Here is a 94772-nt window from a genome sequence, read left to right as displayed (position 1 = left end):
TTAGAGGAATAGCTACTCGATATGACAAGCTCAAAAGAAATTATCAAAGTTCTGTTGCTTTAGCCTGTATATTTTTATGGCTACCTTTATAGGGTTAATTATGAACAGTAAATGTCAACAGACCCTAGTTTTTAAAAATTAAAAGAGGTCAATATGACCTCTTTTTTTGAGCATTGATTTCAACAAATATGGTCGGAAAAATTGCACTCTGAAAATAAAAGTTTAAAATGCTCCACATCGCAACCAAGGTGAACATGCTATGCAACAAATGTGGACAGAGATTGATAACTATATCGATGCACATTTAATTCCTGAAGACCCAATTCTACTGCAAACTTTAGAAAATACAGAGAAGCATGGTTTTCCAGATCACTTAGCTGTTGCACCCAACCAAGGTATGCTTTTACAAATGCTGATTCAAATGAATCAATGTAAGCGGGTATTGGAGCTCGGCACTTTTGCCGCCTATAGCACCATGTGGTTAGCGCGTGCTTTACCTGAAGACAGCTATATTTTAACGATTGAAGGGCGTGATACGCATGCCGCGATGGGTCAAGAAAATATCGACAAAGCTCAGCTTAAACAAAACGTTGAACTCAAATGTGGGCGTGCAGCAGATATCCTTAAATCACTGCCTGCAGATATTGAACCTTTCGACTTTATTTTCATTGATGCCGATAAACAAAGCTATCCAGAGTATTTAGAATTAAGCCTGAACCTATCTCATTCAGGTACTTTGATTTTCCTCGATAACGTGATTCGTGCAGGCGATATTATCAATCCTGAAAATCACAAACCAAGTATTGAAGGGATTCGAGATATGTTCAAAGCGATGCAAAACCATCCGAAAATTTTGTCGTGCACCGCACTTCAAACTGTTGGTAGCAAAGGACATGATGGATTTGCCTTAGCCATTGTAAAATAAGCTAAAACTTAGATTAAAAAACAATCGATTAATTTAAGCTTATATAAATTATAAACTTACATTTACTGTCCATATAGTTATCCACAATTAATGCGGATAACTATGGATAAAACAGTTCCAATTTAGAGAAATCACTCTAAATTAACGGGCGACCAGTAAGGGAACTTTGGCATTCCTAAAAATGGTGGTTGCAATGCTGCCCAAGAAGAACTGATGAATTTTACTGTGGCTGAATGCACCGAGCACAATCAGTTGTATACCATGCTCATTTTGGTATTCCAGAATATTCTCAGCCACGTCACCATAACGATATTCTGTAATCACATCTAAATTTGCATCTTTCAGATATTGTTCAGGCTCTCTTAAAATTTCAGGGTGGTCACCGACATAGACTAAATGGCATTGTAAGAGACGCAGTAGATCACTTTGCGCAATCCGTTTCATCATCTTCACACAGGTCGGTGAATACTCATAGGCAAAGATAAAGCGCGTAGGTGGCTTAAAGCTATCGCCTACCGTCATGACGGTACAGTTTGCGCCACGGATAAAGTTCTCAACATTACTGCCCAATGGTTTATTGCGTTCAGCCGATTTCTCACCCACACGGCCAATCACCACAATGTCATCTTCATGCAATAAGTTAAAACTTTGCTCTAGAAAGTCACCCTTTTCTTGAATATGCGTTGTATGTAGGTCATGCGTTTCGAGAATGAGTTTCGAAATATGATCGAGCAAATTATTGCTATAACTGAGCGCAAGTTCACTTTGTTTTTGCTCTAATTCAGCCAGCTCTTTGAGCAACATTGCATTGCTTTCAAATCCAATTACCCCACTAATTTCACCTAAGTGATAACTTGCAGGATAATAATCCAAAACTTGTAAAAGGACCAATTCCCGCCCCGTCTGTTTTGCAATCCACGCCGCAGCTTCTGCTAGAGCATTGATACAAGGGGAAGAATCAATACATGCAATGACTCGTTTCATTATCGCCTCTCATTACACCGCATTTGGTATAAGGTCTCATTGTTGTTCTAAACTTAGCATATCTTTTTTTTTGATGGCAGGTTTTTATGTAATTAAGTATTGATAAATGTTCAATATTCTTTGATATCTTAATCACGTAAACGAATAAACTGTGCAGGATTGCCAGCAACAATCGATTGCTCGGCGATATCTTTGGTTACCATGCTATTCATCCCCACCACAGCATGTGCACCAATTTTCACCCCATCTTTCACACCCACATGTGCACCTAACCAAACATCCCGACCAATTTCTATCCCTTGTGAACGCACAGGTTGTTGATAAATCGGATCACTGAGTGCCATACCATGATCAAAGGCATATAAGTGACAATATGCCGCAATACGCACTTGATCATGTAACTTAATCCCCACACGACCACCATCTAAAATACAATGGTGGTTGATCGCGACTTCGCTGCCAATATCTAAAGGCCCATGCAAAGTACAATCGGCAGCAATAAACGTGTTGTCCCCAATGACAATTTTTCGACCAGGCTCTGCAAATATGTGTGCCAATGGAGAAATAAAACAGTTTTGACCAATTTCAACCGTTTCCATTTCCATTAGATAAGCTTGGTATTCTTGCTGCCATACATCAGCCCACACACGGTTTTTAGGCTTGAGCGACCAATACAACCAGGGCATATAGTTTAAGCGATGCTTATGCTGCTCACGATATTTTAATAAGGGATCAGTCATGATGGTCATCCACAATTTTTAAGGCTTCACGTCCACGGGTCACATCTTGTATTTTAAGTGCGAGCACTTCAATCTGATGCACTTGTAATAATGCCTCTACAAGCACGCCATCCGCAGTATATTGCTCATTAAATTCAATCTGCTGGCTATTCAGCTCGTACTGGAAAATCGCCCATTCATTAAATTGGCAGGCAAAATGCACTTTTTTCTTTTCAATGAGTTCTATTTTTTCAGCCAACAGTAAACACTGACCTGCTGTTCCACCATAAGCACGTACCAACCCGCCTGTGCCTAGCTTGACGCCACCATACCAACGATTGACCAAAACCAAAACATTGGTCAGTTCATTGCCTTCAATGGTCGCTAAAATAGGACGACCTGCGGTACCTGAAGGTTCACCGTCATCATTGAAACGAACATTGTGGCCAATTTTCCATGCCCAGCACTGATGCGTGGTGCTGATATCTTTATATTGCTCTAGAAAATCTTTAACGGCTTGTTCATTTTCAACAGGCACAGCAAAAGCTTGAAAACGACTTTTCTTAATGTCTTCTTCATAGCTCACTAAACTAGAGATGGTAAATGGCATAGCGTAATTTTTAAAAATTTCACAAAAAATTATAACGTATTTTCAATCAGCTATCGTATGAAAATGGCTTTTCGCTTTAAGCCCACACAAAATAAAGAGATATGCATACTGTGTAACATGCTGAAAAAGCGATTTAAAAGGATGGCAGAGCGCGCAGTTTGAATATAAAGGGATGCCCTATTCTTAATTCAATACAAAGCGATAGATTAAAAATATGAGAGGGAAATCTGCGCCAATTATTTTCATTGACGCAGAAAAAGCTTATACAGTGAAGTCATCACCAAGGTAAACTTGACGCACGGTTTCATTGGCTAAGATTTCATCTGGAGAGCCTTCAGCAATCACCGCACCCTCACTCACGATATAAGCACGTTCACAAATCGCCAAAGTCTCACGAACGTTATGATCCGTAATAAGAACGCCAATACCACGGTCTTTTAGAGTACGAATAATATCTTTAATGTCACCCACTGAAATTGGGTCAACCCCAGCAAAAGGCTCATCGAGTAACATAAATTTTGGATCGGCTGCCAGTGCACGTGCAATTTCAGCACGACGACGTTCACCACCAGACACACTCATACCCAATGAATCTTTAATATGGCTAATTTTGAAATCGGCCAGCAATTCATGCAGACGCTGTTTACGTTGTTCTTTATTTAGATCTTTGCGCGTTTCCAAAATCGACATAATATTTTCAGAAATAGTGAGTTTTCTAAAAATTGATGCTTCTTGAGGTAAGTAACCAATACCTTTACGCGCACGTTCATGCATGGCCAAATCAGACATGTCTAGGTCATCAAGATGAATTTCACCTTTGTCCATACGCACCAGTCCAACCACCATATAGAAACTGGTGGTTTTCCCTGCACCATTAGGGCCAAGTAAACCTACGATTTGTCCGCTTTGCATGCTAAAAGATACATCTTTCACTACCCAACGCTTACTGTAGTTTTTCGCGAGATGCTTAATACATAGGGTTTGTGGCTGATTGAGAGTTTGCTCCATTAGTCACGCGCTCCTGGGAAGGATTGAGAACCTGAAGGTGGGATCACAATTTGAACACGACCACTCGACGAACCACTGCTGTTTGGTGTACCAATCGCTTCGATATCACCTTTGTTCATACTATAACGTAATGTATTACCGCGAATACTGGCACCATCTTGTTCTAGAAGTGCGCTGCCGGATAAGGTAATAATGCCTGTTTCTGCATTATAAATAATTTTTTGCGCCTGACCTTTGGCAATACCTTTATTGGTACTGACTTGCTGCTGGAAACGTGCAGGCTTACCATTGGCCGTAATGGTGCTAATTTGACGGGTTTGATTTAAATTGGCAACAATTGAATCTGCTTGTAGTTTCATCGTACCCTGTTCAATGATGACATTGCCTGTGTACGTCGTAACACCCGTTTTTTCATTAAACGTTGCTCGATCTGCCACCAACGAAATCGCTTTACTACGGTCACTTGGTAGTGCTAAAGCAAAAGTTGAAACAGCCACACCTAAACTCAGTGCAAGTGTTTGCTTGAGGAAAGTTTTAGAAATAGAAAATTTTGGATTATGGTTCATACTTCCCTCGAATATGGAAAAAGTCATATTGACCCGTATTTAAATTCGCTTTTAAGCCCTGACTAACAAATTCGGCTTGTGGTGTCGTAACAACCACTTGATGCTGAGATTCAAGTTCACGCGTCTGTGGAAACGCAGTCAATTCTGCGGTCTCAAACTGCATCTGACCTTGATCCAACATTTTCTTTGCAACCACTTGGTTTGTCAGAACGACTTTTTCGTTGTCGTTGATGCCATTGGCTTGCTTGGCATAGAAAGTCGCATCCACTTTTCCATCTTTATACATCTCAGCATTTAAGTTCTCTAACTTAGAGGTCTTCTTTTGCATGTCCTGCTCAAGACGATCTACTTTTGCGCGGACGTATAAATTACCCTCCTCATCTGTTTGAGTCAGTTGGATCTGCTCAGCAGAATAGGTCATGCTTTGCGCACCATCGACCTCGAGCTTTTGCCCTTTTCCGCTGTAATAGTAATAACCACTACTGATAGCCGCAATGGCTACAGCAGTGATATATAAAACTTTAGTATCCATAAATGTTAACTAAACTCTCATGCATGCATACAGATTAATGCGGGACTGCGGTGTACTTTTCAAGTAAAGTTTCGTATACACCTTTGGCTTGTAAAATCATATCGCAGATTTCACGTACCGCGCCACGTCCACCCATCGCTTGAGTTACCAAATCGGCACGGCGACGTACTTCTAAATGACCATTTGGCACGGTCACTTTCATGCCTGCAATGGCAAATGCAGATAGGTCTGGCCAATCATCACCCATGTATAAACAATCTTCGGGTGAAATACCAAATTTTGCACAAGCCTCGCGCAATGCAACACCTTTGTCTTCACGGCCTTGATAAACAAGGTCCACGCCCAAATCAGACATCCGTTTTTCTACGATCTGACTTTTACGTCCTGTGATAATAATCACTTTCACACCAGCTTGCTGAACCAGTTTCATACCTAAGCCATCACGGATATCGAAAGATTTGATTTCGTCTCCCGAGTTAGTCAAAGTCACAAAACCATCACTTAAAATACCATCAACATCCAAAACTAGAGCTTCTACATAACGCGCTTGTTCTAACAAAATATAAGAAGCCATTTTTTAATTTACCCCAGCTTGAATCAGGTCATGCATACTCAAAACACCAATGACTTTATTGCTCTCATCAACAACGACAAATTGGTTAATTTTCTTTTCATTCATTCGCTCTAAGGCTTCAACAGCACGTGCTTCCGGTGAAATCGTCAGCGGGCTCTTAATCATCACATCAGACACCGCCAAGTTCACATCAAAACCTTGCTGTTTATCAATCAAACGGCGTAAGTCACCATCGGTAAAAATCCCCAATAGATGATCATTGTCATCCACAATTGTGGTTAAACCTAGGCGTTTGTTAGATATTTCGTACAGAACTTTGTTCATTGCTGTATCTGGAGACACTTTCGGTAGTTCGTCTCCAGTGTGCATTAAATGCTTCACATGTAATAACAAGCGTTTACCCAAAGCACCCGCAGGATGCGAGCGTGCAAAGTCATCTGAAGTAAACCCGCGTGCATCTAACAGTGCAACAGCCAATGCATCACCCAAAGCTAAAGTCGCCGTTGTACTCGATGTTGGTGCTAGACCTAATGGACACGCTTCTTGGATATTGCCTAACGTTAGCGCCACATCAGCATTCTGTGGCATCGGCGCACGGTCATCCCCACTGATGGTAATTAAAGGCACACCCAAATATTTGATCAAAGGCATCAGCATCATGATTTCATCACTCTTGCCTGAGTTTGAAATCGCAATCAGCACATCACCTGCAACCAACATCCCCAAATCACCATGCCCCGCTTCACCTGGGTGCATAAAGAATGATGGCGTACCTGTAGAGGCAAATGTGGCTGCCATTTTTCGGCCAATATGCCCTGATTTACCCATGCCAGTAATGACTAAGCGACCTTTACACTTTAAGATAATTTCACAAGCACGGCTAAAACGATCATCGATTTGTTTAGCAAGTACCGAGAGTGCCTGACGCTCTATCTCTAGTGTTTCTAAAGCAACTTTTTGGAAATCAATGGGATTTGACATATTTTCAGAATTCAACGTTGTTTTACCTGAATCGTGTGACGAAATGAAGCGTCAGCACATAAAAAATAATTTTCGCAATTTTATCATATCTCTGTAGATAACTAGCGCGGAAATCTTTGGATTTTCACAACATATCTACAAATGTGTTTTGCTGATGACGGAAGACCTTTGTTTCAAGTGCATATAGCTCGCTATCTTTTTATTATTTTTTCTTTCGGCAATGTATGACTGCACACCTTTCACGCTGAGAAGCTCTTATTTATTCCCTAACTTAAGTGAAATAAAAGGTAGCCATCACAAAACTAAAGAGTGTCGCTAATTCAATTATTTCAATACTGGCACCAATGGTATCTCCAGTCACACCACCAATACGCCGTATAAATTTATATCGCAAATACCACAGTACCAGATAAAATGTGGCAATCACTACAACACCAATCCATGCCCAATACAAAGCCACCAAAGGCGTAAGCAGTAAAATTGCCACTGCCATCGGTCGTGCTAAATGTTGGCTCAACTGGCTGCCGAGTCCTTTCGCACGCACATAGTCTGTGCTTAAAAAGAAAAATAGCGGTACGAGACGCCCTAACATAGGAAAGAGGATCAGCGCTGTATACAGCTGTTTTTGTAATAACACATACAGTGCAGACCACTTTAAGATGCATACAATGACAAGGCTGAGTACACCTATCGGCCCACAACTCGGATCTTTCATGATCTCAAGTGTGCGTGCTTTATCGCCAAAACCACCGATCCAAGCATCGGCAGTGTCGGCTAAACCATCCAGATGCAAACCACCTGTCAGCCAAATCCATAACACCAGAATCACACTGCTTAACAGCACAAGTGGCAAAGCATGCAATAACAGGACAATCCCATACAGAATGCCGCCTATGAGCAAACCCACTACAGGATAAAACAACAATGCCTGCGCATTTTGCTGGGGCGTTGGCATTGCGCTTAAGCGAACTGGAAACGTCGTTAAAAACTGTAATGCAATCCAAAACGGTGTCATTACACGTCCTCACTTTGAATAAACTGAAGCTGCCCTTGATCGAATACAAAGCGGTTCAACTGTCCCAACTCTGCGGACATTTTTAAAAGATCATTATCATGCTGTTTCAGCGCTTGGCATTTTAAGAGTTTAATCACTCCGCCATGGGAAATAATCAACGCCCGTTGCCAGCCCTGCTTATGCATTTGCTGGGTTAACGTCTCTACAGACTCTAGAACACGGCTTTTAAATGCCAATAAGCTTTCTGCCTGAGGCGGTGTAAAACTTAACGGCGTTTGCCAAAATTGAGCCAATTCATTAGGAAATTGTTGGTAGAGTCGCTCGGTCGGCTGAGCTTCCCATTCTCCAAAATCTATTTCTTGCAAATTCTGTTCTATATACAAAGGGAGCTGTTTTTGCTCCGCCCACTGCTCTGCAAACAGACGGCAGCGCTGTAATGGTGAGCTATAAATGACATCCCACGCCTGACCAGTCTGCTCAGACTGTGTGATGGTAGACTGCATTTGCGCCCAACCCTTCGCAGTCAAAGCATCATCCGTTCTACCCCGTAAGGTATGACTTAAGCTGGTTTCTCCATGGCGCAGAAAATCTAAATACAACATCTCTAAACTTTCTTACCAATCACGGCTGCTTCAGCAAATGTTGCCATTTCATTATGTAAGCGACACGCTAGCTTGATCACCCCCAGTGCAGCTCCTGCTCCACTGCCTTCACCTAAACGCAAATTCAGCTTCAATAAAGGCATCGCTTTAAGTTCTTCTAACAAACGTACATGACCATATTCAGCCGACTGATGCCCAAAAAGCATCCAAGCGCGAACCTGTGGATTTAAACGTACTGCGAGCAATGCCGAAACAGTACTGATAAACCCATCCACTACCATCGGCAGCCCCAATTGCGCACAGCGAATATACGCGGCTGTCATGGCTGCAATTTCAAGTCCACCCACTGCACATAAGGCTTTAAACGGATCGTTATCGACATATTGGGTATGCAATGCAAGTGTTTGATTAATCACTTGTTTTTTATGTATTAATTGTTCAGTACGGATACCTGTTCCAACACCCGTGAGCTTTTCAGCGGGTTCATCCAATAAAAAACAAGCCACGGCTGAGGCTGAACAGGTATTTCCAATGCCCATCTCACCCGCGACATAGATATCTGCCCCATAAGCGATAGCATCTTCTACACTTTTTTGCCCCAAAGCAAAAGCTGCTTCACATTCAGCTTCAGTCATGGCTTGGGTTTGAGCAAAGTTAGCCGTCCCCGCGCGGATGCAGTGGCGTTCAACCCCGACATATTCATATGCTTCACCGACTGAACCACAGTCGATGACTTGTAACTTGGCTTGATACTCTTTGGCAATCACACTAATACACGCCCCGCCAGTTGCGAAGTTCTGCAACATTTGACGCGTCACCGCTTGTGGATAGGCAGAAATATTTTCTTCCATCACCCCATGATCACCTGAAAAAATCGTAATCCATGGACGGTCAATCTTGGGTTTTATAGTGTTTTGCAAACTGGCTAAAGTCACTGCAACCGATTCAAGCTCCGACAACGAGCCTGTCGGTTTGGTCAACTGTGACTGGCGTGCTAGGGCTTGAGCCAATACAGACTCACTCGGACTTTGACATGCTTCTAACCACCAACTCACACTTGTTCTCCTTTTAAAATCATTGGAAATCCTGCTACGCAGAACACCACTTTTGTTGCAATTTGACCTAACTGCTGATGCAATCGTCCTGTTTCATCAACAAAACGTCGGCTGATTTGTCCCATTGGAACCACACCTAAGCCTGTTTCATTGCTCACTAAAATTAGCTCGGACTGTAAACTTCCGATAACATCTAACAACTTTTGGCATTCTTGAACTTGCAAATCTGGGGCAGTATGCATCAGTAAATTACTCATCCATAAGGTCAGGCAATCGACCAAAATGGTTTGGTTTGGACGGTCTAATTTGACCAACTGCGCTGCAAGATAAATGGGTTCTTCACACAGCCCCCAATCTTCGGGTCGTTGTTGCTGATGGTGTTGAATGCGCGCTTGCATCTCCCCATCCAAGGCTTGTGCAGTTGCCACATAAACCACAGGCTGCGCCAACTGTTGGGCAATCTGCTCCGCCAAGCGGCTTTTCCCCGAACGTGCACCACCTAAAATCAGTTGCATTGCGCATTCTCCAATTCAATCTGTGTATGTGAAAACAATGGCCCTTGTAGGACATGCGCCTGATAAAAGCCAAACGTGAGCTTTGAGATGTTGAAGCTATAGTGGATAGCTTCAATTTCAGCCATCCGTGCCAATACATGATCACTACTCACCGCTTCACGGTACAGACCCAATGTAATATGTGGACAATAACTCAATGCCGCGACTTCCTGCGAGGTTTGCAGCAATGTTTTTCTAATTTGATCCAACACGCCTGCGGTATCATCTACTTTTAAAAATAAGGCACTTTCAAAACTGTTTAATGCCGCCACCTGTAACTGAAAAGATTCTAGCTTTAAATTTTTAAGGCGTTCAAGCTGCTGATTCAGTTGCACTCGACTAAAGTCATCCAACTGTGTTGCCTGTTCTACCCAAAAACCTGCAACAAATAAAGTGATATGAAACTGCCGTTGGTTTGGTTGATAAAGCAAATCTGAGAACTGCTCACGAAGCTTTGTTAGATAGCTGATCAAAACAGGATCCTCCACTTCAATATACCAAAGTGCATAGCGTTCTCGTCCCAAATGCCATTCAGGATAGTCTCGGGCTTCGGTCGGCACGACAGTGCTATGGGGTTGAAGAAACACAATTTTATTCACAAATGAAGATGAATAATTTAAGCATATTTTTGTCAAAATTATGGGCTGAAACGCCGAGATAATTTCACATTTAAATGAATTATTTTCAATACACTCAAATTACAGACATAAAAAAACCCCAAGTTGAACTTGAGGCTTTTTAAATTTTGGAGCGGGAAACGAGACTCGAACTCGCGACCCCAACCTTGGCAAGGTTGTGCTCTACCAACTGAGCTATTCCCGCAATATGGATGTGCATTATAGAGAGTTTCATCAAACTGTCAACACTCTATAATGCAATTGCTGAATTAATCAGCGCGGCGCCAGATTGTCCCTTGACGAGTGTCTTCCAAAACCACACCTTGATCCAACAAGGACTGACGAATTTCATCCGCTTTGGCAAATTCTTTGGCTTTTTTCGCATCTTGACGTTGTTGAATCAAATCTTCAATTTGCTCTTCAGACAAAGCCAAAGCCTCTTGCCCAATATCAGACTTCAGGAACTCTTCAACATTGTGCTGAACCAAACCTAGAATATTGGTTAAATGACGCAAAGTTGCATAGTAAATCGCTGCTTGTTCCGCTTGTTGCTCTTTCACGGCACGGTTCAATTCTTTGTTCACTTCAAACAATACCGCAATGGCTTCAGCGGTATTGAAGTCATCACGCATGGCACTATTGAAACGCTCAAGCAATGTTTCATCTAAGGTATCGACTTGTGTATCGCCATAGGCTTGTTGATAAGCTTTGAATGAATGATAGAAACGTGACAGCGCTGTTTTTGCTTCTTTTAAAGCAACATCAGAGAAATTCACAGGGCTACGATAGTGTGATGACACAATGAAGTAACGAATCACTTCAGGGTGGAACTTATCCATCACATCACGAATGGTAAAGAAATTGCCCAATGACTTCGACATTTTCTCGCCATCAACGTTGATAAAACCGACATGCATCCAATAGTTGACATACTGCTCGCCAGTTGAAGCCTCAGACTGTGCAATTTCATTTTCATGGTGCGGGAACATCAAGTCCGAACCACCACCATGAATGTCAAAATGGTTCCCTAGGCAGCAAGTCGACATGGCAGAACATTCAATGTGCCAACCCGGACGACCTTTGCCCCATGGCGAAGCCCATGCAGGTTCATTATCTTTGGCATGTTTCCAAAGTACAAAGTCAAAGGGATGTTTTTTCTCAACTTCAACATCAACACGTTCAGATGCACCCGCTTGCATATCTTCCAATTTACGTCCTGAAAGACGACCATATTTAGCGAATTTTTCCACTTGGAAATACACATCACCATTGGCAGATGGATAAGCTGTACCCTTTTCAACCAGATTACCAATCATGCTTTGCATTTGATCAATATAATCCGTCGCACGCGGTGCTTCATCTGGATGTAAACAACCTAGATTTTCAGCATCTTCATTCATCGCTTGAATAAAGCGGTCTGTCAGCTGCGTAATCGACTCGCCATTTTCATTGGCACGTTTAATGATTTTGTCGTCAATGTCGGTAATGTTACGTACATATTTAACGCTCCAACCTTGGCTACGCAGGAAGCGAATAATATAGTCAAATGCAACCATCACGCGCGCATGTCCAATATGACAGTAGTCATACACCGTCATACCGCAAACATACATATCAATATGCCCCTCAACACGAGGTACGAATTCTACTTTTTTGCGTTGCTCTGAGTTATATAGAACAAATGGTTGCATAGCGATTCAAAAGACTTCAAATATAAGAATGGATCATCTTAACCTAAGCATTATTTTTCATAAAGTTTTCAGAAGATTTTTCTTTCAATTATCTCGCCACTTTCCATTCATACGCAACTGTTACTAAATTTCCATTATCCAAATCTTAAACGGGTTACTGGTAAATATTGGCATTGCATGATGCATTTGCTAGGGATGAACATGTGCATGCTCACAATGCTCATGGCTATGAAGTTTTGGCGCTTCATGATCTGTTCGAATACAGCAACCCTCGACATACTGACTGGTACCGTCCATATAAAATTCCTCTTTCCATACAGGAACTTCATGTTTCACCCGCTCTACCGCTTCCTCACAGGCTTGAAAGGCTTCACGGCGGTGCGCGGCGTACGCCATCGCAATAATGGCAGTATCACCAATATCTAAAGCACCTATGCGATGCACCACCCGAACATAAGACACGCCATATTTTAATTGGATCTCTTGTTCAATTTGACGAATCATTTTTTCAGCGACAGGTGCATAAGCGGTATATTTTAACGCTTTTACAGCTTTACCTTGATGGTGATTCCGCACCGTACCAATGAATATGCCTATGCCACCACACTCAGGAAAATGTTGGATGCCATCAAAGTCATTTTGACTAAAAACCACGGTTTGAATCCGCGGAAATTGTTTTAATTCCATATCAACCTCCTGCCACAGGGGACAACAACACCAAAGTACAATCTCGACTTAAAATGGTCTGCCTTGAAATAATGTCTTCACCGATTGCACAGGCACAGCGCTCCAATAATGTGTGGACATCTGGGTACTGAGCAACGATATCCTTTAATATCGCTGCAACCGATGAATCAGGCTCACATTGCAGCATTAAATTGCGGGGCAACTGGCGTTCAATCGCACCAAAAGCTTCAATCTTTACTCTAATCAAGTTATTTAACTCCTGAGTCATCCTAACCTCCAATCATATGCATACTGATTTTTCGCACTGGCTGATGCAACTGCTGTTTTTGAATGGCATGAAAACCTTGCTCTTTATGCCAAACATAAGTTGAAAGTTTACTTTCTAAAACAAAGGCTTCGTGCTGATTAAGTTGGGTAAGTTGTTGAATGTCTAACTTTAAATTTAAGCCTTGCTTGGCAAAAAGACAATTATAAAACTCACCTTGCGCATTCAACCGTAGTCGATCACACTCCCCACAAAATGAGTTGCTAATGGTAGAAATAATCCCAACCTTCTCACCATCTACCCGATAACTACGTGCAGGATTGGCACCTTGTCCTTCAAGCACTTGCACCGTAAATTGCGAGCTGAGTTGGGACAAAATCTCTTGTTCAGTGACGACATCGGCTTGCGACCAATTTTGATCGCCATCCAAAGGCATAAACTCAATAAAACGCAGTTCTACCTTTTGCAGCTTTGCCCACTGAACCAAAGGAACAATTTGATCGTCATTGATGCCTTTCATCAGCACGGTATTGATTTTGATGTTAAAACCAACCTGCTGTGCGACCTGAATTCCTTCCAGCACTGTATGTAATTGTTTTTTAGTGAGGTGTTGAAATTGTTCGGCATCTAGACTGTCTAGACTAATATTTAAATCATCCAGCCCTGCTTGCTTTAAAGCAGCGGCATATTGTTTTAAATAGTGACCATTGGTGGTCATGGAAATACGCTTCAGCCCCTGTTTTTTTAGGCTTTGTAGCTGTTCGATAAAATGCACCACACCTTGGCGCATTAACGGTTCACCACCCGTGATACGAATTTGCTCAATGCCATGCTGCACCATAAATTTGCAAAAATGGTAGAGTTCTTCAAAGCTGAGCAAGTCGTGCTTTTTCATCCATTCGGGATGTTCGGGCATGCAATAGACGCATTTAAAATTACAACGATCCGTCACAGAGATTCGTAGTTTGCGCTTTTCACGTCCAAACTGATCTTGGAATACTCTAACTGCGGATACATGGGTCATGCTGTTCATCTGTCTTACCTATGCGTCCTTTGAGCGGTGTCGGTGCAGTTCATATTTCACGCCCTATTTTCTAAAGTATAAATTGCAATAACTGTTCCAACTTTGTGCACTTTTTACATTTTGAGTATTTTCAGTTCACTGCCGTAATGAGTGATCACTGCTACATACGTTTATAATCTAAATAAAATAACGACTCCCATAAATATATTCTAAATTTTTGTTTTATAATAAATTTAATATAAACACGAATACTTATTTAGTTCTTTTATAGATTTTTATTTAAACAGTCAAATCGGTTTATGGCAACATCTTTTGCTCTCAACACACACCTCCTCTCTTCAATATCTGAGGTATTTATAAAAAATTAAGTTGCCGATGCTGCTGTAACTCATCCAACGAGTTAATGCTGTGAAAAAACAGTGCATGATTTTTAAATCGTGCCACTTGTGGGTGCAAATCTGCAAAACACTGCCTTAAACTGCGCTGATTTTGCTCAAGGTGCTGAATCAATGTCGGTAAACTGCTCCGTTTTAACAAACAAAACGGATACAGTGCACGGTCATTGATTTCTACAATAACGACACCACAGTTCGGATCTTGTTGCATCGCCTGATGTAACCGTGAAAACACTTTTTTAGGAATAAAAGTCACATCACAGGGTACGAACAGCACATAGTCTGATTGCACATGTGTCCATGCACTTTTCATCCCCATCAAAGGCCCTTGAAAGCCTGTTGTCTCATCTTCAAAAAAACCAATCGACGGAATCAACCGCTCATAAATGGAATGATCCCTATGGCTGTTGACCCATACCTTGGTTGCACGTGACTTTAACTGCTGATGAATTTTGATAAGTTGAATTTCATCATCAAATTTTTGCAAGAGTTTATTAATGCCATTCATACGACGCGCCTGACCGCCCGCCAAAATGACAACTTCAGTTTCTGGGTAGCTCACGGGTTTGAATATTTTTCTTTTCATTCGACATCCTCCGTTTGACAAGCTTTGATCAGACCTCGAATTTCAGGTAAGCAGGAACCGCAATTGCCTCCTGCCTTTAAGCATGCAGTGACTTGTTTTTCATGGGTGATATTTTTTTCTTTAATGACATCGATAATACGATTTTTCCCAACTTTAAAACAGCTACAGACCAGTGGGCCATCGCTATTAGTCATTGACATGGCTTGCCCTGCCAATAAAGCCTTCCGATGCATCGCGCTTAAGCGTTCGCGCTTAAACAGACTTGCCACCCAGTCTCGATCTGGCAATAAGGCTTTGGGCGCAATATACAGACTCGCAATGAGGTGGCCATCTTGTAACACCACACTATGACTAATATGAGCGGTTTGATCTTCTACATTGAGCCATTCAAAACTTTCATCATCAAAAGGCAATAAAGCTTTGAGTTGTTCGGTCGTTTCCGTAAAACGTCGACGGTCTGCCAACTCATAACGAATAGCTTTGGACGTTTTGATTTTGGTCCACCAAATGCTTTGTTCAATGCTTTGTTGCACCAAATGTTCAAAGCCCGTTCTGACATAAAACACGCCCTGCCATTGCGTATAAAACGGATGAATCATCACAGGGGTATGTTTGAACTCAGGTTCTCCTGAAATCGCATCCACCACAGGATTCACCACTTTGCCAATCCGTGCATCAGATGCGAATTGATCACTCCAGTGAATCGGTGCAAAAATCTGTCCACGGCGGATATTGTCACTGACCGTGGCACGCAGTACGCAATTTCCCCAAGCCGATTTGATCTCCACCAGTTCCCCATCTTTCAAACCATATTTCAGTGCATCATTTGGGTGAATTTCACAATAAGGTTCTGCTTTATGTGTACTTAAATTGGCTGATAAACCTGTACGTGTCATGGTATGCCATTGATCGCGGATGCGTCCTGTATTCAGCACCAATGGATACTCACTGCTGGTTGGATTCACTGCACCAACTGCCGTTGTTGCAATAAACTTGGCTTTACCATCTGGGTGACTAAACTGACCATCTTTAAATAATTGGGCAAAAGTGTTTGGTGTGGTTTGGCCATTTTTCAAAGGTACGAGCACAGGCCATTGCGTCGGTTCAAGCTCTTGGTAGTCATCAAATGAAAGATTCTTCAGACCTGCCAAATTGAAATAGCGGAATGTTTCAGTCGATGAACGTAAAGCAATTTCTGCATTTTGATAGGCTGAGAGCTGGGCATGTTCTTTGAAAATGTCATGACTACTTTCAAAGTCAAAACCCTGAAATCCTAATTTTTTCGCCACTTGTGAAACTGACCACCAATCCGCTTTAGCTTGTTCTGGAATGTCTAAAAAAGCACGCTGTCTGGAAATACGGCGTTCAGAATTGGTCACCGTGCCGTCTTTTTCACCCCAACCTAATGCAGGCAGCAACACGTCGGCATATTGCGTGGTATCGGTATCTAAACAAATGTCTGACACCACCACAAACTCACAATTCTCTAGTGCGCGTTTGACCTGATCAGCATTGGGTAAACTCACCACAGGATTGGTCGCCATAATCCAAATGGCTTTAATTTTTCCAGCCTCGACCGCTTCAAAAAGGTCGACGGCTTTTAAACCCACTTGCTTTGCAATGGTTGGACTGTGCCAAAACTGCTGTACCAATTGTTGATGCTTTGGATTATCCAAATCCATATGGGCAGCCAACATATTGGCAAGTCCACCCACTTCACGTCCGCCCATTGCATTCGGTTGGCCCGTCATGGAAAAAGGCGCAGCGCCCAATTTCCCAATTTTTCCAGTCAGCAAATGACAGTTGGTAATGCTATTGGCTTTGTCTACCCCACGTGAAGACTGATTCACACCCATTGAAAATAAGCTCATCACTTTTTCTGTTTGAGCAAATTTTTCAAAAAAGAGTGCTAATTTTTCAACAGAAATCCCCGTTCGTTCGCTCACATTCGCTATTGATGCTTCAGAAGCACTGCTTGCTAGCGCCTGCTCTAAGCCTTGAGTATGCTTTGCAATAAAATCAGTATCGGTATAATGATTGGTTGCTAAATACTGTAATAAACCATTGAACAGCGCGACATCTTGACCCGGTAAAATCGGTAAGTGTAAGTCAGCCGCCTCACAGGTGGCTGTAAAACGTGGGTCAATCACGACGACAAAAAGATCTCGCTCCTCTTTGGCTTTCATGATGCGTTGGTACAATACTGGATGACACCATGCGGTATTTGAACCCACCAAAACCACCATATCGGTATGTTCAAAATCACTATAACTGGCTGGAACTAAGTCTTCCCCAAAAGCGCGTTTATGCGCAGCAACGGCTGAAGACATACACAACCGTGAATTGGTGTCGATATTGGCCGTACCTAAGTAGCCTTTAACAAATTTATTGACCACATAATAGTCTTCAGTCAGCAGTTGACCAGAGACATAAAAGGCAATACTTTCAGGCCCATATTGATCGATATAATGTTGAAATTTGTTGGCGATTAAATCTGTTGCGGTATCCCATGAACTTACTTCACGTTGCAGTTTACGCCCCAACATGGGATGTAAGACGCGCGTTTCTAAACCTACCGTGTCGGCTAAATTACTGCCTTTAATGCACAACTTTCCATAATTAGATGGATGTTGAGCATCACCCACTACAGAGACTTTTTGCCCTAAAGCCGTTTCGTCAACAGTTGCTGTTACCCCACACCCCACCCCACAATATGGGCAGGTGGTTTGTGTGGTTGTCATCATTTTTTCTGTGGAGCTATGCAGTTCCATTACAGGGATACTATTCATTTCTGCTTCGCTCCTATTTGCCTTTCATTTATTTTGAATCACTCACAACGGCGTCTTTTCTTTTGTGTTTAGATTTAGGATTAACCTTCGGTTCGACCTACTTTTCTTTTGGGAAAAGTAGGCAAAACCATTGTCATTCACAAAACTCGTCCCATACCACCTTCACCCCAACTTATTCGCAGAAACATTAATTTTCATAAGTAACTCTGCCTCAAACAAGTTGTGAATGACGTTTCCGCGTATCAAATTAACTATCAGAAAATCTATCCCCCTCCTTTCACGAGGAAGTTTTTACCCTGCTTTTTTTAATGCAAAATCTTTACCAAATAACAGTTTATTTCGAATTGAGGAAATTGGGGTTTGATCTGAAATAAGTTCTGCATACCAGACACCATCTTCAGTATCACCAAACAATACCGCACCGACAACCTTATCCTTTTGAATAATAATGCGTTTATAAATCTGACGTTTTTCATCATTTAAAATGATGTCTTCAAAGTCATCCTTCGGTTCAAAATTACCCGCTGAGAACACATCACAGCCACTTACCTTTAACTGTGTTGGAACAGTTGGTGCTTTGAACGTTAAGCTGCCATGCTCCGCCAAATGTGAGGCACAAATGAACGCCTGCCCCCAAAGTGGCTCAACCAAGCCAAAAGTCTGGCTACGATGTTCAATACACTCGCCTACGGCGTAAATACTTGGGTCAAAAGTCTGCATGGTGTCATTCACCAACACACCACGGTTACAGCGTAGTCCTGCACTTTGTGCAAGTGCCATGTTCGGACGAATACCAACTGCAAATACCACAAGATCCGCCTCTAAGACTGTACCGTCTTTCAAGCGAATTTGAGTGACATGACCATCCACACCCACCAATGCTTCAGTATTGGCCTCAGTTATAATGGAGATACCCTTTTGTTCAATACTATGGCGTAGCATTTGGCTGGCTTTACTGTCTAATTGGCGCTCCATAATGCGATCCATCAGATGTAAAACCGTGACATTCATCCCGCGTTGTTTGAGACCATATGCAGCTTCAAGTCCCAACAGCCCACCACCGATTACCACGGCATTTTTCTTGGTCTTGCAGTAATCCAGCATGGTGTTGATATCATAGATATCTCGGAAACTAATGACACCTTTCAAATCTGCTCCAGCAATTGGAGGAATGAACGGTTTCGAACCTGTCGCTAAAATTAAACGATCATAATCAACCACTTCTCCTTTTTCGGTATAGACCTGCTTACGAGGACGGTCTATACGTACCGCAGGATCCCCCGCAATGAAACGAATCCCTTTGTCGCTATACCATGCATGTGGATGTAACATGATGTCGTCAATGGTTTTATCCCCTGACAACACTGGCGATAACATAATACGGTTGTAGTTTCCCCAAGGCTCTTCACCAATCACCGTCACTTCATAACGGTCTGGTGCCATGTCGAGTAAATCTTCCAAACAACGCATCCCCGCTAGGCCATTGCCAACCAGCACCAACTTCATTTTTTCCTGAGATGCACCTGTGTTGGTGATATAGGTTTTTTGTGGTGTCGGACTAATCCACACTCGGCCATTTTCAATTTTGCTTGGAAAAACCAATAGTTTTTGATCTTTATCTTCCAAGCAACGTCCCGTCGCCAAACTAAAATGCTGTTTATAAATCGGGGACGCCACCACACGTTCACCTTGCAAGTCCCCAATAATGCCGCGCGACATCACAAAAGCTTGGCTGAATGGGTCTTGGTTGCTCAACGCATAAACACGCTTTTCAGCACCGACACGAAAAATAGCAATTTGCTGATGTTCAATAAGTGCACCTACGCCAGTGTTTGGCGTTACATCATCTAGTGCACAGACATCAACCCAATCTAGCTCATTCATTTCTTTTAAAATTGTCATCATCTTGATCCTTTTTAAACTTATTCATTCATTTAGTCCCTCTATCTTTGCTTTTGAGAGAGTGTTGAAGAAAGAAGTTTGAATACCCTAATTTGTTAAGCTTCAACCACTGGAATACGGCTACGATCTCGTTCAGCCTCAGTTTTAGGACGAATCTGGCCACGAACTTCTGCAAACTGAATATGCGGATCTTGTTGTTGCTCAGCTTTGGCATTGATGAAAGTCACAAAGCGTTTACGTACTTCTGGGTCTTCAACAGCCGTACGCCATTCATCTTGATAAGTCCCCACCACATGGCTCATACGACGTTCCAGTTCAGCAGCTAGACCTAAAGAATCATGCACAACCACATCTTTGAGATAATCTAAACCACCTTCCATGTTGTCGCGCCATACCGAAGTTCGTTGTAAACGGTCTGCGGTTTGCACATAGAACATAAAGAATCGGTCGATGTATTTAATTAAAGTTTGGGTGTCAAGATCCGAAGCCAATAACTCGGCATGGCGAGGCTTCATCCCGCCATTACCGCAGACATACAGGTTCCAGCCTTTTTCAGTGGCAATCACACCAACATCTTTACTTTGTGCTTCAGCACATTCACGGGTACAGCCTGAAACAGCCATTTTTAATTTGTGCGGTGAGCGCAGTCCTTTGTAGCGGTTCTCTAGGAAAATAGCTAAACCCACCGAGTCATCCACACCGTAACGACACCATGTACTGCCGACACAAGACTTCACTGTACGCAGCGATTTCCCATACGCATGGCCTGACTCAAAGCCCGCCGCGATGAGCTTTTCCCAAATTTCAGGAAGTTGGTGAATTTGCGCGCCAAACATATCGACACGTTGCCCACCTGTAAGTTTGGTATATAAGCCATATTCTTTAGCAATTTGCCCCACAGCAATTAAGCCGTCAGGCGTCACTTCACCGCCTGCCATACGTGGGACGACAGAATAAGAACCATCTTTTTGAATATTGCCTAGGTAGTAATCATTGCTGTCTTGTAGACCTGCATGGCTTGGTTTTAAAACAAAGTCATTCCAACACGATGCTAAAATATTGGCTGCAGTTGGCTTACAAATATCGCAGCCCAAACCATGACCATGTTGTTGGATCAGGTCATCAAAAGTTTTGATTTCATTGACCCGTACCAAGTGATACAGCTCTTGACGTGAGTAAGCAAAGTGCTCACAAATATGGTTATTCACGGTCACGCCTTGGCGTTGTAATTCAGATTTTAAAACTTGGGTCACTAATGGTGCACATCCGCCACAGGCAGTAGCTGCTTTGGTACATTTTTTTAGGGCCCCTAGAGACGTTGAGCCCTCGGCGATTGCACTGCAAATATCGGCTTTAGAGACGTTATTACATGAGCAAATGGTTGCACTGTCTGGCAGTAAATCGACGCCACTACCGCCAGATTTAGCGGAAGATTGTGCATAACCTGGCATGATTAAACTTTCAGGATTTTCTGGAAGTGCTAAACCATTCAGCATCATTTGTAGTAAGTCGTTGTACTCTTTTGCACAGCCCACTAAAACTGCACCAAGTAGCTTGGTCTTTTCGGCATTTACCACGATTTTTTTATAGACTTGTGTGTCTTCGTCGGCATAGAAATAACTGAGTGCATTTGGTGTCATCGCATGTGCATCACCGACAGAAGCAACATCAACGCCCATCAGTTTCAACTTGGTGCTCATGTCTGCACCTGCAAATTCAGCACAAGCTTGTTCAGTGACATGTTTTGCTGCAATACGTGCCATGTCATAGCCTGGTGCCACCAGACCATAAATTTTGTTTTGCCACAGTGCACATTCACCAATAGCGTAAATATCTGGATTTGACGTTTGGCAATAATCATTAATCATGATCCCGCCACGCTCTCCAAGCGTTAAACCACTTTGACGTGCCAACTCATCACGTGGGCGAATACCCGCTGAGAACAAAATAATGTCTGTTTCAAGCTCAGAACCATCACCAAATTTCATCACATGCTTCGTCGTTGCACCTTCCTCAATTGATGAAGTCGCTTTTTGGGTATGGACTTTTACGCCTAAGTTTTCAATTTTTGCACGTAGAACCTTTCCGCCCAAGTCATCAATTTGAACCGCCATGAGACGTGGTGCAAACTCAACCACATGGGTTTCCAAGTTCAAATCACGTAGCGCCTTAGCGGCTTCTAGGCCCAATAAACCGCCACCAATTACCACACCTGATTTCGCATTGAGACTTGCAGCACGAATCGCATCTAAGTCTTCAATGGTTCGGTAAACAAAGCAATTTTCACGATCATTACCCGAAATAGGCGGAACAAAAGCATATGAACCTGTTGCCAAGATTAATTTGTCAAAACTAAGAACATCACCATGATTCGTCGTCACTGTTTTATGGCTTTGATCAATTGCAACCGCTTTGGTGTTTAAACGTAAATCTATGCCATAAGCATCAGCAAAATCTGCACGACAAAGGGTTAAATCCTTTGCTGATTTACCACTGAAATATTCAGTCAAATGTACGCGGTCATAAGCCAAGCGGGGTTCTTCGGCCAAGATGGTAATTTCAACATCATCACCCACATGTTCGAGTACTGATTCGATAAATTTGTGGCCAACCATGCCATGACCAATCATGATGATTTTCATATTCTTTCTCCGCAATATTTCATTTGTTCTGCCTGAGCCTTGAGGCTTGGGTTTAATCTCTTTATTTAGTTTTGCGCTTCAGCAATGCTACGATCATGTACCGCTTGTTCGAATAAGCGCTGTTCCTTTTCTTTATGCTCAACAGAGAAGCGAATCATGAGAACAAAACTTGCAGCGATGACCACCAAGCCACCTAAAATCATCAGTGTGGTTTGAATATCCAACATACCTTTGAGTAGGAAACCTGCTGCCACTGCACCCACGTTCCCCCCTGCGCCAATAATGCCTGCCACACCACCCAAGGCATCACGATCAATGAAAGGCACCAAAGCGTAAGTTGCACCACATGCCATGTGCGTGAACAATGCAAAGACTGTCATTGCGAGAATCGCTAAGATGGGGGTATTCATTTGAGAGAATAGGACGAGGAAGAGACCTTCTAGCATAATCATGCCAAACAGCACTTTGGTTCGACCATCAAGCCCTTTTTTAGTTGCGACTTTGTCTGACACAATGCCGCCCAGAGCACGAGCGAACAATGCCAGTAAACCGAAAATACCTGCCGCCATCCCTGCTTCTTTTAAACCAAAGCTAAAATGGTCGACGTAGTACATCGCGACAATGTTATGAATAAAGATTTCGATCCCGAAACACGCGGCATAGGCACCAAATAGAATCCAAACACGGTAGTTTTTCGCAGCATGCATAAGAATTGCTACACCACCTTTTTTATCTGAACCAACACTGACACCCTCTGCACGAAGTTCTTTGAAGTTGCCTTGTGGGCAGTCTTGGGTAAATTTCCAATACATCAAACCCACGATTAGCATCAAGACACCTGGAACAATCAGTGCAATTCTCCAGCCCATCGCTTGCTCTACACCAAACATCACCAAGGCACCGAGCATCAATGGCATAAGTACTTGTGTTGCACCACCGCCTGCATTCCCCCAACCTGCTGTCGCTGCATTTGCAGTCCCGACTACGTTTGGCGCAAACATTATGCTGGTGTGATACTGAGTAATGACAAAGCTTGCCCCAATCGCACCAATCAATAGACGGAAGAACAAGAAGGATTCATAGCTATTTGCAGACGCTACTCCAAAGACTGGAATGCTGCCGAGTACAAGAAGTGCGGTATAGGTTTTACGCGGGCCGTATTTATCACACAATGGCCCCACAATAAGACGAACTAAAATGGTGATCGCGACAGCTGCAATATTAATATTGGCAATTTGATCTTTGGTTAAATGAAATTCACCTGCAATCACTGGCATCAGCGGAGCACAAGCGAACCAAGCAAAGAAGCAAACAAAAAAGGCGAGCCAACTCATGTGGAAGGCTCTCATTGCTGCGCCGTTAAAACTGAAAAGACTTATTTTTGTTGCTTTTTTAGCATGTAAATTTGAAGACATAACCTTCTCCAGACTGAACTGAGCGTATAGTTTTTCTACAGCACAAACTCTTGGGATGTAGAAGCGATCAGAACGGACGTCGTTGGCCGTCTTACAAATTTGATTTAGAGTCGTCTTTGACTCATCAGGGATAATGCAACGAGTGTGCCAATATTTATAATAAAATAACAACATATTGTTTTTTAATACTTTATTTAAAACATAATCTTATAATTCGATATAGTCAGCTCTTTTTATTTTTAAAGCACAACAGCTAAATTTTCCGACTTTTTAAAACCCTGCCACCTCTTGGTGCATTTTGCATTATCGATGAGCATCTGCTTTCTCTAATAAACGACATTGCTTTGTTCTAAGCACGACATCTAGAAATTCGCCCTTAGACGTACAAATCGACTGAGAACATCAACACTTCAATTTACTGAATCCATATCCGTAAACTCTTTCATGAAAACTCCGATCACAACATATGCAACATGCATACTTTGTCTGTAATCGCGACCATAAAGATTGACTGCCTGATTCGAGATAAAGCTGGCATTTGTTAAGTTTGGCATTTAAATTGCTTGTATACTTTTAGATCTCATTTTCAGGTTTTCCTGAGCACTGTACAGTATGCCTAAACTGAAAATTGCATTGATTGATGACAATCAAGAACGCGCACAATATATTCGAAGTTCCCTCATCGAACATGATTTCGATGTGGTTGCCTGCCTGATTATCGATCACATCAATATTAGCCGTCTTGAACAATTAAGTGCTGACGTCATTTTGTTAGATATGGATCATCCGCAACGTGACATTATTGAAAGCTGTGTAAGTCAATTTAACCTACCCACTGTTTTATTTACTAAAAATAGCCATAAAGACACCATTAAAAGTGCCATAGATGCTGGAGTGACGGCTTATATAGTGGATGGAATCGATCCTTCAAAGTTAGAAAATATTTTAGAAATCTCGATCGAACAGTTTCGTAAACACAAAAAGTTGCTCACAGACTTACAAGACACCAAAAATAAACTCGCCGATCGTAAAGATGTGGAGCGTGCGAAAGTCTTGCTGATGCAATTACATGGACTATCTGAAGATGATGCCTTTCAATTGCTGCGTAAAAATGCCATGAGCCACCGTATGACCATCGGTGAAATGGCAAGACGTCTGTTGGATGCTCAACAGCTTTTACAATCTCAACTCAAGGACTAAGTCATGGCTCAACTCGAAAAGTCGGAACTTCATCTGGGCTATATTCCACTTTTAGACTGTGTTGCTTTACTGTGGGCTAAACAACGCGGTTTTTTTGAAGAAGTGGGCTTAGACGTGAGCTTAGTCAAAGAAGCGTCTTGGGCAAGTTTAAGAGATCGTTTGGCTTTTGGTTTCCTAGACGCAGCACATTGCTTATCTGCCATGTTGCCTGCTGCCGCACTCGCTCAAGATCAACTCGGTATTCCGCTACAAACCCCTCTCGTCTTAAGCTACAACAGTGCTTTTATCAGCTTAAGCCAAAAACTATGCTATGCGCTCGATATCAAAAAAACTGATGATGCAGCCACCACTGCACAGAAATTCTTTAGTGCCATGCGGCATGAACAGTATCTTCCGATTGCCCATGTGTTTAAGCAGTCTATTCATCATTATTGTTTACGTGAGTGGTTGGCGTTGGCCAATCCTGAATTTTCCAAACGCATACATTTACGTACTTTACCGCCACCCTATATGGTGGAAGCCATTTCAAATCAATTGATCGATGGTTTTTGTGTTGGGGAACCTTGGAACACACAAGCGGAAATTCAAGGCTATAGCCAAATCATTGCGACTGGCTCAGACATTATTCCTCGCGTCGCAGACAAAGTACTGGCTGTGACTCAAGAATGGGCTATCTCCAATCCCAATACACTTGCAGCCCTCGTCCAAGCCATCCAAAAAGCACAAGTTGAACTTAAACAGATGCAGGATCTTGAACCTGTTTGGCAAGTCTTGGTCGATTACAACATCATTCGCTTTGCGTGTTCAGCAAGTGTTCACGTCGAAAAATATCACCTGATTCAGAACATCATTCGTAGTTTTATTCCCGAACAAGTCCAGCCGCAAGTTTCGGATTTTGTTTGGCTCACACAGCAAATGCAAAAATGGGATGATGTAAATTTAGAGAGTGATGAAATTCACGGTATTAGTGAAAATTGCGTCATTCAAACAAAGACTTGATTTTTAAATTATTACTACATGTTACTTAAGACGTAATTACGCCCTATTTTGAAACATTTATTCTGAATAATATTTTGAAGTAAATCTGCGATCTAACTTTACTGCCACTTTACTAGATATTTTTCTTTAGCTTCCACTTATCTGAGCACGCTATTTACTCATGCGAAAAGCACGCTAAGATCTTTTAAAACATGAAAACAATAGATAAATAATATTCATCACAACTTCTTTTTTAAACGTCAAACTAACTCAAGGACAGCGGGGTGTATTATGTTTACCGAGGAAAATCGACATGTTTCTTTATTACATGCGATTAACAAAATACTGATTAAAGACTGGGATCCCCTGCGGATCTATCGTAATCCTGCACTACAAGATGAATATGAAGAATACTTACCCAGTTTATTTCGGTTCATTTGTGAACAAGCCAGTGAAACTGAAATTTTTGAATATTTATGGTGGGTGGAAAATAAGGTTATGGAAGTCAAAGGGAATAAGACCCATACTTTAAAAATTGCACATTTGTTGAAAGATTTACAGGAAGACTAAGCAGATTTTACGCCTGTAAATGCTCAATCAAATCGGTCACCATGTTGCTGTTGACGCAATACTCTTAAGTCTGCAAGCCCAGTATAAATTTCTGCTGCAATCTGGTCTCGGAACTGCTGTAACTGTTCTAGGTTTTCAATATGCATCAAACTTTGTCTGGGCATAAACTTAAAATAAAAAGGCAAGCGTTTCGGAATCAAATGTTTCGGTAATGATGGGATCACCTCCCCTTTACGCAGTAAGCGATTTAACTGCGGCACTTGTAGCAACTTTTGAAAATATTGGTGCTGAACAACTTTATTAGCATCAAAACCAATATCAAAGACTTCATCTCCGCCTAACGCGGCAAACGGCACGATGTCATAGCCAAATTCTTGAGCGAGCTTTAAAAAGCCGTAGCGCTGTTTCCAAATCAGGTGATACTGTTCGCCCTCACGTTTTAGAACTTCGCGTCCACCACCAGGAAAAACCAAAATAGAATAGCCTTGTTGCATGGCTTCACGCACATAGGCTGGGACACCATCGACTGCACCAAATTTTTTCACCACACTACGCCACAGTGGCAAATAAAAATGGCTATGATCAGCAATACTGACCACAGCCACCTGATGCTCATTGTAGAGATAATCAATCAACATAGGTGAATCGAGCACACCATACATAGAATGATTTCCTACATACATTGCAGGTTGTGATGCATCTAACTGTTCAGCACCAATAAATGTCGGTGTGAAATAAACTTTGGATAAAGCACTCAGGCGTTTAATCCATTTTTCATCATGCTCAACCTGCAACATACGGGCTTATGCGACGTGTTTTTTCACAAGCACAGCACCAACAGAGTAACCTGCCCCGAATGAACACAAGACACCGTATTCACCGTCATTGACTTGGTCTGCTGTGCGATGCAACGCAATGATGACACCTGCTGAAGAGGTATTTGCAAATTCATCTAAAATGATCGGCACTAAATCAGGCTGAGCATTTTCTTTGCCTACGACCAATTTCAGAATCAGTTCATTCATGCTGGCATTGGCTTGGTGTAACCAAAAACGCTTCACATCAGTCGGTGCAATGTTGTTTTTCTCAAGTTGCGCTGTAATCATTTTGGCAACCAGTGGACAAACCTCTTTGAACACTTTACGACCGTCTTGAGCGAAACGATTATTTTCAATGTCTGCATCGACTTCACTTAAGTTTAGGAAACCAAAGTTATTGCGGATGTTGTTTGAGAACTGGGTGAATAAGTTAATGTCTTCAATTTCAAAACCAGTTTTGCTGTCGGTTTCTTCAATGATTGAAGCCGTTGCAACATCACCAAAGATAAAGTGGCAATCACGTGAACGGTAGTCGGTATGACCAGAGGTGATTTCTACATTCACCAATAATACACGGCGTCCGCCCGCTTTAATCGCATCATACGCTTGTTTAATACCAAAGGTTGCGGCCGAACATGCCACGTTCATGTCGTAGGCATAGCCTTGAATACCCAATGCTGTTTGGATTTCAATTGCAACAGCAGGATAAGCACGCTGTAAATTAGAGCATGATAAAATTACCACATCGATATCTTCTGCAGTTACGCCTGCATTTTCCATCGCTTGTTTTGCAGCGATCACGCCCCATTCGGCTTGAATCGAGAGTTCATCATTTGAACGTTCATGTAACAATGGACGTAAACGCTTTGGATCTAAGATCCCTGTTTTCTCAACCACATAACGACGTTTTACACCAGATGCTTTTTCAATAAACTCTGCGCTTGACCCACGACGGGCTTCCAACTCGCCCGAAGCAATTTTGTCAGCATTGTCTAGGTTATACTGTTCCACATAAGCATTTAAACTTTCAACTAACTCTTCATTGGTAATGATGTCTTCAGGATGATAAAGACCCGTACCTGTAATGCGGATGCCCATGTAAAACTCCTTCTTTAAATTACCTATATCTTAACTGATTCCAAGTTTTTCCCATACTTTTTGCAAGCGAGTCGGAGAAATGGGCATCTTTGTCTTCATCGGTTGAGAGAATAAAGAAATCCGAAACTCCTCAACCATGAAATACAATTCTTTAAGGCGAGTGTCATTTTTAAACTTAAATAATTTTTCCATCCACGGGTCAACTTGATCAATGGCAGAATTATCCCTCTGTAGGTTATTGGGCAGGCGCTCCAAACGCAAGACCAATGCTTTCAAATATCGAGGAAATTCAAGCCAAATGTCGGAAGATTTTACATAGACAAAGTTTGATAAGCACATCAAATCTAGCTGATCTTCAACATCATCAATATTTTTCCCAAACACAGCATCATCTAAGACCAACAGTTTTCGACGTATATCCTGCCATTGAATATAGATCTCTGTCACATCTGCCAGTGCTTTTTGCCCATGGGTCAGAAAAGTTTTTTTGACATTTGCAACCAAGTTTTCAAACTCTTGTGCATTAACAGGCAGTTCATGAATTGACATTTGCAATGTGGCATAAACCAACATTTGTTCCAACTGCGCCTTATCGCCCAAAGGCGAATACGCCAATGCCAACGGTTTGGAAATTTGCTTTTTCAACTGACGGACCAAATCTCCCAGTTGTATATGCACCAAACGGAGTACACCCTCACGGTGCTGTTTAGTTGCCTCAGCTTGATCATTAAAGGTCTGAATCACCACACCAGACTCATCCTTTTGTTCCAGTGCCGCAAAGGCCTTGGTCTGGACTAAAGCTTGATACTGCTTCACCACCACACCCGTCACTTTTTGTGATGCTTCAAACACAAAATTTTCAGGAAAAGTTTGGAACTCACCTTTGAGCTGTTTGACTGGACTATGAGTTTCTGTTCGACAGCGCGCTTTTAACTCAGATAAATCACGACCTTGTTCAATCACACGGCCTTTGTCGTCAATGACTTTAATCAGCGGCAATAAATATTGTTCAACTCGTTCAAAACTAAAGTCTTTTTCAGTGATTTTTTCGCCACGTAACTGGAAGGCTAAAAAACTAAAAATATGCTGCTGCAAATGCATTGCATCTACTTTCGCCATTAGCTTTACAGCCGTATCAGGGATAGGCACCAAGTGACGACGTTTATCTTTAGGCAGTGCTTTGAGTAAGGCTTCCATTAAATCCTGACGCCAGCCGGGAATGCCCCACGACCACAAGTTTTCATCCACCTGAGGCAAGGCTTGCAACGGGATTTTCACCGTTGCTCCATCTTCGTCATGGCTTGGATCAAAACGGTAACTGGCCGCAAGACGCAGTTCACCATTACGTAAAAAATCGGGAAATTGCTGTGTGGTTGGACGGTCGTTCATCCACAGCGAATCATCATCAATAAATAAATAACGTGGGTTTTGCGGTTCAACCGTTGCGCGCCAGTCTTCAAAACTACGACGACTTGCCACCTCTTCAGGAACTTTGGCCGCATAAAATTGGTAAATAGTCTCTTCATCCACCACCAAATCACGGCGGCGTAGCTTATCTTCGACCCGCTCTACTTCTTCAAGTTTAAGCAGGTTGTGTTTTAAAAATGGTGGCGTAATGCCCAAATGTCCTGTCGTCAGTGCATCTCGAAGGAAAATTTCATGTGCTGCAACATGGTCGACTTTTTCATAATTGATCTGACGTTTTGGTTCAATAATTAAGCCAAATAGTGAAATTTGGTCATAGGCATTGACCACACCTGCTTTTTTCGACCAGTGCGGCTCAAAATAGTGGTGCTTCAGCAAATCACCTGCTGCAAGCAAAATCCACTCAGGTTCAATTTTTGCTAGTGTACGAATGTAGACCTGTGAGGTTTCTACCATCTCAAAAGCCATGACCCAAGGCGTATTGGTCTTATGTAAAGTAGATGCTGGAAAAATGCGGGCCTTTTGCTGACGTACCGCCATAAACACATTGCGTTCATCGGTTTTATTGGCAATAAAAGACAACAAACCTGTTAAAAGCGCGCGGTGTAAATTTTCATAACTGGCTTTTTTCTCATTAAAAGACAGCTTTAAGCCTTTTGCTAAATCGACCAATTGCTCATGAGTTTTCTTCCACTCACGTAGACGCAACCAACTTAAAAAGTGATTACGCGCAAAAGTACGACGTTTGTTTTCACTCATGTCTCGGTTGGCAACCAGTGCTTCCCAAAGTTTGATATAAAATAAAAAGTCAGAATCGGCTTCACGGAACAACGCATGTTTTTGATCTGCCTGCATTTGTTTATCCGCAGGGCGTTCACGTGGGTCTTGTACTGCCAAAGCAGCAACAATCACCAAGACTTCATTCAACACTCCAAAATGTGCCCCACCCAAAATCATACGGGCCAAACGTGGATCAATTGGCATTTTGGCCATTTGTTGCCCAATTTTGGTTAAATCTCCTTTAACTCCCCCTTTGGAAAAGGGGGATTGAGGGAGATTGACTTCAGATGAATCTCCCCCAACCCCTCTTTGCAAAAGAGGGGCTTTACCTTTCTCCGTCATTGCCCCAAGTTCAACCAACAACTTACGACCATCGTTGACTAAACGATGATCTGGCGGCTCAATAAAATCAAAATCTTCTAAAGCACCCAGCCCTAAACTTTGCATCTGTAAAATAACTGATGCCAAGTTCGTTCGCTTAATTTCGGGTTCGGTAAACTCAGGACGGCTTTGAAAGTCTTCCTCAGAATACAAACGAATACATACACCAGGGGCAATACGACCACAACGACCTTTACGCTGGTTTGCCGCTGCTTGTGAAACCGCTTCAATCGGTAAACGCTGTACACGTGAACGATAGTTATAGCGAGAAATACGCGCAAAACCACTGTCAATCACATAACGAATATTGGGTACAGTCAGCGCTGTTTCTGCAACGTTGGTGGCGATAATAATGCGTCGCCCGCCACCCGATGGATTAAAGATTTTTTGTTGTTCAGCCAAGGCCAAGCGCGCATACAAAGGTAAAATTTCTGTATGTCGCGGCCCATGCTTTTGCAAAGTTTCTTGTAATTCACGAATCTCTTGTTCAGTGCTGGCAAAAATTAAAGTATCAGCATATTCAGGATGGCCTTTTTCTTGTGCATCCCGAAAACACTCCTCCACAGCTTGCACGACTGCACGAGGTAGGTTTTCTTCAAAGTCATCAAACTCATCATCATCACTACCGACAATACTCATCTCAGAGACTGGGCGATAACGTAGTTCGACTGGAAAGCTACGACCTTCTACTTCAAAAATAGGTGCATTGTTAAAGTACTGACTAAAACGGTTTACATCTAAAGTTGCGGAGGTGATGATGACTTTTAAATCTTTACGGCGAGGCAAAAGTTGTTTGAGATACCCCATGATAAAGTCAATATTGAGCGAACGCTCATGCGCTTCATCAATAATAATGGTGTCGTATTTATTAAGATAACGGTCATTGGCCAGCTCTGCCAGCAAAATACCATCGGTCATTAAACGGACGATCGAATCCTGCGAGCCTTGTTCATTAAAACGAACTTTAAAAGAAATGGACTCGCCAAGTTTCTCACCAACTTCTTCTGCAATACGCTGGGACACGCTACGCGCAGCCAAACGACGTGGCTGTGTGTGACCAATCAGACCGGTTAAACCACGACCCGCCAACATCGCAATTTGCGGTAGCTGCGTGGTTTTACCCGAACCCGTCTCCCCTGCAACGATAATCACTTGATGCTCTTGAATGGCATCAATTAACTTATCTGCATACTGCGTAACAGGCAGGTCTTGATTCAGTTTAATATTCGGAATGCGTTCAATACGCTCTAGAACTTTTAAATGCGACTGTTCAAATAATGCTTGATATTGCTTTTCGTTGGCATCTTTTCCTTTTTTGAGTCGGTTTAAACGATGACGGTCTTTGACCATCACCAATTGCTCTATATTTAAAGGACGCTGCACAGAAAAAATACCTACATCAAAAACATCAATCGCTTAGTTTACGTGGTAATACAGCGAAGCGAAAGTACAGCATAATTTTTTAATTTTAACTTTTTTTCAAATATCCCCTTGAATTTTAAGCCTAGGGACATCATGTCTGTAGACGAGTTGCGGAATAGATGATTTTGTCATTTGGTCATCATATTTATCATGCTAAATGAACAGAATGATCACATTCGCTGAAATAGTCTGGAGTCAGATTCGGTTTTTCCGATTCTTGTAATGTAAAAATACTGTTTCAGCAATAACAAAAATTTCGATACCCTATTCAACATTAAATACAAACCCCAATCATGGAGACAATGATGAGCTTGATTAATACTGAAGTAAAACCATTCGCAGCTACTGCATATCACAACGGTCAATTTGTTGACGTAACTGAAGCAGATCTTAAAGGCAAATGGTCTGTAGTATTCTTCTACCCAGCTGACTTCACTTTCGTTTGCCCAACTGAACTTGGTGACCTTGCTGACAACTACGCTGAATTCCAAAAATTAGGCGTGGAAATCTACGGTGTTTCTACTGACACTCACTTCACTCACAAAGCTTGGCACGACACTTCTGAAGTTATTGGTAAAATCCAATACCCATTAATCGGCGACCCAACGTGGACTCTTTCTAAAAACTTCGACGTTCTAATCGAAGCTGCTGGTCTTGCTGACCGTGGTACTTTCGTAATCGATCCAGAAGGTAAAATCCAGATCGTTGAAATCAACGCTGGTGGTATTGGTCGTGATGCTCAAGAATTACTTCGTAAAGTTAAAGCAGCTCAATACGTTCACGCTCACCCAGGTGAAGTTTGCCCAGCTAAATGGAAAGAAGGCGAAGCAACTCTTGCTCCTTCAATCGACCTAGTAGGTAAAATCTAATCTAAATTAGATTAAACACATAAAAAACCACGCTTTTTAGCGTGGTTTTTTATGGCCAAGATAACAGCACAATATGACAAGAAAGAGAAAGATACAGAATAAGAAAGAGCTAACCTTTATGCGCTGTACATGATTCATGACTAGAATTCAGTGCGTGTACCCGCTACAGTAGAATGAATATATGCAGCTCTTTGAAGAAGAAAAATGACTTATCAAGTTCATATGATTGATGTGAAAAACCAACTCCAAAACTATATTTGGCTGCTGGAACACAGCTCATCAAAGCAAGTCGTGGTGGTGGATCCAACTGAGGCTGGATTAGTTGAAAATTATTGCACTGAACATGGCTTAAGCATTGCTCAAATTTGGCTGACTCATTGGCATAAAGACCATATTGGCGGTGTCGCTGACCTGCTTGCGAGTCGCAATATTCCTGTGTATGGACCACGTGAGGAATTATCTAAAATTCCATTCATCACCCATGCATTGATGGATGATGACTATTTCTCATTTCATGATTTACATGTCGACGTTTTAGCAGTTCCTGGCCACACACTGGGCCATATTGTGTACTTTATTGAATCCATCCAGACTTTATTTTGCGGTGACACCCTGTTTGCTATGGGCTGTGGGCGAGTGTTTGAGGGTACACATGAGCAGATGTACCATTCACTCAATCGTTTAGCAGCTTTGCCTGCCGAAACCAAAGTCTATTGTACGCACGAATACACGCTCTCTAACGCGAAGTTTGCCAACCATGTCGAACCAGACAATATCGCTATTCAAGAGCGTTTAGACCGTGTCGAAACCATGCGCTATTTGGGCCAATGTACCCTTCCTAGCAGTATTGAAATCGAACTCGAAACCAATCCTTTTTTACGCACAGAAAATTTTGAAGAGTTTAAACGACTGCGTGATCTGAAGGATCAATTTTAATTGGTCTCCCCCTTCTAGAGACTGCTGACTAACGCAGTCTCCTATTATGTATGTGTGCTTCTATTGAGTTAAAACGATCAGTTGGGGCTTCTACCCTTAACCTTTGAGCTCTCAAAATTTCAACCAATGCAGTTTCAAGCCACACGATGCCAGAATCGAATGATCACGAGCAAGGCTGTTTGAGAATACTGTCCCAAAGTACCCAGCCTTTGAAAAAAATCATTACATTTCTATTTACGACAAAATATTTCTCTATCACGAACGCACATAATTCCATTGTATTGAGACTCATCTCAAAATATTATTATTTTTCATCATGATAAAATTATTTTAAACAATGAAAGACTCTCGTTTATGCTTTCTATACGTTTTCGCCTTAGTTTAGATTGCTTTAAAAAGAGACAAAAACAAAAATATATAAAAAAATCCCCTTTAAAAAAGCGTGAAATATCCCTATTAATAATTTATCAGTGAAAAAGGAATATCCTCGTGAAAAAAGTAGTGAAAGCAAAAAACCTCATCGCCTTTCGTATTTGGCTAGAGAAATTAGGTTATTCAGTTAAAACCTTAGCAGACAACCGTGGCTTTACTTTTAGCTTTAAAAAAGAATATGGACTGGTGACTTGCGACCTAGCGGGCAATAACTTGGCCATGCAGCTCGGTGAAGAATTCGAAGACCATTTGAAAGCCTAAAATTGCTCCATACTTACTTCGCGTGATGAATCAAAATTTAGCCCCTTAAAGGGGCTTTTTTTATATATGAATCATCTATTAAATTTTAGGCAATAAAAAAGCAAGGTTTTATACCTTGCTTCATTACTGATGGTGGGGACGGAGAGACTCGAACTCTCACACCTTGCGGCGCTGGAACCTAAATCCAGTGCGTCTACCAATTTCGCCACGTCCCCATCAGGGTGCTAACTTTGCGTTAGACTTTAAGTTGGCAGAGGATCAAGGATTCGAACCTTGACGAACGGTTTTGGAGACCGTCATGCTACCATTACACCAATCCTCTATTGCCTTATAAACCATCTTAATTCAAATGATTTATGGTGGGGACGGAGAGACTCGAACTCTCACACCTTGCGGCGCTGGAACCTAAATCCAGTGCGTCTACCAATTTCGCCACGTCCCCAATGGCTGTGTATATTATAGCGATAGACACTATATGACAAGCGCTTTTATAAGCAATCACCCGCTTTTCTGTCATAAAATCGGCAGTTGAATCTATTTTTATGCTCGATCTATATAAAAAGGCTATTCAGCTCTTCACTAAATTTTAGGCAATAAAAAAGCAAGGTTTTATACCTTGCTTCATTACTGATGGTGGGGACGGAGAGACTCGAACTCTCACACCTTGCGGCGCTGGAACCTAAATCCAGTGCGTCTACCAATTTCGCCACGTCCCCATCAGGGTGCTAACTTTGCGTTAGACTTTAAGTTGGCAGAGGATCAAGGATTCGAACCTTGACGAACGGTTTTGGAGACCGTCATGCTACCATTACACCAATCCTCTATTGCCTTATAAACCATCTTAATTCAAATGATTTATGGTGGGGACGGAGAGACTCGAACTCTCACACCTTGCGGCGCTGGAACCTAAATCCAGTGCGTCTACCAATTTCGCCACGTCCCCAATGGCTGTGTATACTATAGGGATCATTTTCGCATGACAAGCAATTTTTAAGAAAAACACACTCATTTGATTAAATAAGAAACAAAAACTTTATACTTGGCTTTTTCTCATTCAATTTCAGTCATTAAGCATCGTTTTGCAGCCATGGTATTTTGCCATCTTTGGCTTTTTTGCTTAGCTAAAAGTCCATGTAATAATGGACTAAAACCCTGAAAAGGTTCTGGAAGTGCTATCTTCAAAAACTGACAGTGTAAATACGCCCAATCTTGGTAGCTTGATGCCTGCAAACGTTGATCAGTCAACCACTCAAGTAGAATGATCCCGAGTGCATACAGGTCGGTTTGTACGGTCTTTGCTTTACCATGAAATAATTCAGGTGCCATATAGCGCGGTGTCGCCGTTAGAGCCTTTTGACAGCTTATTTCACCAATTCTTTGGCTCTGCTCAAAATCAATTAATTTACATGTAGAACCGTCTAACAAAAAATGCGAAGCTTTTAAATCAGCATGAATCCACCCCATCTGATGTAATTCTTCAACTGCATTCAGCATTTTAAAAATGATATGAATGACATGATCACGACTTAACTGATGGGGATTCGCCATAAGTAATGATGGAACATCTTTTAAGATGAGTGCGACTTTCACCTGCTCTGAGTGAAGCTCAAAATTTTCAAGGATTTGCACTTCAGGCAAGAACTTCGGCAGTTGCAGCATCGCAAGTGCATGTTGATAAAAACTAAGTTCAGTGTCAAAGCCGTTAATTAGCGCCACATGCTCTGATAGCGACTGATACTTTAACCAATACCCCTGCCCTGCAACTTCAAAGCGATAAAGCCTTCGCCCCCAGCCCAAACGCTGAGTCGGAGTATGAAGCGACATCGCGAGAGCATTTAATTCTTGACGATTAAACTGCCAAGAATTCGGATTCATTCATCTCTGCCGTATCCAATGCAGTTAAGACCTCTAAACAATGTTGTATAGTTTTCCCAACACGAGCATGTGTTTCAATCATTGAGATTTTTGGCCAAGTTGCACGTTCACCTTCACGTTGTAAGAGTTTAAACAAGTGTGGTCTTGGATTTTGCAGCATATAACTATAATGGCGCAGGCCATATTTCCCTACAATGTTTACATCGCCATAATAACGCTGATCGACCACGCCATAGCCATGATCCAGTAAACGACGAATCGGTGGAATCATCCCCACACGCTCACGGGCAAAGTCCATCACCCCTTTACTAATCACTTTGCCTTGTCGGCGTATAATCCGTTCAGGCCAGCTCAACATGTCTTTCCGAAACCGCGCTTCATCCGACTGCATAAACGGCACCACATGCGGGTTCACTTGACTGGCAATGGTGTAGTTTAAGTTGTATAAACGCGCCATTTTTTCCTGCGGAAAATCGCTACGCACGCTGCCATCAACCCAGCGCGTAGAAGACATATAGGGAGTATATAAGCCATCATGTCGTTTACTGGTGAGCTTGACTGGCGGAAATAGAATCGGCACTGCACAAGACGCGAGTACCGCACTCCATACCAATAAGTCAGGTGAAGTAAAGGTATTCATAATGCGCGGATTTTGTGAGGCGTCATAAGGTGCAACCGCGACATTATTATACAAGCCTGACTGCTTAAAGGCCTCTTCAAAGGTAACGTCACCCAAATTTGCAATTAAAAAGTTTTTTAAATGCTTTACATCCGCTAAACCACCATTGCCCTTTAAGACCTCACGAAAGCCTCGAAATTGAAAAGCATCGGTGAAAAAGTTTTCACCATTTAAGATGCTTAGCATTTCTGCAGGCGTTGCTCGCCCCAGCATCGCTGTCATAATCGCACCTGCACTTGAACCAGACAGCACTTTCGGCATCAGGTCTTGCTCAAGCAAAGCCTTGCACACACCTGTATGAAACAGTCCTAATGTTGCACCGCCTGAAAACATCATGGCTGGTTGCCCAAAAGCTTTTTGACAGTGCTGAAAAAATTCAATTTTTTGCTGTTTATCTAAACACTGGCAATCCGTAGATGCTACAAATGCTAAACCTCGACTAACTTCTTCAATATAGTCTTCAATAATTTTCTTGGTGCCGACATAGGTTGCAGTAAACAGCATGGGGTGAGCAATATTGGCAATATCATAACTCAGACCTTCACGTAGCAGGTACATCAAATCGGTCGTACGCTTTTGTTGGCGATAACGTTTCAACAACCCTAAACGATGGGTAATCACTTCTGCATCGAAATAAGGTGAACAGTTGTCATACTTCCACTCTTGCGCCCCTGACTCTTCATCAATTCTAAGCGCAATGCTTTTCCACTCAGTATAGTTCTCTGCCTGAGCCAATTGATTTTTCAGTTTTTTGATTCGATAGGCTTGGTGCGGGTTGATTTCCCGTGTGAAATCTTTAAACAACATATTCATCCTCACCCACTTTTTTTTGTTTTCCTAAAATTTCACTGACACGTTCAACCGTCAGTCTAACTGACTATGTGCAAATTATGTGAGCATTACAATTGCCATTTCAACCCTAAAATTGGCAAATCTACACCACGTTAAGGGTTTGATGCGACTAAATCGGATGTTAAGATCAACAACAAGTGTAATTATAAACTGATTAATCATGGCGACCATTGACCTACCGAACAATATCTTAGAAGCACTATCGACTGTACTCCAACAACTACAGCAAAGCCTACCAGAAATTAAACAAGCACCTGATTTTTCAGCGATTGCCTTTAAATGGGAAAATGGTGAGTTAAAACCCATTCATCAGCTCAAACGAATCGAATTAAATGATTTAAAAGGCATTGAGCGCCAAAAAGAAAAAGTACTGCAAAATACAGAACAGTTCCTCAATGGTTTACCTGCCAATGACGTCCTGCTTACAGGCTCACGCGGTACAGGTAAATCCTCTATTGTGCGTGCTTTATTAACGGAATATGCAGATCAAGGCTTAAGGCTGATTGAAATTGAACGTGATGATTTATCCGAACTGCCTGAAATTCAAAAGCTAATTGCAGAGCGTCCTGAAAAGTTTATTGTGTATTGTGATGACTTAGCTTTTAACGCCGAAGATGAAAACTATCGCAGTTTAAAAAGTGTGCTGGATGGGTCTTTGCAGTCAGGTTCAAGTAATTTTATTATCTATGCCACCAGTAACCGTCGTCATTTGCTGCCTGAGTTTATGCATGAAAACACACCTGTAACTCGGGTCGATGTACCGCAGTACACTGAACTGCATCCACAAGAAGCGATTGAAGAAAAAATTTCACTTTCCGATCGTTTTGGATTATGGCTATCTTTTTATCCAATGGATCAAAACTTATATTTGGACATTGTGCAGCACTACTTAGCAAAAGCTCAAATCGTCATGGACGATATGGTAAGAGCCGAAGCGCTTCGTTGGTGTCAGGCGCGTGGACAACGCTCTGGACGTGCAGCCTATCAATTTTCTAAACACTGGGTCGGTTCACAACAATTAAAGCAGCTTTAGGAAAAAAATACTGATCGGCACTTAAGCATCTATTTTATTTAATTTTTTTCATGTATAAAAGTTCACCATGATCAAAGAAATCACCCAAATTCCGCATTAGAATTTGGGTGATTTCTTTGAAAAAATGAGGGATAAATATCAGTTCAAGTAGATTGATCTGGTTATTGATATTTATCTAAGTGAGTTTCTGGCCCATCTTTGACCACAGCTTGCGCTTTTGCGTAACTCTCCATTAAGCATTTATATTCTGGACAGACATGATCTGAAAGAATTTCAGCAAAACGGGAGCCTTCTGGACGGTTCCAAGTACGCATTAACTCGGCCACAATCGCAAAAGTATCGGTTGGAATTGCGCCCGCTTGGGTCACACGAGCAATTGATGTATCTGTAGCTAATTTGCTCCAGTTGCCTGATGCATCCACAACACAATAGACGTTATAACCTTCTTTACGAGCGCTTACAGCAGGGAAAGTCATACATACACTGGTCAGTGTTCCCGCAATAATCAGTGTCTTCCTACCCGTTTTTTTAACTTCATCTACAAATAAGGGATTGTCCCAAGTATTAATTTGTCCAGTACGCGGTACATAAACTGCATGCGGGGCAAAATGGTGAATTTCAGGAATTAAAGGACCATTGGGGCCGTCAGGTACAGAAGCCGTGGTAATTACAGGTATATTTAATAAAGTTGCTGCTTTTGCAATTGCAATCACATAATTGCGTAAGTCGGGTACAGGTACATCGCGTACGGTATTAAAAAGTCCACTTTGATGATCAATCAATAAAATTATCGAATCATCAGGGTCTAGCATTCCATTAGTAGCCGCCATGGGTAACACCTCTAAAATTTTCTTCTAATTATGTACTTCCATTGTTGTAATGAAAGTTCCTAAGACAGACCGTCATAGCTTTGTGATTTATACGACCAAGATATTTTTAATGAAATCTACATCTGCCTTTCATAAAAACTAAAGAATATCCTTAAGCTCAGGAAGCTAAATCATATTACGTGTTGTAATTGGCCTTCGTGGCTTTACACTTATTGATGAACACTCATAAAATCTTACAGAAATTATTAAATTAAACATATTAATCAAATACTTAAAATCAAATAAAAAATAGACTTCCAATTTAATTTATAAGTTTTTATAGTTTCAACATTTCATGAGTCATCTAAGATTACACATTCCATACTTATCCACATTTTCTATGGATAACCCTATGGGTAAATACTTTTAACTTGATGCTAAGCTACATTTAAATGAGTCAAAAAATATTTTTAAAGTCTAAGCAGAGCGTTTTTAACAGCCCTTTGGTAAAGACCTAAATGTAAAAAAACCCAACATTTATTCGGGCTTTAAGCTTATCAAATGAAAGTCTTAGACTTCACTGGGATTGGTCAACTCAGTCATTGGCCAGCGAGGTGTTGTCGTTACAGCCAAACCGTCATGCTGCCCTGCTTTTAAGCGCTGATAACCAGCAAAAGCAATCATAGCGCCATTGTCCGTACAAAGTGCAGGTTCGGCATAGTAAACCTGAGCACGAATCTTGGTTAAATCTGCTTCCAAACGTTCACGTAAACGTTTATTGGCACTGACACCACCTGCGATCACTAAGCGTTTTAAACCTGTTTGCTTCAACGCTTTCACAGATTTTTTAACCAAGGTATCCACAATGGCTTCTTGGAAACTCGCTGCAATATCCGCATCACGGTTTTCGTCACCGAGTTTTTTCATTTGCACAGATACGGCTGTTTTTAAACCACTGAATGAAAACTCCAAACCTTGATGCAGCATTGGGCGTGGGAAAGCAAAGGCATTCGGATCACCTTGCTCAGCCAGTTTTGAAATATTTGGGCCACCTGGGTACGGTAACCCCATCATTTTCGCAACCTTATCAAAGGCTTCACCTGCAGCATCATCAATCGACTCCCCCAATAATTCATACTGTCCAATCCCATAGGCAGCCATCAATTGAGAATGTCCGCCTGAGACCAAAAGTGCTACAAAAGGAAATTCTGGCGGTGTTTCCGATAAAAGTGGTGCCAACATATGCCCTTCCATATGATGCACACCAATTGCAGGTTTATTTAAAGCAAAGGCCAAAGTTCGACCAAACAGCGCGCCTGTCATCAGCGCGCCCATCAAACCTGGGCCACGCGTATATGCCACGGCATCAATTTCAGATTTTTTTACACCACTTTCTTCAAGCAGTTGATTCATTAAAGGAATCAGCTTACGCACATGGTCACGCGATGCCAACTCCGGCACCACACCACCATACTCTGCATGCAGTTTAATTTGGCTGTACAGCACTTGCCCACGTAAACCCGACTCGCTGTCATAAAGGGCAAGTCCTGTTTCATCACAAGATGTTTCTAAGCCTAAAACGATCATTAAACTGCCTATAACCTGTATCAAATCTATTGCGTGAACCATTATAGACTTGTGGTATGAGATGTAAATGAGTAAAATACTGACCTTCACTTGTGATCAGGGCAATGTCGCCCAGATCTTATCCATAACTTAATGAGGATTCTTCATGCCACAAGTTAAATTGAAAGAAGGCGAACCAGTAGACGTAGCTATCCGTCGTTTCAAACGTTCATGCGAAAAAGCGGGCGTTTTAGCTGACGTTCGTAAGCGCGAATTCTACGAGAAACCAACTCAAGAACGTAAGCGCAAAAAAGCTGCTGCTGTTAAACGCTACCAAAAGAAATTGGCGCGTGAATCAGTACGTACTACTCGCCTTTACTAAGATTAATTTGTGATTGACTGCCTGGACTAAATAATGACTACTTTAAAAAGCCAAATAACTGAAGTTTTGAAAGCCACTATGCGTGCTAAAGAAATGGATAAGTTAACGGTAATTCGTGGTCTACAGGCGGCAATTAAGCAAATCGAAGTCGATGAGCGCAAAGAACTTGACGACGCTCAAGTTCTTGCGGTCATTGAAAAACAAATTAAACAACGTAAAGAATCGATCAAAGCCTTTGAAGGTGCTGGTCGAGAAGATTTAGCTAGTAAGGAACAAGCCGAACTTGAGGTTTTATCTCAATTTCTACCAGAAGCTATGACTGAGGAAGAACTTGATTCCATGATTGCGCAAACGATTGCAGCGCAAGAAGCTACTAGCATGAAAGATATGGGTAAGGTGATGAATTCTCTGCGTCCGCTCATAGCCGGGCGCGCCGATCCTTCTCAAGTTTCAGCAAAAATTAAAGCAAAACTGGCTTAATTTAAAAATCTTTAAATCGATTACGTTGAACTGACCTTAAAAAAGGCAGTTCAAAGTTTTACTTTCTATAAAAATTATTATTCTTCTTTCTATTTTATCTATTCATTCTCAGCTTTAAAACAAATCCTGACTCATCTCTGTTTTATCCCTCTATTTGCAATACCGCTTTCCTAAGCTCTAAATTGTCGATCCTTTTGCATTTGGGTTAAACGCGTTTTAATGGTCGCTGACATTGATTCATTATCTTTCGCTAAACGCTGAGCATGCAATAAAGATTTAATCGCTTCTTCTTCAAAGCCCGACCAGAACTGCACTTCAGCCCGATAGCGCAAAACATTAATGGTATGCATTGACGACTTTTTATCTAAACTCGCAGCTTGCTGCATCAGTCTCCACGCATTCATATCACGCGGATTATTTTTCAAAAAACGATTGAGTACAGGCTGCGCAAGCTCAGGTCGATTCTGACGAATATAAACTTCAGCCAATTTATAATTTAAAGCCCGATTTTCAGGCATGATGCTCGCAGGTGATTGGATAACAGCAAGGGCTTCATTCACACGATTTTGTCCAAGCAAAATATCAGTTTGAATCAAGGTCTGCAGGTTATGTAATTTCTGATGTGACTTGGCCTGATCTAAGACTTGTTGAGCAAGCTTATAGTCACCTTGTTTAAGGTAAAAACTGGCCAAAGCCAGTTGTGCTGCATAGCTGTTACGACTCACCAACATCTGTAGTTGCTGTTCTGTCGCCTGATTCGAGATCACCATGGTATACAGCTTCAAGATCTCAAAGTCTTCATCACGCCAAGTAGATTTCACTTTAGGCAACTGATTCGCTCTAAGCCTTGCCTCACTCATTCGCTCAGTCGTGAGTGGGTGTGTAAACCAAAAGTCAGGTAAAAAACTCACTCGGCTGGTTGCACGGTGCATCACTTCAAAAAAATCAGCCATACTCTGCGGGTTATAACCAGCGCTATACATATAATGCATCCCTATACGGTCAGCTTCACGCTCTTGGTTACGACTATAAGACAACTGCTTGTCCATGAGTGCGGCTTGGGTACCAACCATGACCGCTGAACCGACATCACCATCGGCTTGAGATGCAACCAAAGCACCAAACAAAATCCCTGCCAGCGCGAGTAATCCCTGCCCCTTAAACGCCTCTTGCGAACGACTGTAGTGGCGCTGTGTGACGTGCGCAATTTCGTGCGCCATTACACCAGCAACTTCATCCATATTACTGGCATTGGTAATCAAACCAGCGTTTAATGCAAACAAACCACCCGGAACTGCAAAGGCATTAATTTGCGGGTCATTAATGACCACCAGACCTATGGGTTGACCAAGTTGGGTTTGACTCAAAATGCTTGAAAAAGCATTCATCAGTTGATCTTCTAGCCACGGATTTTGCGTAACAGGTAGCTGACGCTGTACTTCACGATAAACTTTTTCACCAATATAGCGCTCGTTATATTGATCAATAAAACCTATACCCGAACCAATCTCAGGCACATTAAACTGTGGGGCATTCGTAAGAAATTGACCTTCTGCAAAACCAACAGTCGAAATAAGACTTAAACTGCACGCACACAGAAAACGCTTCAACCCTCACCCCGACTTTATTTAAAGGAATCGAATGAATATAACATTGATAATTGAATGAAAATGCAATGAAGTGTTATCAAATTTTTATCTAAATTCAGGATTCACCACATATTGAGGTTGACCACCTTCCAATGCTTTCACCAAGTTTTGGTAAGCCAACTCAGCCATTTTTTTACGTGTTACAGACGTTGCAGAACCAATATGCGGCAACGTCACCACATTATGCAGCTGAAACAGCACTGAATCTTGCAAGGGTTCTTTCTCATAAACATCCAGCCCAGCTGCAAAAATTTGCTTTTGCTCCAGGGCCTGAATAAGTGCCTGCTCATCCACCACGGCACCACGCGAAATATTTACAAAAACAGCATGAGATTGCATTTTCTTAAAGGCTTCTGCATCAATCAAATGCTGCGTATGCGCGTTTAGATCAACCGCCACAACAATGAAGTCTGATTGCTGTAACAGCTCATCTAATTCGCAAAAACGTGCATTTAGGGGTTGTGCCAATTCTAATTTTTCTCGGCGCCCGTGATACAAAATATTCATATTGAAACCATGAAAACCCCGTCGCGCAATTGCCGCACCAATATTTCCTAAGCCTATAATACCTAATGTTTGACCAAATATTTCCTGACCAAATTGTGCCTGCCCGACAGTACGCGACCACTGACCTGTTTTGGTCCATTGATCTAAATAAGGCACTTGACGTGCCGCACTCATCAACAAAGTAAAGGCCAAATCGGCAGTCGTTTCAGTTAGCACATGAGGGGTGTGACTGAGCCAAATTTTTGCTTGGTTTAAGTAGTTCAAATCATAGTTGTCATAGCCAACACTGACACTAGATATAATTTTGAGCTGTTTCGCCGTTTCTAGGTTGTTTTGATTCAGTAAACGCCCTGCACCAATCATGGCATCCGCATCCGCAACTTGCTCGCGGATTTGCGTATTTACATCACCTGCTTTCGGGTTGATGACCACCACGTGATAACGCTGCTCTAGGCGCTGTAATACTTCTGCATCTATTTGACTAAAAACAACGACTTTCTGCTTCATACCTATTCCATATTTTGTTGTTTTGCTCGCATCATGTGCCACAGGGCTTTTTTAAGTAATGGCTGATCAAGCATTTCTTGTAAGCTTGCTGCTTGTGTGACTTTTATACCATTAGCATTTGGTATAGAGCCCAATGCAGTAACAGTTTTACCCTGACTTAAACCATCAAAGAAACCTTGAATATAACTCTGGACACCGCGCCCATCTTGTAAGTTCAACAAAGGAAAAGGCCAAGTCAGCGCATACTTTTGCGCTGGTAAGGCTTGCACAATATTTTGCCACAGCTGCTGCTGCTCCAAGCTCAATTGTGTCGCTTCAATGACCAAGGCGCAGTGCTCCAAGGCAACAGCTTGCAACTGAAAAGCCTCAACATGGATGGCCTCTCGGACAATCTCTTCTTTTAATGCTGTAACAGTTTCTTGTTCAATCGGTTGTGTTGCAATTTCAGCAAGAGGCGCTGGATGTGGAAGCTTATTCTTTACAGGTGGATGTTCAGGAATGCTTTTGGCTTCGGGCTGAGACTGAGGTCGCACAATTTCAGAAATAATCTCAGTCGCGTTTTGATCTCGCCAGATCGATGTGGCTACATTTTGTTGAGACGGCAAAAAATCAGGAACCCACAAATCAATTCCTAAACTCGCCAAAACCTCACGCTGATGCCCGATCATCTTATACCTTCACACTTAATTCAGTGCATATTCTATCGAGAAATGCCTAGAGATGCTGTTCTTTTCACATTATATTCGCATAGACAGTATGCAAATACTAAGAACGCATTAAACCCTCAATTAAACAATCATCAAGCGATTCTTCTTTTGCATTTGTTCAACAATCTCTTCACTGTCAAAACCGAGACGCCAATAGAGCAACTCCAGAACATCCTGCTCATCTTGAGTAATAATGCGGTCATTCCATAAACAAATTTCAGCCACTCCCAAAATACTCAAACGATCTCGCAGCAGCAACCCTGCCATATCATTTAAAATTTCAGCCAAATCAATCGGCTCATCTGAAATTTCCGCATACTGCTCCAACTCTTGCACAGTTAAAACTCGACGCAAGATTTTCTCTCGTACTTCCAGCTGTGTTTCACTATTGATTTGTTGCACATGCAACAAAGCATCAATTAAACGCACAATCTGCGGTTTAACTTCATCTAGGGCCGCAGGTGTATGTACAGGCAACAAATTCAACTCAAACTTGACCCGTTCAAGTAGCAGTGCATCCAACAGTCCAATTTCACCGTCTTCTTGAATAATCCTCGCCAACTTTAATAAAAACTGGCGTGCAATTGTCGCTGGCATGCCACCAATATTTCGGCATGCCTCATGGAAAATTGAAATATGAACACGACCATCTAAGTTTAACAATGAATCAACAATGGCACGGCTGACTTCAGCCTCAGCAGGAATAAACTCACGGAATTGCCGAATCATCAAAATCGCGACCATCAGCTCGCGTGAACCTGTTGCGGTCTGTAAAGCACGCTGAATTAGCTCTGGACGTTCAATATGCGCACGTACTTCAGGGTTAAGCGGTTTAATTGCATCTTTAATGGCAAAACTAATCGGAGACAGTCGTAATAAGGGCAAAGGCTGCGGTGAAGTCCAAGGGGCTTGAAAATCCGCGTACTGCTCTTCTAAGGAACGAAACAAACCAAATAACGGACGGTTGCGCAGTTTTTGTAGATTTTCCAACTGTATCTCTTGAACCAAATTCGGATTCATTTCATAAATACGTTCTTCAATACTTGGATGAATATTCATCCAACTTTGTGCACTTAATGAGTTGGCAAAACACATGTGTGCAATCGACTCAGAATATTCACTGTGAATTTGCGAACCTGCGTGATGCACATAGATACGCATCAAGGTTTGAATATTGGCATCATTTTGCATCAGGCGACGTGTTTTCATATCATTTTTTAAAGTACGCCCCCCCAACGTCAGAAACTTAATGCAGCGGGTAACCAGCACCCCCAAACTACCAATCAGCCAGATCACACCACCTGTTGCGACAAAAGTGGTTTCAAAACTTTGCGACTTTTTATGATGGGTTGAAAATCCCAATTTAGCAATTTTACTGCCCCACTGACTAAAGGTGGTGAGAGCACTATATAAAATTTTTAACCGTGTATTTTCAGCGGTCTCACCCGATAAAATTTGATTAAACTCATGATTCAATAACCCCGTCAGCTCAAGTTCATCGAGGTTTTGCAGGGCGCCCCACGTTAAAATAATCGCAATATCTTTGGGATCAAAACCAGCGGTTAAAGCATTTACCCCCACTTCATCGGGCAAAACATACACAGCAGGTGTTTCAATTAAAAAAGTATCAGCTAGTTTTTCTGTAATTTTCAGCGCAATACTTTCTTCTGGTGTACTTTCAATCAAACTTAAACGTCGTGCACGCAGTTGCTTGGCCAGACTGTGTCCGCCTGAACGGAACACATACAGCTCATATACCACGGAATAACTCATCACCAAGAGCAATAAACCAATGATATAAATACTCAAGCTATGCCAAAAAATGCTTTGACTCGAATCAAAATAAAAAACCAGCAGTCCAGCCACAGTATTTAAAATAAATAGCGACAAAAGTACCGCAAGCAAGCAGATACTGGCAGACCACAACATATTTTTATTCTTTATGATTGAATAACTTACACCCTTCAATGTAAATCCCTTTTCTTACATTGTTTGAATCAATCCATCATAAATGAAAAAAGCGGGAAACTCCCGCTTTTCTCAAATCTAAATCAATTAGACTTCTTTTACACCCGTCAAATCAACGGAAGCAGCATCAATGTTGACATCAATATAGCTGTCTTTCTTTTTCGATGTTTCACGACGTTTCGCCTGTAATTCATCTAAATAAGCTTCATCGATACCACCAGCAACATATTTACCATCAAATACCGAGCAATCAAACTCTTGTAAATCTGGCACTTTGCTGGTGCGCACAGCTGCTTTTAAGTCTTCCAAATCTTGGAAAATTAGACGATCTGCACCAATAATTTCACGAATTTCTTCAACTGTACGCTCAGATGCAATCAACTCTTCTTTTGCTGGCATATCAATGCCATACACGTTTGGATATTTCACCATCGGCGCAGCAGAAGCAAAGAATACTTTTTTCGCACCCGCATCACGTGCCATTTGGATAATTTCATTACACGTAGTACCACGCACAATCGAGTCATCCACCAAAAGTACATTTTTACCTTGGAACTCAAGTTCAACAGGGTTCAACTTTTGACGTACTGATTTTTTACGTAATTGCTGACCCGGCATAATGAAGGTACGGCCGATGTAGCGGTTCTTCATAAAGCCTTCACGGAACTTTACGCCCAACATATTTGCCAGTTCAAGTGCAGAGGTACGCGAGGTATCTGGAATTGGGATCACGACATCGATATCATGCTCCTCACTCCACTCCGTCAAGATTTTTTGAGCAAGCTTTTCGCCCATTTTTAAACGTGCTTTGTAGACTGAAATGCCATCAATAATCGCATCTGGACGCGCAAAGTAAACATATTCAAAAATACATGGGCGGTATTCAGGCGCTTCAGCACACTGCTTGGTAAACATCTGCCCTTGTGAGTCAATAAAGATCGCTTCACCCGGCGCAATATCACGCTCAACTTTAAAGCCGAGTGCCGTAATAGCGACAGACTCAGATGCAATGATATATTCCATACCTGCATCAGTTTCACGCGAACCGTAAATCAGTGGACGAATACCATTTGGATCACGGAAACCCACTAAGCCATGCCCAGTAAGCATTGCAACCACGGCATAACCACCTTTACAGCGCTCATGTACTTTACTAACCACATGGAAGATATCGTCTGCTGTAGGCATCAATTTGCCACGTTTTTGCAACTCATGCGCAAATACGTTTAACAGTACTTCTGAGTCTGAATCCGTATTCATATGACGTAAGTCTGTTTTGAACAGATCGTCATGAATTTCTTCAGCATTGGTTAAGTTACCATTATGCGCTAACGTGATCCCGTAAGGTGAGTTCACATAGAAGGGCTGCGCTTCAGCGCTGCTCGATGAACCCGCTGTAGGATAACGCACATGGCCAATACCGTAATTACCTTGTAATGCACGCATATGGCGAGTGTGGAACACATCACGAACCATGCCATTGTCTTTACGTAAGAATAAACGACCTTCGTGGCATGTTACTATCCCAGCTGCATCTTGCCCACGATGTTGTAACATCGTTAATGCATCAAACAACATTTGGTTAACAGCTGATTTACCAGCTATACCAACTACTCCACACATAGCAACCTCGCAGACAAGCTAGGATTAATAAAAAGGATTATTTGTTGACTCACCCTGTCCCTCAGCATTTTTCGAGGAAATTTTCGGTGAAGAATCTGAAGATACATGTGTATCTTTAGACTTGATATGTGACATCGCCTCGCTTGCAGCCTCTTTAGAAAGCTCCATCGCCCAAGGCGCGTAAGGCAAAAGTGTTTGGACAAACTTGGATTGTCTCCAATATGGAGAGCTTTCAACCCAAGAACCCACACCTTGCATCGTAATCAGAACAATTAACAACCCTTTTAATGAACCAAAAGCACCGCCGGCTAATCGATTCAAAGGCCCGAGTTTTAAACTCTTCAATATGTTATTCAGTAATGCCGTGACAATCCACGTCAAAACCACAATAACCAATACAATAAATGCAAAAGCTGCAATTTTTTGAACCACTGGATCTTCACTGAGTGAGACCATCGAAGGTGCTAGGACGCTTGCAAATTTAGCACCAACAATCAGCGCTAAAATCCATCCTATCAAGTTCGCAAAGGCTTTAACAAATCCTTGACGCAAACCGTTGAGCCCTCCAATGAGCAATACAATCAATATGAAGATATCAATGGCATTCATGTTGTTTTCATTGCAGAGACGCAGTGTTGAATTAAGGTTGGTCCTGTATAGATGAGGCCACTATAAACTTGTACAAGGTTTGCCCCTGCATTTTGTTTTGCAAGCGCCTGCTCACCCGACAAAATCCCACCCACACCAATCAAAGGAATCTGACCGTTTAAAACCTCAGCAAAGGCTTTTAAACACGCTGTACTTTTCTCAAACACAGGTGCACCAGATAAACCACCCGCTTCGTCACCAAAAGGTAAGTTTTCCACCCCTTCACGAGACAAAGTCGTATTGGTCACAATTAACCCATCAATCTTAAACTGAAGCAGTTGTTTCGCAATAAATTGAATATCTTCCGCTTCCAAATCTGGCGCAACTTTCAGCACCAAGGGTACATAGTGCTGCTGCTCTTCAGCCAACTCTAACTGACGTTTTTTCAGCGTCTCTAGCAGCTCGGTTAAAGCATCACCACTTTGCAAACTACGCAGGTTTTTAGTATTTGGAGAAGAAATGTTAACGGTAATATAAGACGCATAGTTATAGACTTTTTCTAAACAAATGAGATAGTCATCTACTGCCTTTTCGACTGGGGTATCCGCATTTTTGCCGATATTAATCCCTAAAACCCCTTTGAACTTGGCCGCTTTGACATTTTCAATCAGTTGATCCACACCAGCGTTGTTAAAACCCATACGGTTAATAATGGCTTTAGCTTGTGGAATACGGAATAAACGCGGTAGAGGATTACCTTGCTGTGGACGCGGAGTAATGGTTCCAATTTCAATAAAACCAAACCCTAGACCTGCCAGTGCGTCAATATAAGCACCATTTTTATCTAGACCAGCAGCCAAACCTACAGGATTGGGGAACTCGATGCCCATACATGTCACCGGTTTAGCCGCTATATTTTGACGCATTAAGCCTAGCTTATACGTTGATTTCAATAGCGATAGTGTTAGCTCATGTGCACGCTCTGGTGCTAAAGTAAACAACAAAGGGCGGGCAAGAGAATACAACATATCTGTAAAAGTCTACTGCTTTTTAAGTCGCCATATTATAGGCATAGCCTCGCTAAAACACCATGCTTCGTCTGGCTTTATTTTTAGCGATTATTTCACGCTAGCCGATAATTTAATCTGCCCTGCATCTGAGACCAACTCCATTTTTTCAATACTCAAACCATTTTGCGTCAGTTGGGTCAAAAAGTTGGCCAACACCACATAGTTTGCGTGGCTTACCACCAACTGAATTTGTTCAGCATTCTGCTGCGAAGCAACCGACAAACCTTGCTGCTGTGCAATACGTTGGATCTGCTCCATTGGGGTTAGTTGACCATCTGAGCTCGATTTCATGGTGACTGCATTGCTCTGCATCCATGTCATGGTTTCTTTGAGCTGATTCACGCGTTTTTGCTGTTTTTCTGCCGCAGCATGGGTATACCAAAGTGCAGCCCCTATCGAGCTCACCAAGACGAAAATAACCAAGAAAATAGCCAATATACGGTCACGCGGTGTAAGACGGTCAAAATAAGCACCGATCAGCTCTAAACGCTGATCCAAAACAGTTTGTAAATTTTGTATGGCTTTCATTATTGTATTTTCACCATTCCTATTGCCCCACCCGTGGTCGGCTGAATATTGCCTAATTCAACCTGAAAACCTTGTTGATTAAGTTGCTGAGTGAGTGTCTGTAAAGCCTCTGCCGAATTGGCTTTAAGTTGCATATTTAGGCTATTTGCTTCATACACCACCTGATTCGCCACAATTTGCTGTTGCATGAGCACAGGGCCAACGCGACTCAATAAAGATAAAGCTTGAGCATCAGCTTGTTTATTCATATTCAGTTGATATTCAAACTGGCTTCGCAGGGTTTGCTCGCTCACAGGATAATTCGCACCAAACCAATATTTAAATTGGTCGACCGCCTGAACAGCCACTTGCTCTGCAAGCTTTTTATTTTGATACCAACGCGTCGCATCATAGGTCAATTGCGTCACAATCAATGCAGCCAATACCGCTGCACAGGCTTTCCAATAGCCCGTTGAAACATGTTGCTCTTTCACCTTAGGCAAAAGATTCCATGGATGTTGTTTTGCTCTTGGCAATGCCGTCCATTCATAATGGAAAGACTCAAGCTGCTCCTGCGTCACACTGGCGTTTAAGCTATGCATGTGCGAAGCACTAAAGTTACAAATTTTATATTTTTGATTGGCTGCTTGATAATCTAAAAATACAGCAAGATCATCAATTGATCCGCCCAACCAAGCATTAGAGCGAAACAGGAGCCGTTCTTCAACATAGCCCAAGATTACCTGTTCTGCGTCAGGTACAGGCAAAATCAGAAAATCAGGCAATAGACTGACCAGCTTCACAGGAATCAAACTCAAAGCATGCTGTAAAGTCTCTAAACGATGCTTTGAAATACCCAGAACAGTGAGTTGCTCAGGCGCTTGAAAGTGATGTAATACTTTCATCTGTTCAATTGAGCTCAATGTATATTCTTCCAGCAAATACTTCACACCTTCAGCCCCCAACTGCTTGTATTGGGCCTTAGGCATATTTTGCTGAATAATTTGCACATCACGGCTTGGAAAAAAAACAGTTGCTTCCTCACCATGATGCGCTTGTATATCTTGGATCAATTGCTCAAGTGTATGAGCAGATTGCCATCTTTCTCCTATAGACCAGTGCCATGTTCCATCGGCTTCGGGCATCCAAATTTGCAACATGTATTATATTCTGCCGTTTTAATTGGTTTTTATATGCTAGGTATAAATGCTTTTGTTTGTGTCGACAAGCCTTCCGCGATAACTGCTTGCTCATAAATCCGTGCTTCAGCCAAAGCATAAGGATTGAAAGATTCTGTCACCAAAATCGAGGCCATATGTGCCACCACATTCATATGACACACCACTACAATAGACTCATACGGCAAATGTGATAACCATTCCACAGCCGCTTTTGCATCATCATCTGGCTTAATGGTATTGCAGATTACAACAGGTACATCCGCAAAGTGCTGTTTAATGTGTGCCAATGTTTCTTGTGCACGCAGCAATGGGCTAACCACAAAGACATCAGGTTGGATACGTGACTTTAAAAAGTCAGCAGTTTGCTCTGCCTGTGCATGCCCATGTTCGGTGAGTGGGCGTTTAGTGTCATTCCCCATGATCGGTGGCGCAGCTTCACCATGACGTACCAAAGTCAGTTGCATAAAAAATCCTTATTCAAATCCTGATTATTTTAATTAATTTTTATGACAATTCAGTCATTCTACCCACTTAAACGCTCATTTTATTTCGTTTTTTAAGTGACTTTAAACCTCATGATGCGGCAAAACAAACTCCACATCACTGCGGTGTCCATTTTTCATTAGGGATAATGCTATTGTCATTGGCGGCGCATTTTCAAAAATAACACTGTATAACGCACTGGTAATCGGCATATACACATCCAGCTCTTCAGAACGTGCTTTGACTTGCACAATCGTGTTAATGCCTTCTGCTGTTTGCCCCAATTCAGTGGTTGCCTGTTCCAAGCTCTTACCTTGACCCAATGCAAAACCAACTTGATAGTTGCGACTGAGTGGACTGCTACACGTTGCGAATAAATCTCCGACACCAGACAATCCTAAGAAGGTAAGTGGATTTGCCCCCAACTTCACAGCAAAACGACTCATTTCCGCCAAAGCACGGGTCAAAATCATACTCTTGGTATTTTCACCGACTTTGTATGCAGCAGCCATTCCCATCGCAACCGCATAAATGTTTTTAAGTGCACCGCCGAGTTCTACACCATGCACGTCATCACTGGCGAAAACACGGAACAAGGCACTATGCAAAGCTTGTTGTACCGCATAACGCACTAAGTCAGACTGGCTTGCAATGACCGTCCCAGCTGGTTGTCCTGCCACAATTTCCTTGGCTAAGTTTGGCCCAGATAACACACCATAAGGCACTTCTGGTAGCTCTGAGCGAATAATATCACTCATAAAACTAAAAGTATTCGCTTCAATACCCTTGGTCAAAGACACCACTGCTTGCGAAGTAATAAACGGTTTAATTTGTTTGAGTACATCACGGAAAGAATGACTCGGAATCGCCACCAAAATAATGTCGCGATCACGAACAGCCTCTTCTATATTTGAAACTGCACGTAAACCATCTTCAAGTTTAAAATCGGGCAAATAGCGTTTATTTACGTGCGTCGCATTGATATCAGCTGCAACGGCTTCATCACGAATCCAAATCATGGTATCGCAGCCATTACGAACCGCGGTATTCGCCATGGCCGTCCCAAAACTACCACCACCCAAAACTGTAATACGAAGTGCCGTTTTTTGATCTACTGCTACAGGTTCAACCAAATCTGAAAACTTTAACTCTGACATTATTTTTATATCCTAAAATGGAACTATTGATTCCAATAACTTACATAATCTTGGGTTTGAATTTCAGCACGTGGCGGAATCGCTTTAACTGCCGTACCAATATATAAAATACCTGAGATCAAATCATCTGCGCTGAGGCCTAGAACCTGTTTGAAATGCACCGATTCCACCACTGCCCCACTACGCCACATGCTCGAAAAACCTTGAGCTTGTAAGGACAAAATAAAATTCTGAATAGCCGCCCCACTACTTAAAGTCTGCTCAAAATTAGGGACTTTCGGATGCGATTGAAATTTAGTCAGTGCCAAAACCAGTAATGGGGCACGAAAAGGATGATTTTTAACACGCTCTAACTGTGCTGACTCAGTCTCACCCAAATCAGCCAAGGCTTGTGACAATAACTCACCAAATGCCTCACGTTGATCTTCAGCAATTACGATAAAACGTGTCGGCTTTAAACGATGATGATCTGGTGCAGTCAATGCGGCTTGAAATGCCCGCTCTAATTGTTCTGCATTGGGAGCAGGCTCGACCAAATGGCCAATCGATTGACGTTGATGCATATTCTGGTGAACGATATCTACCGCGAGTTCCGTCATTAGGCTCTTAATCTTTCAAATTAAACAATACGTTTTAGAGTAGCACACTCTGAAAAGTTTGCTCTAGGGCTTCAGTATGAAATACCGAGTTTCGGCAAAACTAATTTTAAAATTTTGAGCACTTTTCAAACTGTTCGATAAGACTGCATTTTTCATACATTTCTTACATGATTCATCCTACAAGCTATGTTCCAATAAACAATGATTTAATAAAACATGACTGGGGTATGAAATGAAAAAGAATATCGCTATTGCTGGAGCAGCAGCACTAACACTACTTCTAAGCGCTTGCGCATCGACACCAAGCAACTCTTTAGCGATCCAAAAAGCTGACAATCAATACGAAGTTACGGGTATTGGTAAAACTGCATTGATTGCAAAAAACAACGCCATTGAAGCAGCAGCTAAAACGTGTGGCTCTAAAGCAACGGCGATTGTGAGTGATGAAAAAACCGAATATCAAGGCGCTTTAAAAGGCGTGGTGAGCGATGAAACTGGAAAAATGATCCAAGCAGCCGCTTCAGTACTGGGTTCTATTTCGGGTACAAACTCAGGCATTAACCAAGACAGTGACTATCAAACAATCCTGACTTTTTCGTGTAAAGCAAAATAAAGATACCATCAAAAAAACCGCTCATCTGAGCGGTTTTTTTACACCAATCACGTCAAACGATTAGCAATAACCTTCTAAACGTGTCAGTGGTAGTTTTTGCCCAATGGCTTTTTCAATTTCTGGTAGATAGAATGCATCATCTTCAGATAAGAAACTAATACTCACACCACGCGTACCTGCACGACCTGTACGACCAATACGGTGTACATAGTCATCCGACTGTTCAGGTAAGGTGAAATTCACCACATGCGATACACCATCCACATGGATACCACGACCTGCAACATCGGTTGCAATCATGATGTTATGTTGACCATTTTTAAATTGATCCAGCATTTTCAAACGTTTGTCTTGTGCGATTTCACCTGACAACATCACCACTTTATAGCCATCACGCTTTAAGTTGTCATAGAGTTTACGCACTTGATCGCGACGATTTGCGAAAATCATCACTTTTTCAATGGGCTCATCACGCAGAATGTCTTGTAGCAATTTATATTTATCAGACTTTGCGACCATGTAGACACGTTGTTCAACGTCCGCATTGGTCTTCTTCTCTGGCTCAATTTCAACAGTTACAGGTTCAAACAACCACTGCTGCGCAAGGTTTAAAACATCGTAACTAAACGTTGCAGAGAACATCAGAGTCTGACGCTGTTCCTTACGCGGTGAGAAACGAACAATGCGTTTGACTGAAGGAATAAAGCCCATATCCAATAAGCGATCGGCTTCATCAATCACTAAAAACTCAATCTGGTCGAGCCAAACTTCTTTTTGCTCAACAAAGTCAATCAGACGACCTGGCGTCGCCACCATAATATCGACAGGTTTTTTATCGAGTTGTGCTTTTTGTTTATCAAAGTCAACGCCGCCTAAAAGCGTCACGACATGTAAATCTGAGAATTTTGTGAGTTCTTTCGCATCGCTTTCAATTTGCAGTGCAAGTTCTCGAGTCGGTGCTAAAATCAAGGCGCGAGGTTCACCGCGGTAGCGCTGCTCTTGAATTGGGTTGTTCAGCAAGTCGTTAATCACGCTCACCAAAAATGCCGCTGTTTTACCAGTCCCTGTTTGCGCACGACCAATTGCATCGTGTCCCGCCAAAGTGAATTTTAAAACCTTTTGCTGAATAGGCGTCATATCCTTAAAACCTAAAGCATCAATAGCTCGTTTAAGTTGAGGATGTAAATTTAAGGTTTCAAAACCTGATGACATATAAGTGCGCTCTGACGAAAAATCACGAAAATTGATCTGTAGTATAAACAAAAACGCCCCAATTTACATTGGGGCGTTTTAAAGTACGTTCAGACAATTAGTCTAAAGGTTGTACTTCTTCAGCTTGGAAGCCTTTTTGACCTTTTACAACGCTGAATTCAACGCGTTGGCCGTCACGTAGTGAACGGTGGCCGTCGCCTTGGATTGCACGGAAGTGAACGAATACATCGTCGCCGCCATTGCGTTGGATAAAGCCGAAGCCTTTAGTGTCGTTGAACCATTTAACTACGCCTTGTTCACGAGCTGTCATAAGTTAATCCTCATTGTATCTAAAAGAAGGACCACCCGGTGTTGCAAACAGCAGACCAAACAAGGTTTAAAAATATTTATTATTTCTAAGCTTGTAATCATTCTGTATAACTATTAACAAAATCCCGGTTACATCCATTTGTAAAATAGGATTTAAAACAATTTATGGTTGTGTTAAATCCCAGTACGCGACGAGCTTAACATGGGTTAAAAACAATTCATACCCTTTTTTTTGATTAATCGTCTTTTTAATTCAGCATATTTTTTAACTAGTTATTTGTAATTTTGGATATAGCGACTATAGGCCTATAACACATGAAATATTTGGGTTTTGGCACTGAATTTGCTAATATTTCTACCCACCTAAATGTTGTGAAGCCTTACTAAGCTATATGAGTGATATCGAACAAAATACCAACATTATTGATGCAATGGGGCAACCATGTCCTATGCCTCTGTTGTTGCTTAAACGCGCACTTAAGAAGAGTCCGGCGCAGCATTTTCTATTAAAATCGTCTGATCCGCACAGTCAGATCGATATCACGCGTTATTGCGAAATCCATCATTTAACTTGCGTTTTGAAACAAATTAATGAGCATGAATTTCACTACTTCATTGAATCTTAATTCTTTTCAATTACACTAAGTCTATTCACATTTGCATAAAAGTTTACATTTCTATACCCAATTTTCCGTTATTCAGTGGAAGATTGGATTAAGATAAATTCAATTGTTGGGTAAAAATGAAATCCCTAAGGAGAACACATGAGTGACAGCAGCAATCAATTGATGCCCCTGTCATTATCGGCACCAGGTGTAAACTTGGGCGCTTATATTAGTACTGTCAACCAAATCCCGATTTTGACAGCGGAACAAGAAAAAGAGTTAGCTGAACGCTACTATTATGACCAAGACCTCGATGCTGCTAAACTTCTAGTCATGTCGCATCTGCGTTTTGTGGTTCATATTGCCCGCAGTTATGCAGGCTACGGCTTACCTCAAGGTGACCTCATTCAAGAAGGTAACTTGGGCTTAATGAAAGCCGTTAAACGCTTCGACCCAAACATGGGCGTACGCTTGGTCTCTTTTGCGGTACACTGGATTAAAGCAGAAATTCACGAATATGTGATTCGTAACTGGCGTATTGTCAAAATTGCGACCACTAAAGCACAGCGTAAACTGTTCTTTAATTTGCGCAGTCTAAAAAAATCGTCTAAAAAGCTCACGTTAAAAGAAGCACAATCGATTGCGAATGACCTCAATGTAACACCTGAACAGGTGTTAGAAATGGAAGGTCGTTTAACTGCTTATGATGCAGCGTTTGAAGCTCAAGGCGATGATGACGATGAAGGTTCAACCCATGTTGCACCTGCGCTCTATCTTGAAGATAACCGCTATGACCCAGCGCGTTTGGCTGAAGAAGAAGATTACGAAGAACAGAGCACCAATGCTTTGCATGATGCGATGGAACAGCTTGATGACCGTTCGCGTAATATTTTACAGCGCCGTTGGTTAGATGATGAAAAATCGACGCTGCACGAACTAGCTGCTGAATATAATGTTTCGGCCGAACGTATTCGTCAGCTTGAAAAAAATGCCATGGAAAAAATTAAAGTGGCGATGTCATCGAACTAAGATGATACCAATACAGAAAAGGGCGAAATGCCCTTTTCTTTTTACCAATAAATGAGGCTTTTTGTCTTTTAACCTTTCTTCAAAATATGCTACTTTGTTGCGCACAGTGATATAAGTAAAGCATTGCATATGTGGATTGCGATTTCAGCTCTGAATTTAGCGTTTGCCGTTATATTAGGTGCCTTTGGTGCACATGGTCTCAAAGCACGTGCTACTGAAGCCCAATTGGCTTGGTGGCAAACTGCAACTGATTACTTTTTTTATCATGCGCTTGGTTTACTGGCGCTTGGTATTTTGGCCAAAGTTATTCCTCAACTTCCCATCAAAACCAGCTTTTTACTGATTCAAGTCGGCATCTTCTTTTTCTGTGGTTCCCTGTATGTCATGGCATTGGGCTTACCGCGTGGCCTAGGTGCGATTACCCCGATTGGTGGGGCATTGATGATTGCAGGTTGGTTGGTTCTGGCATGGAATGCCATGAAATATGCCAAGTAAACAACTAGGGATGAGCACGATGCAGATTTATTTAAACGGCGAACTACAGCACACCGAATGTAAAAACCTGCTTGAACTGGTGCAAACCTTTGCACTTGAAGGCAAACGTTTTGCTGTTGAGCAAAATGAAAACATTATTAGTAAAAGTAAATTGGAATACACCCCAATTTGTGCAATGGATCGAATTGAAATTATTCATGCCGTCGGTGGCGGTTAATACGGAGTTCACATGCAAGACAGCCCTCTCATCATTGGTTCTAGATCATTTCAATCTCGTCTACTGGTGGGCACAGGTAAATATAAAGACCTGCAAGAAACCGATTTAGCCATCCAAGCCAGTGGCGCAGAAATCGTGACGGTTGCGATTCGTCGCGTCAATATTGGTCAACACCCCGACCAACCAAACTTATTGTCCGTGGTCCCACCTGAAAAATACACCATTCTCCCGAATACAGCAGGCTGCTTTGATGCCAATAGTGCCGTGCGTACCTGTATGTTGGCGCGTGAATTATTAGACGGTCATAACTTGGTCAAGCTTGAAGTATTAGGCGATGAAAAAACACTATATCCAAACATTACCGAAACATTGAAAGCGGCACGTACCTTGATTGACGATGGTTTTGAAATCATGGTCTATACCTCGGATGACCCAATTGTGGCACAAGAACTTGAAAGCATGGGCTGCGTTGCCATCATGCCTTTAGGCAGTTTGATTGGTTCTGGTCTAGGAATTTTGAATCCACACACGATTTCTATTATTAAAGAAAATGCCAAAGTGCCAGTATTGGTGGATGCTGGTGTGGGAACGGCAAGCGATGCAGCCATTGCCATGGAACTCGGCTGTGATGGCGTGTTGATGAATACCGCGATTGCTGTCGCTCAGCAGCCAATTTTAATGGCTTCTGCTATGAAAAAAGCAGTTGAAGCGGGTCGAGAAGCGTTCCTCGCAGGTCGTATGCCTCGCAAACGTATGGCCAATGCAAGCTCACCAGAAACAGGTTATTTCTTTAAATAATCTCTTAATCTGTTTTAAGCGATAAAAAGGATTCTTCGGAGTCCTTTTTTATTTATTTCAATATAAAGTCAGTATTTTATGCTGACTTAGCTTGTAGGGACATTCCGCCATACTCTTTGATACACTCAATAATATCCATCTTCAAATATCTATAACCATATAAAAATGAGAGGAAACGATGCCCATGCAAAAATGGATCAGACCAACACTCATACTCAACACCCTATTTTTCATAACACTCACAAGCAATGCTTGGGCCAAAGCAGAGGCAAAACCGACTCTCAAAACAAGCTACCAATCTTTTGTGCCAAAAAACTGGAAGATTTTAGAAAAAGTCCAAGGCGATTTAAACCAAGATGGTCAAGCGGATATTGCCCTGATTATTGAAGACACCAATCCTGAACATATTGTTAAAAATGATCGTTTAGGGAGTGATGTCCTCAATATCAATGAACGAAAGCTTTTGGTTTTATTGAAGCAAACGCATGGTTATCAACTTGCGGCGACTAATACTACTTTGCCGACAGAAGGTGACATAGAGTCCCCTTGCCTCGCTGATCCACTCGGTGAGACTGAAGCGTTAAGCATTCAAAAAGGTATGCTCAAAATTCATCTGCACTACTGGTTAAGCTGTGGTTCGTGGTATGTGACCAATCACGCGTATACCTTCCGATACCAAGACCGTGCATTTAAACTGATTGGTTATGATGTCGATGATTTCCACCGTGCATCAGGCGACATCACGGCGCGAAGTATCAACTTTATGACAGGTAAAATAAAAAATACGACAGGTGAAAATGAGTTTGCTGAAAGTACTCAACCTGTCAAAGTTCAATGGACAACATTAAAACAGCACTACGCATTGAAACTCGAGCAGGTTCAGTTCAATGAGCCACTGGAGTTTAAATAAACAGAGCGAAGAAAAGCTCTGTCAAACTCATATGCGTAGCTTATTGCGCTTCTAAAATACGAATTTGTACATGAGCAACTGCACCTTCAGTTGCTTGAGCATGTTGCTGCATATTGATACTGTGCATATGGGTTTCTAAATGCTGCATGCTTTCCCATTTTTCATACATCATGATTGAAAACGGTACTTTGATTTGTAATGCACTCTCAACAGCAGGATGGTCGATATGCACATCATAGAGATGGCAACCGGGCTCTTGTAATACTTGCTCACGGATGTTGTTGAATGAATCAAGAACCATTTTAAAATCTTGCTCTGAATGACAAATGATTTCAGCAATGACAGTTAACATACTCGCATCTCCTATTAAGCAAAAACTTGTGTCAAATGCTCACGGTACTGTGCCATATAGGCTTCAACTTCAGGTGCTTTAATCACATCATTGACAATAAAAGTCGGTAAGGTTTGCATCCCTAAAAATTGATTGGCTTTGTGAAAAGGTAAATAAACCCCGTCGACCCCAACCCCATGAAAAAATTGTTCAGCGTCGTTAAATGCATCCATCGGTGCATTCCATGTCAACGACAGCATATAGTTTTTATCGTGAATCAGACCGCCTGAACCATACTTTTTTGAAGCATCGGAACGTGAGCGACCATCATTGGCATACAGACTACCGTGCCCTTCGGTAAAGACATCATCGATATACTTTTTTACAGTCCACGGCGCACCCATCCACCAACCTGGCATTTGGTAAATCACGGTGTCTGCCCACAGAAATTTCTCCACTTCAGCTTTTGCATCATATTCGCTGTCAGCGCGTGTCACTTGAACCTGATGTCCTAAGCCTGACAAGACCTCTTGCGCAAGTTCAGTTAGGGTATCGTTTAACTGACCATTCGAGTGTGCAAAAGTTTTTGCACCGTTAATTAATAAAATATTTTTCATTGGAAGAGCCTAAAAGCCAAAATCTATGCAGGCACTATAAAGATTCTGTTCAACACTAAAAAGGAGTGAATCTGCAAAATATTATTGACTAAATATCAACAATAGACTTTAGAGTAATAAAAAAGCGCCTCTCGGCGCTTCTTCAATGCATCAAAATTAAGGAATTAGGCCTTCATCTCGCATTGCAATTTGTACAGACTGACGTTCAGCCACTTTATTACGGATAAAGATAATATTTTTATACGGCGATAAATCATGTTCGATGACATTTGACCAATTGGTGAGGACAAATAAATACGCATCTGCAGGTCCAAAATTATCATCAACCAAATAGTCATGATCCGACTCACCAATTTGTTTATCGATATAACTAAGTAAACGATCAATCTCTGCATAGGCTTTTTCTTTGGCAACAGCGTCTAATGGCGAACCAAAGAAAACGGCATAAGCATCGTGCAACTCAGAGTTTAAATAACCTAACCATTCTAAAACTTTGGCACGCCCCAAACCCGATGGCGGAATAAGATCTTGTTTTGGATCATGTTGTGCTAAAAATGGCAAAATGGCTACATTTTCAGTCAGAATCAAACCTGGATTAATCTCTAAAGCGGGGACATATCCTTTTGGATTAATTTCGTAATAATCAGCACCTTTTTCTGTTTTATGTGTTTTTAAATCTACTCGGACTAAATCAAAGTCAACATTAATTTCATTGAGGATAATGTGCGCCGCAAGCGAGCACGCACCCGGTGCATAATAAAGCTTCATATCTGATCCTTGTTATAACTCTATTCTCTGTTTTAAATGGCTTCTAACAAACTTTCAAGTGATCAAAACCTGTAAATTGCAAAAAAGCGTAAACGAAAAATCATTCGTTCGCCTATTGAATATTGTCTAATTCACATTTTTTTTCAAGTACAACAACACTGCAATTTGCAACAGAGTTGTTTTAACATAGCCCCCTTGACCCTAAAATGAATTTGATCTGTGATTAGCCTTAAAAAAGATGAATGGTTTTCTAACATTCGTACCGATGTTCTAGCAGGTTTAGTGGTAGGACTTGCCCTGATTCCCGAATCTATTGCTTTTTCAGCAATTGCAGGTGTAGACCCTCAAGTCGGACTGTATGCCTCCTTTTGTATCGCAGTGAGCATTGCTTTTTTTGGCGGTCGTCCAGCCATGATTTCAGCAGCAACAGGCGCGATGGCCCTACTCATGATCACACTGGTCAAAGAGCATGGCCTACAGTATTTACTCGCAGCAACCATTCTCACAGGTGTCATTCAAATCATTGCGGGTTATTTTAAAGTTGCCAAACTGATGCGTTTTGTGTCGCAGTCGGTGGTGTATGGTTTTTTAAATGCGCTGGCGATTTTAATCTTCATAGCGCAACTTCCAGAACTCAGCCAAATGAATTACTGGGGCTATGCATTTGTCGCTCTTGGCCTCGCTGTGATTTATCTGTTTCCTTATCTGCCTAAAGTAGGGAAAAGCATTCCCTCACCGCTTATTTGTATTCTTGTCCTGACCGCTTTGGCGCTGTTTTTAGGCACAGACATGCGTATGGTCAGTGACTTAGGTCATTTCCCCGATACTTTACCTGTTTTTCTACTACCTGATATTCCACTAACCCTTGAAACGCTGCAAATTGTCTTCCCTTACGCCATCACATTAGCGACCGTCGGTTTGCTTGAAACAATGATGACCACCACGGTGGTAAATGAAGTTACAGGCACTGAAGGTGATCGTCATCAAGAATGTCGTGGACAAGGCATGGCCAATATTGTGAGCGGTTTTATGGGCGGTATGGCAGGCTGTGCCATGATTGGACAGTCTGTGATTAATGTCAGCTCTGGTGCACGTACTCGGCTTTCAACCTTAGTGGCTGGTGTGTTTTTACTGTGTTTGGTGGTGTTTTTTAAAGACTGGCTGTCTTATATTCCAATGGCAGCTTTGGTTGCCATTATGATCATGGTGGCATTTACAACCTTTCAATGGGACTCGGTTAAAAACTTCTCTAAACACCCGCTACAAAGTAATGTGGTAATGCTCAGTGTCGTGATGATTGTCTTAGCCACACATAATCTTGCCTTGGGCGTCTTTGTCGGAGTTTTACTGTCCGCATTATTTTTCATCAATAAACTGGAAAGTGCGGTTCATGTTCAGTCTGAACTGCATAACCATACTCGTCGCTATGTGGTGAGTGGTCAAATTTTCTTTAGCAGCTCAGAGAAATTCTTTCAGTTTTTTGACTTTAACGAACACATTCAGAAGGTTGAAATTGAACTCAGCCATGCACATATTTGGGATATGACTTCAGTCCAAATGTTAAATGCTGTAGTTGAAAAGTTTGAAGCCCAAGGTGTTGTGGTCGAGGTGTTAGGCTTAAATGAAGCCAGCAGTACCCTCATTGACCGTATCAGCTCATAAAAGATTTCAAAAATCATAGACAAAATAAAAGGGCGATGACGCCCTTTTATTATTCATAAAGCAACTTAAGACTGATTCTTGCGACGTCTTAAACGGCCATACAAGGCCAAACTAATTAATCCTAATGCAGACCACAGTCCTGTACTTCCCGCACTGGTTTTATCCTCATCGTTAACCACTGCATCGTTTAAGTCTAAATCCACAATCACAGGATCATGGTCAGAAGAGCGGTATGCATCGTCCGCATAAAATGCAACAATTTGCTCCTCAGTTTTATATTCTTCGTTATAGTCTAGTGCCGTCGGTTCATCTGCATTGATATGCCATGCAAATGCTTTTTTCACCAAAGGATAAAGTGCTGCATCAGCAATCGCATGGTCTAAATTGCCTGCACCACCATAACCTTGAGCATTACTGGCTACGCCGAAAACATAGCTATAAGCTGCTTTCCCCTGACCAATTTTTTCATCATTCAACAATACTTTATAGTTGGCTTGTTCAAGCGCCAGAATTGGATCTTCTTTGGCATAACTGTTCAGATCACCTAACAGTAAGACATTCGGTTTACTCACCTGTGTTGGATTCTTCGCGACCCACTGCATTAACGCTTGTACCGCTTTAACGCGCGTTGGATTCCAACAACCTTGACCATCCCCCTGATCTGCCTCTATCGAAGTTTTATCATCTGGACAGCTACCTTTAGACTTCAAATGGTTCGGAATAATCGTAAAAGTCTTTCCACCTGATAAGGCTTGAAAGGTTTGCGCCATCGTGACCCGATTTTTCTGGCTCTGGTCATCAAAGACCGCTGCAACATTGATTGGTTTGACCCGCTTGGCATTATAAATAATGGCAACAGCAATCGCATCGGTTCCAAGTTTGTCAGCATTCGGAGGCGTTATATATTTCCAGTCACTCCCCAGCGCTTGGGCTAAATAAGCAACTGCACTGCGCTCGCCATAACCGTTGTTGGCAATTTCCATCAGACCATACACATCTGCATCAATCGCTTTTAATGCACTGACAATTTTCAGATGTTGCTTTTTAAACTCAGCCTCAGAACTTGCACCACGTTCCGTAGGAAAACCTTGCGCCAAACCATTGTCATAATTCAGTACGTTAAATGCTGCAATACGAACTTGTTGTGCAGCTTTTGCTGGAACGCTTGCACGTGGGTTTGTCGCATCTAAGACTTGTGGCGCTGTTGCCCCAAGCACAGGCTGAATTCGCCATTGGTTATAGCGGTATTCTAAAATGCCTTGTACATTTTGCAGTTGTGCACCTGTACGTAGGGTGTTTTTAGCACTAAAGGAAGTTGGCAACCACGGCGTTCTGTTCTGATTGTTATAGCCATCATCCAAAATAAGTTTAGAACGCAAATTCTGTTGTGCAAGCGCTTTGGCTTCCGTTGAGTTGGCAGGATATAAATTGGTTGGAATATATAAACGAGCGGGGCTTAAAGCCAGTTCCCCAAAACGCCCATGGTTATAGTTTTCACTGACCGTAAGCGTTTGAGGAATATTGACCAACATACCTTGATAGCGTTTTGGTGCATGGCCTGACATTTCAGTCAAATTATCAAAGGGCAAATTGATCGCCATTGGCTTAACCAAGTCACTCGCCGAAGGATTACAAACATTAATATCGCTGCTTAAATCTTGAAGCTGCAGTTGGTTTTGATAGGTTTTTAACTTGCCTTTAAAAATGACTTCCTGTCCCACTTGCCCACCTGTCACACTACTTGAAGAAGGAACATAGACAAACACCGCATTACTGCTATTGGTTTTGGCTTGAGCATCTGGGGTTTGTACAAAGAAACCTGAGAAACCATTGTTATAACGATAATCAGCAGTGATTACGCCTTTTACCACATATTCCGCATCTTGCGCTGCATTTTGCAATGTCGCAATTGGGGTAGCTGTCGTACTACAGCTCACGGTGCTTAGAGGCGGTGCCGTACTTCCAGCCAGATAACTGGAAAATGCGTTTCGGTCTGACCATTTTTCCCATGCCGATGCCAAATCAAATGGTGCGGTAACGTCAATCCCTGCACTGGATACATTATTACTTAATAATGTACGTTTAAAACTATTCGCTGTTGCAACACTACCCCATCCAGTGCTTGGTCTTTCGCCCACTGTACCAAAGCGGTCAATCGCAACGCCATTATGATAAAGCACCAAAGTGTCGTCACCATTGAAAGCTAAGTTCGCCTGCTGTTGCACCGTATCGCCTAGAGCTTCTTTTAAAGCAGAATGCCCGACTAGATAATGCCCCTTTGCTGCCAATTGCCCTGTCAAACTCACCGTCAAATTTGCACTGCTACTGCCATTTGCGTATTGCTTGATCTGATATTCTGCCAAGTTGACCGTCGTCGGATCTGGATTATAAATTTCCAATCCTTTCTTATTTGAAGTTCCATCTACATACTGACTAAACAATAACTGTGCATAGGCAGGAAAGGAACAACCCGCCAAAATCAGGCTCAGGCTTAATATCTGTGGCTTAAAATTTTTCATCATTTTTTATCAGTTGGTTAAATCGTATGGCAGATTAATTTTTATTCGTTACATCATGATTAATAAATGATGACAGTTTTTAGGCTAATCAAAATAGAGCGTGCTGAATTTGATAAATTCTGAGTAAAAAATTTGACTTGTCCTGCTCAGGACTTACAATACCGCTTTCGAATTTCTACATCTGCCAAAATTATGACGAATGATCAATTAGACCAGCAAGTCGTCGAGCTAGACAACTTAAATGAACACCGCGAAATTGTGACATTTATGCGTCGTTCATCTCCGCTGAACACCTCGCAACGCACTGCGCTTGAACAATATGGTCACATGATTTTGGAATATCCTGTAGGCGACTTACGTCAGCAGTTTGAACATCCAGAGCGTCCGCTCACGGTTGAAATTGGCTTTGGTATGGGACGTTCATTGGTGTTGATGGCACAGGCCAACCCTGAACGTAACTATGTCGGGATTGAAGTGCATGTTCCGGGGATTGCGCAATGTGTGTATGAAGCTGGAATTGCAGGTTTAACCAATCTTCGTCTTTTAGATGCAGATGCCATTCAAGTATTACGTGAAATGCCAGATAACAGCATCAACGCTGTGCAACTCTACTTCCCAGATCCATGGCAGAAAAAACGTCACTTCAAACGTCGTTTCGTTTCCCATGACCGTATGCCACTGGTTGAGCAAAAGTTGGAAATGGGTGGCACATTCCACGCAGCGACAGACTGGGAACCGTATGCAGAGTGGATGATTGATGTACTCGATAACCGTCCAAATCTTGAAAATATGGCAGGTAAAGGTAACAGTTACCCGCGTCCAGACTGGCGTCCACAAACTAAATTTGAACGTCGTGGACTCGAAGAAGGTCATAAGATCAACGACTTCTTATTTAAGAAAATTAAATAAATTTCAGATCTCATAAAAATAGGGCCGAGAGCCCTATTTTTTATGCTTAAATTATTAAAATACATGCCGAATTTCAACCGTTGGATCATGTTCATCCAAGCGTTTTGCCAAAATATGTAAACGTCGTGTCGGCACTGCGGGAAACAAATGATGCTCCACATGATAAAACATGTTGTAGGTCACGACCCGTTTAAACTCATTACGCACAGTACGCGCCATATACACATGATCTTCCGTATCATGATGCACCGTCCACACCGCAAAAAAAGCCGTCATGCATTGTCCAATCAACATGGCACTGACATGGTATTTTAAAATACTGATATCCAAGAGCACAAAAACCAAAAACAATACCATGACGTTGGCAATCAGTTCAGCCGTCATCCATTTTTTCTGGGTTTTAGTTCCAACCTCAAAGGCTTTTTTATGCAAGATCCATGGAAAAACTGGACCAAAAAGCAAAGCTTGCCACCACTTCATGGTTGCACTTTTTGCTTCAATATCTTCGTCCTGCATACAGTGCTGATGGTGGCGGAGGTGATTAATTTGTACAGCATGCATCGAACCGAGCATGACGATGCTCAAAACAAACATCACCCAATGGGTCGCAGGTCGGCTAATACCTAAGGCAAAATGAAAAGCGTTATGCACCTGTCTGAGCCCTGTTAAGAAAAACATAAACGAGCAAAACAGCGCCAAGACATACCACTGTAAACTTGCAAAAATGAAAGAAACGATCAACCACGGTAAAGAGATAAATAACTCACTGATCACATCGGTACGGCCTAAATGAACGAGATCTTTCCACTGCACTTGTTCCAATAATGAATGTGTACGCATATACCCTCTATTTGTTTGTATTTATTTTAAGCGACACTGTACCGAATCTTAGGGCATAAAAAAAGCCACGTTTTCAGTGGCTTTGCTTGTTCTTTGTGACTCACCTCTTCGTTTATTATATTGAATGTCAACTGTGACGTTGACTGATCTGCTGACTCATTAAGGCATACACTTCAGCAAGATCCGCTCGTTGAGCTTGCGCAAGCATCTGTTGATGCATCTGTAGAATATTCTGATCCTGACGCATCGCAGGGCCAGTTTGCATCTGCTTCGGATCATTCTGTGTGGCTTTCTGCGCAGTTTCTAAGATCAAGGGATACAAGAGATTAAAATCGACCTGCTCTGCATCCACCACTTGTTTCGCCATGTCATAACAATAATTACTAAAATTACAGGCAAAAACAGCCGCTAAATGCAAACTTAGACGCTGTGCAGAGCTGTAGCTATACACGCGTTGGCTCAGGCTTTCTGCCAGTGTATATAGTCTTTGAAGATCTGTATTTTCAGTGGCTTCTACAAACAACGGTGTATTTGACCAATCAATTTCACGTTCTAAGCTAAAAGTCTGTAAGGGATAAAAAACTCCTGCACGTGCATGTTGCGTCGCCAAAACTGAAAGCGCTGTACTCCCCGAAGTATGTACAATCAACACATTCGGCAGATATTCAGTCAATGCCGAAATTACACTCGGAATAGACTGATCACTTACTGCAATCATCACCAAATCCACATCAGCATTTAACTGCTTAAAATGACTGACCGCCTTTGCATGTGCAACTTGCGCTAAATCCGCAGCTTTGTCGAAGCTTCGGCTATAAATATTGATGATTTCATGCTGAGACATCAGAGCTTTGGCCAAATGATGAGCCACCCGCCCCGCTCCAATTAAACTGATCCGCATCTTCATTTCACTATTTTAAAGTGCCTACAGCATGCCAATAAAAAAAGGATGAAGCAATTCATCTTTTTTTATTAAATTGACACTGACCAACTAAAACTTACGAAGAGTCAAAATCTGTTCACTACGACCAAATGGCCCTTGCTCATCGTGCAAAACCGCACTGGTTAAACCGATACCATCATCACCATATTGCTGCGTCGCTTCCAAACCTAACCATTTCCCTTGGGGTAAACGGTGTAAATGCAGTTGTAGGTCTAAATTGGGAAAGCCCCATCCAGATGCTGGATTTTGACGTGGGACAATACCGTTGGCTGTATCCACCATACCCAATAAGCGCACAAAACTTGATGTTTCCTGAGCTTCTACCATGTCCAAATCATTATGTAACCAGACAATGCCTTTACCCGCACGGTGCCCTTCTGCCGCACGTGTCTCAATACTCTGGATATAACCACCCGGCCAACATTTCATCCCATCCCATACTGGCAAAGTTTCAGGATCTACAATCGGTTGATCTTCCAGCCCTGCAATTGCACTGGTATCTTGCTTCATCATTTTCCAAGCACGGGCCACAATACAAGTCTTCCCGTTTGCTTGCATTTCCGCCTCGATCAGTTCAATGGTTTTTCCAGCCCGAATGACACGGGTATGCACCGTAAACTCACCAAAAGCGATCAGTCCAAAAATATCTAAACTCACGCGTCCAATGCGCATCTCATCACGTGGTTGAAACTGCTCTAACTCTGCACACAAAACCCCTGTTGCAGGTGCCATGTGCTGTTCATGCGGGTTCCATGCGCCTTGTGCATGAATATTGGAAAGATAAGACGCCGTACAGCTCCCATCACTATGCTGCTCACGATTTAAAAGTTGATAATAGGCTGCCATATATATTCCTTCATTCTTATCTTTAAAATGTATCTTTTCACTGCCATTGGTTTTTACTTTTGTGCAAAAAAACCATAATAATTCAACAGTTGACTATAAGTTCGTACTTCATGAAATCCAACTTTAGTTAGAAGCTCTTGCATCTGGCTGGCCGAGACCAAATAAAAATCTTGTTGTAGCCGCTCAATCATTTTTTCACTCTGTACCACCGTCAAACCATTGCTCTGACATAAGGTTTGTAGAACCTTGAGTTCAGTGTCATCACTAGAACTCATCAGGTCATAGCTCAGTAAAATAGCTTGTGTTTTAAGACAGCGTAAAATGTCGGCAAAGAAAAATAACTTTGCTTCAAGTGGTATAAAATGCGCCACCAATATGGCTAAAGCGGCATCAAACTGTGCACTTTCCTGTAATGCCGTCGTATCACCATGCACAAAGTGAACCCGCGTTAAATCACTATGGGTCTCGCTCAATAACTGCTGCGCTTTTTCAATCATGGTCAAAGATGGGTCAACCGCGGTAAAACTCCACGTTGGATGCTGCGCCAACAAATATGAAAGCTCATAACCTGTACCACATCCCACAATCAATACATGCGCATGTTCTGGTAGATGTGTTTTTAAAATGGCTTGAATTTGCAGATGGACCAACTCATATCCTGGAATGAGCTTACGAATATGTTGATCATAACCATCCACTACAGTTTGACTCTGAAAGTCTTTCGCCATTTTATTGTTCACTCATCTACTTTTATTCGTCGCCCTAAATCTACACTTTCATCACCGCATGTTCTAGCACTTAAGCCACAGCCATAGCATCGACCGTTAACTCAGCAAGTTGGGGTTTGGCTTTTTCTGCATGTAGCCCCAGTTTTTGAAAGAGTTGTTGATCCTTGCCTTGTGCTGTATTTGGCGTAGTCAGCAATTTTTCACCAGAAAACAGTGAATTTGCACCTGCCATAAAAGCCAAAGCTTGGTCGGTATCGGACAACGATTCACGTCCTGCGGACAGACGAATATAGCTTTTCGGCATAGTGATGCGCGCTACTGCAATAGTGCGAATCCACTCGGTCACATCTAACTTTTCAACTTCTGCCAAAGGCGTACCTTGCATTGGAACCAGCATGTTGATCGGCACAGACTCAGGATGTATCGGTAAAGTCGCCAATTCAAACAATAAACCAATTCGATCTTTGGTCTCTTCACCTAGGCCAACAATCCCGCCACTACACACTTTTAAACCTGCTTCTCGAACATGACTTAAGGTATCCAAACGGTCATCAAAACTACGGGTACTAATCACATTTGGGTAGTATTCACGAGACGTGTCTAAGTTATGGTTGTAATAATCGAGTCCTGCACCTTTTAAACGTTCGGCTTGTGAAGCATTCAACATGCCTAAAGTCATACAAGTTTCTAAGCCCAGTGCTTTAACTTCACGCACCATATCCAAGACATAAGGCATATCGCGTTCATGTGGATTGCGCCATGCCGCGCCCATACAAAACCGTGTAGAACCCGAGGCCTTCGCCTGCTGTGCTTCGCTAATGACCTTTTCAACCGCAATTCTTTTTTCAGCTTCAAGCTTTGAGTCATAACGCGCAGACTGTGAACAGTATTTGCAGTCTTCAGGGCATTTACCTGTTTTGATCGACAGTAAAGTACTGACTTGAATCGCATTTGCTTCAAAGTACTGACGATGAATTTGCTGTGCTTGAAAGACCAAATCTAAAAAAGGCTGTTGGTAGAGTGCTTGTATTTCAGCTCGAGTCCAATCATTTCTCAGGTGCATATGCTATTCCTTTTGCTTTTCACTTCGGACTTTCCTTCGGCTTCAATCCAGCAAAGGAAAGTCCGTCTTCAACCTTATGCGATTTCTTTCAAATCCAGTTCATTACGCATAAATTCCTGCAATTTAAACTTCTGCGCTTTGCCCGAAGCTGTCATTGGGAACTCATTAAAAAACCGCACATAACGTGGAACTTTATTGTGTGAAATGTGTTCCGCACAGTACTGACGGATCGACTCTTCAGTAATTTCATGATGCTCATGTAAAATAATACAAGCACATAATTCTTCACCATAACGTGCATCGGGCAGACCAATGACTTGGACATCACTCACATCAGGATGGGTGTATAAAAAGTCTTCGATTTCTTTCGGAAATAAATTTTCTCCGCCACGAATGACCACATCCTTAATTCGGCCTTTAATTTTCACAAAGCCAGCTTCGTCCATTTCTGCGATGTCGCCCGTATGCATCCAACGTGCTGAATCAATCACTTCTTGCGATTTTTCATGGTCTTCCCAATACCCCAACATTACCGAATAGCCACGAACACACAGTTCACCCAACTGACCGCGCGGCACAACTTTGCCTTGTTCATCAACAATTTTAATTTCAAGATGTGGATGGACACGCCCTACGGTTCCGACTCGTTGTTCAACTGAATCTGAAGTTGAACTTTGTGCACTGACTGGTGCCGTTTCAGTCATACCATAGCAAATGGTAATTTCGGACATGTGCATCCGATCAATAACACGTTGCATAATTTCACGTGGGCACGGACTACCCGCCATAATGCCTGTACGTAAACTAGAAAGATCAAAAGCATCAAACTGTTCATGCTCTAAAATGGCAATGAACATGGTCGGTACACCGTATGCGGCCGTACATTTTTCTTGCTGAATGGCTTTTAACGTTTCTAAAGGATTGAACACCGCCGATGGATAGACCATGGTTGAACCATGCGTAATACAGGCCAAATTGCCCATCACCATACCGAAACAGTGAAAGAGCGGTACAGAAATACAGACTCGATCGGCAGGACTTAAGTGAATGGCTTCACCAACAAAATAACCATTATTTAGAATATTATTATGTGTCAGCATTGTGCCTTTCGGGTTACCTGTGGTGCCCGAAGTAAACTGGATATTGATGGTTTCATCAAACTGCGATTCGCTTGCAACGAGCTCTAATTGATTGAGCTGTCTTTTGCTGGGGGGAGTAAGCAAATCACTAAAACGATGCAAACCCGTATGTTCTTCTTCATCAATTTTAATAATATATTTTAAATGTGGCAGTCGTTCTGCCTTTAACACTTTATTTTCAGCACCTTTAATTTCAGGGGCAATTTTCATTAGAATATCTTGATAATTCGTGCTTTTAAATTGCGATGCAATGACCAAGCCCTTACAAGAGACTTTATTCAACACATATTCGAGCTCATTATTTTTATAGGCAGGGTTCAAGTTGACTAAAATGATGCCTGCTTTAAACGCAGCAAACTGGGTGATCGTCCATTCCACACAGTTCGGTGACCAAATCGCAAGTCGATCGCCTTTCTTCAAGCCCAGTTTTAGTAAACTACAGGCAAACGCATTGACCTGAGCTTGTAATTCCTTATACGTGAGTCTGACATTTTGATGCAGGCTGACAACAGCATCTTGTTCCGCATACTGCTGACAAGCCTGATCAAATTTCTCACCAATTGTCATGCCTAATAGGGGCTGACTGCTCGTTCCATAGGCATAACTTAACCGTTCTTGTGTCATCGAATCGATCTCCTTGATTCATTGTAATCTTGTTATTCAACTTTAATTGTTCTATGACTACTTCCCTTCAAACACCAAGCCTTTGTGTTCACACCTGCTACTATTTTTCCTCCTGAACCTGAACTGCATTGACACAAAATTCGGCAATTTGTTTCACAAAGTAGTCTTTATAGTTTTGATCAAACATCACATTTCGAGACGGATTTAAAGGCTCAATCACCACAAAAGTCATGGCGCCGACCACACAAAGTGCTGCGGTATTTAAATCTTCAAATCCAAACTCACCGTTAATTTTCCCTGCGGCCAGTATTTCTTTGATGCTCTGTTTAATCAGCTGTTTACTGCGAAAACGTTCATGTTCTAACTCAGCATCGACTGGCTCAAACATGAGTGAATACGCAAGTTGGGGGCTATTCATGGCACGTTTCACAAACGTGGTTACCGCCTTGTCCAATTTCTGTTTTGACGTAAGCTCACTTTCAGCAATGTGATTTAAAATTTTCACCTCATGCTGAATGGCCTCAGACAAAACCTCAATTAACACTTGGCTTTTGTTATCGAAGTATCGATACACCAAACCACTCGAAACACCCGCGCGTTCAGCAATTGCTTGAATTTGCGCGTCTTTAATCCCCCCTTGAGCAATAAGTTCACGAGCGGATTGCAAAATCGCTTCACGATTTTGTTCCATTCGCTCTTGCATCAACGATGATCTTTTATAACTCATAATTCTATTCTCAACCAGATAAAATGAATTGTAAATCAATTTGTGAATTTTAGTTCACTTTTTTAAAAATTCGATGTATTGTAAAAATCAAGCACAACAAAAATGCTTTATCAGGAACAATAAATACACTCATAGGACGAATGAAGAAATGACCCTACAAAGCTTAAATTTCGGTTTAGATGAAACACTCATTGCACTGCGTGATTCCGTTGCGGCTTTTTGTGCCAAAGAAATTACTCCTATTGCTCAACAAGTCGATCAGAACAACGAATTTCCGGCTCAGTTGTGGAAAAAATTTGGCGATATGGGCTTACTCGGTCTAACCGTCAGTGAAGAATATGGCGGTACAGGCCTAGGTTATTTAGCGCATATCATTGCCATGCAGGAAATCTCACGTGCTTCAGCTTCGATAGGTCTTTCTTATGGTGCACATTCTAACCTATGTGTGAATCAAATTAACCGAAATGGCAGCGAAGAACAAAAGCAGCGCTATTTACCTAAGCTGATTTCAGGTGAATATGTCGGTGCACTTGCCATGTCTGAACCAAACGCAGGCTCAGACGTAGTCAGCATGAAACTCAAAGCTGAAGATTGTGGCGATCACTTCCTGTTAAATGGTTCAAAAATGTGGATCACCAATGGTGGTGATGCTGATGTACTTGTGGTGTATGCCAAAACTGATCTGCATGCAGGTGCTAAAGGCATGACGGCTTTCCTTGTAGAAAAAGGCATGGAAGGTTTTAGCCACGGCACACATTTAGACAAGTTAGGTATGCGCGGTTCGAACACTTACCCCCTGTTCTTTGACAACGTGAAAGTGCCAAAAGAAAACGTGATGGGCGGTGTAGGAAACGGCACGAAAGTGCTCATGAGTGGTTTGGACTATGAGCGTGCGGTTTTAAGCGCAGGTCCTTTAGGCATTATGGATGCCTGCATGGACACCGTGATTCCGTATATCCATGACCGTAAACAATTCGGACAAGCGCTCGGTGAGTTCCAGTTGATGCAAGGCAAAATTGCCGATATGTATTCGACTTGGTTGGCATGTAAAGCGTTGGTTTATGCTGTGGGTGCTGAGTGCGACAAGGCTGACCATAGCCGTAGCCTACGTAAAGATGCAGCCAGTGCAATTTTATATGCCGCGGAAAAAGCCACATGGATGGCAGGTGAAACCATTCAGACCTTAGGTGGAAATGGTTATATCAATGAATTTTCTGCAGGCCGTCTATGGCGCGATGCAAAACTCTATGAAATTGGCGCGGGAACTTCTGAAATTCGCCGTATGTTGATTGGCCGTGAACTGTTTAATGAAACAGCTTAACCCTCCACAACAATAAAAATGACAAGGATGTTCGTGATGAATCAATTACATAGCAAGATCAATATTCGAAGTGAAGACTTCAAAACCAACCAAACCGCGATGCAAAGATTGGTCGATGACTTAAAGCAAAAAGCAGAACAAATTGCTTTAGGCGGTGGTGAAGCGGCGCGACAAAAACATTTGGCACGCGGAAAACTATTAGCACGTGATCGTATTGATCAGTTAATTGATGCAGGCACCGCATTCCTTGAAATTGGTCAGTTGGCAGCACAAAACGTCTATGCAGACGATGTGCCTGCGGCTGGTGTCGTTGCTGGTGTAGGTCAGGTCAATGGTGTGACCTGCATGATCGTCGCCAACGATGCGACAGTGAAAGGCGGCACGTACTACCCATTGACGGTGAAAAAACACTTACGTGCTCAAGAAATTGCGGAGCAAAACCATCTGCCCTGTATTTATTTGGTGGACTCAGGCGGTGCATATTTGCCGATGCAGGATGAAGTTTTCCCTGACCGTGATCACTTTGGCCGTATTTTCTATAACCAAGCACGCATGTCAAGCATGGGAATTGCCCAAATTGCGGTGGTCATGGGGAGCTGTACAGCTGGGGGTGCTTACGTACCTGCCATGTCTGATGAAACCATTATTGTGCGTAATCAAGGGACGATTTTCTTAGGTGGCCCACCATTGGTGAAAGCAGCAACGGGTGAAGTGGTTAGCAGTGAAGACTTAGGTGGTGGTGATGTGCATACTCGCCTGTCTGGTGTGGCGGATCATTTGGCTGAGAACGACGAACATGCCATTGCCATTGCTCGTAACATCGTAGCCAACCTGAATAAAGCACCACATACGCGTGCAACAGAGATTGAAGAACCGTTATTTGATGCAACAGAACTATATGGTGTTGTGCCAAGTGATGCACGCAAGCCATTCGATATTCGTGAAGTGATTGCGCGCATTGTCGATGGTTCACGTTTTGATGAATTCAAAGCTCGCTTTGGCACCACCTTAGTCACAGGTTTTGCCAAAATATATGGCATGCCCGTTGGCATTATTGCCAACAACGGTATTTTATTTTCAGAGTCTGCACAAAAAGGGGCTCACTTTATTGAGCTCTGTACGCAGCGCAATATTCCCCTACTGTTCCTTCAAAACATTACTGGCTTTATGGTCGGTCGCCAATACGAAAATGAAGGCATTGCCAAAAATGGCGCCAAACTGGTCATGGCTGTTGCAACCGCAAATGTCCCGAAACTTACCCTTGTGATTGGTGGTTCATTTGGTGCAGGCAACTACGGTATGTGTGGTCGTGCCTATTCTCCACGCTTCATGTGGACATGGCCGAACTCGCGTATTTCGGTCATGGGTGGTGAACAAGCGGCAAGTGTATTGTCGACCTTAAAGCGTGATCAAATCGAAAAACGTGGCGAGTCTTGGTCTGCGGCAGAAGAAGATGATTTTAAACAGCCCTTCCGTGACCAATTTGAACGCCAAGGCCATCCATATTATGCATCGGCGCGTTTGTGGGATGACGGTGTGATTGATCCTGCACAAAGCCGTCAGGTGCTCGGTTTAAGTTTAGCCGCAGCCTTAAATGCACCCATCCAACCGACCAAATTCGGCGTGTTCCGCATGTAGGAGATGAGTGATGAGCTTTCAATATTTACAACTCGAACAACGCGACCAAGTGGCAACGGTATGGATTAATCGTGCAGAAATGCATAATGCCTTCAATACTCAAGTGATTGAAGAACTGCACCGCTGCTTTAGCGAACTCAACACACGTGATGATGTACGTGTGGTGATTTTAGCTGGACGTGGCAAAAGCTTTTCAGCGGGTGCTGACCTGAACTGGATGAAAGAAGCAGGACAAGCCTCACAGGCTGAAAATGAAGCCGATGCATTAAAACTGGCGAAAATGCTACAAAGTTTAGCAACATTAAAACAACCAACCATTGCCCGTGTGCAAGGCATTGCTTTTGGTGGTGGAATGGGCCTGGCTTCTGCCTGTGATATTTGTGTCGCAAGCAGTGATGCTAAGTTTGCAACCTCTGAAGTGCGCTTAGGTTTAGCCCCTTCAACCATTAGCCCTTATGTGATTCGTGCGATTGGTGCACGTCAGGCTTCACGCTACTTTTTAACCGCAGAGCGTATTTCTGCGGAGCAAGCCCTACACATTGGTCTGGCGCATGTAGTGGCCGATGCTGAACAGTTAGATGAAAAAGTCGCAGAAATGGTCGATGCCTTACTTTTGGGTGGGCCAGAAGCACAAACGTCTTCAAAACAACTCATCCAAATGGTCGACCAGCAAGTGTTAACCGAAGCATTATTGTTGCAAACAGCACAACATATTGCCCATGTACGCCAAGGATCAGAGGCGAAAAGTGGCTTAAATGCTTTTTTAAATAAACACAGTCCAGTCTGGATCAAGACGACGGCATAACAACAAGAAAGGATATCGATATGTTTAATAAAATCTTAATTGCGAACCGTGGTGAAATTGCTTGTCGTGTGATCCGAACTGCAAAAAAAATGGGCATTGCCACCGTTGCAGTCTATTCAGATGCTGACGCTCAGGCGCAGCACGTGCAACAAGCCGACGAAGCCATTTATATCGGCGAATCCCCTGCTGCACAAAGCTACCTACAAATTGAACGTATTATTCAAGCTGCCTTAGACACAGGTGCTGAAGCAATTCATCCAGGTTATGGCTTTTTGTCTGAAAATGACCAATTTGCCAATGCCTGCCAAGAAAACAACATTGTCTTTATTGGCCCACCTGTAGATGCCATTTTAGCCATGGGCCTCAAAGCCACTTCTAAATCCTTAATGGAGAAAGCAGGTGTACCGCTGACACCGGGCTACCATGGCACCAACCAAGATCCTGATTTTTTAAAACAACAAGCCGATGCCATTGGCTACCCTGTACTGATTAAAGCCAGTGCTGGCGGTGGTGGTAAAGGCATGCGTTTGGTTGATCGAGGCGAAGACTTTTTAAGCCATTTGGCTTCATGTAAAAGTGAGGCGCGTTCAAGCTTTGGCAATGACGATGTTTTGGTTGAACGCTATGTAGTACAACCGCGCCATATTGAAGTGCAAGTTTTTGGTGATACACATGGTAACTATGTGCACCTCTTTGAACGCGATTGTTCGGTACAACGTCGCCATCAAAAAGTATTAGAAGAAGCACCTGCACCCAAAATGGCAGAGTCAAAACTCGAAACCATGCGCCAAGCCGCTATTGATGCAGCACGTGCAGTGGATTATGTCGGTGCAGGGACAGTTGAGTTTATTGTGGAACAAGACGGCACGGCGTATTTCATGGAAATGAATACTCGCCTGCAAGTGGAGCATCCTGTAACAGAGATGATTACAGGGCAAGATTTGGTGGAATGGCAACTACGTATCGCTTTTGGTGAACCGCTGCCTAAACAACAACACGAGCTCAGTATTCATGGTCATGCATTAGAAGCGCGTGTCTATGCTGAAGAGCCTGAAAAAGGTTTCTTACCTGCGATTGGGAAAATCCACTACCTGCACTACCCTCAGCAAAATGAGCATGTCCGCGTAGACAGTGGCATTGTTGAAGGGGATGAAATCACGACCTTTTACGACCCAATGATTGCCAAATTAATTGTTTGGGCAAAGAATCGTGAAGCAGCACTCACTCAAATGCACCATGCACTGAGTCAATTTCATGTCGATGGCTTAGGCAATAACATTGCATTCTTAGACCGTTTGGTCCGTTCAGAATCGTTTAAAACCGCCAACCTAGACACCAACTTAATTCAACGTGAAGAAGCATTTTTACTGCAACACAATGAAACTGCCTCTTCAGAGCTCATCATCACGGCGGCATTGATTGAACTCTTGTCTCGCTTTGCCAGCAATAAAATAGCTGCAAATCCTGTATGGCAAGCCGAGTCTCTATGGCGTTTAAATATTAATGCTAGCTATGCCATTAAACTGGCACTGAACGATGAAGAACATAAAGTCTATTTCAGCCCAGCGGCAAAAGGCTTTACAGCAAAGTACAATGGACATAGCGTTTTCATTCAGGGTGAATTGTTAGAGGCACATTTAGCTAAAATTGAATGTGCAACAAGCAAAAAGACCTATGCTTATAGTTCAAATGCACAGGGCCTAACCCTTTATGCAGACGGTCAAAGCTATAAATTTGCACATATTCAGCCTAACTTTAATACGGAAGATGATGCTTCTGATGCCAACAACTTAAAAGCACCAATGCCGGGTGTGATCACGCAAGTCTTGGTACAAAACAACAGCGCAGTGAAAAAAGATGATGTCCTCCTCACGCTGGAAGCGATGAAAATTGAATATTCAATTCGTGCTCCACATGATGGCATTGTCTCTGCGGCTTACTTCCAAGTCGGTGATCAGGTCAAAGCGGGTGATGAATTGGTTGAGTTTTCAAGCTTGGAAGGTGCCGCATGAGTGAATTTGTCAGAATTGTCGAAGTCGGGCCGCGAGATGGTTTGCAAAATGAAAAGACACCGCTCACCTTGGATGACCGTCGTAAACTGATTTTAGATTTAATGCAGACAGGACTCAGTGCCATTGAAGTAGGCTCTTGCGTCTCTGCAAAGTGGGTTCCACAAATGGCACAAAGTGACGAACTCTTTGCCAGCTTACCCAAAGATCCGAATATCAGTTTTAGTTTACTGACTCCGAACTTGAAAGGGTTTGAATCTGCTTTGGCTGTCGGCTGTCAGGAGGTTGCTGTTTTTACTGCAGCCTCCGAAAGCTTTACCCAAAAAAACATCAATTGTTCCATTGATGAAAGCTTTGAAAAATTTGCAGACATCATGACTGCCTCTAAAGCCCATAACATCAAAGTGCGTGGTTATGTGTCTTGTATTGTCGACTGCCCCTATGAAGGCGCAATTGCACCGAGCAAAGTTGCACACGTCAGTCAACGTTTACTCGACATGGGCTGCTATGAAGTGTCCTTAGGTGAAACAATTGGCACGGCGACACCAGACCGCGTGAAAAAAGTCTGGCAGGCATGTTTAGCTGAAATGGATGCCGCGAGTTTAGCAGGACATTTTCATAATACCTATGGCATGGCGATTGCCAATATTTACCAGTCTTTAGAACAAGGCATTCGTGTATTTGATTCGTCCATCGCAGGTTTAGGTGGCTGCCCTTATGCCAAAGGCGCATCGGGCAATGTCTCCACAGAAGACCTTTACTACCTACTCTCCAACATGGGCTATGACACAGGGATTGATCTTGATGCACTGATGATTGCCAGCCAGAACATCAGCCAAGTACTACAACGCACCAATCCATCTAATTATGCCAATGCCTACTGGCAAAAGCGCTGTGCCTAAGCCATTCAATTGATAACGAGAACACTATGGTCAATAAAGTTTATTCAAGTGCAAAGGATGCACTGCAAGATGTGGTTCAAGATGGTCAAACCCTAGCGGTTGGTGGCTTTGGTTTATGCGGTATTCCAGAAAGTCTAATTACGGCCTTAAGACAAACGGGCGTGAAAAACCTCACCTGTATTTCAAACAATGCAGGCGTCGATGGTTTCGGCTTAGGTCTCTTATTAGAAAGCAAACAAATCAAAAAAATGATTGCTTCTTATGTAGGCGAAAACAAAGAGTTTGAACGTCAGTTTTTAAGTGGTGAGCTTGAAGTGGAACTCACCCCTCAAGGCACGCTAGCAGAAAAACTCCGTGCTGGCGGTGCGGGTATCCCCGCTTTCTTTACCGCAACGGGTGTCGGCACACTCATTGCCGAAGGCAAAGAAGAGCGTGAGTTTAATGGCAAACCTTATATTCTAGAAAACTCGCTCACCGCTGACATTGCACTCGTTAAGGCATATAAGGCTGATACTGCAGGTAACTTAATTTTCCGTAAAACCGCACAAAACTTTAACCCTGTATGTGCGATGGCTGGAAAAGTCTGCATTGTCGAAGTTGAGGAAATTGTTGAAATTGGCGCTTTAGACCCTGACCAGATTCACCTGCCAGGTATTTATGTCAATCGCATTGTGCTGAATGCAACCCCTGAAAAACGTATCGAACAACTCACATTAAAAGAGGAGGCTTAACCCATGGCTTGGTCTCGTAATGAAATGGCACAACGTGCAGCGCTTGAGCTGGAAGATGGTTTTTATGTCAATTTAGGCATTGGCTTACCCACACTGGTGGCCAACTATATTCCTGAAAACGTCAACGTCTGGTTGCAATCTGAAAATGGATTGTTAGGTATTAGCGAGTTTCCAACAGCCGAAACAGTCGATGCCGATTTAATCAATGCTGGAAAACAAACTGTTACTGCACGTCAGGGCGCCGCATTTTTCTCTAGTGCAGATTCTTTTGCCATGATCCGTGGAGGTCATGTCAATATCGCCATTTTAGGGGCAATGGAAGTCTCACAAAATGGCGATTTGGCCAACTGGATGATTCCGGGTAAAAAAGTCAAAGGCATGGGCGGTGCGATGGATTTGGTTGCTGGAGTACAAAAAGTGGTGGTGCTCATGGAACACTCTGCAAAAGACGGTACGCCGAAAATTGTCGAGCAATGTAGCCTGCCCCTGACAGGCAAAAATGTCGTACATCGCGTGATTACTGATCTCGGTGTCATGGACATTACGCAGGAAGGTGTGAAATTAGTTGAACTGGCGAAAGATGTCAGTTTTGAAGACATTCAAAAAGTGACAGGTGTTGCTCTGATCCGTTAATTCAACATCCTTTATACAATAGAAAAAATAATCCAATGCCTTTAAAGCAGCGATCCTGTTTTAAAGGCATTTCTATCAGCACGGATAGGCTGAATCAAAAATTCATACCTCATAGATAAAAATGGAATCAATGCATGGAAAACTCTCAAAATATTTTGCAACGTTTTGCACTACGTGTCAGTGATTGGTCGGAGAAATGGTTTCCAGACTCTTATATTTTTGCCCTATTGGGTGTCGTGATCGTCGCGATTGCTTCGATCAGCATTGGCGCACCTGCCAAAGATGTCGCTGTTTCCTTTGGTGATGGTTTTTGGAGTCTGATCCCTTTTACCTTACAAATGTGTATGCTGATTGTGGTTGGTTATGTGGTTTCTGTTTCAAAGCCTGTGGAGCTGCTGATTCAAAAAATGGCTCGAATCCCCCATAGTGGACGTGGTGCAATTGTACTTGTTGCCACGGTCAGTTTATTAATTTCGCTGATTAACTGGGCCATGAGTACAGTACTGACTGCCCTGCTGGTGATTGCTTTAGCTAAACGCAAAGAACTGAATATGGACTATCGTGCTGCTGCTGCTGCCGCGATTATTGGTATGGGAGCAACGTGGGCCTTAGGTATTAGTTCTTCTGCGGCACAACTGCAAGCCAACAAAGCCAGCCTGCCCGAATCGATTTACAATCTAACCGGTGTGATTCCCTTTACCGAAACCATTTTCTTGCCACAGTCGATGATCATGACGGCTGTATTGATTATTGCCTCGATTGCTATTGCATTTTGGTCTGCACCCAAAGGGCAAGACATTAAAACCATTGATCAATTCCCTATCCAGTTTGAAGAAGAAGCTAAACCAACACCAACCACAAAACGCCCAGGAGACTGGTTAGAGAACTCGCCTTTATTGAGTATCTTGATTGTGCTCTTGGGTCTAGTTTGGATGTTCAATGAGTTCAGCAAAAGCAATCCGATCTTGGCCATTTCAAGCCTAAATACCTACAACTTTATTTTCCTGATGCTGGGTATTGCACTGCATGGTACGCCACGAAATTTCCTCAATGCTGTCACTAAAGCCGTGCCAGCGGTCTCAGGTGTTCTTATTCAGTTTCCTCTGTATGGCAGTATCGCCTTTATGATGACGCAAGCCTTGAACAGTCATGATTTATCACTATCACATTATATTGCTGAGTTTTTTGTTTCGATTGCCTCAAAAGAAACCTTTGCCATTGTGATGGGCCTATATTCTGCCATTTTAGGCTTTTTCATTCCTTCTGGCGGCGGTAAATGGATTATTGAAGCACCCTATGTCATGCAAGCTGCACATGATTTGAAAGTGCATTTAGGCTGGTCGGTGCAAATCTATAATGCTGCTGAAGCCTTGCCGAATTTAATCAACCCATTTTTTATGCTGCCCATGCTCGGCATTCTCAAATTAAAAGCCAAAGATGTAATCGGCTTTACCGTCACTCAATTGGTTTTCCACCTACCTTTGGTGCTGTTCCTGCTTTGGATTTTAGGCCGCAGCCTGACCTATATGCCACCTACCTTCTAAACGAGGACAAAAAACACAATCTAAATAAAAAAGGACGAATCATATTCGTCCTTTTCTCATTCTATAAAGCATATTTTCAATGTAGCCCAACTAATTAAACACATTATTTAAATACACAATGCGCTCATTAGTTTTTTGATTAAAGCACTTGGTATATTGCAATTGTTGATCTTGGGCACGTAAAGCATCATCCCAATATTGCGACTGCTTTTGATAGGTTTCTTTTTCACTATCCGTCATTTGGTAGACACTTTTTTGGGAAATCACTTTACAGTCCACATCACGCTTTTCAAACCACTCCGTTTGGTCTTGTTGTAGCTGCTGTTTTTGTTCCTCAGTGAAATTGTCCCAAGTTTGGTTCAGACGTTCCACCACTTTGACTTGGTCAGCGTCCAATTCCTTCTTACGAATATTCATGGCTTTCTGTGCCAGTTCCATCTGCGCAACTTCTTGCTCATTATATTGTTTTATATTTTTCTGTATTTCGGCATTTTCTTTTTCATACGCCGCAAACTGAACCGCATGCTGAGTCACCAACACTACACCATCAATCACACCATTTTGATTCGGTACATTGAGGCTAATGCCTTCTTTATCCGTTTTAATGATGTTATAGCTAAATGCACCTTGTAGCTGATCGTTGTCTAAGTTGAGTGAATATTCCCCCTCTTCTAAGACATCACGCAAAGTACTTTGATAACCGTCCTCACACTCTTCGCATGGACGCGCCAAAAACGCATTTTCAGCACGTTTCTGTAAACCTTTCGGGAAAATCACCACCAACTGACTTTCGCAGTCCAATTGCTTCGCAGTTTCAGGCTTTTCTGTAGTCGTTGAAATCCCTTTAATTTCAAAGCGAATACCGTTATTAATCTGTGTTAATAATTTTTCATCGGCCTCATATTCACGGCTATCACGCAGACGGCGGTCTAGGGCTTTTAAGTATTCAGCTTTTAAATGCGCTTGAATTTGTTCAACGTTGGCAGGAGCCGTACAACTCCAATCTGACATTTCTTGCGGTTCAGCAACCGTTTCTGTTTTATTCTCGGTTCGGTTACAAGCACTTAAAAATAAACTGCTCAAGATTAGACTGGCAAAAATTGTTTTCTTCATCATTGTTATAAAACCATAAGGCTGTTGTTTTTCGCAGCGTATTTAACCAAAAAATAAGCTTTTATGCGAGTAGCTATATAAAAGAACCCTGCCGTAGCAGGGTTAAAATATCGTTTAGTTGGCCTTTTCAACACCACGATCATCCACTTCACGCACCACACCCGAGTCTGTATTTAAAACCTCAAACTCAATACGACGGTTTTTAAATTTGCCTTCATCGGTTTGATTATCTGCTATTGGCTTTTCTTGCCCATAACCAATCGCTCTCAACTGCGCAGGATCGACGCCTTTAAAAATTAAATAATCCACCACCGCTTGTGCTCGATTTTGCGATAAAGTTTTATTGACTGCCGCATCTCCCGTTGCATCTGTATGCCCCATCACGGTCAGTTTGACTTGCGGTGCTTTTTGCATCAGCGCTGCGGCCTGATCCAAGATCGACTTATTGACATCAGGTATCGTCGATGAAGCTGTATCAAAGTTAATAATTTGCAAATTCAATGCCGTGGCAACATCTAATGCTCGAACTTGCTCAGGATTAATTTCTGCCAGCGCACGCTCAGCATCACTAATACTGGTATCCACGGCACGATTGACATCCAGTGGTTGCTGCGTCACAACTGTCATATTACGCAGTAAAGGTTTAATTTGATCTGCCACTTTAAGTGCATTGGTTGGATCTTGTGATTGAATCGATAACTGATTGCCAAACCAGGTTAAATTTACATTCGGCACACCTTTCAATGCACTGATTACACTGGGTATCGCATCTTGGTCGATAAATTCAGTGTGATACATACTCTGCATATCGGCACCACAGCCGATGCTGTTATTAAAAATTTGCTTTACTTCTTTTTGCAAAATTTCAACATAAGCCGCATTGGCTGAGAAAATTTGGCAAGTGACCAAATCTCCTGTTGCCCCTGTGGTGATTTGAAATTTAGCAGGTTGGCTGGAATTCACATTTGCAGCAGGTGCTGTTTCAGTTGTGGCTTTTTCGGTACAGGCTCTAAAAATAAAAGCAAACAATGCCGCAAAAATAATTAAAGCCAAAACTGGCAGTAAAAATGACCGTTTCTCATCTACTTTTGTAGCATGTACGCTTGCAGGTGCAACATGTGTAGCTTGTCCTTGTAAGATATTTACCCCCAATCCGGCCAGTAATGCAGTTGCCCACTCAGGTAACGCACGACTAATGGAATCTGTGTTGACTTGTAGTAAATGGGAAATCGCTTCAGGTTCTGAAGAGCCTGCCTCTGTGGCTAAAAATGCTAATGCAGGTGTAATCGAACGGCTCAAGGTACTTTCAATTTCATCTGCGGGTGCTGCCCCGCGGACATGCTCCAAAAACTGTTGCTTGAGACTGACATTCGAGGCAAAAGCATCATTGAGACGTGGATTCAACTGCTGCTGAAATGCAGGAATCAGTTCAGATTTTGACTTTAATATAGACAGTAAAATTGGTAAAAAGGATTGAATTGCTTGATTTTTTTCAAGTAAATGTTGTGTATCACCCTCTAAAACAATTGCAGAGACATTTTGTTTTAGTAAATCCATAAAATCGACATTCATGAAGTCTTACCCCACTTTTTCTCATTGTTTTCATCGTCATTTTCCAGTTTATCTGTTCATTTTTTATACTTTGTAAAATATTGTATTTGCATCAGTTTTATCTAGGCCCAATAAAAAAGCCAGCCGAAGCTGACTTTTTAATCCACATTTAATGCAATATTTAAGCTGCAAAAGTTTTTAGAACTTTTCCTTTCACCACTTGATTGATCAAAGGTGTATTTTTACCTTGCGACAAAATATTGTCTTTATTCACAATCCAGTCTAACTCAGGATCAACCAATACCCAGCCTGCTTCAGCAGTCCAACGTTCAAGCATATTGGCTACCGTGGCAGGTGCAATCGTGACTTTTTCGACCCATTCCAAAGGACTAAATAAACCTTCACGTACCAATTGCACACCAAAAGCTACATAGGTATCAAAAGCGGTGATGCCCGGTTGTGTTTCAGCAAATGGTGTCAGCTTTGCCGAACTGCTCAGCGGTTCATGATGCGTACAAATCGCATCGATCACGCCACTTTTCACGCCTTGGCGAAGAAGCTCTTTATCCGACTCTGCACGTAGTGGCGGACGGACGTGTGCAAGTGAGTTGAAGCCATCAATCAGCTGATCTGTTAAATGCAGCTGATGCATTGCCACATCACAAGTGACTGGCAGGCCTTTATCTTTAGCGATTTTGATCAAATCGACAGAAGCGCCTGTAGACAATAAGCCAAAGTGAGCACGAACACCCGTCGCTTCAATCATTAACAAATACTTGGCAATGGCAATGGTTTCGGCAATCGCAGGGATGGTTGGTAAGCCCTGACGCGATGCCACAAAGCCCTCATGGACACAGCCATCTTTAGCAATTTGCGGTTCTTCGGCATAAAACACCACCGTCATACCAAGACCTGCTGCGTATTCTAAAGTGCGCAGCACCACATCGTCATCTGCGAAAGGCGCATTGGCATTTGAAACGGCTGTACAACCGCCCTTTTTGAGACCCGCCATATTTGCAGGTTGCTTACCTTGTAAGCCTTGGGTTTGAGCACCAATCACTTCCAGATAAATACCGCCATCCAGCATCGCTTTTTCCATCAGACCATGAATCAAAGCACCATTATCTTGCACAATCGGTTTTGAGTCTGGCGGTGTAAACACATGCAAAATACCATTTTCACGCGCAGCACGACCTTCTGATTTTAATGTCCCGTGCTGTTGCTGACCTGGCTCACGTAGGCGTGCACATAAGTCCACCATGGTTGGCATCAACCACTTGCCTTCACCATCAATTGTTTCAGTGACATTGGCTGTTTCAGCAACCAACTTGCCATTTTCGATATACACCGTTTGAACCGTATCTGTTTGATGAATTGGGTCAAGAACACGTACATTTTCAATTTTTACAACAGTCATGACTTATTCCTTATACCGCAATTGCGTCTAACAAACCTTGCTCTTGCAGTTGACCTTGCATTGCAAGTGCCAAAACTGCCATACGTACAGCAATTCCGTTGGTCACCTGATTTAAAATCACAGACTGTGGACCATCGGCAATACTGGAATCAATCTCTACACCACGGTTCATAGGTCCCGGATGCATTACGATGCAATCAGGTTTTGCCATTGCAAGACGTTCTTTGTTTAAACCGTACATTTTGTAGAATTCAGCTTGAGATGACAGCGCAGGCGAATCAATACGTTCATTTTGAATGCGTAAGGTAATAATCACGTCGCAGTCTTGAATCCCTGCTTCCATGTTATTAAATAAACGCACACCATCACCATATTCATTAAAACCATATGGCAGCAGTGTATTCGGTGCAATTACACGAATGTCCTTACACCCCAATGTTTGTAATGCAGCAACATCTGAACGCGCCACGCGTGAGTGTTTAATATCACCAATGATGGCAATTGAAATATCTTCAAATTTCTTTTTGGTTTCACGGCGAATGGTCAACATGTCCAACATAGCTTGTGTTGGATGCGCATGACGGCCATCACCTGCATTGATAATTGCAACATGCGGACAAACGGTTTGGGCAATAAAATGTGCCGCACCCGACGAAGAATGACGTACCACAAAAATATCCGCAGCCATCGCTTCTAAGTTCCACAAAGTGTCTCTGAGCGTCTCCCCTTTGGAAGTACTTGAACGTGCGATATCAATATTTAATACATTTGCAGAAAGACGTTTTGCCGCTGCTTCAAAAGTGGTACGAGTACGGGTTGAGTTTTCAAAGAAAAGGTTCATTACCGTTCGACCTTCTAAGAGGTTGTTGGTAATCAGCTGATTTTGGTCATTAAAAAAGGACTGCGCGGTGTCCAATATTTTTGTAAGAGTTTCTTTAGAAAGACCTTCGATGGTGAGGAAGTGTTTGAGATGACCATCTTGGTTGAGTTGAATCTGACTCGGAGTATGCAATGCTGCCAAGTGCATGAGAGATTCCTTGTACGTTAAGTTAACGCATTATACAGATTTTCTTTTTGATTTGGACCTCAGTTTAAAACAATTGCCTTAATTATCATCGTCTTCAAAACTAAGATTATGAAATTCTTATCTATTATTTCAACCAGTTAAATTAAACCATCAAAGGCTAAATTAGCTAAATTCAGAGTTCATCAAATTGCTATAAATATCAATTCTATAGAGTTTCTTATCTCATTTATCCCAAGCGGACATTTAAAAAAGCTCTCTTGCGAGAGCGATCCAACTTCAGCGATTCTTATCGTAAAGCGCCAATATAGTGATGTGACACTTGGGCACGGTAGATTTCTTCTTCAGTGGCTTCCAACTCATGTCGTGTCGTGTCGACCTGTTTAGGTTTTTCGATCACGGCTGTTTCTTCATAGTTAAAAACATCCATGACACTGTCTAAACGACTCACCAATCGAATCAGTTCAGCATCTTCCGTACTTAAAGCAAGCTCTGCCATCTGACGTGCATAACTTGGATTTTCCACCAAATACATCACATCAATTACACGCCCCGATACACGGCGCAGACGTGCATAAAGTAAAGTTGCAATTGAAAAAGCATCAGCATGACTTACAACACCGCGATCTAACTTGGTCGACATATTCATCCCCTTTCAAGTGAAAAATATTTACTGACGATCTATCAGAAATCAGTCAGCAAATTAAACTTGCAAGGATTTAGCAAAATACGTACCAAAAACGTTATTGTTCACATGGTGATTCATTTATTTTGATATTTCCGCTGAGTAGAGGCATATTTAAAAAACCATTCAGAGGCAAAATACGTTAAACTTTAGCGAGTTTATTTTGTTTTATTTTGGTCTCTCAAATTTATGAAAACCGCTTCGCGTTTAAGCAGCTATTGGGTTACGTGTGCCGATGGCTTAGAAACCTTACTCCAAGAAGAATTAGAAGGTTTAGGTGTTCAAAACATTGAACGTTTTCCTGGGCGTTTAGTTTTCAAAGGTACACTGGAACATGCCTATCGCATTTGTATGTGGTCGCGTCTTGCGTCACGTGTACTCACACCAATTCATGTCCATGAACTGGAATTTAGCCATGACGCACGTGATGTTGCTGAAGAGCTCTACGAAGGTGCAATGAACTTTGACTGGTCGCTGATTTTTGCACCACAAAGCACCTTCGCCGTTCGTTTACATATTGAACGTGAAATTAAGGTGAACAGCCAGTTTGCAACTTTACGTGTAAAAGACGGTATCGTGGATTCATTCATGGAAGCTGTCGGTAAGCGTCCAAGTATTGATATTAAGCAACCTGAAATTACCATTTATGCACTCGCAGGAAAAACTGAACACACCTACTGTTTAGACTTATCTGGTGATTCATTGCATAAACGTGGCTACCGTCGTTATATGACCGATGCCCCAATTAAAGAAAACTTAGCCGCTGCGATTTTACAAAAAGCCAAGCTCCTTGCAAAAAGACCCGATATTTTCCTTGACCCCATGTGTGGTTCAGGGACGTTCATTATTGAAGCATTGATGATGCTGACTGACCGCGCACCTGGTTTAGTTCGTCGTTTCGGTTTCAATGGCTGGAATGGCCATGACCATGATCTGTGGATGAGCATTAAAGCGGAAGCAGCTGAACGCCATCAAACAGCCTTGGAACAACCTCTTCCTAAGTTCTACGCATTTGATGCAGACTGGGAAGCAGTAAAAGCCACCAAGCAAAATATTATTGCTGCTGGTTTTGAACGTGTACTTGACCAGATCCAAATCGAAGAACGGACTTTAGCCGACTGGCCGAACTTTGAAGCCGAAGGAAAAACAGCCTTTATTGTGACCAACCCACCTTATGGTGAGCGTTTAGGTGATAAAGCTTCAAACCGTGCTTTATATTTAGGCTTATCTGCTTTACTGCAAAAGAACTTCCCAAATCAAACCGCAGCAGTTATCGCAGCAGCCGTTGAGCAAGCCGATGTATTGGCGCTGAATGACCCGCAAACCATGCGTTTAATGAATGGTAAACTGCCAATTTACGTGCGTTCAGGTTCAGTTAAACCTGTTGCAGTGATCAAGCCGTTCTTGGAAACATGGCAACCGCAACAGTTTGAAGCAATTGAAGGCGCTGAAGACTTTGCTAACCGTTTACAAAAGAACATGCAGACCTTAAAGAAATGGGCAGTGAAAGAAAACATTCACTGTTTACGTTTATATGATGCCGATCTTCCAGACTTTAACGTTGCAGTCGATTTGTATGGCGAACGCTTACATGTCCAAGAATATGCGCCACCGAAAAAAATCGATCCTGAAAAAGCCAAAAAGCGTTTCAATCTTGCTTTACAGGCAATTCGTGCGGTGACAGGTTTAGGCCGTGATGCGATTTTTATCAAAACACGTGCTCGCCAAGAAGGTAAAACTCAATATACCAAGCAAAGTACTGCTTCTAAGCGTTTTATCGTACAGGAAGGCAAAGCAAAAATCTTAGTTAACCTAACCGATTACTTAGATACTGGCTTGTTCTTAGACCACCGTCAAATCCGCCTACGCATTGCACAAGAAGCACGTGGTAAGCACTTCTTGAACTTGTATAGCTATACCTCTACAGCCAGCTTACATGCAGCTTTAGGCGGTGCAGCAAGTACCACCAGCGTCGATCTTTCAAATACTTATTTGAACTGGTCTAAAGAGAACTTCGTCTTGAACGGCTTAACGGTCGATCATGCCGATGAACAACATCAGTTCTTTGCCAGCGACTGTTTTGAGTGGTTAAAAGAAGGTCATGAGCAATATGAGCTGATCTTTATTGACCCACCAACCTTCTCAAACTCGAAGAAGTTCTACGGTACCTTTGATGTACAACGCGACCATTTATCCTTGCTCAAACGCGCGATGAACCGTTTAACCACGGACGGTACTTTGTACTTCTCAAACAACTACCGTGGTTTTGAAATGGACGAAGAAATTTTGGCGTTCTTTGATGTCGAAGAAATTACCAATGAAACCATTGGGCCTGACTTCAAGCGCAATCAAAAAATCCACCGTGCGTGGAAAATTACCCATCCAAAAAACTAATGCACTGAAGATGAAATACCCGCTGGCATTTCATCTTCGCTAAATTTGCATTAGACAATTTTCAGATATAAAAAAGGGACGAAATGCGTCCCTTTTTTATATGTTATACCATCATTTTTGCATTATTCAGTCAGGAAATTGGTTTGCCCATATTTGTAATCAACTGACATTTTCATGGTATTCCCTTCACGTTTTACCTGCCCAGAACTCTGCATCGTCGAAAGCATGCTTTCGATCTCTTGATCAGACATGCTGATGCCCCCCTTTTGCAGATAATTATTCATGATGCGCGAGATCATATTTTTATCAAACTGAATATCTGCTTTATATTCCATCAAACTTGGCATCATTTTCACCATACCCATCACCGTCGATTGATGACTCGGCATAATACGTCCCGTCACATTCGCTTGTGCAACCCCTTCCCCGATAGCAAATTGGTTCTCTTTGGATTCAAAACGGAAACCTTCATTGATCACAGCCAATAAAGCAGGTTCCATATCTTTTTCCATTGCCTCTTTTGCCAAACAACTGTTTTCACTTTTCGCTAAAATATCAAACAGCGTCTGTAATTTCTGTCGGTTTACATCGAGCACATTAAAATTAAACTGTACGTTTTGGACAGCGGGCGCTGAAGGCATTTTCATTTCATCTAGACGCAATAACATTTCAGTGTTTACAACTCGGTCTGTCAGTTCACTTTGTGTTTCTATACTAAAATTCTTCAGTTCGGCATTGGTAGGTTTATTGATATCTCGATCTGACATTTTCAGCAGATCCATCTTAATTTTGGTTTCACCCGCCTCAAGATATTCACCATTCAGCCCTTGGTTACTTTCTAACTTCAGCCCCACCATTTGCAAATGTATATTTGGATCGGTGACTGTTAGATTCGGAATTTCAAGCTGCAAATCCAAGATCTTTAACTGTTGCTCAATCGGTTTTGCACGAAACTTTAATGTCATCGGGTCTAACCTAGACTGGAGTTGAGCTTCATTGCGGGTAATCACTGGCGTAGTCAAGGTACTATTCAAAGTACCTAACCAGTTCACTTTGCTTTGTACTTTCAGCGGTTCCTTCAACAAGGACTGAAGTGCACCGGGTGCTTGCGTAATATTAATATCTGAACGAATCGCATATCCACTCCAACTCCGTTGAATATGATCCTGCCCCTTCAATTGGATCACTTCTTTCGGTTTACATGGGTCTAGTACTAATTCAGCGGTCCAGTTCGCACTGCCATTTAAAGCACCCATTTGAAATTGTTGATATTGCAACTTTAAATCATTCGACTGTTTGGTGCTGTGTTGATAATAAGCCTTCAAACTTTTATCCGCATAAAGATTCCCCCCTACTGCGACCACAGCAAGCGTAAGTACGCCTCCAATACCCCACTTCAATTGAGTCATTTCTTCTATCTCAAGTTGTTTGTTTTTTATTAAAACGCAGATTCAAATCCCAAGTGCGACACATTTGTAGTTAGTTGAAAAAGTTAGGTGTATTCGTAGAATCATTGGACTTTTTCAACTCGCAATTGGAAAGCACACAATGAAGAAATACACCCAACTTTC

General features: G+C 42.3%; 88 protein-coding genes, 7 tRNA genes and 1 pseudogene. 29 read left to right on the top strand and 67 right to left on the bottom strand.

What is annotated here, in order from left to right; translation table 11 throughout:
* Together HYI04_RS07150 and HYI04_RS07145 are read left to right on the top strand one after the other, a co-directional pair.
* Positions 1–92, top strand: a pseudogene (locus tag HYI04_RS07150) (IS5/IS1182 family transposase); the annotation flags it as partial.
* A gap of 167 nt (positions 93–259) precedes the next feature.
* Positions 260–925 carry an O-methyltransferase gene (locus tag HYI04_RS07145; protein ID WP_159152913.1) on the top strand — a complete coding sequence of 222 codons (666 nt, stop codon included), beginning with the start codon at positions 260–262 and terminating at the stop codon, positions 923–925.
* Positions 926–1066: 141 nt separating this feature from the next.
* Here HYI04_RS07145 and HYI04_RS07140 read toward each other — a convergent pair whose 3' ends face one another.
* The 23 genes from HYI04_RS07140 to HYI04_RS07030 all read right to left on the bottom strand — a co-directional run bounded on the left by HYI04_RS07140 (position 1067) and on the right by HYI04_RS07030 (position 24138).
* Positions 1067–1909 carry a universal stress protein gene (locus HYI04_RS07140; RefSeq protein WP_159152912.1) on the bottom strand — a complete coding sequence of 281 codons (843 nt, stop codon included), beginning with the start codon at positions 1907–1909 and terminating at the stop codon, positions 1067–1069.
* Positions 1910–2037: 128 nt separating this feature from the next.
* Complete coding sequence (locus HYI04_RS07135) at positions 2038–2649, bottom strand: DapH/DapD/GlmU-related protein (RefSeq protein WP_159152911.1); 612 nt, start codon at positions 2647–2649, stop codon at positions 2038–2040.
* Positions 2642–3238 carry a YigZ family protein gene (locus HYI04_RS07130; RefSeq protein ID WP_159152910.1) on the bottom strand — a complete coding sequence of 199 codons (597 nt, stop codon included), beginning with the start codon at positions 3236–3238 and terminating at the stop codon, positions 2642–2644. Before HYI04_RS07130 ends, HYI04_RS07135 begins: the two co-directional genes overlap by 8 nt.
* A 261-nt stretch (positions 3239–3499) precedes the next feature.
* A complete protein-coding gene (gene lptB, locus HYI04_RS07125) occupies positions 3500–4246 on the bottom strand; it encodes an LPS export ABC transporter ATP-binding protein (protein WP_004696348.1) in 747 nt (248 codons plus the stop codon).
* On the bottom strand, positions 4246–4812 hold the full coding sequence (lptA, locus tag HYI04_RS07120; protein WP_004982118.1) for a lipopolysaccharide transport periplasmic protein LptA: 567 nt from the start codon (positions 4810–4812) through the stop codon (positions 4246–4248). The genes lptB and lptA overlap by 1 nt, the downstream gene beginning before the upstream one ends.
* A complete protein-coding gene (gene lptC, locus HYI04_RS07115) occupies positions 4802–5344 on the bottom strand; it encodes an LPS export ABC transporter periplasmic protein LptC (RefSeq protein ID WP_005400648.1) in 543 nt (180 codons plus the stop codon). Before lptC ends, lptA begins: the two co-directional genes overlap by 11 nt.
* 34 nt (positions 5345–5378) lie before the next feature.
* Positions 5379–5918, bottom strand: a complete 540-nt coding sequence (locus HYI04_RS07110) for an HAD family hydrolase (protein ID WP_004982122.1) — start codon at positions 5916–5918, stop codon at positions 5379–5381.
* Between the two features lie 3 nt (positions 5919–5921).
* The gene (locus tag HYI04_RS07105) at positions 5922–6899 is read right to left on the bottom strand and encodes a KpsF/GutQ family sugar-phosphate isomerase (protein ID WP_005400647.1); all 978 of its coding nucleotides are present in this window, start codon (positions 6897–6899) and stop codon (positions 5922–5924) included.
* Positions 6900–7170: 271 nt separating this feature from the next.
* The gene (locus HYI04_RS07100) at positions 7171–7914 is read right to left on the bottom strand and encodes an adenosylcobinamide-GDP ribazoletransferase (RefSeq protein ID WP_005400646.1); all 744 of its coding nucleotides are present in this window, start codon (positions 7912–7914) and stop codon (positions 7171–7173) included.
* On the bottom strand, positions 7914–8516 hold the full coding sequence (locus HYI04_RS07095; RefSeq protein ID WP_039890094.1) for a histidine phosphatase family protein: 603 nt from the start codon (positions 8514–8516) through the stop codon (positions 7914–7916). Before HYI04_RS07095 ends, HYI04_RS07100 begins: the two co-directional genes overlap by 1 nt.
* A gap of 2 nt (positions 8517–8518) precedes the next feature.
* The gene (gene cobT / locus HYI04_RS07090) at positions 8519–9571 is read right to left on the bottom strand and encodes a nicotinate-nucleotide--dimethylbenzimidazole phosphoribosyltransferase (protein ID WP_005400644.1); all 1053 of its coding nucleotides are present in this window, start codon (positions 9569–9571) and stop codon (positions 8519–8521) included.
* Positions 9568–10086, bottom strand: a complete 519-nt coding sequence (gene cobU, locus HYI04_RS07085; RefSeq protein ID WP_005400643.1) for a bifunctional adenosylcobinamide kinase/adenosylcobinamide-phosphate guanylyltransferase — start codon at positions 10084–10086, stop codon at positions 9568–9570. Before cobU ends, cobT begins: the two co-directional genes overlap by 4 nt.
* Positions 10077–10724, bottom strand: coding sequence for a 2'-5' RNA ligase family protein (locus HYI04_RS07080; protein WP_005400642.1), 648 nt, complete (start codon positions 10722–10724; stop codon positions 10077–10079). Before HYI04_RS07080 ends, cobU begins: the two co-directional genes overlap by 10 nt.
* A 147-nt stretch (positions 10725–10871) precedes the next feature.
* Positions 10872–10947, bottom strand: a tRNA-Gly gene (locus tag HYI04_RS07075).
* A gap of 64 nt (positions 10948–11011) precedes the next feature.
* Entirely contained in the window at positions 11012–12433 is a 1422-nt protein-coding gene (gene cysS / locus HYI04_RS07070) for a cysteine--tRNA ligase (protein WP_005400641.1), read from the bottom strand.
* A 189-nt stretch (positions 12434–12622) separates the two neighbouring features.
* On the bottom strand, positions 12623–13120 hold the full coding sequence (locus HYI04_RS07065; protein ID WP_039890092.1) for a molybdenum cofactor biosynthesis protein MoaE: 498 nt from the start codon (positions 13118–13120) through the stop codon (positions 12623–12625).
* 1 nt (position 13121) lies between these two features.
* On the bottom strand, positions 13122–13388 hold the full coding sequence (locus HYI04_RS07060) for a MoaD/ThiS family protein (RefSeq protein ID WP_039890091.1): 267 nt from the start codon (positions 13386–13388) through the stop codon (positions 13122–13124).
* 1 nt (position 13389) lies between these two features.
* Positions 13390–14418: a GTP 3',8-cyclase MoaA gene (gene moaA / locus HYI04_RS07055; RefSeq protein ID WP_039890089.1), complete on the bottom strand. Its 1029-nt coding sequence runs from the start codon at positions 14416–14418 to the stop codon at positions 13390–13392.
* A 345-nt stretch (positions 14419–14763) separates the two neighbouring features.
* Positions 14764–15390: a molybdenum cofactor guanylyltransferase gene (locus HYI04_RS07050; protein WP_039890087.1), complete on the bottom strand. Its 627-nt coding sequence runs from the start codon at positions 15388–15390 to the stop codon at positions 14764–14766.
* Entirely contained in the window at positions 15387–18179 is a 2793-nt protein-coding gene (locus HYI04_RS07045) for a nitrate reductase (RefSeq protein ID WP_159152908.1), read from the bottom strand. The genes HYI04_RS07050 and HYI04_RS07045 overlap by 4 nt, the downstream gene beginning before the upstream one ends.
* A gap of 291 nt (positions 18180–18470) precedes the next feature.
* Positions 18471–20081: a nitrite reductase small subunit NirD gene (gene nirD / locus HYI04_RS07040; protein WP_039890086.1), complete on the bottom strand. Its 1611-nt coding sequence runs from the start codon at positions 20079–20081 to the stop codon at positions 18471–18473.
* Between the two features lie 95 nt (positions 20082–20176).
* Positions 20177–22723, bottom strand: a complete 2547-nt coding sequence (gene nirB, locus HYI04_RS07035; RefSeq protein WP_039890084.1) for a nitrite reductase large subunit NirB — start codon at positions 22721–22723, stop codon at positions 20177–20179.
* Between the two features lie 65 nt (positions 22724–22788).
* Positions 22789–24138, bottom strand: a complete 1350-nt coding sequence (locus HYI04_RS07030) for an MFS transporter (RefSeq protein ID WP_005400633.1) — start codon at positions 24136–24138, stop codon at positions 22789–22791.
* Positions 24139–24750: 612 nt separating this feature from the next.
* Here HYI04_RS07030 and HYI04_RS07025 point away from each other — a divergent pair.
* From HYI04_RS07025 to HYI04_RS07015, 3 genes are all read left to right on the top strand, one after another.
* A complete protein-coding gene (locus HYI04_RS07025; RefSeq protein WP_004696311.1) occupies positions 24751–25338 on the top strand; it encodes an ANTAR domain-containing response regulator in 588 nt (195 codons plus the stop codon).
* Between the two features lie 3 nt (positions 25339–25341).
* On the top strand, positions 25342–26337 hold the full coding sequence (locus HYI04_RS07020) for an ABC transporter substrate-binding protein (protein ID WP_159152907.1): 996 nt from the start codon (positions 25342–25344) through the stop codon (positions 26335–26337).
* Between the two features lie 270 nt (positions 26338–26607).
* Positions 26608–26886 carry a hypothetical protein gene (locus tag HYI04_RS07015; RefSeq protein WP_004696307.1) on the top strand — a complete coding sequence of 93 codons (279 nt, stop codon included), beginning with the start codon at positions 26608–26610 and terminating at the stop codon, positions 26884–26886.
* A gap of 23 nt (positions 26887–26909) precedes the next feature.
* Here HYI04_RS07015 and HYI04_RS07010 read toward each other — a convergent pair whose 3' ends face one another.
* From HYI04_RS07010 to hrpA, 3 genes are read right to left on the bottom strand one after another with little or no spacing between them, the layout of a single operon-like run.
* Positions 26910–27683, bottom strand: coding sequence for a 1-acyl-sn-glycerol-3-phosphate acyltransferase (locus tag HYI04_RS07010; protein ID WP_005400631.1), 774 nt, complete (start codon positions 27681–27683; stop codon positions 26910–26912).
* Positions 27684–27689: 6 nt separating this feature from the next.
* Positions 27690–28802 carry a beta-ketoacyl-ACP synthase III gene (locus HYI04_RS07005; RefSeq protein ID WP_004696303.1) on the bottom strand — a complete coding sequence of 371 codons (1113 nt, stop codon included), beginning with the start codon at positions 28800–28802 and terminating at the stop codon, positions 27690–27692.
* Positions 28803–28832: 30 nt separating this feature from the next.
* A complete protein-coding gene (gene hrpA / locus HYI04_RS07000; protein WP_178896036.1) occupies positions 28833–32771 on the bottom strand; it encodes an ATP-dependent RNA helicase HrpA in 3939 nt (1312 codons plus the stop codon).
* Between the two features lie 344 nt (positions 32772–33115).
* Here hrpA and ahpC point away from each other — a divergent pair, with 344 nt between their 5' ends.
* The 3 genes from ahpC (at position 33116) to HYI04_RS06985 (ending at position 35308) form a co-directional block, all read left to right on the top strand.
* Positions 33116–33679, top strand: a complete 564-nt coding sequence (ahpC, locus tag HYI04_RS06995; RefSeq protein WP_004982189.1) for an alkyl hydroperoxide reductase subunit C — start codon at positions 33116–33118, stop codon at positions 33677–33679.
* A 204-nt stretch (positions 33680–33883) separates the two neighbouring features.
* Positions 33884–34615, top strand: coding sequence for a hydroxyacylglutathione hydrolase (gene gloB / locus HYI04_RS06990; protein WP_005400629.1), 732 nt, complete (start codon positions 33884–33886; stop codon positions 34613–34615).
* Positions 34616–35104: 489 nt separating this feature from the next.
* Complete coding sequence (locus HYI04_RS06985; protein ID WP_004696295.1) at positions 35105–35308, top strand: hypothetical protein; 204 nt, start codon at positions 35105–35107, stop codon at positions 35306–35308.
* A gap of 130 nt (positions 35309–35438) precedes the next feature.
* Here the strand turns inward: HYI04_RS06985 and HYI04_RS06980 are convergent.
* From HYI04_RS06980 to HYI04_RS06945, 8 genes are all read right to left on the bottom strand, one after another.
* Positions 35439–35523: transfer RNA gene (locus tag HYI04_RS06980), tRNA-Leu, on the bottom strand.
* A gap of 33 nt (positions 35524–35556) precedes the next feature.
* Positions 35557–35630: transfer RNA gene (locus HYI04_RS06975), tRNA-Trp, on the bottom strand.
* 35 nt (positions 35631–35665) lie between these two features.
* Positions 35666–35750, bottom strand: a tRNA-Leu gene (locus HYI04_RS06970).
* Between the two features lie 189 nt (positions 35751–35939).
* A tRNA-Leu gene (locus HYI04_RS06965) sits at positions 35940–36024 on the bottom strand.
* 33 nt (positions 36025–36057) lie between these two features.
* A tRNA-Trp gene (locus HYI04_RS06960) sits at positions 36058–36131 on the bottom strand.
* A gap of 35 nt (positions 36132–36166) precedes the next feature.
* Positions 36167–36251, bottom strand: a tRNA-Leu gene (locus HYI04_RS06955).
* 107 nt (positions 36252–36358) lie between these two features.
* A complete protein-coding gene (locus tag HYI04_RS06950) occupies positions 36359–37183 on the bottom strand; it encodes a protein kinase (protein ID WP_005400628.1) in 825 nt (274 codons plus the stop codon).
* Positions 37158–38669, bottom strand: coding sequence for a DUF3336 domain-containing protein (locus tag HYI04_RS06945; protein WP_039890081.1), 1512 nt, complete (start codon positions 38667–38669; stop codon positions 37158–37160). The genes HYI04_RS06950 and HYI04_RS06945 overlap by 26 nt, the downstream gene beginning before the upstream one ends.
* Before the next feature lie 205 nt (positions 38670–38874).
* Here HYI04_RS06945 and HYI04_RS06940 point away from each other — a divergent pair, with 205 nt between their 5' ends.
* Complete coding sequence (locus HYI04_RS06940; RefSeq protein WP_005400626.1) at positions 38875–39747, top strand: ATP-binding protein; 873 nt, start codon at positions 38875–38877, stop codon at positions 39745–39747.
* 161 nt (positions 39748–39908) lie between these two features.
* Here HYI04_RS06940 and HYI04_RS06935 read toward each other — a convergent pair whose 3' ends face one another.
* Positions 39909–40577: an isochorismatase family protein gene (locus tag HYI04_RS06935; RefSeq protein WP_039890080.1), complete on the bottom strand. Its 669-nt coding sequence runs from the start codon at positions 40575–40577 to the stop codon at positions 39909–39911.
* Positions 40578–41126: 549 nt separating this feature from the next.
* Positions 41127–42143: a tRNA (adenosine(37)-N6)-threonylcarbamoyltransferase complex transferase subunit TsaD gene (tsaD, locus tag HYI04_RS06930; RefSeq protein WP_005400624.1), complete on the bottom strand. Its 1017-nt coding sequence runs from the start codon at positions 42141–42143 to the stop codon at positions 41127–41129.
* A 145-nt stretch (positions 42144–42288) separates the two neighbouring features.
* Here tsaD and rpsU point away from each other — a divergent pair, with 145 nt between their 5' ends.
* Positions 42289–42504, top strand: coding sequence for a 30S ribosomal protein S21 (gene rpsU, locus HYI04_RS06925; RefSeq protein WP_001136722.1), 216 nt, complete (start codon positions 42289–42291; stop codon positions 42502–42504).
* Between the two features lie 33 nt (positions 42505–42537).
* Positions 42538–42984: a GatB/YqeY domain-containing protein gene (locus tag HYI04_RS06920; RefSeq protein WP_004982206.1), complete on the top strand. Its 447-nt coding sequence runs from the start codon at positions 42538–42540 to the stop codon at positions 42982–42984.
* Positions 42985–43154: 170 nt separating this feature from the next.
* On the opposite strand, the gene HYI04_RS06915 is transcribed toward HYI04_RS06920, so the two are convergent.
* From HYI04_RS06915 to HYI04_RS06860, 12 genes are all read right to left on the bottom strand, one after another.
* Complete coding sequence (locus HYI04_RS06915) at positions 43155–44594, bottom strand: M48 family metalloprotease (RefSeq protein ID WP_005400623.1); 1440 nt, start codon at positions 44592–44594, stop codon at positions 43155–43157.
* Positions 44595–44678: 84 nt separating this feature from the next.
* The gene (locus tag HYI04_RS06910; protein WP_005400622.1) at positions 44679–45647 is read right to left on the bottom strand and encodes a D-glycerate dehydrogenase; all 969 of its coding nucleotides are present in this window, start codon (positions 45645–45647) and stop codon (positions 44679–44681) included.
* Between the two features lie 2 nt (positions 45648–45649).
* Positions 45650–46315, bottom strand: a complete 666-nt coding sequence (locus HYI04_RS06905; RefSeq protein WP_178896035.1) for a hypothetical protein — start codon at positions 46313–46315, stop codon at positions 45650–45652.
* Positions 46316–46435: 120 nt separating this feature from the next.
* On the bottom strand, positions 46436–48322 hold the full coding sequence (locus HYI04_RS06900; RefSeq protein WP_039890078.1) for a M48 family metalloprotease: 1887 nt from the start codon (positions 48320–48322) through the stop codon (positions 46436–46438).
* 87 nt (positions 48323–48409) lie between these two features.
* A complete protein-coding gene (gene purF / locus HYI04_RS06895) occupies positions 48410–49945 on the bottom strand; it encodes an amidophosphoribosyltransferase (RefSeq protein ID WP_004696272.1) in 1536 nt (511 codons plus the stop codon).
* A gap of 24 nt (positions 49946–49969) precedes the next feature.
* A complete protein-coding gene (locus HYI04_RS06890; RefSeq protein WP_004696270.1) occupies positions 49970–50554 on the bottom strand; it encodes a CvpA family protein in 585 nt (194 codons plus the stop codon).
* Positions 50551–51561, bottom strand: coding sequence for a quinone-dependent dihydroorotate dehydrogenase (locus HYI04_RS06885; protein WP_005400618.1), 1011 nt, complete (start codon positions 51559–51561; stop codon positions 50551–50553). The genes HYI04_RS06890 and HYI04_RS06885 overlap by 4 nt, the downstream gene beginning before the upstream one ends.
* 90 nt (positions 51562–51651) lie before the next feature.
* The gene (gene gspM, locus HYI04_RS06880; RefSeq protein WP_005400617.1) at positions 51652–52131 is read right to left on the bottom strand and encodes a type II secretion system protein GspM; all 480 of its coding nucleotides are present in this window, start codon (positions 52129–52131) and stop codon (positions 51652–51654) included.
* Complete coding sequence (gene gspL / locus HYI04_RS06875; protein WP_178896034.1) at positions 52131–53270, bottom strand: type II secretion system protein GspL; 1140 nt, start codon at positions 53268–53270, stop codon at positions 52131–52133. The genes gspM and gspL overlap by 1 nt, the downstream gene beginning before the upstream one ends.
* 29 nt (positions 53271–53299) lie before the next feature.
* Positions 53300–53755, bottom strand: a complete 456-nt coding sequence (locus HYI04_RS06870; protein WP_178896033.1) for a phosphoglycerate mutase family protein — start codon at positions 53753–53755, stop codon at positions 53300–53302.
* Positions 53756–53857: 102 nt separating this feature from the next.
* Positions 53858–54931 carry an NAD(P)H-dependent glycerol-3-phosphate dehydrogenase gene (locus HYI04_RS06865; protein ID WP_004982230.1) on the bottom strand — a complete coding sequence of 358 codons (1074 nt, stop codon included), beginning with the start codon at positions 54929–54931 and terminating at the stop codon, positions 53858–53860.
* 23 nt (positions 54932–54954) lie between these two features.
* Positions 54955–55530: a nitroreductase gene (locus HYI04_RS06860; RefSeq protein WP_005400613.1), complete on the bottom strand. Its 576-nt coding sequence runs from the start codon at positions 55528–55530 to the stop codon at positions 54955–54957.
* Positions 55531–55762: 232 nt separating this feature from the next.
* Between HYI04_RS06860 and HYI04_RS06855 the strand changes: the two genes are divergently transcribed.
* The gene (locus tag HYI04_RS06855; RefSeq protein ID WP_004982234.1) at positions 55763–56143 is read left to right on the top strand and encodes a hypothetical protein; all 381 of its coding nucleotides are present in this window, start codon (positions 55763–55765) and stop codon (positions 56141–56143) included.
* Between the two features lie 60 nt (positions 56144–56203).
* Here HYI04_RS06855 and rhlB read toward each other — a convergent pair whose 3' ends face one another.
* Positions 56204–57355 carry an ATP-dependent RNA helicase RhlB gene (rhlB, locus tag HYI04_RS06850; RefSeq protein ID WP_005400612.1) on the bottom strand — a complete coding sequence of 384 codons (1152 nt, stop codon included), beginning with the start codon at positions 57353–57355 and terminating at the stop codon, positions 56204–56206.
* 97 nt (positions 57356–57452) lie between these two features.
* Positions 57453–57665 (bottom strand): cold-shock protein, encoded by a 213-nt coding sequence (locus HYI04_RS06845; protein ID WP_004648643.1) that lies wholly within the window; start codon positions 57663–57665, stop codon positions 57453–57455.
* Between the two features lie 391 nt (positions 57666–58056).
* Here HYI04_RS06845 and HYI04_RS06840 point away from each other — a divergent pair, with 391 nt between their 5' ends.
* The 6 genes from HYI04_RS06840 (at position 58057) to HYI04_RS06815 (ending at position 61718) form a co-directional block, all read left to right on the top strand.
* The gene (locus HYI04_RS06840; RefSeq protein ID WP_004696251.1) at positions 58057–58290 is read left to right on the top strand and encodes a sulfurtransferase TusA family protein; all 234 of its coding nucleotides are present in this window, start codon (positions 58057–58059) and stop codon (positions 58288–58290) included.
* Between the two features lie 138 nt (positions 58291–58428).
* The gene (gene rpoH / locus HYI04_RS06835; protein WP_004982243.1) at positions 58429–59298 is read left to right on the top strand and encodes an RNA polymerase sigma factor RpoH; all 870 of its coding nucleotides are present in this window, start codon (positions 58429–58431) and stop codon (positions 59296–59298) included.
* Positions 59299–59427: 129 nt separating this feature from the next.
* A complete protein-coding gene (locus HYI04_RS06830; RefSeq protein WP_004982244.1) occupies positions 59428–59793 on the top strand; it encodes a DUF423 domain-containing protein in 366 nt (121 codons plus the stop codon).
* A 19-nt stretch (positions 59794–59812) separates the two neighbouring features.
* A complete protein-coding gene (gene thiS, locus HYI04_RS06825; protein WP_005400611.1) occupies positions 59813–60010 on the top strand; it encodes a sulfur carrier protein ThiS in 198 nt (65 codons plus the stop codon).
* Between the two features lie 12 nt (positions 60011–60022).
* Positions 60023–60808 (top strand): thiazole synthase, encoded by a 786-nt coding sequence (locus HYI04_RS06820; RefSeq protein WP_125273494.1) that lies wholly within the window; start codon positions 60023–60025, stop codon positions 60806–60808.
* A gap of 184 nt (positions 60809–60992) precedes the next feature.
* On the top strand, positions 60993–61718 hold the full coding sequence (locus tag HYI04_RS06815; protein WP_178896032.1) for a hypothetical protein: 726 nt from the start codon (positions 60993–60995) through the stop codon (positions 61716–61718).
* A 40-nt stretch (positions 61719–61758) separates the two neighbouring features.
* Here the strand turns inward: HYI04_RS06815 and HYI04_RS06810 are convergent, their stop codons facing one another.
* From HYI04_RS06810 to HYI04_RS06800, 3 genes are all read right to left on the bottom strand, one after another.
* On the bottom strand, positions 61759–62070 hold the full coding sequence (locus tag HYI04_RS06810; RefSeq protein WP_005400608.1) for a putative quinol monooxygenase: 312 nt from the start codon (positions 62068–62070) through the stop codon (positions 61759–61761).
* Positions 62071–62084: 14 nt separating this feature from the next.
* Positions 62085–62666: an NAD(P)H-dependent oxidoreductase gene (locus HYI04_RS06805; protein ID WP_005400607.1), complete on the bottom strand. Its 582-nt coding sequence runs from the start codon at positions 62664–62666 to the stop codon at positions 62085–62087.
* Positions 62667–62822: 156 nt separating this feature from the next.
* Positions 62823–63434 (bottom strand): glutathione binding-like protein, encoded by a 612-nt coding sequence (locus tag HYI04_RS06800; RefSeq protein ID WP_005400606.1) that lies wholly within the window; start codon positions 63432–63434, stop codon positions 62823–62825.
* A 219-nt stretch (positions 63435–63653) separates the two neighbouring features.
* Here HYI04_RS06800 and HYI04_RS06795 point away from each other — a divergent pair, with 219 nt between their 5' ends.
* Positions 63654–65096, top strand: a complete 1443-nt coding sequence (locus HYI04_RS06795; RefSeq protein WP_178896031.1) for a SulP family inorganic anion transporter — start codon at positions 63654–63656, stop codon at positions 65094–65096.
* 65 nt (positions 65097–65161) lie between these two features.
* Here the strand turns inward: HYI04_RS06795 and HYI04_RS06790 are convergent, their stop codons facing one another.
* The gene (locus tag HYI04_RS06790) at positions 65162–67615 is read right to left on the bottom strand and encodes an ExeM/NucH family extracellular endonuclease (protein WP_178896037.1); all 2454 of its coding nucleotides are present in this window, start codon (positions 67613–67615) and stop codon (positions 65162–65164) included.
* A 192-nt stretch (positions 67616–67807) separates the two neighbouring features.
* On the opposite strand from HYI04_RS06790, the gene trmB reads away from it, so the two are divergent.
* Positions 67808–68524, top strand: a complete 717-nt coding sequence (gene trmB, locus HYI04_RS06785) for a tRNA (guanosine(46)-N7)-methyltransferase TrmB (protein ID WP_005400603.1) — start codon at positions 67808–67810, stop codon at positions 68522–68524.
* A gap of 54 nt (positions 68525–68578) precedes the next feature.
* Here trmB and HYI04_RS06780 read toward each other — a convergent pair whose 3' ends face one another.
* The 7 genes from HYI04_RS06780 to HYI04_RS06750 form a co-directional block, all read right to left on the bottom strand.
* Positions 68579–69364: a fatty acid desaturase gene (locus HYI04_RS06780; protein WP_005400602.1), complete on the bottom strand. Its 786-nt coding sequence runs from the start codon at positions 69362–69364 to the stop codon at positions 68579–68581.
* 127 nt (positions 69365–69491) lie between these two features.
* Positions 69492–70265, bottom strand: a complete 774-nt coding sequence (locus HYI04_RS06775) for a Rossmann-like and DUF2520 domain-containing protein (RefSeq protein ID WP_178896030.1) — start codon at positions 70263–70265, stop codon at positions 69492–69494.
* A gap of 90 nt (positions 70266–70355) precedes the next feature.
* Positions 70356–71153, bottom strand: coding sequence for a thioesterase family protein (locus HYI04_RS06770; protein WP_159152899.1), 798 nt, complete (start codon positions 71151–71153; stop codon positions 70356–70358).
* Between the two features lie 53 nt (positions 71154–71206).
* Complete coding sequence (locus tag HYI04_RS06765; protein ID WP_159152898.1) at positions 71207–71881, bottom strand: class I SAM-dependent methyltransferase; 675 nt, start codon at positions 71879–71881, stop codon at positions 71207–71209.
* A 70-nt stretch (positions 71882–71951) separates the two neighbouring features.
* A complete protein-coding gene (gene bioB, locus HYI04_RS06760) occupies positions 71952–72944 on the bottom strand; it encodes a biotin synthase BioB (protein WP_159152897.1) in 993 nt (330 codons plus the stop codon).
* A 74-nt stretch (positions 72945–73018) separates the two neighbouring features.
* A complete protein-coding gene (locus HYI04_RS06755; protein ID WP_159152896.1) occupies positions 73019–74707 on the bottom strand; it encodes an AMP-binding protein in 1689 nt (562 codons plus the stop codon).
* A gap of 100 nt (positions 74708–74807) precedes the next feature.
* Entirely contained in the window at positions 74808–75434 is a 627-nt protein-coding gene (locus HYI04_RS06750; protein WP_029575068.1) for a TetR/AcrR family transcriptional regulator, read from the bottom strand.
* A 148-nt stretch (positions 75435–75582) separates the two neighbouring features.
* Between HYI04_RS06750 and HYI04_RS06745 the strand changes: the two genes are divergently transcribed.
* The 8 genes from HYI04_RS06745 to HYI04_RS06710 all read left to right on the top strand — a co-directional run bounded on the left by HYI04_RS06745 (position 75583) and on the right by HYI04_RS06710 (position 85017).
* Positions 75583–76755 carry an isovaleryl-CoA dehydrogenase gene (locus HYI04_RS06745; protein ID WP_005400596.1) on the top strand — a complete coding sequence of 391 codons (1173 nt, stop codon included), beginning with the start codon at positions 75583–75585 and terminating at the stop codon, positions 76753–76755.
* Positions 76756–76791: 36 nt separating this feature from the next.
* Positions 76792–78393 carry a carboxyl transferase domain-containing protein gene (locus HYI04_RS06740; RefSeq protein ID WP_005400595.1) on the top strand — a complete coding sequence of 534 codons (1602 nt, stop codon included), beginning with the start codon at positions 76792–76794 and terminating at the stop codon, positions 78391–78393.
* A gap of 10 nt (positions 78394–78403) precedes the next feature.
* Complete coding sequence (locus tag HYI04_RS06735; RefSeq protein WP_010327113.1) at positions 78404–79198, top strand: enoyl-CoA hydratase/isomerase family protein; 795 nt, start codon at positions 78404–78406, stop codon at positions 79196–79198.
* Positions 79199–79218: 20 nt separating this feature from the next.
* Positions 79219–81210: an acetyl/propionyl/methylcrotonyl-CoA carboxylase subunit alpha gene (locus HYI04_RS06730; protein WP_005400593.1), complete on the top strand. Its 1992-nt coding sequence runs from the start codon at positions 79219–79221 to the stop codon at positions 81208–81210.
* Entirely contained in the window at positions 81207–82109 is a 903-nt protein-coding gene (locus tag HYI04_RS06725) for a hydroxymethylglutaryl-CoA lyase (RefSeq protein ID WP_005400592.1), read from the top strand. The genes HYI04_RS06730 and HYI04_RS06725 overlap by 4 nt, the downstream gene beginning before the upstream one ends.
* 26 nt (positions 82110–82135) lie before the next feature.
* Positions 82136–82840, top strand: a complete 705-nt coding sequence (locus tag HYI04_RS06720; protein ID WP_039890073.1) for a CoA transferase subunit A — start codon at positions 82136–82138, stop codon at positions 82838–82840.
* 3 nt (positions 82841–82843) lie between these two features.
* A complete protein-coding gene (locus tag HYI04_RS06715; RefSeq protein WP_039890071.1) occupies positions 82844–83473 on the top strand; it encodes a CoA transferase subunit B in 630 nt (209 codons plus the stop codon).
* Positions 83474–83607: 134 nt separating this feature from the next.
* Entirely contained in the window at positions 83608–85017 is a 1410-nt protein-coding gene (locus HYI04_RS06710; protein ID WP_078388951.1) for a short-chain fatty acid transporter, read from the top strand.
* Between the two features lie 90 nt (positions 85018–85107).
* Here the strand turns inward: HYI04_RS06710 and HYI04_RS06705 are convergent, their stop codons facing one another.
* The 5 genes from HYI04_RS06705 to HYI04_RS06685 form a co-directional block, all read right to left on the bottom strand.
* A complete protein-coding gene (locus tag HYI04_RS06705; RefSeq protein ID WP_005400589.1) occupies positions 85108–86130 on the bottom strand; it encodes a hypothetical protein in 1023 nt (340 codons plus the stop codon).
* A 114-nt stretch (positions 86131–86244) separates the two neighbouring features.
* Positions 86245–87702, bottom strand: coding sequence for an OmpA family protein (locus HYI04_RS06700; RefSeq protein ID WP_005400588.1), 1458 nt, complete (start codon positions 87700–87702; stop codon positions 86245–86247).
* Between the two features lie 160 nt (positions 87703–87862).
* Positions 87863–89098, bottom strand: a complete 1236-nt coding sequence (locus HYI04_RS06695) for a dihydroorotase (protein WP_005400587.1) — start codon at positions 89096–89098, stop codon at positions 87863–87865.
* A 10-nt stretch (positions 89099–89108) separates the two neighbouring features.
* Positions 89109–90125 (bottom strand): aspartate carbamoyltransferase catalytic subunit, encoded by a 1017-nt coding sequence (locus HYI04_RS06690; RefSeq protein ID WP_005400586.1) that lies wholly within the window; start codon positions 90123–90125, stop codon positions 89109–89111.
* Positions 90126–90411: 286 nt separating this feature from the next.
* The gene (locus tag HYI04_RS06685; protein WP_004696191.1) at positions 90412–90765 is read right to left on the bottom strand and encodes a hypothetical protein; all 354 of its coding nucleotides are present in this window, start codon (positions 90763–90765) and stop codon (positions 90412–90414) included.
* A 231-nt stretch (positions 90766–90996) separates the two neighbouring features.
* On the opposite strand from HYI04_RS06685, the gene rlmKL reads away from it, so the two are divergent.
* On the top strand, positions 90997–93201 hold the full coding sequence (gene rlmKL / locus HYI04_RS06680) for a bifunctional 23S rRNA (guanine(2069)-N(7))-methyltransferase RlmK/23S rRNA (guanine(2445)-N(2))-methyltransferase RlmL (protein WP_004696190.1): 2205 nt from the start codon (positions 90997–90999) through the stop codon (positions 93199–93201).
* A gap of 122 nt (positions 93202–93323) precedes the next feature.
* On the opposite strand, the gene HYI04_RS06675 is transcribed toward rlmKL, so the two are convergent.
* Positions 93324–94610, bottom strand: coding sequence for a DUF945 family protein (locus tag HYI04_RS06675; RefSeq protein ID WP_005400585.1), 1287 nt, complete (start codon positions 94608–94610; stop codon positions 93324–93326).
* Between the last annotated feature and the right edge of the window lie 162 nt (positions 94611–94772).

Source organism: Acinetobacter sp. SwsAc2, assembly GCF_013391465.1.
Lineage (GTDB): Bacteria > Pseudomonadota > Gammaproteobacteria > Pseudomonadales > Moraxellaceae > Acinetobacter > Acinetobacter johnsonii.
The sequence above is the reverse complement of the archived record's forward strand: the minus strand, read 5'-3'. Positions and strand labels throughout refer to the sequence as shown.

Excerpts from the sequence above, each read along its gene's own strand:
- HYI04_RS07145 (WP_159152913.1), top strand. The coding sequence starts at position 260 with ATGCAACAAATGTGGACAGAGATTGATAACTATATCGATGCACATTTA.
- HYI04_RS07140 (WP_159152912.1), bottom strand. The coding sequence starts at position 1,909 with ATGAAACGAGTCATTGCATGTATTGATTCTTCCCCTTGTATCAATGCT.
- HYI04_RS07135 (WP_159152911.1), bottom strand. The coding sequence starts at position 2,649 with ATGACTGATCCCTTATTAAAATATCGTGAGCAGCATAAGCATCGCTTA.
- HYI04_RS07130 (WP_159152910.1), bottom strand. The coding sequence starts at position 3,238 with ATGCCATTTACCATCTCTAGTTTAGTGAGCTATGAAGAAGACATTAAG.
- lptB (WP_004696348.1), bottom strand. The coding sequence starts at position 4,246 with ATGGAGCAAACTCTCAATCAGCCACAAACCCTATGTATTAAGCATCTC.
- lptA (WP_004982118.1), bottom strand. The coding sequence starts at position 4,812 with ATGAACCATAATCCAAAATTTTCTATTTCTAAAACTTTCCTCAAGCAA.
- lptC (WP_005400648.1), bottom strand. The coding sequence starts at position 5,344 with ATGGATACTAAAGTTTTATATATCACTGCTGTAGCCATTGCGGCTATC.
- HYI04_RS07110 (WP_004982122.1), bottom strand. The coding sequence starts at position 5,918 with ATGGCTTCTTATATTTTGTTAGAACAAGCGCGTTATGTAGAAGCTCTA.
- HYI04_RS07105 (WP_005400647.1), bottom strand. The coding sequence starts at position 6,899 with ATGTCAAATCCCATTGATTTCCAAAAAGTTGCTTTAGAAACACTAGAG.
- HYI04_RS07100 (WP_005400646.1), bottom strand. The coding sequence starts at position 7,914 with ATGACACCGTTTTGGATTGCATTACAGTTTTTAACGACGTTTCCAGTT.
- HYI04_RS07095 (WP_039890094.1), bottom strand. The coding sequence starts at position 8,516 with ATGTTGTATTTAGATTTTCTGCGCCATGGAGAAACCAGCTTAAGTCAT.
- cobU (WP_005400643.1), bottom strand. The coding sequence starts at position 10,086 with ATGCAACTGATTTTAGGTGGTGCACGTTCGGGGAAAAGCCGCTTGGCG.
- cysS (WP_005400641.1), bottom strand. The coding sequence starts at position 12,433 with ATGCAACCATTTGTTCTATATAACTCAGAGCAACGCAAAAAAGTAGAA.
- HYI04_RS07065 (WP_039890092.1), bottom strand. The coding sequence starts at position 13,120 with ATGGAATTAAAACAATTTCCGCGGATTCAAACCGTGGTTTTTAGTCAA.
- HYI04_RS07060 (WP_039890091.1), bottom strand. The coding sequence starts at position 13,388 with ATGACTCAGGAGTTAAATAACTTGATTAGAGTAAAGATTGAAGCTTTT.
- moaA (WP_039890089.1), bottom strand. The coding sequence starts at position 14,418 with ATGAACAGCATGACCCATGTATCCGCAGTTAGAGTATTCCAAGATCAG.
- HYI04_RS07050 (WP_039890087.1), bottom strand. The coding sequence starts at position 15,390 with ATGAAAAGAAAAATATTCAAACCCGTGAGCTACCCAGAAACTGAAGTT.
- HYI04_RS07045 (WP_159152908.1), bottom strand. The coding sequence starts at position 18,179 with ATGAATAGTATCCCTGTAATGGAACTGCATAGCTCCACAGAAAAAATG.
- nirD (WP_039890086.1), bottom strand. The coding sequence starts at position 20,081 with ATGACAATTTTAAAAGAAATGAATGAGCTAGATTGGGTTGATGTCTGT.
- nirB (WP_039890084.1), bottom strand. The coding sequence starts at position 22,723 with ATGAAAATCATCATGATTGGTCATGGCATGGTTGGCCACAAATTTATC.
- HYI04_RS07030 (WP_005400633.1), bottom strand. The coding sequence starts at position 24,138 with ATGTCTTCAAATTTACATGCTAAAAAAGCAACAAAAATAAGTCTTTTC.
- HYI04_RS07025 (WP_004696311.1), top strand. The coding sequence starts at position 24,751 with ATGCCTAAACTGAAAATTGCATTGATTGATGACAATCAAGAACGCGCA.
- HYI04_RS07020 (WP_159152907.1), top strand. The coding sequence starts at position 25,342 with ATGGCTCAACTCGAAAAGTCGGAACTTCATCTGGGCTATATTCCACTT.
- HYI04_RS07015 (WP_004696307.1), top strand. The coding sequence starts at position 26,608 with ATGTTTACCGAGGAAAATCGACATGTTTCTTTATTACATGCGATTAAC.
- HYI04_RS07010 (WP_005400631.1), bottom strand. The coding sequence starts at position 27,683 with ATGTTGCAGGTTGAGCATGATGAAAAATGGATTAAACGCCTGAGTGCT.
- HYI04_RS07005 (WP_004696303.1), bottom strand. The coding sequence starts at position 28,802 with ATGGGCATCCGCATTACAGGTACGGGTCTTTATCATCCTGAAGACATC.
- ahpC (WP_004982189.1), top strand. The coding sequence starts at position 33,116 with ATGAGCTTGATTAATACTGAAGTAAAACCATTCGCAGCTACTGCATAT.
- gloB (WP_005400629.1), top strand. The coding sequence starts at position 33,884 with ATGACTTATCAAGTTCATATGATTGATGTGAAAAACCAACTCCAAAAC.
- HYI04_RS06950 (WP_005400628.1), bottom strand. The coding sequence starts at position 37,183 with ATGAATCCGAATTCTTGGCAGTTTAATCGTCAAGAATTAAATGCTCTC.
- HYI04_RS06945 (WP_039890081.1), bottom strand. The coding sequence starts at position 38,669 with ATGTTGTTTAAAGATTTCACACGGGAAATCAACCCGCACCAAGCCTAT.
- HYI04_RS06940 (WP_005400626.1), top strand. The coding sequence starts at position 38,875 with ATGGCGACCATTGACCTACCGAACAATATCTTAGAAGCACTATCGACT.
- HYI04_RS06935 (WP_039890080.1), bottom strand. The coding sequence starts at position 40,577 with ATGGCGGCTACTAATGGAATGCTAGACCCTGATGATTCGATAATTTTA.
- tsaD (WP_005400624.1), bottom strand. The coding sequence starts at position 42,143 with ATGATCGTTTTAGGCTTAGAAACATCTTGTGATGAAACAGGACTTGCC.
- rpsU (WP_001136722.1), top strand. The coding sequence starts at position 42,289 with ATGCCACAAGTTAAATTGAAAGAAGGCGAACCAGTAGACGTAGCTATC.
- HYI04_RS06920 (WP_004982206.1), top strand. The coding sequence starts at position 42,538 with ATGACTACTTTAAAAAGCCAAATAACTGAAGTTTTGAAAGCCACTATG.
- HYI04_RS06910 (WP_005400622.1), bottom strand. The coding sequence starts at position 45,647 with ATGAAGCAGAAAGTCGTTGTTTTTAGTCAAATAGATGCAGAAGTATTA.
- HYI04_RS06905 (WP_178896035.1), bottom strand. The coding sequence starts at position 46,315 with ATGATCGGGCATCAGCGTGAGGTTTTGGCGAGTTTAGGAATTGATTTG.
- purF (WP_004696272.1), bottom strand. The coding sequence starts at position 49,945 with ATGTGTGGAGTAGTTGGTATAGCTGGTAAATCAGCTGTTAACCAAATG.
- HYI04_RS06890 (WP_004696270.1), bottom strand. The coding sequence starts at position 50,554 with ATGAATGCCATTGATATCTTCATATTGATTGTATTGCTCATTGGAGGG.
- HYI04_RS06885 (WP_005400618.1), bottom strand. The coding sequence starts at position 51,561 with ATGTTGTATTCTCTTGCCCGCCCTTTGTTGTTTACTTTAGCACCAGAG.
- gspM (WP_005400617.1), bottom strand. The coding sequence starts at position 52,131 with ATGAAAGCCATACAAAATTTACAAACTGTTTTGGATCAGCGTTTAGAG.
- gspL (WP_178896034.1), bottom strand. The coding sequence starts at position 53,270 with ATGTTGCAAATTTGGATGCCCGAAGCCGATGGAACATGGCACTGGTCT.
- HYI04_RS06870 (WP_178896033.1), bottom strand. The coding sequence starts at position 53,755 with ATGCAACTGACTTTGGTACGTCATGGTGAAGCTGCGCCACCGATCATG.
- HYI04_RS06865 (WP_004982230.1), bottom strand. The coding sequence starts at position 54,931 with ATGTCAGAGTTAAAGTTTTCAGATTTGGTTGAACCTGTAGCAGTAGAT.
- HYI04_RS06860 (WP_005400613.1), bottom strand. The coding sequence starts at position 55,530 with ATGACGGAACTCGCGGTAGATATCGTTCACCAGAATATGCATCAACGT.
- HYI04_RS06855 (WP_004982234.1), top strand. The coding sequence starts at position 55,763 with ATGAAAAAGAATATCGCTATTGCTGGAGCAGCAGCACTAACACTACTT.
- rhlB (WP_005400612.1), bottom strand. The coding sequence starts at position 57,355 with ATGTCATCAGGTTTTGAAACCTTAAATTTACATCCTCAACTTAAACGA.
- HYI04_RS06845 (WP_004648643.1), bottom strand. The coding sequence starts at position 57,665 with ATGACAGCTCGTGAACAAGGCGTAGTTAAATGGTTCAACGACACTAAA.
- HYI04_RS06840 (WP_004696251.1), top strand. The coding sequence starts at position 58,057 with ATGAGTGATATCGAACAAAATACCAACATTATTGATGCAATGGGGCAA.
- rpoH (WP_004982243.1), top strand. The coding sequence starts at position 58,429 with ATGAGTGACAGCAGCAATCAATTGATGCCCCTGTCATTATCGGCACCA.
- HYI04_RS06830 (WP_004982244.1), top strand. The coding sequence starts at position 59,428 with ATGTGGATTGCGATTTCAGCTCTGAATTTAGCGTTTGCCGTTATATTA.
- thiS (WP_005400611.1), top strand. The coding sequence starts at position 59,813 with ATGCAGATTTATTTAAACGGCGAACTACAGCACACCGAATGTAAAAAC.
- HYI04_RS06820 (WP_125273494.1), top strand. The coding sequence starts at position 60,023 with ATGCAAGACAGCCCTCTCATCATTGGTTCTAGATCATTTCAATCTCGT.
- HYI04_RS06815 (WP_178896032.1), top strand. The coding sequence starts at position 60,993 with ATGCAAAAATGGATCAGACCAACACTCATACTCAACACCCTATTTTTC.
- HYI04_RS06810 (WP_005400608.1), bottom strand. The coding sequence starts at position 62,070 with ATGTTAACTGTCATTGCTGAAATCATTTGTCATTCAGAGCAAGATTTT.
- HYI04_RS06805 (WP_005400607.1), bottom strand. The coding sequence starts at position 62,666 with ATGAAAAATATTTTATTAATTAACGGTGCAAAAACTTTTGCACACTCG.
- HYI04_RS06800 (WP_005400606.1), bottom strand. The coding sequence starts at position 63,434 with ATGAAGCTTTATTATGCACCGGGTGCGTGCTCGCTTGCGGCGCACATT.
- HYI04_RS06790 (WP_178896037.1), bottom strand. The coding sequence starts at position 67,615 with ATGAAAAATTTTAAGCCACAGATATTAAGCCTGAGCCTGATTTTGGCG.
- trmB (WP_005400603.1), top strand. The coding sequence starts at position 67,808 with ATGACGAATGATCAATTAGACCAGCAAGTCGTCGAGCTAGACAACTTA.
- HYI04_RS06780 (WP_005400602.1), bottom strand. The coding sequence starts at position 69,364 with ATGCGTACACATTCATTATTGGAACAAGTGCAGTGGAAAGATCTCGTT.
- HYI04_RS06775 (WP_178896030.1), bottom strand. The coding sequence starts at position 70,265 with ATGCGGATCAGTTTAATTGGAGCGGGGCGGGTGGCTCATCATTTGGCC.
- HYI04_RS06770 (WP_159152899.1), bottom strand. The coding sequence starts at position 71,153 with ATGGCAGCCTATTATCAACTTTTAAATCGTGAGCAGCATAGTGATGGG.
- HYI04_RS06765 (WP_159152898.1), bottom strand. The coding sequence starts at position 71,881 with ATGGCGAAAGACTTTCAGAGTCAAACTGTAGTGGATGGTTATGATCAA.
- bioB (WP_159152897.1), bottom strand. The coding sequence starts at position 72,944 with ATGCACCTGAGAAATGATTGGACTCGAGCTGAAATACAAGCACTCTAC.
- HYI04_RS06755 (WP_159152896.1), bottom strand. The coding sequence starts at position 74,707 with ATGACACAAGAACGGTTAAGTTATGCCTATGGAACGAGCAGTCAGCCC.
- HYI04_RS06750 (WP_029575068.1), bottom strand. The coding sequence starts at position 75,434 with ATGAGTTATAAAAGATCATCGTTGATGCAAGAGCGAATGGAACAAAAT.
- HYI04_RS06745 (WP_005400596.1), top strand. The coding sequence starts at position 75,583 with ATGACCCTACAAAGCTTAAATTTCGGTTTAGATGAAACACTCATTGCA.
- HYI04_RS06740 (WP_005400595.1), top strand. The coding sequence starts at position 76,792 with ATGAATCAATTACATAGCAAGATCAATATTCGAAGTGAAGACTTCAAA.
- HYI04_RS06735 (WP_010327113.1), top strand. The coding sequence starts at position 78,404 with ATGAGCTTTCAATATTTACAACTCGAACAACGCGACCAAGTGGCAACG.
- HYI04_RS06730 (WP_005400593.1), top strand. The coding sequence starts at position 79,219 with ATGTTTAATAAAATCTTAATTGCGAACCGTGGTGAAATTGCTTGTCGT.
- HYI04_RS06725 (WP_005400592.1), top strand. The coding sequence starts at position 81,207 with ATGAGTGAATTTGTCAGAATTGTCGAAGTCGGGCCGCGAGATGGTTTG.
- HYI04_RS06720 (WP_039890073.1), top strand. The coding sequence starts at position 82,136 with ATGGTCAATAAAGTTTATTCAAGTGCAAAGGATGCACTGCAAGATGTG.
- HYI04_RS06715 (WP_039890071.1), top strand. The coding sequence starts at position 82,844 with ATGGCTTGGTCTCGTAATGAAATGGCACAACGTGCAGCGCTTGAGCTG.
- HYI04_RS06710 (WP_078388951.1), top strand. The coding sequence starts at position 83,608 with ATGGAAAACTCTCAAAATATTTTGCAACGTTTTGCACTACGTGTCAGT.
- HYI04_RS06705 (WP_005400589.1), bottom strand. The coding sequence starts at position 86,130 with ATGAAGAAAACAATTTTTGCCAGTCTAATCTTGAGCAGTTTATTTTTA.
- HYI04_RS06700 (WP_005400588.1), bottom strand. The coding sequence starts at position 87,702 with ATGAATGTCGATTTTATGGATTTACTAAAACAAAATGTCTCTGCAATT.
- HYI04_RS06695 (WP_005400587.1), bottom strand. The coding sequence starts at position 89,098 with ATGACTGTTGTAAAAATTGAAAATGTACGTGTTCTTGACCCAATTCAT.
- HYI04_RS06690 (WP_005400586.1), bottom strand. The coding sequence starts at position 90,125 with ATGCACTTGGCAGCATTGCATACTCCGAGTCAGATTCAACTCAACCAA.
- HYI04_RS06685 (WP_004696191.1), bottom strand. The coding sequence starts at position 90,765 with ATGTCGACCAAGTTAGATCGCGGTGTTGTAAGTCATGCTGATGCTTTT.
- rlmKL (WP_004696190.1), top strand. The coding sequence starts at position 90,997 with ATGAAAACCGCTTCGCGTTTAAGCAGCTATTGGGTTACGTGTGCCGAT.
- HYI04_RS06675 (WP_005400585.1), bottom strand. The coding sequence starts at position 94,610 with ATGACTCAATTGAAGTGGGGTATTGGAGGCGTACTTACGCTTGCTGTG.